This is a genomic window from Streptomyces sp. NPDC057280 (assembly GCF_042668605.1).
In the GTDB taxonomy this organism is placed as follows: Bacteria; Actinomycetota; Actinomycetes; order Streptomycetales; family Streptomycetaceae; genus Streptomyces.
In genome coordinates this window covers 256,881-353,983 of the sequence record NZ_JBHUYR010000008.1, presented here as the reverse complement: position 1 = coordinate 353,983, position 97,103 = coordinate 256,881, and the positions used below count along the sequence as shown (strand labels likewise).

Genomic DNA, 97,103 nt, shown 5'->3' with positions numbered 1-97,103 from the left:
GAGCGCGGGAAGAACTCGTACCAGGACCCGTACAGCGCCCGCTCCCGCTCCACCAGCAGCGGCAGCGGGTCGGAGGCGGTGACGAACTCCCGCAGCGGATGCGCGGCCAGCACCGCGTCCACCTCCGGCGTCAACGCCGCCCCCAACCGGGCCATGGCCGGGCGGGTCTCGTCCCGGAGGGCGGTCACGGCGGCCCGGAGGATCTTCCGCTGTCCCTTGGGGGCACCTTCGGCGGCCCGTTCGTGCAGGCGGGCGCCCTCCTCCAGGACCAGCTCGATGTCCATGCCCGCGGGGATCTTGATCTGGGCGTGGTGGCGCCAGGTGCTGATCGGGTCGCCCCAGGCCTCCACGTAGAAGGTCCAGTGGCCCTCGGTTCCGGGGGTGACGTCGGCGCCCCAGCGGTCAGTGCCGGGGGCGAGCTCGCGCATCGGCGTCCAGGGGCCCGGGCGGCCCTCGGGGTCTTTCAGTACGACGTTGGCGGCGACCGCGTCATGGCCCTCGCGGAACACCGTGGCGGTCACCTGGAAGGTCTCGCCGGTGACGGCCTTGGCCGGGCGGCGTCCGTGCTGGACGACCGGGCGGACGTCCAGCACCGGTATCCGTCCGATCGTGGGGGTCTCGTCCGTGGAGGGTGGCTCCGAGGTGGACGGTGGCCCGGTGACGGCGGGCCGGGTGCTCGGTGTCGGGGGTGCTGACGAGTGGTGCGTGGCGGGCATGACCGCTCCTGTCCGCGTCAACTGGGGGTGGGCGGATGGCTGTGGGGAGGTGGGTCCTGCGTGGTGTTCTCGTGTGTTCCCATGATGTGGCTGGGGGTGTACCGGTGGAGCCTTCCCACCCTATTCGGGTGGGCAATCCGGCACTTTGTTAACTACTCACGCGTATGTCTGCACACAAGACCGGCCCCGTCCGCATCGGACGGGACCGGTGTCCGCATACCGTGCCTAGGAGCCCGGCACCTGCAGGAGTTTGTCCGGCGAGCCCGGCCCGCGTGCGGAGATTTTGCCGGACGCCGCCAGCGTGACCAGCGCCTTCGCCACTTGTGCGGGCGTGGCCCCCGGATGGTCGGCGAGATAGAGCGCGGCCGTGCCCGCGGCGTGCGGGGACGCCATCGACGTACCCGAGTAGGTGGCCTTGGCGCTGTCGCCCTTGTTCGAGGTTGACGTGATCGAGACCCCCGGGGCGAACAGATCCAGGGCGGAGCCGTAGTTGGAGAAGCTCGCCCGGGTGTCGGTGGTGCCGGTCGCGCCGACCGTGATCGCCTGCTTCACGTCCGCGGGGGAGTAGAGGCCGGCGGGGAGCCCGTCGTTGCCTGCCGCGACGGTGTAGGTGACGCCGGACTTGATCGAGTTCTGGACGGCGGCGTCGAGTTGGGCGTTGTGGTAGCCGCCGAGGCTGAGATTGGCGACGGCGGGCTTCCTGGCGTGCCGGGTGACCCAGTCGATGCCCGCGATGACCTGGGCCGTCGTACCGGAGCCCGCATTGTCGAGAACCCGGACGGCGACGACCTCGGCCTGCTTGGCGACGCCGTACCTGGTGCCCGCGACGGTGCCGGCGACATGGGTGCCGTGGCCGTTGCCGTCACCGGCGTACCTGTCGTTTCCGACGAAGTCCCAGCCGTAGGAGGCCCGTCCGCCGAAGTCCTTGTGCGAGATGCGGATGCCGGTGTCGATGACGTACACCGTGACCCCGGCGCCCGCGGAATCCGGCCAGGTGTAGTTCTTGTCCAGCGGGAGACCCGGCTGGTCGACACGGTCGATGCCCCAGGACGGCGGATTGCGCTGGGTGCGGTCGAGCGTGACCCGGGTGTCCTGCACGACCGAGGCGACCCGGGAGTCCGCCGCGAGAAGCCTCGCCTGTCTCTCATCGGCCTTGATCGCATAGCCGTTGAGGACCGTGCCGTAGGTGTGGCTGATTTTCGCCCCGTATTTCTCGGCGAGGCTCTTACCCGCCGACGACGGGGCCGTCGTTCCCCCCTTGAGCGTCACCACGTAGCTTCCGCCGACGGAGCCGGGGGCTCCGGCGCCGAGTATCCGCCCCTCCGGTGCGGCGTGCGCGGGCAGGGTGCTGGCCGAAAGCGCGGCGGCACAGGTCACCGCGGCCAAGCACCCCGCCCGGCGCAGACGCCGGGTTCGCGTCCGTGCCATGGTGTGAGTTCCCCTCCTCGACTCGGCGTACGGCGGTCCTGACGCGCCCGGGAGTCGGCCGGAAGCGCTGCGGGCCGGCCGGTGTCGTCCGGGTCTGGCCCTGTGTGACCGATACGCCAGGTGCAGCCTCTCGTGGGGTGTGAAGTCACCACAAGGAGGCCTATGGGGGCGGAATCGGCCATACCGGCCATGAGGGGTGCGTGAAGGTTGCGGCGGTTTCCGGTCTGATTCCGATCCGTATGGCTTCCACGGCACCGTGGTTATGGCGGCCCCTCCACGGATACCGTCGTTGTCGACGACGGGACGCACAACGCGGTGCGTCCGCTTCCGCACGCCTGACGAGGTGGCAGTGCCCATGAAGGCTATCCGTCGCTTCACCGTCCGACCCGTACTCCCCGATCCCCTCCGCCCGTTGAGCGACCTGGCACGCAACCTGCGCTGGTCCTGGCATGCGGAGACCCGCGACCTCTTCCAGTCGGTGGACCCCGAGCGGTGGGCCGCCTCGGGCGGCGACCCCGTACGCCTCCTGGGCAGCGTGCCGCCCGGGCGTCTTTCGGAGCTCGCGGAGGACCGCCGCTTCCTGCGCCGATTGCAGTCGGTCGCCGACGATCTCCACGACTATGTCTCCGGCGAGCGCTGGTACCAGACCCAGCCCGGCGAACTCCCGTCCGCCGTCGCCTACTTCTCGCCCGAGTTCGGCATCACGGCCGCGCTTCCGCAGTACTCCGGCGGCCTCGGCATCCTGGCCGGCGACCATCTGAAGGCGGCCAGCGACCTGGGTGTGCCGCTGATCGGGGTCGGCCTGCTGTACCGCCACGGCTACTTCCGTCAGTCCTTGTCCAGGGACGGCTGGCAACAGGAGCACTACCCCGTCCTGGATCCCAACGAGCTGCCGGTGGCGCTGCTGAGGGAGGAGGACGGCACCCCGGCGCAGGTGTCGCTCGCCCTGCCCGGTGGCAAGCAGCTGCACGCCCGTATCTGGCTGGCGCAGGTCGGCCGCGTCCCGCTGCTGATGCTCGACTCGGACGTCGAGGAGAACGACCTCGGCGAACGGGGCGTGACGGACCGGCTCTACGGCGGCGGCAGTGAACACCGCCTGTTGCAGGAGATGTTGCTGGGCATCGGCGGGGTGCGGGCGGTACGCACGTACTGCCGGCTGACGGGACATGCCGCGCCCGAGGTCTTCCACACCAACGAGGGCCACGCTGGTTTCCTGGGCCTGGAACGGATCGCCGAACTGTGCGCCGGGGAAGGCCTGGACTTCGACGCGGCCCTCGAATCGGTGCGCGCCGGAACGGTGTTCACCACCCACACCCCGGTCCCCGCCGGCATCGACCGCTTCGACCGCGAACTGGTCGCCCACCACTTCGGCCCCGACGCCGAGTTGCCGGGCATCGACGTCGAGCACATCCTGCGCCTGGGCATGGAGACGTACCCGGGAGGCGAACCGAACCTCTTCAACATGGCGGTGATGGGCCTGCGGCTGGGCCAGCGGGCGAACGGCGTCTCGCTGCTGCACGGCCAGGTGAGCCGCGAGATGTTCTCGGGCCTCTGGCCCGGATTCGACCCGGAAGAGGTCCCGATCACCTCGGTCACCAACGGGGTGCACGCCCCGACCTGGGTCGCCCCCGAGGTCTTCCGCCTGGGCGCCCGGCAGATCGGCGCCCAGCGCACCGAGGACGCGCTGACGGTCGGCGGCTCCGACCGCTGGGACGCGGTGGGCGAGATCCCGGACCAGGACATCTGGGAGCTGCGGCGCAACCTGCGCGAGCAGCTGGTGGTGGAGGTACGGCAGCGGCTGCGCGCGTCCTGGCGGCAACGGGGCGCGGGCAGCGCCGAGTTGGGCTGGATCGACGGCGTGCTCGACCCCGACGTCCTGACGATCGGGTTCGCGCGCAGGGTCCCGTCGTACAAGCGCCTGACGCTGATGCTGCGTGACCGGGACCGGCTGATGGACCTGCTGCTGCACCCCGAGCGTCCGATCCAGATCGTGGTGGCGGGCAAGGCACACCCGGCGGACGACGGAGGAAAGCGCCTGGTCCAGGAGCTGGTGCGGTTCGCGGACGACCCGCGGGTGCGCCACCGGATCGTCTTCCTCCCGGACTACGGCATGGCCATGGCGCAGAAGCTCTACCCGGGCTGCGACATCTGGCTGAACAACCCCCTGAGGCCGTTGGAGGCCTGTGGCACCTCGGGCATGAAGGCGGCGCTGAACGGCTGTCTGAACCTCTCCGTCCTGGACGGCTGGTGGGACGAATGGTTCCAGCCGGACTTCGGCTGGGCGATCCCGACGGCGGACGGCACGGGCACGGACCCGGACCACCGGGACGACATAGAGGCGGCGGCGCTCTACGACCTCCTGGAACAGCGGGTGACCCCCCGCTTCTACGAACGCGGCCAGGGCGGCCTGCCCGACCGCTGGATCGAGATGGTCCGCCAGACGCTGACGCTGCTGGGCCCGAAGGTGCTGGCCGGCCGGATGGTCCGCGAGTACGTGGAGCGTCTCTACACCCCCGCCGCGCACGCGCACCGCGCGATGGAGCCGCAGGTGGCACGGGAGCTGGCGGGCTGGAAGGCGCGGGTGCGTTCCGCGTGGCCGAGCGTGACGGTCGACCATGTGGAGACGTCCGTGACGACCGCGACCGCGGAGCTCGGGACGACGCTGGGGCTGCGGGTCCGGGTCGGTCTCGGCGATCTGAGCCCCGAGGACGTCGACGTGCAGGCCCTGTCGGGCCGGGTCGACGAGGAGGACAGGATCACGGACGCGCTGACGCTCCCCTTGAAGCCGGTGGGCGGCCCGGACGCGGAGGGGCGGTGGGTCTACGAGGGCCCCCTGTCGCTCGACCGGACGGGTCCCTTCGGCTACACGGTCCGCATCCTCCCGGCGCACCGGCTCCTGGCCTCCGGGGCCGAGTTGGGGCTGGTGGCGGTGCCTTCGGAGGAGGCGGTGGAGGCCGCGGGGGTGCTGATGCGGTGACGGACGGAGGGCTGGGCCGGGCTCAGTCCTCCTCCCCGCCGGACAGCCGGCGCAGGACCACGCCGCAGCGGCGCGCGTAGGCGTGTTGCAGCCCGCGGGTCGCGGGGCCGCCTGCCCGGGCGTACCACTTCGCCGCCCGGCTGAACGCCGACACCGTCAGCCACACCGTGCCGTCGCCGGTGCGGTCGACCACGAAGGACTCCTCGCCGCACTCCGGGTGGCCGGAAAGGGTGCCGTACGCCCAGCCCGCGCGGCGGTGTTCCTCGACCGTCCACACCACCCGGCAGGGCGCCTTGATCATGCCGGCCAGGGTGACCGTGACATCGACCTCGGGGGCCGCCCGGTCGGCCGTCGCGTCGATGCCCACGCCCATCGCGCGGTGCATCTCCCAGGTCAGGACCGCTTCGGAGGCGCGGCGGAAGACCGGTTCGCCCTCGCCGATGCGGGTGCGCACATGCAGGGGGTGGAAGTCCGGTGGGCAGAAGCCCGGCTTGCGGGTCGCTCCCACGTCGGCGTAGGTGAAGGGGTTCGGGGGCTCTATCGGCGGCATGGGAAACAAGGGTAGGGCGGCACCCCGGAATGCCTTCGTCCCGGGTGCCGCCCGCCAAACCCCTTGGGGCTAGCTCACGTTCACGGCAGACCAGGCCGCCGCGACCGCCTTGTACTCCGTGCTGCTGGAGCCGTAGAGCGCGGACGCCGCGGAGAGCGTGCCCGTGCGCGCCGCCTTGTAGTTCGTCGTCGACGTGAAGTACGTCGTCAGCGCCTTGTACCAGATCTGCAGCGCCTTGTCCCGGCCGATGCCGGTGACCGTGGAGCCGTTGGACGTCGGGGAGTTGTACGACACCCCGTTGATCGTCTTCGCTCCGCTGCCCTCCGAGAGGAGGTAGAAGAAGTGGTTCGCGACACCGGACGAGTAGTGGACGTCCAGGTTGCCGACGGAGGAGGACCAGGAGTCCGCCGAGCCGCCGTCCTTGCTGGGCTTGTCCATGTAGCGCAGCGGGGTGCCGTCGCCGTTGATGTCGATCTTCTCGCCGATGAGGTAGTCGCCCTTGTCGGACGCGTTGTTGGCGAAGAACTCCACGCCGGTGCCGAAGATGTCCGAGGTGGCCTCGTTCAGGCCGCCGGACTCGCCCGAGTAGTTCAGGCCCGCGGTGTTGGCGGTGACGCCGTGGCTCATCTCGTGGCCGGCCACGTCCAGCGAGGTCAGCGGGCTGACGTTGCCCTCGCCGTCGCCGTACGTCATGCAGAAGCAGCTGTCGTCCCAGAACGCGTTGACGTACTGGTTGCCGTAGTGCACCCGGGAGTACGCCGCGACGCCGTTGTTCTTGATGCCGCTGCGGCCGAAGGTGGACTTGTAGAAGTCCCAGGTCTCCGCCGCGCCGTAGGCGGCGTCGACGGCCGCCGTCTGGTCGGTGGTGGAGCTGGAGGCCGTGCCGGTGCCCCAGGTGTTGTCGGCGTCCGTGAACAGCGTGCCCGCGGAGGAGCTGGTGCCGTGGGACTTGTTGTACGTCTTGTGGCCGCCGCGGGAGCCGTCGGTCAGCTGGTACGTCGAACCCGACAGGGTGGTGGTCAGGCTGACCGTGCCCGAGTACAGGCTCTTGCCGGTGCCGGTCGCGTTCTCGATGCCCTGGTACTCGAAGAGCTTCTTGCCGGTGGCGGCGTCGGTGATGACGTGCAGCTGGTTCGGGGTGCCGTCGTCCTGGAAGCCGCCGACGATCGTCTCGTAGGCGAGGACGGGGGTGCCCGAGCCGGCCCAGATGACCTTGCGCGCGCCGTCGGCGGCGGTCTTCTCCGAGCCCGCGGCCTTGGCGGCGGTCAGCGCCTGCTTCTCGGCCTTGGCGACGGTGAGCTTCGGGGTCAGGGAGGCGACCTTGATGGACTTGGTCGTGGCCTTGGTGACGCTCTTGGTCGCACCGGACTTCGACTCGTGGACGACCAGGTCGCCGCCGAGGACGGGCAGACCGGCGTAGGTGCGCTCGTAGCGGGTGTGCACCGTGCCGTCGGCGTCCTTGACGACGTCCTTGACGACCAGCTTCTCCTTGGCGCCGAGGCCTATCTCCTGGGCGGTGTCGGCGGCGCCGGCTTGCTGCTGCTTGATGAGCGTGGTGCGCGCCGCCGGGGTGAGCTGGAGGGGCGCGCCGGCGAGGCCGGCCTTGCCGCTGGTCTCCGCCGGGGTCTGGGCGGCGGCGGTGCCGGTGGTCAGACCGGTGGTGAGGAGAGCTCCGGCCGCGACGGCGGTGGCGATAGCCAGAGTGGTGCGCTTGTGACGCGCGTAGACGGGGGTCACACAAGCTCCTTCGTGGGGGAGCCCGGACTGACATCGGGGTCGTCGGCCCGGGGCGGTTGTGAGGTTGTGCGGCGGGTGTGAAGAAGCGTGGCATCAAGGCGCGTACATGTCAGGACCCTGAAGTGATGTTGGCCGAAAATCGACTATCTGGTGAATGTTGCCGCAATGTAAAGCGACTTGACCTCGGCAAAGGCCCAACAAGTCGCCGGTAAGCGGCTGGCAAAAAGAGGGCGCCGCCCCGGGGAGTCGAACCTCCGGGGCGGCGCCCTGTCGTTCAGCCGTGGAGCACGGCCGGCCTACGGGAAGGTGAGCTTCCAGCTGTTGATGTAGCCGGTGTCGATGGCCGCGTTGTCCTGGACCCTCAACTTCCACGTCCCGTTCGCGACTTCGGAGGAAGCGTTGACGGTGTACGTGGTGTTGATGTTGTCCGAGCTGCCACCGGTGCCGTACGCCTTCAGCGTGTACACGCTGCCGTCGGGGGCCACCAGGTCGACCTTGAGGTCACCGATGTAGGTGTGCACGATGTCGACCCCGACCTGAAGGTTGGAGGGCGCGTTGCCCGTCCGCCCGGAGACCGTGATCGACGACGTCACCGCGGCGCCGTTGTCCGGAATCGATACGTCGGTGGTGTTCTCGAAGGACGTACCGCCACCGCCGCCGCCGGAGCGCGAACCGACCGCGACGGCCGCCCACGCGTCCTGCACCGCCTTGTACTCGGCGCTCGTCGTGCCGTACAGCTCACCGGTCGCCGCGAGGGTGCCGGTGCGGGCCGCCGCGTAGTTGGTGGTGGAGGTGAACTTCGTGGTCAGCGCGCGGAACCAGATCTTCTCCGCCTTGTCGCGGCCGATGCCGGTGACCGGGAGGCCGTCCGAGGTGGGCGAGTTGTAGCTGACGCCGTTGATGACCTTGGCGCCGCTGCCCTCGGACAGCAGGTAGAAGAAGTGGTTGGCCGGGCCCGAGGAGTAGTGGACGTCGACCGAGCCGATACCGGAGTACCAGCTGTCCTTCGACGCCCCGTCCTTGCTCGGCTTGTCCATGTAACGCAGCGGCGTGCCATCGCCGTTGATGTTGATCTCCTCGCCGATGAGGTAGTCACCGACGTCGTTGGAGTTCGCCGCGTAGAACTCGACCGCCGTGCCGAAGATGTCGGAGGTGGCCTCGTTCAGACCGCCGGACTCCCCGCTGTAGTTGAGGCCCGCGGTGTTGGAGGTGACGCCGTGCGTCATCTCGTGACCGGCCACGTCGATCGACACGAGCGGGTTGGTGTTGCCCGAGCCGTCGCCGTAGGTCATGCAGAAGCAGCTGTCGTCCCAGAACGCGTTGACGTACGCGTTGCCGTAGTGGACGCGGGAGTAGGCCGCCACCCCGTCACCGCGGATGCCGCTGCGGCCGTGGATGTTCTTGTAGTAGTCCCACGTGAGCGCCGCACCGTAGTGCGCGTCCGCCGCCGCCGACTCCGCGTTCGACGCGCTGCCGTTGCCCCAGACGTCGTCGGAGCCGGAGAACAGCGTGCCGGTGCCGGAGGTGCCGCGGTTGAGGTTGTACGTCTTGTGGCCGCCGCGGGCGCCGTCGGTGAGGTTGTACGTCGAACCCGACTGCGTCGTCGTCAGGCTGACCGTGCCCGAGTACACCGTGTTGCCGGTGCCGGTCTCGATGGCCTCCCACTCGTACAGCTTCGCGCCGGTCGCCGCGTCGGTGATGACGTGCAGCTCCTGCGGGGTGCCGTCGTGCTGGAAGCCGCCCACCACCGTCTCGTAGGCGAGCGTCGGCCTGCCGTCGGCCGCCCAGATCACCTTGCGCGGGGCGTGGCTGACTGCGGGGCTCTTGGCCTTCTCCGCCTTCGCCGCGCTCAGCGCCTGCTTCTCGGCCTTGGCGGTCGACAGCTGCGGCTTCACCGAGGCGACCTTGATGGTGGCCCGGGTCGCCTTGGTGACCGCCGCGGTGGCGTCGGCCTTCGTGCTGGTGACGACCAGGTCGCCGCCGAGGACGGGCAGACCGTCGTAGGTCCGCTCGTAGCGCGTGTGGAGCGTGCCGTTGCCGTCCTTGACGACGTCACGGACGACCAGCTTCTCCTTGGCGCCCAGGCCGAGTTCCTTGGCGGTGTCTGCCTTGCCGGCATTCGCCGTGCGCAGCAGCTCGGCGCGCTGGGCGGGCGTCAGCTTGACCGACTCGGCGCCCGGTATGACCTTGCCCGCGGCCGACGGTGCCTTCTCCGGGGCTGCGGTGGCGGCGCCCGACTGGACGGCCGCGGCGATCAGGGCGGACACACCGACGAGTGCCACGGCTGCGGCACGGCGGTGCATCGTGTGGGAGGTGCGTCTGTGGGAGGAACTCTCTCTCAACACTGACTCCTGCGTCTGCGGGCCGCGGGTCGCGCGGCCATGGGGAGACCGGTCGGCTGGTGGGCCGGCCGGGCAGAACGGGCATTGCGCGTGCTGGAGTTCGATCACGGCACAGCCCTGTGCGGAAGCTGTGGGGTTGCTGTGTCGTGGCCGTGGGAAGAGTCGCAGCAGTTTGCGGTTTCTGTCAGGAGCGCGTCAGGAAGTTGGCTGGAAATCGTCCGTTGCCCGGATGGTCATGTTCGTTATACGGGCAATTTGTCTAAAAGTCAGGGGCGGCCGGTCCCCGTGCGAAGTCAGGGCGGGTGACCCCCGCGCGAAGTCAGGACGGGCGGTCCCCGTGCCACGAGTGCCACAGCGCCGCGTACGCCCCGCCCGCCGCCACCAGTTCCTCGTGCGCGCCGAGTTCGGTCAGCAGGCCGTCCTCCATCACCGCCACCCGGTCGGCGTCGTGCGCGGTGTGCAGCCGGTGCGCGATCGCGATGACGGTACGGCCCTCCAGCACGGCGGCCAGGGCGCGCTCGGTGTGCCGGGCGGTCGTCGGGTCCAGCAACGCCGTCGCCTCGTCCAGGATCAGCGTGTGCGGGTCCGCCAGCACCACCCGGGCCAGGGCGAGTTGCTGGGCCTGCGAGCCGTCGGTGCGGTGGCCGCCCTCCCCGAGCGCGGTGTCGAGACCGCCGGGCAGCTCGCGCACCCAGCCGTCCGCGCCGACGGCGGCCAGCGCCGACCACAACTCCTCGTCTCCGGCGCCGGGTTCGGCGATCCGCAGGTTGTCCCGGACCGTGCCCAGGAACACATGGTGCTCCTGGGTGACCAGGACGACCTGGCGGCGCAGCTGCTCGGGACCGAGCGCGCCGACCGGAACGCCGCCGACCGTCACCGTCCCCTCGGTGGGCGCGTCGACGCCCGCGAGCAGCCGGCTGAGCGTGGTCTTCCCGGCGCCGGACGGGCCGACGATCGCCAGCCGCTCCCCGGGCCGCACGGTGAGGTCCACCCCGTGCAGGACCTCACCGCCACGGCCGTAGGAGTACCGCACGCCGGTCACGTCGATACGGTCGCCGGCCGGGGTCGGCGACTCGCCGGAGGTGGCTCTCGGCGCCCGGGCGAGCCCTTCCACCCGTGCGAACGAGGCGCCGCTGCTCTGGAGTTGCTCCACCCGGACCAGGATCTGGTCGAGCGGGCCGGTGAGCTGCTGCAGATACAGGGCCGCCGCGACCACGGCCCCCAGGCTCATCGCCCCGTGGGTGTACAGCACACCGCCGACGATCAGCACACCGGCGATCGGAAGGACGTACGACACCTCGACGGCCGGGAAGAAGACGCTGCGCAGGTACAGGGTGTGGAAACGGGTGCGGCGCGCGGTCTCGATCGCGTCCCGGCTCGCCGCGATCCGCTCGCCCTCCAGCCGCAGCGCCTCCACCGTGCGCGCCCCCGACGCGGTCGCCGCGACGATCTCGGCCACGTCCGAGGTGGCCGCGCCCTCGGCCAGATAGCCGTCCCGGGCGCGGCGCAGATACCAGCGCAGGGCGAACCAGACGGGCAGCAGACCGCACACACCGACCACGCCGAGCAGCGGGGCCAGCACGAACACCGCGACGAGCGCGATCAGGAAACGGACCGCGTTGATGAGGAGGTCGGGGCCCGCGTCGCGGAGGGTGGTGCCGACGGTGGAGACGTCGGCGGTACCGCGGGCGGTGAGATCACCGGTGCCCGCCCTCTCGACCGTCGACGCGGGCAGGGCGAGGGTCCGGTCGACGAACTCCTCGCGGACCCTGGCGAGGGTGCGTTCGCCGAAGCGGTGGCCGACGAAGCGGGCCCAGCGGGCCAGCAGCAGCTCCGCTACGGCACAGAGGAGGAGGGCGAGGGCGAGGCGGTCGACCGTGCCGACGCCGGCCTTCGCCTTCACCTCGTTGATGATGCGGCCCAGCAGCCAGGGGCCGCCGAGGCCCGCGATCGCCGCGGCGGCGTTGAGGGCGAGGGTGGCGGCGAAGGCGCTTCGGTCCGCGCGGATCAGGCGTTGGGTCGCCCGGCGGACGTCGGCGGCGGTGGCGATGGGGAGGTGGCCGGAAGTCGTCACCGTACGGGCTCCTCCGCGTCGGTGTCCCTCGCCACGAGGGCCCGGTACGCCGGGTCGTGGTCGAGGAGGCCCTGATGGGTGCCGGTGGCTGCGACCTTGCCGTCCACCAGGTGGATGACGGTGTCCGCGTGCGCCAGGACGAGGGGGGAGGTGGTGGTGACGACGGTGGTGCGGCCTTGGCGGGCTTGTTTGAGGCGGGTGGCCACGCGGGCCTCCGTGTGGGCGTCGAGGGCTGACGTGGGCTCTATGGCCAGGAGGACCTCGGGGTCGGCTGCCAGGGCTCTTGCCAGGCGGATGCGCTGGCGTTGGCCGCCGGAGAGGTTGCGGGCGTTCGCGTCAATGGGGGAGTCGAGGCCGTCGGGGAGGGCTTGGACTATGTCCTCGGCTGCGGCTGTGTGGAGGGCGGAGGTGATGTGCGCGGGAAGGGGTGCCTCGGATTGTTGTGTGGCGGGTGCGGCGCCGTCGTGGCTGGTCGCGCAGTTCCCCGCGCCCCTTACCGGCGTCAGCACCTCTCGGAGTTTTCCAGCGAACACGTCCGCCTCATGGTCCGCCAGCAGGATGCGGGCCCTGATCTGGGGCAAGCGGATCTCGTCCAGCGGGAGCCCGCCCCAGGTCGCCGTCGACGGGGTGTACCGGGCCACCCGGTCCAGTACGGCCGCCGTATCCGCCGGACGCGCCCCCGCCAACGCCGTCAAGCGGCCCGGCAGGATTCGTACGCCCGATTCCGGGTCGTGCAGGACCGACGGCTCCGCGGGGGCGTCCCTCGTTCCCCTGTCCTCCATCGGCTCCAGGCTCAGGAACCGTACGACCCTCCGCGCCGCCACCACGCCCCGGCTCAGCATGTAGCCGCACTCCACCCAGAACGCCACCGGGCCGACCAGGACCGCGACATAGCCGTACACCGACACCAACTCGCCGATGCTGATGTCCCCTTGGGCGGCCAGTCGGGCCGCCAGCCAGGTGACCACCGCCAGGAACAGGGTCGGGAGGCCGACGCCGAGGGCCTGGACCCAGCTGGTCACCGCGCCCACCCGGTAGCCCTGTTCGCGCAGCCGTTGGGAGTCGCGCCGGAAGGCGTCGGCGAACAGGCCCTTGCCGCCGAGGCCGTTGAGGACGCGCAGGCCGCCGGCGAGGTCGGCGATGCGGGCGGTGAGGATGCCCTGGCGGTCCCGGTACTCGGTCTCGGCGCCCTGGAGGCGGGTGAGGAACGGGCCCACGAGGCCGACGATCACCGGCATGCCGAGCAGGACGACCGCGGCGATGACCGGGGAGACGGAGACCAGGAGGCCCGCGACCACGAGGTAGGCGATGATCGCGCCCACGCCCGGGCCGACCACCGTGAGGGCGGAGGCGATCGTCTGGACGTCGCCGACTCCGATGGTGACGACCTCGCCGGCCCCCGCCCGCCGCGGCAGCGCGGCCCCCAGCCGGACCGCGTGGCCGACGACGACCTTGACCGTGCGGAAGTTGGCGTCCATCCTGACCCGGGTCATCGTGCGGTGCCGCATGATGCTCAGCCACGCGTTGAAGGCGCCGACGAGGAAGAGCGCGGTCGCCCAGAGCGTGAGCGTCCCGAGGTCGCCCGGCTCCAGGCCCTCGTCGATCGCCTTGGACATCAGGTACGGCGTCGCCGCCAGCAGCACCATCCAGACGCTGGCGAACAGCGCGCCGAGGGCGCAGCGGCCGGGCTGGCGGCGGACCAGCCACCACAGGTAGTGCCAGCCGCCGCGGCTGTCGGGCGTGCCGGGGTCCTCGTACGCGTCGATCACTGGTAACCCCCTCGGAGACTCACGCCAGGCTGTCCCGCCACGCCCGGTGCAGGTCCGCGAACCTGCCCGTGCCCGCGATGAGTTCGGCCGGCGGGCCGTCCTCGACGATCCGGCCGTGCTCCATCACCAGCACCCGGTCGGCGATCTCGACCGTGGAGAGCCGGTGGGCGATCACGACGGCGGTACGGCCGTGCAGCACCGTCGACATCGCGCGCTGCACCGCCCGTTCGCCGGGGATGTCGAGCGAGCTGGTCGCCTCGTCGAGGATCAGCACGGCCGGGTCGGCGAGCAACGCCCTTGCGAACGCCACCAGTTGACGCTGGCCCGCGGAGATGCGGCCGCCGCGCTTGCGGACGTCGGTGTCGTAGCCGTCGGGCAGGGCGCTGATGAACTCGTGGGCGCCGATGGCCTTCGCGGCCCGCTCGATCTCCTCGCGGGTGGCGTCGGGGCGGCCGATGGCGATGTTGTCCGCGACCGTGCCGGAGAACAGGAACGCCTCCTGCGTCACCATCACGACCCCGCGCCGCAGTTCGGGCACGGACAGGTCGCGCAGATCGACGCCGTCGAGGAGGACCCGGCCCGCCGTCGGGTCGTAGAAACGGGCGAGGAGCTTGGCGAGGGTCGACTTGCCGGCGCCCGTGGAGCCGACGACCGCGACCGTCTGGCCCGCGGGGAGGGTGAGGTCGAAGCGGGGGAGGATCTCGCCGCCGGTGCGGTAGCCGAAGCGGACGCCGTCGAACACGACCTCGCGGCCGGGGTGCTCCGACTCCAGGGGCGGCAGTTCGCGGGGCTTGGCGGGCTCGGGGACCGACGGGGTCTGGGCCAGCAGGCCCGCGATCTTCTCCAGTGAGGCCGCCGCCGACTGGTAGGAGTTGAGGAACATGCCCAGGCGGTCGATCGGGTCGTAGAGGCGGCGCAGGTACAGCACGGCCGCCGCCAGCACGCCCAGCTCCAGTGAGCCGCCCGCCACCCGGTAGGCGCCCCACAGCACGATCAGTGCGACCGCCGTGTTGGCGACCAGCCGGGAGCCGACGACATAGCGGGCCATCTCCAGCAGCGCGTCGCCGTTGGTGCGCTCGTGGCGCTTGTTCAGTACGGCGAACTCGGCGTCGTTGGCGGCCTCCCGGCGGAACGCCCGCACCGGGCGGATGCCGTTCATCGTCTCGACGAACTTCACGATGACGGCGGCGATGGCCGTCGAGCGGAGCGTGTAGACGCGTCCCGCGCGGCGCCGGTAGTTCCGTACGAGGAGGTAGAGCGGCACGAACGACGCCACCGCGACCGCGCCGAGGCCGAGGTCCAGCCAGAGCAGCATCGCCGAGATGTAGACGAACGACAGGATGACCGTGATCAGCTCCTGGAGGCCCTCGTTGAGGAGCTCGCGCAGCGACTCGACGTCCGTCGTGGAGCGGGAGATCAGGCGACCGCTGGTGTAGCGCTCGTGGAAGTCGACGCTGAGCGCCTGGGCGTGCCGGAAGATGCGGCCGCGCAGATCGAGGAGCACGTCCTGGCTGACACGGGCCGAGGCGCGGATGAACGCGTACTGCAGGCCGCCGGAGGCCACCGAGCACAGCAGATAGGCCACCCCGACCGCCATCAGCGGCCCGTGCCGGTCCTCCCGGAACGCCGGCACGGCACTGTCGATCGCGTACGCCACCAGCAGCGGCCCCGCCTGCACCGCCGCCTGCTGGAGCAGCAGCAGGAAGCTGGTGAGGGCGACGCGGGCCTTCATCGGCGCGAGCAGGGAGCGCAGCAGGGCGGAGGTCGCGCGAGGCGGGGTGGGCAGGACGTCACGGTCGAAGGGGTCGCCCGCCTTCTCCCGGACCTGCGGTTCCCGTTCGTCGTCGTCGGCGGTGGCGGGCGCGGCCGTCGTCGGCGCGGTCATCGGGCGTCCTCCGTTTCCCCTGAGCCGGACATGAGATGGGCGTACTCGGCGTTCGTCCGCAGCAGTTCGTGGTGCGTGCCGACGGCGGTGATACGGCCGCCCGACAGCAGCGCCACCCGGTCGGCGAGCAGCACGGTCGACGGGCGGTGGGCGACGATCAGGGCGGTGGTGTCCGCGAGCACGTCCCGCAGGGCGGCCTCGACCGCGGCCTCCGTGTGCACGTCCAGCGCGGACAGCGGGTCGTCCAGGACGAGGAACCTGGGCCTGCCGACGACCGCGCGGGCCAGCGCGAGACGCTGGCGCTGGCCGCCGGAGAGGCTGAGGCCCTGCTCGCCGATCCTGGTGTCGGTGCCCTGGGGGAGGGCGTGCGCGAAGTCGGCCTGCGCGATGGACAGGGCGCGGTCGAGTTCGCGGTCGTCGGCGCCCATGAGGACGTTCTCGCCGACGCTCGCGGAGAAGAGCGTGGGTTCCTCGAAGGCCATCGCCACGAGGGAGCGCAGTTCTTCGCGGGACATGGCGGTGATGTCCTCGCCGTCGAGGGTGATGCGGCCGTCCGTGAGTTCGTGCAGGCGGGGGACCAGCGCGGTGAGGGTCGTCTTGCCGCTGCCCGTCGCGCCGACCAGCGCCATGGACTCGCCGGGGCGGATGTGGAGGTCGACGCGGTCGAGGACGGGGGGTGAGCCGGGGGCGGCGTCGGGGTAGCGGAAGCGGACGTCGTGGAACTGGAGGCCGGTGCCCTTGGCGCCGGTCGCGCTCACGACGGAGGTCTCTTCCGGTGCCTCGTCCATCACCTCGAAATACCGCTCCGTCGCACTCGCCGCGTCCTGGCTCATCGCCAGCAGGAAGCCGATCGAGTCGATGGGCCACCGCAGCGCCAGCGCCGTCGACAGGAACGCCACCAGCGTCCCGGCCGACAGCTCCCCGTCCGCCACCTGCACCGACCCCAGCACCAGCGCCGCCCCGATCGCCACCTCCGGCAGTGTCACGATGACGGTCAGGATCGTGGCCAGCAGCCGGGCCTTGCGCAGTTCCGTGCCGCGCAGCGTCCGGGACAGCTCCCAGAACGCCCGCGCCTGGCTGCGGTGCCGGCCGAAGCCCTTGATGATGCGGATGCCGAGGACGCTCTCCTCGACGACCGTCGTCAGGTCACCGACCTGGTCCTGTGCCTGCCGGGCCACCGAGGAGTAGCGCTGCTCGAAGAGCAGACAGGAGACGATCACCGGGACCGCGGGCGCCAGGATCACCAGCCCGAGGGTCCAGTCCTGGATCAGCATGATGATCACGCCGACGAGGATCGTCACGCTGTTGACCAGCAGGAACGTCAGCGGGAAGGCCAGGAACATGCGCAGCAGCATCAGGTCGGTGGTGCCCCGCGACAGCAACTGGCCGGACGCCCACCGGTCGTGGAAGGCCACCGGCAGCCGTTGCAGGTGGCCGTACAGGTCCGCGCGCATCTCCGCCTCGACGTGCGACAGCGGGCGGGCCACCAGCCACCGCCGCAGCCCGAACAGCAGCGCCTCACCGAACCCCAGCAACAGCAGGAAGAACGCCCCGAGCCACACCCCTGCCGGGTCCCGGTCGGCGACGGGGCCGTCCACCATCCACTTCAGGACGAGCGGGATCACCAGGCCCGTACAGGAGGCCAGGACCGCGACGAACGCGGCGGTGAACAGCCGCGCCCGCACCGGTCTGACGTACGGCCACAGGCGCAGCAGGGTTCTGACGGCGGAGCGTTTCCGGGTGGTTGCACGTGTCGTGGACATCAGCAGCGAGCCTACGGATCGGCACTGACAACGCCCACCGAGTTTTGGCCGGACCGGGGTCGGGCCTTGGTCCTACGACCTGCGCGTTCAAGGGGTCGTACGGGCGTATCAACCGATCGGTTGATGCGCCTTCGAGCGCGACGGCCGATGTGCGGACACCGCCCGTCCCGCGACGCTGATGCCATGTCCGTCATCGAAGTCAGCGAACTGCGCAAGTCCTACGGCGGCCGGCCCGTCGTCGACGGTGTCTCCTTCACCGTGCAGGAGGGCGAGATCTTCGGCGTCCTCGGCCCCAACGGAGCCGGCAAGACCACCACGGTCGAGTGCGTCGAGGGCCTGCGCGTCCCCGACGCCGGCCGTGTCCGGGTCACCGGCCTCGACCCGATCGCCGACCACGCGCACGTGGCCCGCGTCCTCGGCGCCCAGCTCCAGCAGAGCGAGCTCCAGGCCAAGCTCACCGTCCGCGAGGCGCTGGAGCTCTACGCCTCCTTCCACGCCCGCCCCGCCGACTGGCGGCCGCTCGCCGAACGCCTCGGTCTGGCCGGGAAGCTCACCACCCGGTTCGCGAGGTTGTCCGGCGGCCAGAAGCAGCGGCTGTTCATCGCGCTCGCGCTCATCGGCAACCCGAGGATCGTCGTCCTGGACGAACTCACCACCGGCCTGGACCCGCGGGCCCGCCGGGACACCTGGGAGCTGATCGAGGACATCCGCGCGGGCGGCGTCACCGTCCTGCTCGTCACGCACTTCATGGAGGAGGCCCAGCGGCTCTGCGACCGGATCGCCGTCATCGACAAGGGCCGGGTCGCCGCCCTCGACACCCCGGCCGGCCTCATCCGCCGCTCGGCGGGGGCGACAGTCATCAGCTTCACGCCCTCCGCCCCGCTGGACGACCGCGACCTCAACGCCCTGCCGGCGCTCGCCTCGATCGCGCACAAGGACGGCCGCGTCACGCTCGCCGGCACCGACGAGACGGTCAACGCCGTGATCACACTGCTCGCCCGCAGCCACGTCACCGCACACCAGCTCCGCGTCACCGAGGCCACCCTCGACGACGCGTTCCTCGACCTGACGAAGGAGACCGCGGCATGAGCACCGCCCTGGTGAACGACGCACGGCGGCAGGGCATGAACGCCGCCGTCCTGCGCACCGAGATCCGCCTCTTCCGCCGCGAACCCGGCGCCCTCTTCTGGATCCTGCTCTTCCCGACCCTGCTCCTGGTCATCCTCGGCTCGGTCCCGTCCTTCCGGCACGCCGAGGCCGACCTCGGCGGGCTGCGGACCATCGACGTGTACGTCCCCGTCGCCGTGCTGCTCGGCCTGATCGTCGGCGGCCTCCAGGCGATGCCGCAGACGCTGACCGGCTACCGCGAACGCGGCATCCTGCGCCGCATGGCCACCACTCCGGTACGGCCCTCGGCGCTGCTCGCCGCCCAGATGACGGTGTTCGGCGGCGCCGCCCTCGCCTCCGCGCTGCTCGCCCTCACCGTCGGGCGGCTCGCCTTCGACGTACGACTGCCGCAGCAGCCCGCGGGCTATCTCCTCGCCCTGGTGCTGGCCGTCCTCGTGTCCCTCGCGCTCGGTGCCGTCGTCTGCGCGCTGTCCCGGACGACGAAGATCGCCGGTGCCATCGGGTCGGCGGTGTTCTTCCCGGCGATGTTCTGCGCGGGCCTGTGGGCGCCGGTGCAGACCATGCCGGACGTCCTCGCCCGGATCGTCGGCTGCACGCCGTTCGGGGCGGCCGCCGAGGCGTTGAACCGGGCCGCCGCGGGTGACTGGATCGGCTGGACCCACCTGGGCGTCCTCGTCGCCTGGACGGTCCTGTTGACGGGCGCCGCCGCGCGCTGGTTCCGGTGGGAGTAGGCGGTCCGCCGTGCACACTGGGGACATGACCGCGGCCGACGCAGCGATCGAGCGGCGCTGGGACCAGTTCCACACCTGGGGCCCCTACGGACTGCTCGCGATGGGCACCCTCCTGTCCGCCGTCACCTCCGACGAGGTGATGGCGGGGCCGGGCGAGTGGTGGGTGGCCGGGCCCCTGGTGGTCGCCGCGCTCGTGCTCCAGCTGTGGCACGGGCCGCGCCGGGGCCGTCGTGTCCCGTCCCGGCGCGGGGTCGTCTACTACGTGCTGCGCTGGGTCATCTCCTTCGGACTGACCTGGCTCAACCCGTTCTTCGCGTTCTACGCGGTGGCCGGCTACTTCGACGCCGACGAGGTGATCCCCGGAGTGCGCCGGCAGCGGTTCGGGCTGTTCGCCACGTCGATCGTGGTGGCGGGCTCGCAGTCGGGCGGGCTGCCGTTCCGCAACTGGGGGCAGGTGGCGGTCTTCTGCGGGCTGCTGGTCGTCAACAACGCGCTGCTGATGGCCGTCGCCCACCTCACCTACCAGGAGGAGCAGCGGTCCCGTGAACGCGCCGCCACGATCGAGGCGTTGCAGCAGGCGCTCGACGAGAACGCCGCCCTTCACGCCCAACTCCTGCTCCAGGCACGGGAAGCGGGCGTGGCCGACGAACGCCGGAGGCTCGCGGCCGAGATCCACGACACCATCGCCCAGGGTCTGACCGGCATCATCGCCCAGCTCCAGGTCGTCGCGAACGCCCCCGACCTGGACGTGGCACGCACCCACCTGGAGCGGGCCTCGGACCTGGCCCGGCACAGTCTCGGCGAGGCCCGCCGCTCGGTGCACAACCTCGCCCCGGTGGCGCTGGAGAACGCGGGCCTCGCGGAGGCCCTGAAGAAGACGGTCGCCGACTGGGGCGAACGGACGGGTGTACGCGCCGAGTTCACCGTGACCGGTACCGCCGAGCAGCTCCACGACGAGGTCGCGGCGACCCTGCTGAGGATCGTCCAGGAGGCCCTGTCCAACGCGGCCCGGCACGCCCGGGCCGACCGCGTGGGCGTCACCCTCTCCTACCTCGGCGACGAGGTCATTCTCGACATCCGCGACGACGGCCGCGGGTTCGACCCCGCCGCCCTCCCCGAACGCACCCGGGCCGGCGGCTTCGGCCTCGACGGCATGCGGGCCCGCGCCGAACGCATCGCGGGCTCCCTCACGGTGGAGTCGGAACCGGGGCACGGCACCGCGCTGTCGGCTCGCGTACCGTTGGTCCGCCATGACTGACTCCGCCGGGAACGACCAGGTCTCTTTGCTGATCGTCGACGACCATCCCGTGGTACGGGACGGTCTGCGCGGCATGTTCGAGAACGCCCCCGGCTTCACCGTCCTCGGCGAGGCGTCGAACGGCGTGGAGGCGCTGGAACGCGCCGCCGTCCTCGACCCGGACGTGATCCTGATGGACCTGCGGATGCCGGGCGGCGGGGGAGTCGACGCCATCCGGGAACTGACCCGCCGAGGCGCCCGCGCGAAGGTGCTCGTCCTGACGACGTACGACACCGACTCCGACACCCTGCCCGCGATCGAGGCGGGCGCGACGGGCTATCTGCTCAAGGACGCCCCGCGCGACGAACTGTTCACCGCGGTCCGTGCGGCGGCGCAGGGCCGTACGGTGCTGTCGCCCGCCGTCGCCACCCGCCTGGTCTCGGCCGTCCGCGCCCCCGGCAACGAGCCGCTCTCCGCCCGCGAACGCGAAGTGCTGGCGCTCGTCGCCAAGGGCACGTCCAACCGCGAGATCGCCCGCGAACTCTTCATCAGCGAGGCGACCGTGAAGACCCATCTCACCCACCTGTACGCCAAGTTGGGCGTCAACGACCGCGCGGCGGCGGTCGCGACGGCGTACCAGCGGGGGATTCTCGGCTAGTTCGGGTACGGCAGGAGCGTGGCGGCCGTCTTCTCCCACGCCGCCTTCAGTTCGGCCAGCAACTCCGGCTCGTCCGGGGCGAGATCGGCCTGTTCGCGGGAGTCCGCGGCCAGGTTGTAGAGGTGGTCGGTCTTGTTCGCGTCCTGGTAGTACTTCCAGTCGCCGCGCCGGAGCGCCCGGTTGGCCCGCACCCGCCAGAACAGGTCGCGTTCCGGCGGCTTCTCGCCGCGCAGCAGATAGCCCGCGAGGCTCGTGCCGTCCAGGGGGTAGGCCGGGTCGGGGCGGGCGCCGCCGAACTCCAGCAGGGTCGCCGTCCAGTCGGGGGAGAAGTTGGGCTCGTGGCTGACCTGGTGGCCGTCGATGCGGGCGGGCCAGCGGACGATCGTCGGCACCCTGATGCCGCCCTCCAGGAGGACGAACTTCTCGCCGCTGAGCGGCCAGTTGTAGGAGTAGCGCTCGCCGCCGTTGTCGCTGGCGAACACCACGACGGTGTTCTCCTCCTGTCCGGAGCGGCGCAGCGCGGCGAGCACCTCGCCGACGGCCGCGTCCAGGGACTCCACCATCTCCGCGTACTTCTCGACCGAGCCGCCGTCGTAGTGGTTGAGCGCGGCGACGACCTCGGCCGGGGACTTCGCGGCGCGGATCTTCGCCTCGATCTCGGCGCCGGTCTCCTCGTCGCCCTCCGCGAGCCAGGGCCAGTGCGGGGTGGTGAAGTTGAGGTTCAGCAGCCAGGGCGAGCGGTGCTCCCGGCCCACGTACTCCACGGCCCGCTCGGTCAGGACGTCGGTGTAGTAGCGCAGGTCCTTGTAGGTGGCGTCGCCCTCGTAGAGGTCGTAGTCGCCGAGCTGGCCGAGCTTGGAGAAGTACTCCAGGACACCGCCGTGATTGCCGAAGAACTCGTCCCAGCCCGACTTGGTGGGGCTGTAGTCGGGCAGCCAGCCGCAGTGCCACTTGCCGATCAGGGCGGTGGCGTAACCCGCCTTCTTCAACAGCGAGGCGAGGGTGGGGTGGTGCGGGTCCAGCCCCTGCGTCCGGTTGCCGATCGGCTCGGCCAGCCCGCCCGGCGTACGGCCCGGATACCGCCCGGTGTACAGACTGAACCGCGTCGGCGAGCAGGTCGCCGAGCCCGAGTACGCGTCCGTGAACCGCACCCCCTGCCGCGCCAGCCGGTCCAGGTGCGGCGTCCTGATGTGCGGGGCGCCGTAGGAGGAGAGGTCGGCCCAGCCGAGGTCGTCGCCGAGGATGACGAGGATGTTGGGCCGCTTGCCGGAGGCGGCGGCGGGACGAGCGGTGAAGGGGCGTTCGGCCGCGGCGGCGGCCGTGGTCGTACCGGCGACGGCGGTCACGGCGCCGCCCCCGACGAGACCACCGAACGTGCGGCGGGAGATCTTCGGCATGCGGCCGAGTCTGATCGCCGGACAGGTGCCCTGGCCAGGAATCACAGGCGGAGTTCACGGGGCTGCAATGGCCCCGCAACGCGGACCTCAGCGGGGCGGTGGGAGGGCCGCCAGCCGGTCCAGCACCGGGTCGAGTTCGCGCCGGAGCAGTTTGCGCACCGAGAACACGCTCGGCACCCGCAGCGTCGACGGATCGAAGCGCACGAACCGCGGCTGCCAGTCGGGACCGAAGACGATCACGCCCTTCAACGCGAAGTCCCAGAGCAGCCGTTTGCGGCCACCGTTCATCAGCACCTCCCACCGGGGGCGCTCCGCACGGGCGGGCGGCGGATACGCGGGGAGGGCGCACCGCTCCGCCACCACCTCGCGGAACTCGTCGTAGGCCGTCCGGTCGCAGTAGATCAACAGCACCAGCCGCTCGGGCGGCAGCACACGCAGCGACTCCATGAACTCCCACACCGTGCCCCGCCCCGTGCCCACCGACAGGGTGACCACCCGGGCCCGTGCGATCAGCCCGCTCACCACCCGCTGCCACGCGTCGTCGGCCACGTACATGCGCTCGGCGCCGACCTGCGGCAACGGTTCCCCGGGGCGGCCGATCGCGACCACCCGGCCCAGCCGCCCGAAGCGCCGGACCAGGTCCTCCTCCTGGGTCCGTCCGGAGAGGAAGAAGAGGTTGGCCGCGCCCGCTCCACCGCCGGACAGTTCCAGGGGCATGGCGGACATGACCGGGTCCAGGTCGAAGGGGCGCAGATAGAGGACGTGCCCGGTCGAGTGGGTCGCGCGCAGCGGGTCGAGGATCGCGGCGGTGTGACGGCGGCCGGCCTGCGCCCAGACCCGGCCCAGGGCGAACGCGGACCAGCCGAGGAAGAAGACCACGACACACACCAGCATGATCAGCAGCCACCGGCCGCGGTGCGCGGCGTCGTCCAGGACGGTGCGCAGGCAGAACTGGAAGATCCAGATGCTCCCCAGCCCCAGCACGGCCCCACCCACCCTCAGCAGCCACCCGACGACGATCAGCCGCCGCCCCCTGGCCCGGTCCTGCCGCCCCCGGGGCGACCGGTCGTTGTCCCTCAGGAAGTACGTGTTCCCATTGGTCACCGCCGGTTCCTACCCCACCCGCAGCAGCAGCACCGCCCGCGCCGGCACCGTGATGGCCGCCCCCGCCCGGTGCACCACCCCCGGCGCCTCCGACTGCTCCTCCCGGGACGTGTCGACGACCACCTCGTACCGCTCCGCCCACGGCGGCCCCGGCAGCACGAAGCTCGTCGGGCGGTCGCCGGCGTGCAGGACGGCGAGGAAGCTGTCGTCGAGGACGGGGGCGCCGCGCTCGTCGCGCCCGGGGATGTCCCGGCCGGAGAGGTACATGCCGAGTGTGGCCGCCGGCGCGTACCAGTCCCGTTCCGTCATCTCCGTCCCGCGTGCCGTGAACCACGCCAGATCGCGCAGTCCGTCCGCGGAGTGCGCCCGCCCGGAGAAGAAGGCGCGGCGGCGCAGCACGGGGTGTCGGTGGCGCAGGTCGATCAGGCGGGAGGTGAGTTCGAACAGCGCCTTCCAGCCCGGCTGTTCCAGCAGCCCCCAGTCCAGCCAGCTGATCTCGTTGTCCTGGCAGTACGCGTTGTTGTTCCCGCGCTGTGTCCGGCCCAGTTCGTCACCCGCCACCAGCATCGGCACGCCCGTCGACAGCAGCAGCGTCGTCAGCAGGTTGCGCAACTGGCGGCGCCGCAGCGCCCGTACGCGCTCCTCGTCCGTCTCGCCCTCGGCCCCGCAGTTCCACGACCGGTTGTCGTCCGAACCGTCCCGGTTCCCCTCGCCGTTGGCCTCGTTGTGCTTGCGCTCGTACGACACCATGTCGCGCAGGGTGAAACCGTCGTGCGCGGTGATGAAGTTGACGGAGGCGTAGGGGCGGCGGCCGCCCCAGGCGTACAGGTCACTGGAGCCGGAGAGGCGGTACCCCAGGTCCCGTACGTCCGGCAGCGCGCCCCGCCAGAAGTCCCGTACGGCGTTGCGGTAGCGGTCGTTCCACTCCGTCCACAGGGGCGGGAAGGCGCCGACCTGATAGCCGCCCGAGCCGACGTCCCACGGCTCGGCGATCAGCTTCACCCGTCGCAGCACCGGGTCCTGCGCGATCACCGCGAGGAACGGCGACAGCATGTCGACGTCGTGCATCGAGCGCGCCAGCGCCGCCGCCAGGTCGAAGCGGAAGCCGTCGACGCCCATCTCGGTGACCCAGTAGCGCAGGGAGTCGGTGATGAGGCGCAGGACGTGCGGCTGCACGACGTGCAGGGTGTTGCCGCAGCCCGTGTAGTCGGCGTACCTGCGGGCGTCCGACTGGAGGCGGTAGTAGCGCCGGTTGTCGATGCCCTTCAGCGACAGCGTCGGGCCCAGCTCGCCCGCTTCGGCGGTGTGGTTGTAGACCACGTCGAGGATGACCTCGATGCCCGCCTCGTGCAGCGCGCGCACCATCCGCCGGAACTCGCCGACCTGCTGGCCGGTGGTGCCGGAGGCGGCGTACGCGGCGTGCGGGGCGAAGTAGCCGATCGAGTTGTAGCCCCAGTAGTTCTTCAGGCCGCGGCGCAGGAGATGGTCCTCATGGGCGAACTGGTGCACCGGGAGCAGCTCCACGGCCGTGACGCCCAGCTTGGTGAGGTGCTCGACGGCCGCCGGATGCGCCAGCCCGGCGTAGGTGCCGCGCAGTTCCTCGGGGATTCCCGGGTGCAGTTTCGTGAAGCCGCGCACGTGCAGCTCGTAGATGACCGAGTCCGCCCACGGTGTCTTCGGGCGGCGGTCGTCCGCCCACTCGTCGTCGGGGGCGTCGTCGTGGACGACCACGCCCTTCGGGACGTACGGCGCCGAGTCCCGCTCGTCGCGCACGGTGTCCGCGACCTGCTGCTGGGGCCAGTCACGGACGTGCCCGTACACCTCGGGCGGCAGGCTGAAGTCGCCGTCCACGGCGCGGGCGTACGGGTCGAGGAGCAGCTTCGCCGGGTTCCAGCGTCCGCCGGTCCACGGGTCCCAGCGCCCGTGCACCCGGTAGCCGTACCGCTGCCCGGGCATCACGCCCGGCACGAACCCGTGCCAGATCTCGTGCGTCAGCTCGGTCAGCCGCGCCCGGGTCTCCTTGCCCCGCTCGTCGAAGAGGCACAGTTCGACGCCCTCCGCGCCGCCCGCCCACAGGGCGAAGTTGGTCCCCGCGACCCCGTCCGGTCCCACCCGGAACCGGGCCCCCAACGGCACGGGCGTACCCGGCCACACGGGCACGGCCGGTGCCGACGGCGTGTGCCGCGCACCGTTCACGACAGCCGGACGTACGTCCTCGGCCACCGCCTCCTGCTCGGCTGCGCTGGACACCTCAGGGCCTCCCACGGCTCGCGGAACGACGTCAAAAAGGGCGCACAGCGTCCCGGCCGCGGCTCCCCGTCGCGTCGTCCTCCCCACTGTTCTGCCCAGCGCTTGGCTCGCACTCACGTTTCCCCTGGGCCGCCCCGATCGTTGGACCCCCTGTGAGGCATGCACACGGGCGCGCTCGGCGCGTGGCGACCGGTCTGGCCGCCGTACTGACATGGGCAGGACTGCTGGCCGGCTGCACTTCGGGGTCCGGCGGGCTCGACCTCGGCGGGTTCGGGAAACCGCCCGCACCCGAGGACGTCATCCGGGTCACCCCGGACGACGGCAGCAAGGGCGTGGGGCGGGACAGCCGGCTCAGGGTGCGGGTGCCCAGCGGCCGGCTGGAGTCGGTGAAGGTCGTCAAGTCCCAGGACGCGCAGGACACCCCGGTGCCCGGCCGCGTCTCCGAGGACGGCCTGCGCTGGGAGCCCGACGAGTCCGAGCTCGCCCTCGCCGCGAAGTACACCGTCGACGCCGTCGCCCTCGACGGCCACGGCCGCCGCTCCGCCCGGCACACCACCTTCACCACCTACGTCCCCGACGAACGCTTCATCGGGTACGTCGCCCCGGAGAACCGCTCCACGGTCGGCACCGGAATGATCGTCTCCCTGACCTTCAACCGCGACATCGACAACCGTGCCGCCGTCGAACGCGCCGTCCACGTCACCGCCAAGCCGCCCGTCGAGATCCGCCCCCACTGGTTCGACAAGGGCCGCCTCGACTTCCGTCCCGAGCACTACTGGAAGCCCGGCACCCAGGTGACCGTCGCGCTGCGCCTGCGGGACGTCGAGGGCGCCCCCGGTGTCTACGGCCTGCAGTACAAGACGTTCTCCTTCACCGTCGGCCGCAGTCAGGTCTCCCTCGTCGACGCCGCCAAGCACACCATGCAGGTGAGGAGGGACGGAGAGCTCCTCGCCACTGTGCCGATCACCGCCGGAGCACCCCGCACCACGACCTACAACGGCAAGATGGTCGTCACCGAGATGCTGGAAGTGACCCGCATGAACAGCCGCACGGTCGGCTTCGGTGGTGAGTACGACATCCCGGACGTCCCGCACGCCATGCGCCTGACCGACTCCGGCACCTTCCTGCACGGCAACTACTGGGCGCCGGACGCCCCCGGGAAGGTCAATGTCAGCCATGGCTGTGTCGGTCTGCGGGACGTGAAGGGGGGCAGCTCGGACACCCCCGCGGGCTGGTTCTTCGACCGCAGCCTCGTCGGGGACGTCGTCGAGGTCGTGCACAGCAATGACAAAAAGGTCGCTCCTGACAACGGGCTCGGAGGATGGAACATGGGATGGAAGGAGTGGAAGGCGGGCAGCGCGGTGAAGTAACCAGGTGGGGGGCCGGGTCGACGGGTGGTGCAGGGGGCGCGGTTGGGACCGAACGGTGACAATCGCACCCCGCCGACGGCCGGGATCTTGTGGTTAATATGCGCCGAGTGCGCGGGACGCGCAGGGGGTTGCGGGCCTGGACCGGGCCCGGCGAGGGGAGAAACACTTTGAACGTGCGACCGATACCGGGGGCGTCGGTTGACGCAGGCGGGCGGCGACGCAAGGGCTGGATGGCCGTGGTGTCCGGGGTGATGCTGGTCGCCGTCACGGCCTGCGGCGGAGGCGGCGGGGACTCGGACGGCAAGCCGGGCGCCGGCAAGGGCGAGGACGCGAGCGTCGCGGAGAGCAAGCAGTCGGTGGCGGTCGTCGCCATCGCGCCCAAGGACGGCGCCAAGGCCGTCGAGACCAGCGGTGCCCTGAAGGTGAGCGCCAGCAAGGGCAAGTTGACGGCCGTCGAGGTCAAGACGGCCAAGGGGGACAAGGTCGACGGCGAGATATCCGCCGACGGCGCCTCCTGGACGCCGTCCACCCACCTGGCCGGGTCCACCAAGTACACGGTGCACGCGGTCGCCAAGGACTCCGCGGGCCGTGAGGCCGCCGAGGACTCCAGCTTCACCACCCTGACGCCGAAGAACACCTTCATCGGCAACTTCACGCCGGAGGACGGCTCGAAGGTCGGCGTCGGGATGCCCTTCTCGATCCGCTTCACCCGGGGCATCACCAACCCCGAGGACGTCGAGAAGGCCATCAGCATCAAGACCGAGCCGGCCGTCGACGTCGAGGGCCACTGGTTCGGCAACGACCGCCTCGACTTCCGCCCCGAGAAGTACTGGGCCGAGGGCACCAAGGTCACCGTCGACCTCAACCTCGACGGCGTCGAGGGCCGGGACGGCGTCTACGGCAAGCAGGCCAAGACCGTCTCCTTCACCATCGGCCGCAACCAGGTCTCGATCGTGGACGCCAAGAAGCACACGATGAAGGTCATGCAGGACGGGAAGGTCGTCAAGACCCTCCCGGTCACCACCGGCAAGCCCGGTTACGACACCTGGAACGGCCAGATGGTCATCAGTGAGCGCCTCCGGGTGACCCGGATGAACGGCGAGACGGTCGGCTACGGCGGCGAGTACGACATCAAGGACGTCCCCGACGCCATGCGCCTGACCAACTCGGGCACCTTCATCCACGGCAACTACTGGGGCGGCGACGCCTTCGGCAACTACAACGCCAGCCATGGCTGCGTGGGCCTGCGCGACAACCGCGGCGGCGGCGACCGCTCCGCGCCGGCCGCGTGGTTCTTCGACCACTCGATCATCGGCGACGTGGTGGTCGTGAAGCACTCCAACGACGCCACGGTGGCCCCGGACAACGGCTACAACGGCTGGAACATGTCCTGGGCGGAGTGGAAGAAGTAGCACGTCCGTATCGGCTCTCGGCCCCGGTGTGAGGTACTCCACCGGGGCCGATGTCGTTAGTGGCCGTTAACCTGCCTCCATGACCGTAACTCTGGAAGTCGCCGAAGGCGTCGGCACCATCCTTCTCGACCGTCCGCCCATGAACGCGCTGGACGTCGCCACGCAGGACCGGCTCAAGGAGCTCGCCGAGGAGGCGACGCGTCGTGAGGACGTGCGGGCCGTGGTGATCTACGGCGGTGAGAAGGTGTTCGCGGCCGGCGCGGACATCAAGGAGATGCAGAACATGGACCACACCGCGATGGTCCTGCGCGCCCGCGCCCTCCAGGACTCGTTCACGGCCGTGGCCCGCATCCCCAAGCCGGTCGTCGCGGCCGTCACCGGCTATGCGCTGGGCGGCGGGTGCGAGCTGGCGCTGTGCGCGGACTTCCGGATCGCCGCCGACAACGCCAAGCTGGGCCAGCCCGAGATCCTGCTCGGCCTGATCCCGGGCGCGGGCGGCACCCAGCGCCTGGCCCGGCTCGTCGGCCCGTCCAAGGCGAAGGACCTCATCTTCACCGGCCGCATGGTCAAGGCCGACGAGGCGGAGAAGCTGGGCCTGGTGGACCGGGTCGTCCCCGCCGCCGACGTGTACACGGAGGCGCGGGCGTGGGCGGCGAAGCTCGCGCAGGGGCCGGCGATCGCGCTGCGCGCCGCGAAGGAGTCGATCGACACCGGTCTGGAGACCGACATCGACACCGGGCTCGCCGTCGAACGGAACTGGTTCGCGGGCCTGTTCGCCACCGCCGACCGTGAGATCGGCATGCGCAGCTTCGTCGAGGAGGGCCCGGGGAAGGCGAAGTTCCTCTGAGGACCGGAGTGACGAAGTCGATGGTGAAACTCCCCCGAACCACTTGCAATTGACGGACTGTCTGATCCGGGTCCCTCGATGGGGCGGTTTATGGGAGCCTTAAGGCAACCTTAAGTCTGCCTTGTCGAGGGGGACCGTCGATTGCCTCCAACCGAGCCTCCACCGCAGGTCAGACAGGCTGTCGATGACCCTGAACTGCCTCTGGCATATGCCGATCGGCCACTTCGGAATGGTGGATTCCGGGGGGCGTATTCAACAGGAACGGCCCCGGAGGACGGCCGGGGCGGCCATGATGGGGGCATGGCGGGGCTGGAGGGTATCGAACAGCCGCGGGGACACGGCCGTGCGACCGCGGCGCGCTGGTCGCCGACGGTCGAGGACGAACACGCGCAGAAGGCGCTGGAGTTGTTCGGAGACCCGACCGAGGCGGAGGTTCCGCTTCCGTCCCGCCCCGAGTCCGCGGCCGCCGCCCGTCGGCTGACCCAGGTGGTCGTCCTGCGCCAGTGGGGCCTCACCCCCAAGATGACCGAGGACGCCGTCCTGCTCGTCTCCGAACTCGTCGGCAACGCGGTACGGCACACGGGAGCGCGGGTCTTCGGACTCCGGATGCGCCGGCGGCGCGGCTGGATCCGCGTCGAGGTGCGCGACCCCTCGCGCGGGCTGCCGTGCCTGATGCCGGTGCAGGAGATGGACATCAGCGGGCGGGGGCTGTTCCTGGTGGACAAGCTGTCCGACCGCTGGGGCGTCGATCTGCTGCCGCGCGGGAAGACGACGTGGTTCGAGATGCGGGTCGCTGATCGGTAGCGGGGGCAAACCGCCCTTAAATGGGGCAAGTGACCACTACCGATCGTCGGACAGTGCTCCGCGCCACCGCCGGCCTCGCGTTCACCGCCGGGTGCGCCACCAGCGGTTCCGTCGCACATCCGGCGCCCGCCACCAGCAGTGCCGTCGCCCGTCCGGCCCCCTCGAAGTCCGCCGGCCCCTCGGCGAAACCCCCCGCCCCCGGCCCCCGCCGCTTCCCCGGCCGCCCCGCCCAGCTCGGCCACGGCCCCCGCACCCGCCCCCGCGTCGCCCTCACCTTCCACGGCAACGGCGACCCCGCCACCGCGACGGCGTTGCTGCGAGCGGCCGAGGAACGCGGCGCCCGGCTCACCGTCCTCGCCGTCGGCACCTGGCTCGACGCCCACCCCGAGCTCGCCCGCCGCATCCTCGACGGCGGCCATGACCTCGGCAACCACACCCTCCACCACCTCGGCGTCAATGACATGTCCGAAGCGGACGCGCTCGCCGAGATCGCCGGCTGCGCCGACCGGCTGCGCACGCTCACCGGCTCCATCGGCAGCTGGTTCCGCCCCTCGCGTGCCGCCCGGGCCTCCCCGCTCGTTGAACGGCTGGCCCGCCGCGTCGGCTACCCGCACGTCCTGTCGTACGACGTCGACTCCCTGGACTTCACCTCCCCCGGCGCCCCCGCGATCACCCGCAAGGTGCTCGCCGAGGTCCGGAACGGGTCCGTGGTGAGCCTGCACTTCGGGTACGCCGACACGGTCGCCGCCCTCCCCGCCGTACTGGAAGAACTCGACCGCCGCGGCCTGGCCGCGGTGACCACCACGGAGCTGTTCAGCTGATGCACCGCCTTGTGAAGCAGACCCTCGCCGCCGGAGTCGTCCTCGCCGCCCTCACCGCCTGCGGCACCGAGACCCGGGACCACGCCGCCCCCGAGCACACCGCCACCCGGGCGGCCGTCCCCGCGCCGCCGAAGAAGAAGCCCGTCCACGGGCTGCCCGGCATGCCGCCGGTCCTCGACCCGCAGGACGTGTACGCCGCCGACCGCCCCGACAAGCTCTCCCCGGTGGTCAAGGACTTCCCGTCCCGCGTGTACGTCCCCAACACCGAGTCCGACACGGTCTCCGTCATCGACCCGAAGACGTACCGGATCATCGAGACGATCCACGTCGGCCGCCAGCCCCAACACGTCGTCCCCTCCTGGGACATGAAGACGCTGTGGGTCAACAACAACCGCGGCCACACCCTCACACCCATCGACCCGAGAACCGGCAAGGCGGGCAAGCCGGTCGAGGTGCACGACCCGTACAACCTCTACTTCACACCCAACGGCAAGTACGCCGTCGTCATGGCCTCTCTCGACCGCGAACTCGTCTTCCGCGACCCGCACACCATGGAGCGCAAGAAGACCGTCCCGGTCACCTGCTACGGCGTCAACCACGCCGACTTCTCCCTCGACGGCCGGTACTTCATCGTCTCCTGCGAGTTCAGCGGCGAACTGCTCAAGGTCGACACCGAGAAGATGAAGGTCGTCGGCCAGCAGAAGCTGCCCTTCCGCGGGGCCATGCCGCAGGACGTGAAGATCTCGCCGGACGGCAAGCGGTTCTACGTCGCCGACATGATGGCCGACGGCATGTGGGTCCTCGACGGCGCCACGTTCGGCCGGCCGAAGCTCATCCCCACCGGCAAGGGCACCCACGGCCTCTACGTCAGCCGCGACTCGCGCGAGATGTACGTCTCCAACCGGGGTGAAGGGACCATCTCCGTCTGGGACTTCGCACAGGACAAGGTGACGAAGAAGTGGCGCCTGCCGGACGGCGGCAGCCCCGACATGGGCGGCGTCTCCGCGGACGGCAAGGTGCTGTGGCTGTCCGGGCGTTACAACGCCGAGGTGTACGCCGTCGACACCCGCACCGGCGAGCAGCTGGCCCGCATCAAGGTCGGCAGCGGACCCCACGGCCTCGCCGTCTACCCGCAGCCCGGCCGCTACTCACTGGGGCACACGGGCATCTTCCGCTGATCTCCGGTTGATCCTCGGTCAGTTGACACGCCGCCGCACGAGTGAAGATCCCCGGCCCGCCCGGGCCGGGCCGGGATGGTGCTTCCATGATCACCACTCGCCTGCGGCGGCGTGCCGCTGCCGCCGCCCTGTCCCTCGCCGCCGTCGTCGCCACCACGGCGGCCACCGCCCCCGCCAGGCCCGCCGCGCCTGCGAAGGCCCCTGCGACCCCGGACTGCAAGGTCCAGTTCGACGACCCCGTCAAGGCCGCCGCCGACCGCACCGTCGACGTCAGCCGCATCACCCCCGAGCCGGTCTGGCGCAAGAGCTGCGGCACCCTCTACCGCAGCGACGGCCGCGGCCCCGAGATCGTCTTCGCGGAGGGCTTCAAACCGAAGGACGTGGTGAACGGCCAGTACGACATCGAGAAGTACGTCCTGGTCAACCAGCCCTCCCCGTACGTCTCCACGACCTACGACCACGACCTGTACAAGACCTGGTGGAAGTCGGGCTACAACTACTACATCGACGCCCCCGGCGGCGTGGACGTGAACAAGACCATCGGCGACACCCACAAGTGGGCCGACCAGGTCGAGGTCGCCTTCCCCGGCGGCATCGCCCGCAAGTACATCATCGGCGTCTGCCCCGTGAACAAGACCACCAAGGTCGAGATCATGAGCGGCTGTCAGAGCAACCCGCACTACGAGGCCTGGCACTGAGAGGTCAGGGATCGGCCCTGAGGAGCAGGGCCTCCGCGCCCACCGGCCGGTAACCGGCCGCCTGGAACGCCCGCGTGCTGCGGGCGTTCCCCGGCGCGACCTGCGCCCACAGCGGCTCGTCGACGAGCTGCCGGGCGGCTCCCACGAGCAGCCGCCCCAGCCCCCGGTGCCGTACGGCGTCGTCGACCTCGACCGACACCTCCAGACGGCCACCGATCCCGCGCCCCATGACCAGCACCCCGCCGTCCGCCGTCCAGGCCCGCACGTCGTGACGGCGCCCGCGGGCGTACACGATCCGCGGATGACCGGCGTCCGCGATCTCCGTGAGCGTGACCGGCGGCCGGCCGGGCAGGGGCGAGCCGACCAGCATGACGTCGATGGTCTCGGCCCTGCGCCCCGTCCGTTCCAGGAAGGCCGCCAGGAACAGCGGATTCATGGTCGCGGCGAGCGGGTCGCAGTCGAGCCCGCGCAGGGTCGCGTACACCCACTCCGGATCCTCGTCGGTGAAGACGACGGAGTGCGCGGTGAAGGCGAGGACGCCCGCGTCCCGGGCCGAGTGCTGCGGGACGACCGTCGTGCGGCCGTCCGCCGGCGGGAAGACCCCGCGGGCCGCCGCGTCGAGAATGTCCCGGAGAGTCTCCACCGCACCCGCTCCTTGAGTCTCCACCCGCTGGAAGGCCCAGACTCACACACATGATCGACGACGGCACCGGACTTTTCACCATCGGCGAGCTGGCCCGGGCCACCGGACTGACCGTGCGCACCATCCGCTACTGGTCGGACGAGGGGGTCCTGGAGCCGGTGACCCGTTCGACCGGGGGCTACCGGCTCTACGACGCCTCGTGCACGGCCCGGCTCGAACTGATCCGCACCCTGCGCGAGCTGGGCCTCGGCCTGGACGACGTACGGAAGGTGCTGGACGGGGAGCGGACGGTCGCGGAGGTGGCGGCCGCGCATGTGACGGCGCTGGACGCGCAGATCCGGTCGCTGAAGGTGACCCGGGCGGTGCTGTCGACCGTGGCGCGACGCGGTTCGACCGCAGAGGAGATGACGCTCATGAACAAGCTGGCACGCCTGTCGGCGGCCGAACGGGCCCGGATCGTCGAGGACTTCACCACCGAGATCTTCGACGGGCTGGACACCGCCGACCCCGACATCCGGGAGCGGCTGCGGTACGCCCCGGCGGACCTGCCGGACGACCCGACGCCGGAGCAGGTCGACGCATGGGTCGAGATCGCGGAGATGATGCAGGACCCCGAGTTCAAGGCCCTGATGCGCAGGATGATCGAGTTCAACGCGGCGGACCGCGGGCCGGACGTGCCCGCGGGCACCTCGCTGTGGTTCATGAGCCGGCTGGTGCAGCTGGCGGGGGAGGCCCTGGAGCGGGGTGTCGCGCCGGAGGCACCGGAGGCCGCCGACCTGCTGCGCGGGCTGCTCGGGGACGCGGACCCGGCGGAGGTGCTGACCCGCCTCGAGGCGGGAACCAACGTCCGGCTGGCCCGGTACCGGCAGCTTTGGGCGACGGTGGCGGGGCTCGGACCGCAGGCGGCGCACGAGGAGGAGTTCGCGTGGGTGGTCGCCGCATTGCGCGCTCGGACCGCCGGTTAATCTGACCTCCGGCAACAAGCCGAGCAAGGTACGACGAAAAGGGGCGGATCGGTGGCGAACATCGACGAGGCACGCAAGGACTTCGAGCGGATCGACACGGACGGTGACGGCTTCATCACCGCCGCCGAGTTCAAGACCGCCCTCGCTCAGGGAGGCGACTGGAACGTGACCGAGTCCGTCGCCGAGGTGATCATCAAGACCCGTGACCTCAACGGCGACAAGGTGCTCTCCTTCGACGAGTTCTGGGCGTACCTGAGCAAGTGACGTGCGCGGAAGGGGGCGTCCGAGAAGCCGGGAGAGGCTTCAGGGGCGCCCCCTTCGTCATGTGGTGCGCGCCTAGGAGGCTTGTCTCCGGTACTGCCCCGGAGCCACCCCGTACTGCCGCTTGAACGCCTTGGCGAAGGCGAACTCCGAGGTGTAGCCGGTGCGTTCGGCGATGGTCCGCAGCGGTGTGTCGTCCGCGCGCAGCAGCCGGCCCGCCGTCGTCATGCGCCACCAGGTCAGATACGCCAGCGGCGGGCGCCCCACCAGCGTGGTGAACCGCCGGGCGAACGCCGCCCGGGACAGACCGCCGTGGGCGCCGAGTTCCTCCACCGTCCAGGGGTGGTCCGGCGCGGCGTGGATGGCCTGGAGGGCCGCCGTCACCGCGGGGTCGGCGAGCGCCGCCGCCCAGCCGGTGGGATGCCGGTCGGCGCGTGCCGCGTCCTGCCACCAGGCGCGCAGGATGTACAGCAGCAGGGTGTCCAGGAGCGAGGGCACGATGATGTCCGAGCCCGGCTGCGGCTCCTCCAGCTCCGCGCCCAGCAGCTCCACGGTCGCCCGCAGCGAGCGGTGGGCACCGACCCGGGAGGGCAGGTGCACGACCTCGGGCAGTTCGGTCAGCAGGGGGTGGGCCCGGCTGCGGTCCAGCCAGTAGGCGCCGCACAGCAGGACCGTGTCCGGGACGGCGTCCCGTACGGGAGGCGGGGGCGGGGGCGGTGGCGCGTCCGGCCGGAACCGTACGACCTCCGGTTCCACGTCCGGCCCGCTGGTCAGCGCGTACCCCCGCCCGTGGGCCAGGAACACCACGTCCCCCGCCGCGAGCGCCACCGGCTCGCCCGCCGAGGGCAGCAGCCAGGCCGACCCCCGCAGCACCACATGGAACCCGGCACCCTCCGAGTCCTCGATCCGCATCCCCCAGGGCGCGTACTTGTCCCGCCGGCCCGAGTGCGGCCGCCCGGTGCGCATCGCGGCGATCGCGTCGCTCAGTACGTCCATGCTCCCCACCGTAGCCGGGAGTCGGTCGCGGAAGACGTACGGACAGGAAAGGGAGACCGACGGACATGGATCGTCTCCGCCACGGCTCCTAGCGTGGACGCCATGCCAACTACCGCACGTACTGTGCTCTTTCATGACATGGGCGGACCCGAAGTGCTGTCCGTCGAGGACGTGCCGGTGTCCGCGCCCGGCCCCGGCCAAGTGGCCGTCCGGGTCGAGGCGTTGGGCCTCAACCGCGCCGAGGCCCTCGACCGCCTACGGCGCCCTCCTGGAGACGGCCGGACTCAGGCCCGGCGACCACGTCCTGATCACCGGGGCCTCCAGCGGGGTCGGCACGGCGGCGATCCAGGTGGCCCGCCGCATCGGCGCGATCCCGCTGGCCACGACGCGTACCGAGGCGAAGCGGCAGGGACTGCTGGAGGCGGGGGCGGCGGAGGTGATCGTCTCGGACGGGGACGCCGAGACGGTGGCCAAGGAGGCCGGGCGGCTCACCGGCGGGCGGGGCGTCGAGGTGATCTTCGACGCGATCGGTGGCCCCGGCTTCCGGCCGCTGGCCGGCGCGCTCGCCGAGGGCGGGGCGGTGGTGGCCTACGGCTGGCTGGACCGCCGTCCCGCCGAGATCCCCTGGAACTGGCCGTTCACGATCCACACGTACGCCAACATGATCCTCACCGGGACGCCGGGCGGGCGCCGGCGCTCCACCGCGTTCCTCAACGCGGGCCTGGCCGACGGCGGCTTCCGCCCGGTCATCGCCGAGGTCTTCGAGGGCCTGGACCGGATCCGGGACGCCCACCACCTGATGGAGTCGAACCGGCACACGGGGAAGATCGTCGTCAGGATCTGAGGCTCCCCGGAATACCTCCCCGCCGAGTCAGGTTGACACCAGCCAGACGCATGCACATGCATCGAATCTGGAAGGGTCTGTCATGAAGATCGGCATCATCGGCGCGGGAAACATCGGCGGCAACCTCACCCGGCGGCTCACCGCCCTCGGGCACGAGGTGGCGGTGGCGAACTCGCGCGGCCCGCACACCCTGACCGCGCTCGCGGAAGAGACGGGTGCGACGCCCGTCCCGGTCGAGGAGGCCGCGCGAGGCGCCGAAGTGGTCGTCGTGACGATCCCGCTCAAGGCGATCCCGGACCTGCCGAAGGGCGTGCTCGGCGGCGCCGCGGACGGCGTGGCGGTGATCGACACCGGCAACTACTACCCGAAGCAGCGGGACGGCCGGATCGCCGGGATCGAGGACGAGGGCCTGACGGAGAGCCGCTGGACGGAACGGCACCTCGGCCACCCCGTCATCAAGGCCTTCAACGGCACCTACGCCCAGGACATCCTCGACCGCCACCGCCCGGCCGGCGCCCCCGACCGCCAGGCCCTCCCGGTCGCCGGCGACGACGAGGCGGCCAAGGCGAAGGTCCGCGCCCTCATCGACGAACTCGGCTTCGACACGGTCGACGCGGGCGGCCTCGACGACTCCTGGCGCCAGCAGCCGGACACGCCGGTGTACGGACTGCGGGAGGGCGTCGACGGGGTGACGAAGGCACTGGCGGCGGCGAGCCCGGAACGCAAGCCGGAGTTCCGCGGCTGAGGCGGGTCCGGAACACAAGCCGGAGTTCCGCGGCTGAGGCGGGTCCGGAACACAAGCCGGAGTTCCGCGCGTGAGGCGGGTCGGGAACGCAAGTCCGAGTTCCGACCCTGAGGCGGGAGCGGGTTCGAGAGGCGCGCCCGAGTTCCGCGCGTGAGGCGAGCCCGGAACGCGAGCCCGAGTTCCGTGCGTGAGGCGGGTCCGGGACGCGGACCCGAATTCCGGGCCTGAGGCCGGTCGGCCCGGGATCAGACGATCTCCAGCGGCACGTGCGGCCCGTCCGGCAGCTCGACCTCGATCCCGTCGCCGGGCCGTACGACCCCGCCTTCCAGGACGACGCTCATGATCCCGCCCTTGAGCCGGAGCTTCCCGTCGGCGTCCCGGGTGACGACCTGCTTCAGCAGCCCCTGCCGGAAGTTGTCGATCTGAAGACAGGGGTTGCGCAGCCCGGTCACCTCGACGACCGCCCGCTCACCGAGGCGCAGCCGGGTGCCGACGGGCAGCGCGAGCAGATCGATGCCCCGCGTGGTGACGTTCTCGCCGAGCTCCCCGGCGCCGACCTCGATGCCGGCTTCCCGTACCTCGTCGAACAACTCCTGGTGCAGAAGGTGCACTTGGCGCAGATTCGGCTGCGAGGGGTCCCTCGCCACGCGGGACCGGTGCTTCACCGTCACCCCGGCGTGCACATCCCCCTCGACCCCGAGCCCGGCGAGCAGCGTGATGCTCTCCCGGTTCGGCTTGGTGAAGGAGTACGTCCCGTTGCTGCTGACCGCAGTGATCTGCCCACCCATGGGGCGGACTCTATCCCAGGCCTCTGATCAGGCGCCTTCGGCCCATTCGCGCAGTGCCGCCCGGCTCGCGAAATCCGCCACGTCCTTGTCCAGCGGATCGTCGGTGTACTGGTGGAAGCGCCACTTCGCCTTGATGCGGGGCTTGCCGGCCGTCACGTAGTCGGCGATCCACAGGCCGTCGCCGGCGTAGGACGTCGTGTCGATGTTGAGCCAGTAGTTCCGGTTCGTGTAGAGCACCACCCGGTTGTTCGGCCGCAGCTCCTTCACCTTCCGGATGAAGCGGTCCTTCTCCGCGTTGCTCGCGTGCGTGCCCTCGCCGGTGGTCTCCCAGTCCACGGCGAGGATGTCGCCCGCCCGTTCCGGGGCCTTGCTCACGAAGTACTCGGCCTGGGCGGTCAGATTGCCCGGCCAGAGGAAGTGGTAGAAGCCGACGACCAGCCCGGCGTCGCGGGCCCGCTTCGTCTGGGCCGCGAGCTTGGGGTTGGTGTACGTACGGCCCTCCGTCGCCTTGACGAAGACGAAGGAGAGGCCGTCGGTGTCGTAGGAGGAGGACTGGTAGGCGCTGACGTCTATGCCGCGGAGCATGGGGGGACTCCCTGAAGTGCCGTAGGGGGACAGGGGGTGGGTGAATCGCCAACCACCTTGGCACGTGGGCCCCTTGCCCGTTCAGCACTCGATGATGTTCACCGCGAGACCGCCCCGAGCCGTCTCCTTGTACTTCACGCTCATGTCGGCGCCGGTGTCCTTCATGGTCTTGATGACCTTGTCGAGGGACACCTTGTGGGAGCCGTCGCCGCGCATCGCCATGCGGGCGGCGGTGACCGCCTTCACCGCGGCCATGCCGTTGCGTTCGATGCACGGGATCTGGACCAGGCCGCCGACCGGGTCGCAGGTCAGGCCCAGGTTGTGCTCCATGCCGATCTCGGCTGCGTTCTCCACCTGCTCCGGGGAGCCGCCCAGCACCTCCGCCAGCGCCCCCGCCGCCATCGAGCAGGCCGAGCCGACCTCGCCCTGGCAGCCGACCTCGGCGCCGGAGATGGAGGCGTTCTCCTTGAAGAGCATGCCGATCGCGCCGGCGGCCAGCAGGAAGCGGACGACGCCGTCCTCGTCGGCGCCCGGCACGAAGTTGATGTAGTAGTGCAGGACCGCCGGGATGATGCCGGCCGCGCCGTTCGTCGGGGCGGTCACGACGCGTCCGCCGGCCGCGTTCTCCTCGTTGACCGCCATCGCGTAGAGGGTGATCCACTCCATCGCGTGGGCCAACGGATCGCCCTCCGCCCGCAGTTGACGCGCCGTCACGGCTGCCCGGCGCTTGACCCTGAGGCCGCCCGGCAGGATGCCCTCCCGCGACATGCCGCGCGAGACGCACGCCTGCATGACCCGCCAGATGTCGAGGAGCCCGGACCGGATCTCCTCCTCGGTGCGCCAGGCCCGCTCGTTCTCCAGCATCAGCGCGGAGATCGACAGGCCGGTCTCCTTCGTCAGACGCAGCAGCTCGTCGCCCGTGCGGAACGGGTACTTCAGCACCGTGTCGTCCAGCTTGATGCGGTCCGCGCCCACCGCGTCCTCGTCCACGACGAAACCGCCGCCGACCGAGTAGTACGTCTTCGACAGCAGCTCCGCCCCGGACGCGTCGTACGCCCACAGCGTCATGCCGTTCGCGTGGTACGGCAGCGCCTTGCGGCGGTGCAGGACCAGGTCGTCGTCGAAGGAGAACGCGATCTCGCGTTCGCCCAGCAGGTTCAGCGAACCGTTTCTCCTGATCGCCTCGATCCGCTCGTCGGCGGTCTCCACGTCGACGGTACGAGGGGACGCGCCCTCCAGACCGAGCAGCACCGCCTTGGGGGTGCCGTGGCCGTGGCCGGTCGCGCCCAGGGAGCCGTACAGCTCCGAGCGGACGGCCGCCACCGAGGACAGCACGCCCTCGTTGCGCAGACGGCGGGCGAACATGCGGGCCGCGCGCATCGGGCCGACCGTGTGGGAGCTCGACGGGCCGATGCCGATCGAGAACAGGTCGAAGACCGAGATGGCCACGGGAACTCCTTCAAAAAGGGTGGGGGCACACATCGTCGGGTGCCCCCACCGGGGAACTACTACTTGCTCAGGCCGGGGTACAGCGGGTGCTTGTCGGCCAGGGTCTTGACCCGGGTCTTCAGTGCCTCGGCGTCGTAGGACGGCTTCAGAGCCGCCGCGATGACGTCCGCGACCTCGGCGAAGTCCTCGGCCGTGAAGCCGCGGGTGGCCAGCGCCGGGGTGCCGATGCGCAGGCCCGACGTCACCATGGGCGGGCGCGGGTCGTTGGGGACGGCGTTGCGGTTGACCGTGATGCCGACCTCGTGGAGACGGTCCTCGGCCTGCTGCCCGTCCAGCTCGGACTCGCGCAGGTCCACCAGGATCAGGTGCACGTCCGTGCCACCGGAGAGCACGTTGACCCCGGCCTCGCGGGCGTCCGCAGCGGTCAGACGCTCGGCGAGGATGCGCGCACCCTCCACCGTACGCCGCTGGCGCTCCTTGAACTCCTCGCTCGCGGCGACCTTGAAGGACACCGCCTTCGCCGCGATCACGTGCTCCAGGGGGCCGCCCTGGAAGCCCGGGAAGACGGACGAGTTCAGCTTCTTCGCGAAGTCCTTCTTCGCCAGGATGATGCCGCCGCGCGGGCCGCCCAGGGTCTTGTGGGTGGTGGAGGTGACCACGTCCGCATGCTCGACCGGGTTGGGGTGCAGCCCGGCCGCGACCAGACCGGCGAAGTGCGCCATGTCGACCCACAGGTAGGCCTCGACCTCGTCGGCGATCCGGCGGAACTCGGCGAAGTCCAGCTGCCGCGGGTACGCCGACCACCCGGCGATGATCACCTTCGGGCGGTGCTCCTTGGCCAGGCGCTCCACCTCGGCCATGTCGACCAGACCGGCGTCGTCGACGTGGTAGGCGACCACGTTGAACTGCTTGCCGGAGAAGTTCAGGCGCATGCCGTGGGTGAGGTGGCCGCCGTGCGCCAGGTCCAGGCCCAGGATCGTGTCGCCGGGGGAGGCCAGCGCGAACAGGGCGGCCTGGTTGGCGGAGGCGCCGGAGTGGGGCTGGACGTTGGCGTACTCGGCGCCGAACAGCTCCTTGATCCGGTCGATGGCGATCTGCTCGGCCACGTCGACGTGCTCGCAGCCGCCGTAGTAGCGCCGGCCCGGGTAGCCCTCGGCGTACTTGTTGGTCAGGACCGAGCCCTGCGCCTCCATGACCGCGAGCGGAGCGAAGTTCTCCGACGCGATCATCTCGAGGGTGGACTGCTGCCGGTGCAGCTCTGCGTCGACCGCGGCCGTGATCTCCGGGTCGAGCTCATGCAGGGGCGTGTTCAGTGCGGACATACGTCTACGACTCCTCAGCCGGCGGAAAAGGCGGTGTACTCGTCGGCGGAGAGCAGGTCGGCCGGCTCCTCCGCGACGCGTACCTTGAACAGCCAGCCGCCCTCGAAGGGGGCTGAGTTCACCAGCGACGGGTCGTTGACGACGTCCTCGTTGACCTCGGTGACCTCACCGGAGACAGGGGAGTACAGGTCGGAGACCGACTTGGTCGACTCCAGCTCGCCACAGGTCTCGCCCGCGGTCACCGTGTCACCGACCTCCGGGAGCTGGACGAAGACGACATCGCCGAGCGCGTTGGCCGCGTGCTCCGTGATGCCGACCGTCGAGACGCCGTCCTCGGCGCCCGACAGCCACTCGTGCTCCTTGCTGTAGCGCAGCTGCTGGGGGTTGCTCATGGCCTGAATTCTCCTGTACGCGGGGGACTGCTGATGAATGGGGGACTGCGGAAGGCGTGCGTGAGCAGCGTCCGTGTGCTCAGCATCACCTACGGCGGCTACTTCTGGCGCTTGTAGAAGGGCAGCGCCACGACCTCGTACGGCTCGTGGCTGCCCCGGATGTCCACCCCGACACCGGAGGTGCCCGGCGCGGCGTGCGCGGCGTCGACGTACGCCATCGCGATCGGCTTGCCCAGCGTGGGCGAGGGGGCGCCGGAGGTGACCTCGCCGATCACCCGGCCGTCGGCGACGACGGCGTACCCGGCGCGCGGGACGCGGCGGCCCTCGGCGACCAGGCCGACGAGGACGCGCGGCGGCGCGGTCTCGGCGCGGGCGGCCGCCTCGGTCAGCGCTTCGCGGCCCACGAAGTCGCCCTCCTTCTCGAACTTCACCACCCGGCCGAGCCCGGCGTCGAAGGGGGTGAGGGAGGTGTTCAGCTCGTGCCCGTACAGCGGCATGCCCGCCTCCAGGCGGAGCGTGTCCCGGCAGGACAGCCCGCAGGGGACCAGACCGGCGCCCTCGCCCGCCTTGGTCAGGGCCTGCCACAGCTCGACGGCGTGCTCGGGCTTCACGAACAGCTCGAAGCCGTCCTCGCCGGTGTAACCGGTGCGGGCGATCAGCGCCGGGACGCCCGCGACCGTGCCGGGCAGCCCGGCGTAGTACTTCAGGCCGTCGAGGTCGGCGTCGGTGAGGGACTTCAGGATGCCCGGGGACTCGGGGCCCTGGACGGCGATCAGCGCGTAGGCGTCCCGGTCGTCGCGGACCTCGGCGTCGAAGCCGGCCGAGCGCTCGACGAGGGCGTCCAGCACCACCTGGGCGTTGGAGGCGTTGGCGACGACCATGTATTCGGTCTCCGCGAGCCGGTAGACGATCAGGTCGTCCAGGATGCCGCCGTCCTCGCGGCAGATCATGGTGTAGCGGGCACGGCCGACGCCGACGGAGGCGATGTTGCCGACGAGGGCGAAGTTCAGCAGGGCGGCGGCCTGCGGCCCGGTCACCGTGATCTCGCCCATGTGGGAGAGGTCGAAGAGCCCGGCCTTCGTGCGCACGGCGTTGTGCTCGTCGCGCTCGGAGCCGTAGCGCAGGGGCATGTCCCAGCCGGCGAAGTCGGTCATCGTCGCGCCGAGCGCGCGATGCAGGGCGTCGAGCGCGGTCAGGCGGGGGTGAGTGCTGCTCATCGGACGGTCTACTCCCAAGGCATGACGGGCGAGGTCGTTCCTCCCCATCTGTCATCGGAACCTGAGAGGTTCGCCATGACCGCAGGGGACATGACTTGCACCTTGGGTGGAGCCACCTGAGGGCGGCTCGCTTTTCAGATGTGCCTCGCCCGCGCGGTAACGGGGCCTGAGAGATTCAAGGGAGGGACTTGCTCCTTCGGCGCCCCAGCGACCAGACATGCTGCTGGGGACTCTCCCGCGCGGATTCAAACGGCCGGTATGCAGTTGGCGCGGACATCATTGCACGCATCGGGCATCGGCGGCAGGGCCGCATCGGTGCGGCCCTTTGTGACTGGCTTGTGGCAGGACGAGCACGAAAACAAGAGAGACACCTCATTACCTTCTCTTTACGCTCGGTGGGGAGGGGAACCCCTCGACCCAGGAGGAGGACGATCACGGTGAACAGGCCCACTGCGTACGCCACCACCTCGGCCGTCGCGCTGCCCGCGCAGCCGGCAGCTCCGGCCCAGGAGACCTGCGCGCCGCAGCCGGTCGTCCGCGACCTGCGCGACCGTGCCGGCCACAGCCCGCGCGCCCTGCTCTTCGCCCCCGACGACCTGGTCGTGATCACCGGCCTGCCCGGCAGCGGCAAGTCCACCCTGATGCGACGCGCCGTCAAGGGCATCCGGATCGACTCCCAGGACACCCGCGACCGCTGGGACGCCCGCGCGCCCCGCTTCCTGCCGTACGCGGTCTACCGCCCCCTCGTCCGCGCCGCCCACTACCTCGGCCTGTACCGCGCCCTGCGCTCCGGCCGGGGGGTCGTCGTGCACGACTGCGGCACCCAGTCGTGGGTGCGCGGCTGGCTGGCCCGCGCGGCCCACCGCCGCGGCGGCACCCTGCACCTGCTGCTGCTCGACGTCACCGCGGACACCGCGCTGCAGGGCCAGCGCGAGCGCGGCCGGGGCGTCTCGCGCTACGCCTTCCTCCGCCACCGCAGCGCGGCCGCCCGCCTGATCCGTTCCGTGGAGAAGGGCGACCTGCCGCAGGGCGTGGGCTCGGCGCTGCTCCTGGACCGGGCGGCGGCGGACGCCCTGCGCCGGATCGGGTTCACGGGCTGACGACCAGGGCGCCCAGGGGCCAGCACCCGTTAGCCTTTCAGCCACATCGGCGGTACTCGGCAGGCGGACGGACAGATGGACTTCCCGGCACAGGACTTCCCGGCACAGGCGCACCCTCATCCGCACGGCGGCGGATGGCCCGGCAACGAGCTGGAGGAGGTGCTCTCGGCCTCCCTCGGCGTGCCCGGGGCCGGCGGCCGGATCATCGAGGTCCTCGGCCGCAGCTTCGTCTGGGTTCCGCTGCCGAACGGCGGCGGCGCCCACACCGGCCCGCTCGACCTGCCCACCTTCCAGATCGAGGGCCAGGCCTACGTCCCGGTCTTCAGCTCCGAGGAACAGTTCCGCCAGGTCGCGGGCGCGCACATGGCGTACACGATCGCCCCGGCGGTGGAGTTCGCGCGCGGCCTCCCGCCGCAGGTCGGCATCGCCGTGAACCCGGACGGCGTGGTCGGCGTCCCGCTCCCGCCGGCCGCCGTGGCGGACCTGTGCCGGGTCGGCCGGACCCCGTTGGACGGCCCCAACAGCGGCGGCCGGGTCAAGCTCTACGAGCCCGACTGGCAGGACGACCCGGTCGACTTCCTCGCCACCGCCTCCGCCGAGTTCGCCGCGACGGGAGTCGTCCGCACGGCCCGCCGCTGCCTGGCCGCGATCGAGACGGCCGACCCCGTGCTGTTCGTGGGCGTCGAACTCTCCCAGTGGGAGGGCGACTTGCGTACCCTCCCGATGGACGCCCTGGGCAGGGCCCTGGGGCGGACGCCGGTGCAGTGGCCGGTGAACCTGGTCCTGCTGGACGTGGCGGACGACCCGGTGGGGCACTGGATGCGGGAACAGGTGAGGCCCTTCTACCAGGGCGCTTTGTAACGCCTTCAGGGCAGCAGACCTGGGGGCGCGGGGAACCGCGCGATCAACCACGACGCACCCGCACTCGCGAACCACAGCAAGCCCCGAGCCCTTGGGCGCTTAAGCTGTTTCCGACCACGAAACTTTCCCGAAGGGGCGGTAGAAGGTGAGTGCCAGCGGCACAGCGACCGGCACGGTCGAGCACATGCTGCGCCAGGTGACGCCGGGGCGCTACGACGCCTACGAGGCACTCCTCCGCGCTCTCGCCACCCCCTCCTCCGGCCAGGTCTGGATGCTCCTCTGGCACGGCCAGGCGGGCTCCCCGGACGCCCAGTACGGGAACATGGAGGTCGACGGCTACGGCTACGCGCCCTGCGTCACCTCCGCCCAGGAACTCTCGGCGAGCGGCTGGAACCGCTCGTACGAGGTCGTCGACGGTGTCGACGTCGCGCGCACCCTCTACCCCGACCACTACGGTCTCTGGCTGAACCCGCACGCCCCCGGCGGCGGTGTCGGCATCCCCTGGCTCGACCTGCGCCGTATCGCCACCGGTCTGGAGCGCCAGCCCGCCGGCCCCCTGCGGCTGTCGGAACCCGGTATCGAGATCCCCCAGTTCTACGCCCTGATCGCGCAGAACGCCCACCGCACCCCGGCGGTCCGCTCGCTGCGCCGCGCCTGGGTGCAGCCCGCGCTCGGGGCGCCGTACCTCGCCATCGGTCTCGACGTCTACGACACCAGCCCGCCCGCCGTGGACTCGGTGCGCGCGATGATGCAGCAGTCCATCGGCGCGGTCCCGGACGGGCTGCCGGTGTCGACGGTCGCCATGTCCGACGAGTACGACCCGGTCGCGATGTGGATGCGGGCCGGCGCCCGCCCCTTCTACGACCGAGAGGCGCACGCGGCCCCGGCGCAGGCTCCCGCGGCCGGGTACGGCTACCCTCCGGCGCCCGGCGGCTACTGAGGAGTACCGGGCACGGACTCCGGTGTTACGGGCGTGTGTCTGCGCGCGTAGATGAGGGTGGAAGGCCCCGCAAGGTCCAGATTGCCCCAACTGGCGTGCGTCCGGCGGCTGTTACCCGCTGTCCGGATAACGGAACCCTGCAGCCCGCATCACGTTTATGCATCCTTTCCTCGTCAAGTCTGGCAACAGATCGCCAAAGCGTTGAAGACTCCCGCACCAGGGGTGGGTTCGCCCCTGTGTACGACGGACTGATCACGCCGCTACAGCGGCAAGTGCGGGCCGGCTACCGCCGGTTGAGAGGGGTCCCTGCCAGATGACGGCACCATTGCACGAGCCGACCGCGGAAGCGGCCCCGAGCGCGGCCGAAGAAGCGGCGGTCAACGCCGGCGCCAAGGCCGTACAGGGACGTTCCCTGGGCCGGATCGCCTGGGAGCGTTTGAAGCGGGACAAACTCGCCCTCGCGGGCGGCATCGTCGTCCTCTTCCTCATCGCGGTCGCCCTGCTCGCGCCCGTGATCACCAGCCTGTACGGGCAGGACCCGAACGCGTACAACGACAAGGACCTGATCGACCCGCTGTTCGGCACCCCCAAGGGGTCCTTCGGCGGCATCAGCGGCGACCACTGGCTGGGCGTCGAGCCGGTCAACGGCCGCGACATCTTCGCGCGCATCGTCTACGGCGCCAGGATCTCGCTGCTCGTCGGCTTCCTGTCCGCGATCGTGGCCGTGATCATCGGCACCGTCCTGGGTGTCCTCGCCGGCTTCTTCGGCGGCTGGGTCGACTCGGCCATCAGCCGGGTCATGGACGGTCTGCTGGCCTTCCCGCAGCTGCTGTTCATCATCGCGCTGGTCTCCGTCATGCCGAACAACATGCTGGGACTCTCCGGTACGGGCGTGCGCCTGTTCGTGATGATCCTCGTCATCGGCTTCTTCGGCTGGCCCTACATCGGGCGCGTGGTGCGCGGCCAGACGCTCTCGCTGCGCGAGCGCGAATACGTCGAGGCGGCCCGCTCCCTCGGCGCCGGGCGGCTCTACATCCTGTTCAAGGAGCTGCTGCCCAACCTGGTCGCGCCGATCATCGTCTACACGACGATGATGATCCCGACCAACATCCTCACCGAGGCGGCGCTCAGCTTCCTGGGCGTGGGCGTCAAGCCCCCCACGGCCTCCTGGGGGCAGATGCTCTCGAACGCGATCGACTACTACAAGTCGGACCCCACCTACATGGTGGTCCCGGGTGTGGCGATCTTCATCACCGTTCTTGCCTTCAACCTCTTCGGCGACGGCGTGCGGGACGCGCTGGACCCGAAGGGCTCCCGCTGAACTGCCGTACCTAAAGCGTCCCGTGGCACCGACACGGGGTCTCTCATCAAATCCGGAGGATCCGAGATCGTGACTACCCAACGCACCTCAGGGCGGCGGAAGCAGGCATTTGCCGCTGCCGCCGCGGTCGCCGCGCTGCTGACCACGGCGGCGTGCGGCGGCGGCAACGACGACGGCGGTGACAAGGGCTCGGCGACCGGCGCGGCCGGCTTCAACGCCGCGAACAACAAGGTCGCCCAGGCATCGCTCGCCAAGAAGGGCGGCGAGCTGAAGTTCGCCGGTGCCCAGGACGCCGACTCGTGGGACACCACGCGTGGCTACTACGGCTTCATGTGGAACTTCGCGCGCTACTACAGCCGCCAGCTCGTGACGGGTGCCGCGGCGCCCGGCGAGAAGGGCACCGAGCTCACCCCGGACCTCGCCACCGGTCTCGCCAAGGTCACCGACGACGGCAAGACCTACACGTACACCCTGCGTGACGGCATCACGTGGGAGGACGGCAAGCCGATCACGTCCAAGGACGTCAAGTACGGCATCGAGCGCGTCTGGGCGCAGGACGTGCTGTCCGGCGGCCCCGTCTACCTGAAGGACGTCCTCGACCCCAAGGGCGAGTACAAGGGCCCGTACAAGGACTCCTCCGCCGACAAGCTCGGTCTGAAGGCGATCGACACTCCGGACGACAAGACCATCGTCTTCCACCTGCCGGAGCCCAACGCCGACTTCGAGGAGATCCTCGCCCTGGTCTCGGCCTCCCCGGTCCGCCAGGACAAGGACACCAAGTCCAAGTACGGCCTGAAGCCGTTCTCCTCCGGCCCGTACAAGTTCCAGTCGTACAGCCCGGGCAAGGACCTGGTCCTGGTCCGCAACGACAAGTGGAGCCAGGCCTCGGACCCGATCCGCAAGGCCTACCCGGACAAGATCTCGGTCAAGTTCTTCTCGAACGCCAACGACCTGGACGCCCGTCTGCTCGCCGGTGACTACGACCTGGACATCAACCAGACCGGTCTGTCCCCGCAGGGCCGCACCACCGCCCTCCAGGAGCACAAGGCCAACCTGGACAACCCGGTCTCCGGCTACATCCGCTACGCGACCTTCCCGCAGAGCGTGAAGCCGTTCGACAACGAGCACTGCCGCAAGGCCGTGATCTACGGCGCCGACCACGTCTCGCTGCAGACCGCGCGCGGTGGCCCGGTCGCCGGTGGTGACATCGGCACCAACATGCTCCCGCCGACCGTCCCCGGTTCCGAGGGCCAGTCGTACGACCCGTACGAGCTGAACGGCGCGAACAAGAACGGCAACGTCGCCAAGGCCAAGGAAGAGCTGAAGGCCTGCGGCAAGCCGAACGGCTTCAAGACCACCATCGCGGTCCGTAACAACAAGCCGGTCGAGGTCGCGACCGCCGAGTCCCTCCAGGCCTCCCTGAAGAAGATCGGCATCGACGTCAACATCGACCAGTACGACGGTTCGCAGACGTCCGGCATCATCGGCAGCCCCTCGAACGTGAAGAAGAAGGGCTACGGCATCATCATCATGGGCTGGGGCGCCGACTTCCCGTCGGTCCAGGGCTTCGGTCTGCCGCTGTGGGACGGCAAGTACATCCTCGAGAGCGGCAACAACAACTTCGCCCTGATCAACGACAAGAAGATCAACGGCCTGTTCGACACGTACGTGAAGACGCAGGACGACGCGGGCAAGCTGGCGATCGCGAAGGACATCAACCACGCGGTCATGGAGGGCGGCTACTACCTGCCCTTCGTCTTCGAGAAGTTCGTCAACTGGCGCGGTGACCGCCTCGCGAACGTCTACACGTCGGACAACTACAGCGGCATGTACGACTTCGTGAACCTCGGCCTGAAGTCCGCGAAGTAAACCCGGCACACCCGCCGAACGGCACGAAAGGCAGGTGAAGGCCGGCGACGCGGGAGCGCGGGCCACCGGACGACCTCCGGTGGCCCGCGGCCCGCGGCGGGCCGAGAGCTGTGCTCGCTTACCTCATCAGGCGGCTGTTCGCCGCCGCAGTGATGCTCGTGGTCATCATCATGGTGGTCTTCGGCATCTTCTTCCTCGTCCCCAAGTGGGCGGGCGTCGACGTCGCCTTGAGCTTCGTGGGCAAGCAGGCCGACCCCGCCGCCGTCGAGGGCGTGCGGCAGAAGCTCGGACTGAGCGACCCGATCTACGCTCAGGTCTGGGAGTTCTTCAAGGGGCTCTTCGCCGGCCGCACCTACGTGGGCGGTGGCGACTCCGTGCACTGTGCCGCGCCGTGCTTCGGGTACTCCTTCCGCACCGAGCAGGCCATCTGGCCGGTGATCACGGACCGCTTCCCGGTGACCCTGGGTCTCGCGCTCGGTGCCGCCGTGCTGTGGCTGCTGTTCGGTGTCGCCGCCGGTGTGCTCTCCGCGCTCAAGCGGGGCAGCCTGTGGGACCGCGGTGCGATGGTCGTCGCCCTCGCGGGTGTCTCCCTCCCGATCTACTTCACCGGTCTGCTGAGCCTCGCGATCTTCTCGTACAGTCTCGGCTGGGTCGAGGGCGAGTACGTGCCCCTCGACGAGAGCTTCACCGGCTGGTTCGGCGGCATGATCCTCCCCTGGATCACCCTCGCCTTCCTCTACGCGGCGATGTACGCCCGGATCACCCGGGCGACGATGATGGAGATCCTCGGCGAGGACTACATCCGCACCGCCCGCGCGAAGGGTCTCAAGGAGCGCGTCGTCATCGGCAAGCACGCCATGCGCTCCACGATGACCCCCATCCTGACCATGCTCGGCATGGACCTCGGCGCCCTCATCGGCGGCGCGATCCTGACCGAGACCACGTTCAGCCTGCCGGGCCTCGGCCAGGCGGTGCTCAACGGCATCAAGACCCAGGACCTGCCCATCATTCTGGGCGTCACCCTGATCACTTCTCTCGCGGTGCTGATCGCCAACCTCGTGGTGGACATCCTCTACGCCGTGATCGACCCCCGAGTGAGGCTCGCATGACCGAACTCAGCAAGAGCGGAGCGGCCGTGGGCGAGCCCACCCCCGCCTCGCTCGCGCCGACCTCCTTCCTGGAAGTGCGCGACCTGAAGGTGCACTTCCCGACCGACGACGGTCTGGTCAAGTCCGTCGACGGGCTCTCCTTCAAGCTGGAGAAGGGCAAGACCCTCGGCATCGTCGGCGAGTCCGGCTCCGGCAAGTCGGTGACCTCGCTCGGCATCATGGGCCTGCACACCGCCGGCCAGTACGGCAAGCGCAAGGCGCAGATCTCCGGCGAGATCTGGCTGGACGGCACCGAGCTGCTCACCGCCGACCCGGACCACGTGCGCAAGCTGCGCGGCCGTGAGATGGCGATGATCTTCCAGGACCCGCTGTCCGCGCTGCACCCGTACTACACGATCGGCCAGCAGATCGTGGAGGCGTACCGCATCCACCACAACGTGGACAAGAAGACCGCGAAGAAGCGCGCGGTCGAGATGCTCGACCGGGTCGGCATCCCGCAGCCGGACAAGCGGGTGGACAACTACCCGCACGAGTTCTCCGGCGGTATGCGCCAGCGCGCGATGATCGCGATGTCGCTGGTCAACAACCCCGAACTGCTCATCGCGGACGAGCCGACGACCGCCCTGGACGTGACCGTCCAGGCGCAGATCCTCGACCTGATCCGGGATCTGCAGAAGGAGTTCGGCTCCGCGGTCATCATCATCACCCACGACCTGGGCGTCGTCGCCGAGCTCGCCGACGACATCCTGGTGATGTACGGCGGCCGCTGCGTCGAGCGCGGTCCGGCGGAGAAGGTGTTCTACGAGCCCCGCCACCCCTACACCTGGGGTCTGCTCGGCTCGATGCCCCGCCTCGACCGTGACCAGCAGGAGCGGCTGATCCCGGTGAAGGGCTCCCCGCCCTCGCTGATCAACATCCCGTCCGGCTGTGCCTTCAACCCGCGCTGCCCGTACGCGGACATCCCGAAGGACAACGTCACCCGCACGGTCCGCCCGGAGCTCGCCGAGGTCGGCAGCCAGCACTGGGCCGCCTGCCACATGACGCAGGAGCAGCGGGAGCGGATCTGGACCGAAGAGATTGCGCCGAAGCTGTGAGCGAGGACAAAGTGAGCATCCCTGCGCAGAGCGACGGCACCCTGGTCACCAAGGCCGACGCCGCCCCCGGCGAGACCCTGCTGAAGGTGACCGGGCTGCAGAAGCACTTCCCGATCAAGAAGGGCCTGCTCCAGCGGCAGGTCGGCGCGGTCCGCGCGGTCGACGGCATCGACTTCGAGGTCAAGGCCGGCGAAACCCTCGGTGTCGTGGGCGAGTCCGGCTGCGGCAAGTCGACCATGGGCCGGCTGATCACCCGGCTGCTCGAACCGACGGCCGGCAAGGTCGAGTTCGAGGGCCAGGACATCACGCACCTCGGCGTGAGCGGCATGCGCCCGCTCCGCCGCGACGTGCAGATGATCTTCCAGGACCCGTACTCGTCGCTGAACCCGCGCCACACCATCGGCACGATCATCGGCGCCCCATTCCGGCTCCAGGGCGTCACGCCCGAGGGCGGGATCAAGGCGGAGGTCCAGCGGCTGCTGTCGGTCGTGGGCCTCAACCCCGAGCACTACAACCGCTATCCGCACGAGTTCTCCGGCGGTCAGCGCCAGCGCATCGGCATCGCCCGCGCGCTCGCCCTGAACCCGAAGCTGGTCGTGGCCGACGAGCCGGTCTCCGCGCTCGACGTGTCGATCCAGGCCCAGGTCGTGAACCTCCTGGACGACCTCCAGCAGGAACTCGGCCTGACGTACGTGATCATCGCGCACGACCTCTCGGTCGTCCGGCACGTCTCGGACCGGATCGCGGTGATGTACCTCGGCAAGATCGTCGAGCTGGCGGACCGCGAGTCGCTGTACAAGGCGCCGATGCACCCGTACACCAAGGCCCTCATGTCGGCGGTGCCGATCCCGGACCCGAAGCGCAAGAACGCCAAGTCCGAGCGCATCCTGCTCAAGGGTGACGTGCCCTCGCCGATCTCCCCGCCCAGCGGCTGCCGCTTCCACACCCGGTGCTGGAAGGCGACGGAGATCTGCAAGACGACCGAGCCGAAGCTCACCGAGCTGAAGCCGGGTCAGCAGGTCGCCTGCCACCACCCGGAGAACTTCGAGGACCAGGCACCGCAGGACACGGTCCTGCTGACGGTCGCGAAGGAAGCGGCGGAGCTGGTGGCGGACGAGGTCCTGGCGGAGAGCGCTGAGACGTCGGCGGCTGTGGCGGCAGAGGTCGGTGCTTCTGAAGCGAGCGACGAGTCGACGGACCCAGGGGCGCGGGGAACTGCGCGACCAGCCCCCACGGACCCGCAGACAACCGACGAGCCTGCCGAACCGGAGGCCGACGGTCAGGAGTCAACTGACAAGTAACGCATGACGAGTTGGCAAAGTCATGCACATGCCCGACCGGGAGGGTCCACAGTCGTCCGTGTCCGACTTATCGGCACACGCTCGAAAGGGACGACACATGAGACTCTCCCGTTCGGCACGCTTAGGAGCCGTCGCTACCGCGGCGGCTTCTTTCATGGTCATCGCAGCCTCCTCCGCGCCAACCCCCGGAGGGGCCGGCCTGGGCGACCCCTACTTCCCGCTCCTCGGCAACGGCGGCTTCGACGCCCGCCACTACGCCCTCGACGTGGCGTACAACCCGGACACCGACCGCCTCGACGGCCGCACCACCCTCACCGCCCGCGCCACCCAGAACCTCTCCGCCTTCGACCTCGACCTCCAGCAGTTGGAGGTCACCAGAGTCGAGGTGAACGGCCGACGCGCCCGGTTCACCCGCGACGGCGACGAGATCGTGATCACCCCGCGCGACGCACTCCGCAAGGGCAAGGACTTCACCGTCGCCGTCACCTACGGCGGCGTCCCCGAACCCCTCGGCGGCCCGATCGTGTTCGGCTCGAACTACGGCTGGATGAAGACGACAGACGGCGTCTTCGTCGCCTGCGAACCCAACGCCGCCTCCACCTGGTTCCCGTCCAGCGACCACCCCGACGACAAGGCCACCTACGACATCCGCATCAAGGCGCCCAAGGGCCTGACCGGCGTCTCCAACGGCCGGCTCGTCTCGACGTACGACAAGGGCGACTCGACGTACACCCACTGGCGCGAGACCAAGCCGATGGCGACCTATCTCGCGACCGCGACGATCGGGAAATTCGACGTCAGGACCGGCACCACCCCCGGCGGCACCCCGATCTACGTCGCGATCGACCCCGTCCTCGCGAACAGCAACAACGTCGACGTGTACGCCGTCACGGCCGCCGCCACCGACTACTGGTCCGAGGTCTTCGGGCCGTACCCCTTCGAGGAGACCGGCGCGATCGTCGACGACATGCCCGAGGCGGGGTTCTCGCTGGAGGTGCAGACGAAACCGGTCTACTCGGCCGTGCGCAGCGAGACGACGATCGTGCACGAGCTGGCCCACCAGTGGTTCGGCGACTCGGTGTCCGTGGAGCGCTGGAAGGACATCTGGCTCAACGAGGGCTTCGCCACCTACGCCCAGTGGCTGTGGGCCGAGCACCAGGGCACCCGCAGCGCCCACGACTCGTTCCTGGCCGGGTACAACGCCCGCCCGGCCGACGCCCCGTTCTGGCAGATCACCGTCGGCGACCCGCAGCGCGACACCATGTTCGCCTCCGCGGTCTACCAGCGCGGCGCGATGACCCTCCAGGTGCTGCGCGAACGCATCGGCGACGCGGCCTTCTTCAAGCTGCTGCCGGCCTGGACGAAGATCCACCGCTACGGCAACGCGAACACGGCCGACTTCGTCCGGCTGGCGGAGAAGATCTCCGGACAGCAGCTGGACGACCTGTTCCAGACCTGGCTGTTCACCACAGGAAAACCGGCTCTTCCGACCCCGTAACCCTTGCATTGCAAGGTTCACCCCCGCGCATAGGTAAGAATGTGGGGTGCTTGAGCCACTGTTTGCCCCCTCCGTCCAGCACACGCTCGACCTGATCGGCATCTTCGTCTTCGCCATCTCCGGCGCGCTGCTGGCCGTGCGCAAGAACTTCGACGTCTTCGGCATCGCCGTCCTCGCCGAGGTCACCGCGCTGGGCGGAGGGCTGTTCCGGGACCTGATCATCGGCGCGGTACCCCCGGCCGCCTTCACCGACCTGGGGTACTTCGTCACCCCGCTGCTCGCCGCGCTGCTGATCGTCTTCCTGCACCCGCAGGTGGAGCGCATCCAGCTCGGCGTGAACGTCTTCGACGCGGCGGGCCTCGGCCTGTTCTGCGTGACGGGGACGACGAAAGCGTACGACTACGGTCTCGGCCTCACCCAGTCCGCCACCCTCGGCCTCGCCACCGCGGTCGGCGGGGGTGTGCTGCGTGACGTGCTCGCCAACGAGGTGCCGTCGCTGCTGCGCTGGGACCGCGACCTGTACGCGGTCCCAGCGATCGTCGGCGCCACGATGGTGGTGCTCTGCATCCGCTACGACACCCTGACGCCGTTCACCAGCTCCCTCGCCGCGATCACGGCCTTCGTGCTGCGGCTGCTGGCGATGCGCTACCACTGGCGAGCTCCGCGGGCCTGGAACCGCCGGTCGACCGTGCGCGAGGAGTAGGGCCGCCCGCCCGGCCGTGCAGCAGCCCCATCTGCTGCGTCAGCCAGTGGAAGGCCGGGATCACCTGGGGCCGCCACAGCGCCATGTTGTGGCCGCCCGCGCTCTTGGGGATGAAGACGACGTGCACGGTCGTCGGGGCCTTCGCGATCTGTTCGAGGCCGGTGGCCGCCTCGTAGCCGTCGCCCGGCTGGCCGGACTGGTAGAGCGCGATCGCGGGCGGGGTGCGGGCGTCGCGCAGCAGGACGTAGGGGTTGTTGGCGCGGCGCAGGGCCGGGGTCTCGGCGGCCAGCGAAGTGGGTTCGCCGATCGGGTCGTTGTAGCCGGACATGCTGATCGCGGCCCGGTAGCGGTCGGGGTGGGCGACGGCGAGCTTGGTCGCGCAGTGGCCGCCCGCGGAGTACCCGGCGGCGGCCCAGCCCGTGGGGCCCGGCTGGGCGCGGAAGTTGTCCGTGACCATCTTCGGCACGTCGATGCTGAGCCAGCTGTCGGCGTTCACCGTGCCCGTGATGTTGGCGCACCCGGTGTCGACCCCGGCCAGCAGGTTCATCCTCGGGGCGACCAGGATGAACGGCGCGACCTTGCCGTCCCGCATCAGCGGCTGGAGCTGGCTCACCGCGTGCAGCGACCCGAACCAGGCCTTCGCCGAGCCCGGGTAGCCCGACAGCAGCTCCACCACGGGGAACCTGTGGTGCCGGTAGGCGGCCTGGTGGTACTGCGGCGGCAGCCAGACGTAGACCTCGGCGTTCACGCCCGACACCCGGCCCTTGAGCTGGGTGACGCGGACGCCGCCCATGCCGGGCCCGACGGCGGGGGAGAAGCGCTGGCGGACCTTGGGCAACCGTTTCAGCGCGATGCCGCCGGTGCCGTCCGCCCCGAGGTTCGCGGCCTGCTCGACGTGGTTGCCGGTGCCGAGGAGGTCGGCCCAGTTGTCGTACAGGTTGTTCTCGTTGTTGACCAGCACGAAGACGAGTGCGACGGCCGTGCCCTGGGCGAACAGCACCATCAGCAGCCGGCCCAGGGCCCGCAGCGGTTTCGGTCCGCGCAGCCGCGACCACAGCGCCAGCGGCAGCAGGACGGCGACGACGGACAGCACGATCAGCGTGTAAAGGAACGTGGTCCCGGTGAGGCTCATGTCCCTACAGAGGGCGAGGCCGGGCCCGGGGTTTACGGACGAGTACGGACACTTACCGAGAAATTGCCCGGGTCTCACCTGGATGGCTCCCTGGCGGGCGCCGAGCAAAGCTACCGCTTAGTAGTTAGCTGTTGTACCGTTCACCCATGCCAGAAGCAGCCTCCGTCACGCGCGCCACGATCGGCGACAGCGAGTTCGACCGGGACACCGCGGTCACCCGCCGGGAACCCGGGGTCTACGACATCGACCTCTCCGCCGGCTGGACGATCATCAACGCCGTCAACGGCGGCTATCTGCTGGCCGTCCTCGGCCGCGCCCTCGCGGACGCCCTGCCGCACGCCGACCCGTTCACCATCTCCGCGCACTACCTCACCGCGTCCCAGCCGGGCCCCGCGGTGATCCGCACGGACGTGGTGCGCACCGGCCGCACCCTCTCCACCGGTCAGGCCTCGCTCTTCCAGTACGACGAACAGGGCGCCGAGGTCGAGCGCATCCGCGTCCTCGCCTCCTACGGCGACCTCGACTCCCTCCCCGACGACGTCCGTACGTCGGCGCGGCCGCCCGCGTTCCCGCCCATGGACCAGTGCTTCGGCCCCGAGGACGGTCCGGCCCCCGTCGACGGCAGCTCGGCCATCACCGACCGGCTGATGCTCAAGCTGGACCCCTCGACCCTGGGCTGGGCGCTCGGCGCCCCGTCCGGCAAGGGTGAGATGCGCTCCTGGTTCGGCCTCGCCGACGGCCGCGACGCCGACCCCCTCTCCCTGCTGCTCGCGGTGGACGCGCTGCCGCCGACCGCCTTCGAGATCGGCCTCAAGGGCTGGGTCCCCACGGTCGAGCTGACGGTTCACGTCCGCTGCCGCCCGACCCCCGGCCCCCTCCGCGTCTCGATCACCACCCGCAACCTCGCCGGCGGCTTCCTGGAGGAGGACGCCGAGGTCTGGGACAGCGCGGACCGCCTGGTGGCCCAGTCCCGCCAGCTCGCGCGGGTCAGGCTGGGCTGAGGAACCGGGGGAGGCGGACGCCTCCGCCGGCCTGAGCGACGGGGGGCGGAGACGGCGGCATCCCGGTGCCGTGAAGGCCGACCGTCTCCTCTCCGTCCTGTTGCTCCTCCAGATCCGCGGGCGGATCCCCGCGCCCGAGCTCGCCGAGCGGCTGGAAGTGTCCGTCCGGACCGTCTACCGGGACATCGAGGCCCTGTCCGCCTCCGGTGTCCCGGTCTACGCCGAGCGCGGCCGGCACGGCGGCATCGAACTCCTCGCGGGCTTCCGCACGGACGCCACCGGACTGACCGCCGACGAGTCCCGCGCCCTGTTCATCCTGGCCGCGCAGGGCGCGCACGCCGCCCTCGGCCTCGACACCGCGCCCGGTTCCGCTGCGCTAGGTGATGGCGGCGCTCCCGACCCGACCCCGCACCGCCCCGCTGGCGACGTCACCTCGCGGCGCATCTGGAGGTCGCCGTGCGGCGGCGGCCGGGTGTCGAACTCGCCGACGTCCGGGAGCAGTTGCGCCGCCAGGTCGAGGAACGCCCCGGCGGCATCGACGTCGTCGTCCGGGTCCGCCGCGACCGACTCGACCTGTTCCTGCGGACGATGACCGGCTGGCTGACCGAACTGCCCGACGACGGCGGCACAGGGGTGTGGGTGACCGCCCGGCTGTCGTACGGCGTGCTGGGCGAGGCCCGTCAACTCCTGGCGTTCTCCGACCGCGTGGAGGTCCTCTCGTCGCCCGAGGTGCGCGCGGAGCCGGCCCGGGGGGCCGCTTCTGTCACGGACCTGTACCAGCGAGCAGGCGGGGAGCCGACGGAGAACCCCAGGTCAGAGGGGCGGCTTGAGGACCGCTTTGCCTGACGCACAGGCCGGGGACAGCGCGGGCCCAAGGAAGCCCTAAGGCGCGTTGATTGAGTGCCCGCTTCCAGACTCCCCTCATCGTTCTTGGAGTTGTTTCTCATGAAGCGCGTGCGTCTCGTCCCCGCGGTGGCCCTGCTGGCGCTCTCACCGCTCGCCCTGGTGGCCTGTGGCTCGGGGGACTCGTCCTCCTCCTCGAACAGCGGCAACTCCGGGCAGCAGGCCTGTCAGGCCCCGTCCGGCGCGCCCAGCGGGAACCCCTCGGGCAGGCCCAGCGGCGCACCCTCGGGCGCTCCCACGGCGGGCGGCACCGCCCAGCCGTCCGGCGCGCCCTCGGGCATGCCGAGCGGCGGGCCGGGCGGCGGCCAGGGTGGTCCCGGCGGCGGTCAGGGCGGCGGGTGCGGCGGCCCGGGCGGTGGTGGCGGGATGCCCAGCGGGGCGCCGAGCGGGGCGCCGAGCGGGCAGGCGACCTCGTCGGCGACGAAGAACTGACCGCGGGGGTCGTACGGCGGGGGCCTCAGTCCAGCCAGTGATGACGGCCGATGCTGATCAGCCGCATCTGGCGGGTCGCCACCTGGATCACCCGGTCCCGCTCCTCGGAGCTGGCCTCCTGGGCCTCCAGGAACAGGGAGGCGGTGATCAGCATCTGGTCGACGTACAGATTGGCGAGCATGAGGAGGTCGTCCTCGCTCCAGCCGGCCGACTCGGGGTCCTTGGCCAGCTCGTCCTTCACCTCCTGGCCGAACCGGGCCAGTTGCTCCCGGATGGCCTCCCGGACCGGCTGGACCCCGCCATGTCGTTCCCGGGCGATAAACCTGATGTGTGCGGGGTACGCGTCCACATGACGGGCGATCAGCTCGACGGCGCGCACCACGCGCTGCTCGCTGTCGTCCGCCGTGGACACCGTCGTCCGGATCATGGGGTGCAGGCTGCCCAGCGTGTCCTCGACCAGTGCCACGCCGAGATCCGCGGTGGAGCGGAAGTGCCGGTAGAAGGCGGTCGGGGCGACGCCGACCGCGCGCGTGACCTCGCGCAGGCCCAGGCTGCTCAGGCTCTGCTCCTCCAGCAGTCCCAACGCCGCGTCCAGGAGCGCCTGTCGGGTCTTCTGCTTCTGGGCCTGCCGGATACCGAGGGTGTGACTCATGCCATGCAGTAAACAACTGTTCTCTGGAATTGAGAAGTCGTCGCACGCGCTAGACTCTGTAGTCAGTGAACAAGTGTTACTACAACTGTTCACCGAAACGTAACGAGAGACGCCCACGAGGGGTGTTTCGGAGGGGGTTGCATCCCATGCTGTTCCTCGTCGCCGCACTTCTGCTCTTCGGCGCCGTCCTGGGCACCGTCGCCCACGCGCCGTTCGCCTTCACCGCCGTCGCCGCGGCCGTCATCGCCGCCTGGCTGGGCATCTTCGCGCTCCGCGAGCGCCACGCCCGCCGCAACTCGTCCGCTCACTGAGCCCGCCCCACCCGACTGATCCTGGGGGATTGATCACCATGCAGCTCACCGCACCGGCCAACAGCACCAGCACCAGCAGCGGCCGCCGCACCGGGACCCGCGACGCCGACGGCATGGCCGTGGCGTCCTTCATCCTCGGCCTCCTGGGCCTGCTCGTCCTGAACGTCTTCCTCGGCCCGGTCGCCATCGCCCTGGCCGCCGTCGCCCTGTGGCGCGGCACCGCCCGCCGCGGCCGTGCCTTCCTGGGCATGGGCCTGGGCGTCGCGGACCTCCTGGTCCTGGTGACGGTCATGCAGATGGACAGCACGGTGTCCTGGAGCTTCTGAGGCCCCCGGCGCCGGGGAGCCTTGCCATGAGGCTTCCGCACGCGGCCCCGTAGAATCAACGCACCATGGCTTACCTCGACCACGCCGCGACCACCCCGATGCTTCCCGAGGCAGTCGAGGCGCTCGCCGCCCAGCTGGCCGTCACCGGCAACGCCTCCGCCCTCCACGCGGCCGGCCGCCGCGCGAGGCGCACCGTCGAGGAGTCCCGCGAGGCGCTCGCCGAATCCCTCGGCGCCCGCCCCAGCGAGGTCGTCTTCACCTCCGGCGGCACCGAGGCCGACAACCTCGCCGTGAAGGGCCTGTACTGGTCCCGCCGCGACGCCGACCCGGCCCGCACCCGGGTGCTCGCCAGCCCCGTGGAGCACCACGCCGTCCTGGACGCCGTCCACTGGCTCGGCGAACACGAGGGCGCCACCGTCGAGTACCTCCCCGTCGACAGGTACGGCCGCGTCCACCCCGACGCCCTGCGCGAGGCCATCGCCCGCGACCCCGACGACGTGGCCCTCGCCACCGTCATGTGGGCCAACAACGAGATCGGCACCATCCTGCCGGTCCGCGAACTGGCGGACGTCTGCGCCGAGTTCGACGTCCCGCTGCACGCGGACGCGGTCCAGGCCTACGGCCAGATCCCCGTCGACTTCGCCGCCTCCGGGCTCGCCGCCATGACCGTCTCCGGCCACAAGGTCGGCGGACCTTACGGCATCGGCGCCCTGCTGCTGGGCCGCGAGTACACCCCCGTCCCCGTCCTGCACGGCGGCGGCCAGGAGCGCCATGTCCGCTCCGGCACGCTCGACGTCCCCGCCATCGCCTCCTTCGCCGTCGCCGGCCGGCTCGCCGCCGAGCAGCGTGAATGGTTCGCCCGCGAGATCGGCGCCCTGCGCGACGCCCTCGTCGAAGCGGTGCGTACGGCGGTGCCGGACGCGATCCTCGGCGGCGACCCGGTGGACCGGCTCCCGGCCAACGCCCACTTCACGTTCCCCGGCTGCGAGGGCGACTCGCTCCTGCTGCTCCTCGACGCCCAGGGCATCGAGTGCTCCACCGGCTCCGCCTGCACCGCCGGCGTCGCCCAGCCCAGCCATGTCCTCCTCGCCACCGGCACCGACCCGGACCTGGCCCGCGGCACCCTCCGCTTCTCCTTCGGCCACACCTCCACGGAGGCGGACGTGGAGGCGGTGGCCAAGGCGATCGGGCCGGCCGTGGAACGGGCGCGGGCGGCGGGGCTGACGTAACGGCTCCGAGGCTCAGGCGACGGCCGTACGCGCCCTCCGCACCAGCTTCATGTACCGCTCCCAGTCCCAGTGTTCGCCCGGGTCGGTGTGGTCCGTCCCCGGCACCTCCACATGGCCGATGATGTGCTCGCGGTCGACGGGTATGTCGTAGCGCGCGCAGATCCTCGCCGTCAGCCGGGCCGAGGACGCGTACATCGCGGTGGTGAAGTCCTCGGGCCGGTCCACGAAGCCCTCGTGCTCGATGCCGACGCTGCGTTCGTTGTAGTCGCGGTTGCCCGCGTGGTACGCCACGTCCAGCTCGCGGATCATCTGCGTGACGCGGCCGTCCCGGCCGACTATGTAGTGCGCCGCCGCCTGGTGTCCGGGGTCTCGGAAGGCCTTCACCGCGCTGGCGAGGCTGCCCTGGGTGACATGGATGATCACCATGTCTATGCCGTAGTCGTCGGGACGGTCCGCGCGCCGCCAGTTCGCCTCCGACGCCGCCACCCACCGCGCGCCCGCGTAGTCGACCTCGCCCTCCTTGCGCGGCTTCTCCACCCCGGGCGTACGCCACCACAGGCGCGCCAGCTCGTCCCGGGCCAGCACGCCCGTGCCGATGGCGGCCGCCGCGCCGCCGATCATCAGGGCGCGTCGCCCGAGGCGCCGATCGCCGTCCCTGGATGCCTCTGTCGCCCCCATGTGATCGTGAACGGATACGCGTGGGCTCCGGTTCCCGCGCCCCCGTACCCTGGAGGGGTTATGACTCACTCCACGCAGCGCCCCCTCCGCGTCCTCGCCGCCATGTCCGGCGGCGTGGACTCCGCCGTCGCCGCCGCCCGCGCCGCGGAAGCCGGCCATGACGTGACCGGTGTCCACCTCGCCCTCTCGGCGAACCCGCAATCGTTCCGCACGGGCGCGCGTGGCTGTTGCACCATCGAGGACTCCCGCGACGCCCGCCGCGCCGCCGACGTCATCGGCATCCCGTTCTACGTCTGGGACCTCGCCGACCGCTTCCGCGAGGACGTCGTCGAGGACTTCGTCGCCGAGTACGAGGCCGGACGCACCCCGAACCCGTGCCTGCGCTGCAACGAGAAGATCAAGTTCGCCGCGCTCCTCGACAAGGCGCTCGCGCTGGGCTTCGACGCGGTCTGCACCGGCCACTACGCCCAGGTGATCGTCCGCGAGGACGGCACCCGCGAGCTGCACCGCGCCTCCGACATGGCCAAGGACCAGTCGTACGTCCTCGGCGTCCTCGACGAGAAGCAGCTCGCCCACGCCCTCTTCCCGCTGGGTGACACGGTCACGACGAAGGACGAGATCCGCGCGGAGGCAGAGCGCAGGGGCCTGGCGGTGGCGAAGAAGCCCGACTCGCACGACATCTGCTTCATCGCCGACGGAGACACCCAGGGCTTCCTCGCGAACCGCCTCGGCAAGGCCGAGGGCGACATCGTCGACGAGTCCGGCGCCAAGATCGGCAGCCACGAGGGCGCGTACGGCTTCACCATCGGCCAGCGCAAGGGCCTGCGGATCGGTACCCCGGCGGCCGACGGCAAGCCGCGCTACGTCCTGGACATCTCCCCGGTGAACAACACGGTGACGGTCGGCCCCGCCGCCTCCCTCGACGTCAGCGCCCTGACGGCCATCAAGCCGCGCTGGTGCGGCACGGCCCCCGAGGGCCCCGGCACCTACACCGCCCAGCTCCGCGCCCACGGCGGCGAGACCGAGGTGAGCGCGGAACTGGTCGACGGCGAGCTGCGGGTGTCGTTCACCGAGCCGGTCCGGGGCGTCGCACCCGGCCAGGCGATCGTGCTCTACGACGGCACGCGCGTGGTCGGCTCGGCGACGATCGCGACGACCACGCGCGCGACGGCGACCGCTCCGGCGTGAAGCGCCCGGCGCCCCTCCGGCGGGAAATGCCCGGCCGTCGCTACGGCCTGAAGTGCCCGGCCCTCGCTACGGCGTGAAGTGCCCGGGCCGTCGCTACGGCGTGAAGTACTCGGCGAGCACCGGGGCCAGGGCGTTCGGATCCACCATGTGGGTTTGACCCTCCAGGCTCCGGTACGACCCCTGTGGCACCGCATCCGCCACCGCGCGCGCGGCCTCCCGCAGCCAGTCGGGGCTCGCCCCGCCCGCGACGGCCAGCACGGGGACGGAGACCGAGGCCAGCCGCTCCCGGGGCAGCAGACCGCCGCCCATGACCGCGTCGTCGTACGCGAGGCTCGGGGCGACCGCCTCCATGCCGGCCCACATGGGCGACTGCCGGGCGCCCCGGATCATCTCGGGCGCCATGCCGGTCAGCGTGAGGAACAGCTCCACCGCGTCCCCGCGTCGGCCCTCCGCGAGCGCCGCCGTCAGGTTCTCGGTGTACGCGGCGCGCTCCTTCGCCCCTTGCTCGGAGAAGTCGGCGAAGGGCACCTCGTACACGGCGGCCCTGCGGACCGGCAGCCCGCTCGCCACCGCCTCCAGGACCAGTGCCCCGCCCGACGAGATGCCGTACAGGCACGCCTCGCCGCCCGCCGCGTCGATGAGCGCGGCGAGATCCTCGACCTCGCGCTCCACCGCGTACGGGGCCGTGTCGCCGCTCGCGCCGCGGCCCCGCCTGTCGTACCCGATGACCGTGAACCGGTCGGCGAGGAGCGCGCCCAGCGGCGCCACGGTGCCGCCCGTCGACATCGCGCCGCTCACCAGGATCACGGCCGGGCCCTGACCGGAGATCTCGTAGGCGATCGGGGTGCCGTCGCGGGAAAGAGTTTTCTTGTCCATGCCTGTGGAGACTTCCACGGGGCACGGAATTAATCGGCGACGCGCGGGACTAATCGGTGATTTCCACCTCGTAGAAGCACAGGTGGTCCTTGATCTGGGCGACGTCCGGCTTGGGGTCGGGATAGGACCACACCAGGTCCGCCGCGTCGGGCAGCGACCAGTAGGACGCCGTGCCCTTGAAGGGGCAGTAGGTGTGGGTGTCGGAGGGGGTCAGGAGGTCGAGGCGGACGTCCTCCGGCGGCAGGTAGTACCGCACCGGAGAGCCCGTCTCCTTCAGGATCAGCGGCCGTTCGCTCTCCGCCAGTACCTGGTCGCCGTGCACCACGCGCACGTGCCGGTCGCCTTGCTCGATGGTGATCGTGTGTCCTGAGGCCATGGGAGGAGAAGCGCTCGCGGGGCCCCGGTTCTTCCCGCGTACGGTGGCCCCATGCGTATTTGTGTCTTCCTCTCCGCCGCCGACCTCGACGAGCGTTACACGCGCCCCGCGCGCGAGTTCGCGAAACTGCTGGGCAAGGGCGGGCACACGCTCGTGTGGGGCGGCTCGGACGTCGGCCTGATGAAGGTCGTCGCCGACGGCGTGCAGGAGGCGGGCGGCAAACTCGTCGGGGTGTCGGTGGAGTTCCTCGCCGCCAAGGTCCGCCCGGGCGTCGACGAGATGGTCGTCGCCAAGGACCTCGCCGAGCGCAAGCGGCTGCTCCTGGAGAAGGCCGACGCGGTCGTCGTCATGGTGGGCGGCACCGGCACGCTCGACGAGGCCACCGAGATCCTGGAACTGAAGAAGCACGGCCACACCGACATGCCGGTGGTCCTGCTCAACACCGCGGGCTTCTACGACGGGTTGAAGGAACAGTTCCGGCGCATGGAGGACGAGGGCTTCCTGCCCGTCCCCCTCACCGACCTGGTGTTCTTCGCGGAGGAGCCGGTGGGGGCGCTGGCGTACCTGGAGGAGAGCCGAGGCGTCGCCTAGTGCGACGATGACGACCATGGCTACTCATGTGATCACCGGTGCGGGCTCCGGCATCGGCGCGGCCGTCGCCCGCCGCCTCCACGCGCGCGGGGACGACCTCGTCCTGCACGCGCGCGACGCGGGCCGCGCGAAGGAACTGGCGGCGGAGTTCCCCGGCGCGCAGACGCTCGTCGGCGACCTCGCCGACCCCGACAAGCTGAGCTGGGCCTTCTCCCACCAGAGCCTCCCGGACCGGGTCGACTCCCTGCTGCACATCGCCGGCGTCGTCGACCTCGGCCCGGTCGGCGACCTCACCCCGAAGTCCTGGCGCCACCAGCTGAACGTCAACCTGATCTCCCCGGCCGAGCTGACCCGCCACTTCCTGCCCCAACTCCGCGCCGCCCGCGGCCACGTGGTGTTCGTGAACTCCGGCGCGGGCCTCAACGCGCACGCCGACTGGTCCGCGTACGCCGCCTCCAAGCACGGCCTCAAGGCCCTCGCCGACTCCCTGCGCCACGAGGAGCACGGCAACGGCGTCCGGGTCACCTCGGTGTACCCCGGCCGCACCGCGAGCCCGATGCAGGCCAAGGTCCACCAGCAGGAGGGCAAGGAGTACGACGCCTCGAAGTGGATCGACGCCGAGTCCGTGGCGACGACCATCCTGATGGCGCTCGACCTGCCACGGGACGCGGAGGTCAACGACCTGACGGTGCGGCCGGGACGCTGACGGAGCGGTCGGCCGGGTTGCATACGCTGTCCAGGTGAGTGCCAACAGCCAGTTCACCTTCGCCGCCGCCACCGGCGTCGGCTCCCTGCCCGGCGGGGACGCCCGGGAAGCCGCTAAGACGGCGACGGGCTCCTTCGAGGACTTCCCGTTCCTGCCCGAGCTCCCCGCCCGCGGACCCGGCGCCGACATGATCGGCCGGACCGCGGGGATGCTCGTCGAGCTGTACGCGCGCGTGGAGCCCAGCGGCTGGCGGCTCGGGGACCGGCCGGGCCGGGACACCAAACGGGCCCGGTCCTGGCTCGGCGAGGACCTCGACGCGCTGGAGGAGTTCACCCAGGGGTACGAGGGACAGCTGAAGGTGCAGGCGGTCGGCCCCTGGACGCTGGCCGCCGCCCTGGAGCTGCGCAACGGCGAGTCCGCCCTCTCCGACGCCGGCGCCTGCCGTGACCTCGCCGGCTCCCTCGCGGAGGGGCTGCGGCAGCATCTCGCCGAGGTGCGGCGCCGTGTCCCCGGCGCCCAGCCGGTCCTCCAGCTCGACGAGCCCTCCCTCGTCGCCGTCCTCCGCGGACAGGTCAGGACGGCCAGCGGCTACCGCACCCACCGCGCCGTCGACCGGCAGATCGTCGAGTCCGCGCTCCGCGACGTCGTCGGGGTTCACGCCGACGGCCCCGTCGTGGTCCACTCGTGCGCACCGGACGTCCCGTTCGCCCTGCTGCGTCGGGCGGGCGCGGCGGCGGTCTCCTTCGACTTCTCGCTCCTCACCGAGCGTGACGACGACGCGATCGGTGAGGCGGTGGAAGCGGGTACCCGGCTCTTCGCCGGTGTCGTGCCCGGCACGGACGCGGCATTGTCAGACCCTGCCGGTAGCGTCATGGGTGTCAGGACGCTGTGGCGCAGGCTGGGGCTGCATCCGGGGCTTCTCGCGGAGGCCGTGACGGTCACTCCGGCGTGCGGCCTCGCGGGGGCCTCCCCGGACTACGCGCGCAGGGCTCTCGCCCACTGCGTCCAGGCGGCGAGATCTCTCGCGGACAACCCAGAGTAACGGGAGGACAACACGGTGGCCGGCGACAAGCAAGCGGAGACGACGGTGCCCGCGGAGGCACGGGAGAAGCACGCGCAGCTCGCTGAGCAGATCACGGAGCATCGCACCCGGTACTACACGCAGGACGCCCCGGTCATCAGCGACGCGGAGTTCGACGAGCTCCTGCGTTCTCTGGAGGCGATGGAGGACGAGTACCCGGAGCTGCGCACGCCGGATTCACCGACGCAGACGGTCGCGGTGGAGTTCGAGACGGACCTCGCGAAGGTCGAGCACCGCGAGCGCATGCTCTCGCTCGACAACGTCTTCGACGACGCCGGACTCGCCGCCTGGGTCGAGCGAGTGGCGAACGACGTGGGCACATCCGCTTACCACCTGCTGTGCGAGCTCAAGGTCGACGGTCTCGCGGTGAACCTGACCTACGAGAACGGACGGCTCACCCGTGCGGCCACCCGAGGCACGGGGCGGGTCGGCGAGGACATCACGCCCAATGTCATGACGATCGGGGAGATCCCGCATCGGCTCAAGGGCGACAAGGTCCCACGGCTCGTGGAGATCCGCGGCGAGGTGTACTTCCCGATGGAGGCCTTCGAGGACCTGAACGCCCGCCGTGTGGCAGCGGGGGAGAAGCCCTACGCCAACCCTCGCAACTCCGCCTCCGGTTCACTGCGTCAGAAGGACGCCCGCGTCACGGCGACCCTGCCCCTGCACATGGTCGTCCACGGCATCGGCGCGTTGGAGGGGTTCGAGGGCCTGACCCGCCTCTCCGAGGCCTACGACCTGCTCAAGACGTGGGGCCTGCCCACGTCCACGCACAACAAGGTGGTCGACGGCCTCGACGGAGTACGGGAGTTCATCGCGTACTACGGGGAGAACCGCCATTCCGTGGCGCACGAGATCGACGGCGTGGTCGTCAAGCTCGACGAGATCCCCCTCCAGGGCCGCCTCGGCTCCACCTCCCGCGCCCCGCGCTGGGCGATTGCATACAAGTACGCGCCGGAAGAGGTGAACACCAAGCTCGTCAACATCCGCGTCGGCGTGGGCCGTACGGGCCGGGTCACGCCCTACGCCCAGGTCGAGCCGGTGACCGTCGCGGGCTCCGAGGTCGAGTTCGCCACGCTGCACAACCAGGACGTCGTCAAGGCCAAGGGCGTTCTCATCGGCGACACCGTGGTGCTGCGCAAGGCCGGTGACGTGATCCCGGAGATTCTCGGGCCCGTGGTCGACCTGCGGGACGGCAGTGAGCGGGAGTTCGTGATGCCCAGCGAGTGCCCCGAGTGCGGGACGCCGCTGCGGCCCATGAAGGAGGGCGACGTCGACCTGCGCTGCCCCAACGGCCAGAGCTGCCCGGCCCAGTTGCGCGAGCGCCTGTTCTACCTCGCGGGCCGCAAGGCGCTGGACATCGAGCACTTCGGTTATGTCGCGGCCGCGGCCCTCACCAAACCGCTGGAGCCCGCCGAGCCGCCGCTGAAAGACGAGGGCGACCTGTTCGACCTCACCATCGAGCAGTTGCTGCCCATCAAGGCGTACGTCCTCGACCAGGACAGCGGGCTGCCCAAGCGGGACCCGGAGACCGGCGAGGAGAAGACCGCCCTGATCTTCGCCAACAAGGAGGGCGGCGCCCGCAAGAACGCGCTCGCCATGCTGGAGAACATCGAGGCGGCCAAGCAGCGCCCGCTGGCCCGTGTCCTGACCGGTCTGTCGATCCGGCATGTCGGGCCGGTCGCGGCGGAGGCGCTCGCCCGCGAGTTCCGCTCGATCGAGCGCATCGAGCAGGCCACGGAGGAGGAGCTGGCGAACACCGACGGGGTCGGCGCCATCATCGCCAAGTCCCTCAAGGAGTGGTTCGCCGAGGACTGGCACCAGGAGATCCTCCGCAAGTGGCGGGCCGCCGGAGTCCGCATGGAGGAGGAGAACACCGGCGAGGACGAAGGCCCCCGCCCCCTCGAAGGCCTCACCGTCGTCGTCACCGGCACCCTGGAGCACTTCACCCGCGACGGCGCCAAGGACGCCCTTCAGTCGCGTGGAGCGAAAGTGACCGGTTCTGTTTCGAAGAAGACGTCTTTCGTGGTTGTGGGTGACAATCCTGGTTCGAAGTACGACAAGGCGATGCAGCTCAAGGTGCCCGTTCTGAACGAGGACGGCTTCAACGTCCTGCTGGAACAGGGTCCGGAAGCGGCCGCCGAAGTCGCACTTCCCATCGAGGAGTAGGGCGGAGCGGCGGTTGAAGGCCACCCGATCGGCGCATACCAGATGCATACGGGTGGCCGGGGCGCATTCGGGCAACCGTCGACGACCGCTGCCCGTGGAAGCCTTCTGCGGCCTACTGTTGAGATGTGCGCCTGCCGTGCCCAGCTGCGGTTGGGGCAACCCCGTGCTCCTCAGGAGGACGGGAAAGGGTTTTCCAACGCGGCGCCGTAGAGGGTTTGTCGGGCAACGGGCCGCGTGGCGTGGGCACCGCCGGCTGTGAGAGGGACGGGAATGGAACCGACCGAGAGCGCCGCCCCGTACTCGCGGCTGCGCCGGCTGGCCGGCGCATGGCGGGGGAGCCGCCGGGCGCCGGGCACCGCGGAGCGTCCGCGGGACGAGGCGCGGGTCACCGGCCCCGCCGTGCCGACCGGACCGTACACCGCCGTGGACGACCGCACCGCCGTACCGCTCACCACCGACCACACCTCCGGGCTGCCCGGGGCCGAGCACGAGCGGCATCTGTCCTGGCCCGCGCTGCCCGCGGCGGTCGTCGCGGCGGCCGGGTTCGTGCTGGGGGCGGGCTTCTACCGGGCGTTCACCGGAAGCCACGCCCTCTTCCCGTCCGGCACCGTCGGCTGGGCCCTCGCCGTGCTCACCGGCGTCATCGTCGGTCACCTCGTCGCGCTCGGCCGCGCCCGCTGGTGGGGCGGCACCGGCTCCGGCGCCGCCCTCACCCTCGCCGTCCTGATGCTGTACGGCTGGGTGCCGGCCGGCATGGTCAGCCTCACCGTCGTCGTCCTGGTCGGCATAGCCAGGCGCCACCGCTGGCGGCAGGGCGTCCTGCACGGCGCGGTGGACATCCTCGGCATCGCCGGCGGCGCGCTGATCCTGGCCGCCTTCGGCCGCGTACCCAGCGTCGAGGCCCCCTGGAACCCCGAGACCTGGACCCTCTACACGGTCCCCGAGATCGTCCTCGTCGCGGCCGCCTATCTCGCGGTCACCCGCATCCTGCTGTGGTACCTGCACGCTCCCCGCACCGGCGGACTGCCCACGGTCGCCCGCACCGCCCTGGTCAGACAGGGCCTGGTCGCGGTCGCGCTGCTCGGCATCGCCCCGCTGGTCTGTGTCGTCGCCGCGGCCAAGCCGTTGCTGCTGCCGCTCTTCGCCATCCCGCTGATAGCCCTCGACTCCACTCTGTGGATGGCCCGGGCCCGGGCGGAGGAGCAGCTGCGCGACCCGCTGACCGGGCTGCCCAACCGCCAGTGGCTCCTCGAACGCATCTGGACCGCCCTGGACGACGCCGAACGCATCGGCGCCCGCTCGGCCCTGATGCTCATCGACCTCGACCGCTTCCGGTCGGTCAACGACACGCTCGGCCATCTCGCCGGTGACCGCCTGCTCCTGCAGATAGCCGACCGGCTCCAGCAGGCCCTGCCGCGCGGGGCGGAGGCCGCGCGGCTCGGCGGCGACGAGTTCGCCGTGTTACTGCCGGTCGCCGACTCCACGACGTCCGCGACCCGCGTCGCCCGCAGCCTCGTCTCGGCCCTCAGCTCCCCGCTCGACCTCGACGGGCTCACCCTCGTCCTGGAGGCCAGCGCCGGAGTCGCCGTCTTCCCCGACCACGCCCTCGACGCCGAGGGGCTGCTGCGCCGGGCGGACGTGGCGATGTACCAGGCGAAGCGGGACCGGACCGGCGTCGAGGTTTACGAGTCCAAACGGGACTCGAACACCCCGGACCGGCTCGGCCTGCTGGGCGACCTGCGCCGCGCCCTCGACGCGCACGAGGTCGAGCTGCACTACCAGCCCAAGGTCCGCTTCGACGGACAGGTGGCGGGCCTGGAGGCCCTGGTCCGCTGGGTGCACCCGGAGCGCGGGAAGGTGCCGCCGGACGAGTTCATCGCCATCGCCGAGTCCTCCGGCCTGATGCCCCACCTCACCGAGTACGTCCTCGACACCGCGCTGGCCCAGGTCGCCGCATGGCGGGCCCAGGGGCTGTACGTCCCGGTCGCGGTGAACGTCTCCCCGCGTGACGTCCACACCCCCGGCTTCGCGGGCTCCGTCGCCGCCCGCCTCGCCCGGCACGGCGTCCCGGCGGGCTCCCTCCAGCTGGAGATAACGGAACACGTGCTGCTGGAGGACCCGCAGCGCGCCGCCGACACCCTCGCCGGGCTGACCGGCCACGGCGTGAAGATGTCCCTCGACGACTTCGGCACCGGTTACTCGTCCCTGGTGCACCTGCGGAGCCTTCCCGTCAGCGAACTGAAGATCGACCGCTCGTTCGTGGCCCGCCTCGCCGTCGACGCCGAGGACGCCGAGATCGTCCGCTGCACGCTCGACCTCGCCCATTCCCTCGGCCTGCTGGTCGTCGCCGAGGGCGTCGAGGACGACGAGACCTGGGAGCGCCTGCGCGACCTGGGCTGTGACGCCGTACAGGGCTGGCTGGTCGCGGCGGCGATGCCGGCCGAGGAGACGACGGCCTGGCTGCGGGCGCGCGGATCGCGCGGCTGGCAGCGGCCGCGGGCGGCCCTGCCGGCCGCCGCGGCCGACGAGTAGGAACCGCCGGAATCAGCCCCCGGGGACCCGGCGTTGAAATGATCAACACCAGTCATCAGGGGGAATGAAGATGTCGCTGTTCGTACCGAAGTTCGACGACTCCGTGGTGGTCCGTGACGCCGAGGCCGAGACCCTCGGCGGAGATCCCGTCGCCGTGAAGCTGCTCGCCGACAGCAGCGCGTCCGGCGGCGCGCTGTCCACCGTGCGCGTCACCCTCGGCCAGGGCGCCGACGGCGCCAAGCCGCATCTGCACCGCAACTCCGCCGAGATGTTCTTCCTCCTCGACGGCGAGGCCCAGCTCCTGTCCGGCGACGACATCGTCACCGCCGAGCGCGGCGACCTCGTCATCGTCCCGCCCGGCAGGGCGCACGCCTTCGCCGCCGCCCCCGGCTCCACCGCCGACCTGCTGATCGTCATCACCCCGGGCGTGGAGCGCTTCGAGTACTTCCGTCATCTGCAGCGCATCCGCCTCGGCGAGGTCGGTCCGGAGAGCATCCTGGAGGTGCAGGAGCTCTACGACAACCACTTCCTGCGGAGCGAGGCGTGGGAGGCCCGCCCGGCCCCTGGGGAAACCGCGTAACCGTCACCGCCCCCGGCCCCATAGGATTGGCCCCAAACCACACACACTCACCCCAGAGGATCGCTGCATGCCTGGCATCACGCGCGAGGAGGTCGCCCACCTCGCCCGGCTGGCGCGTCTGGAGCTGAAGCCCGAAGAGCTCGAGCACTTCGCGGGACAGCTGGACGACATCATCGGCGCGGTCGCACGCGTCAGTGAGGTCGCCGACCAAGACGTACCGCCGACCTCGCACCCGCTCCCGCTGACGAACGTCATGCGGGCGGACGAGGTCCGTCCGTCGCTCACCCCCGAGCAGGCGCTCTCCGGCGCCCCGGCCCAGGAGCAGCAGCGTTTCAAGGTGCCGCAGATCCTGGGGGAGGACTAAGAAGTCATGACGGACAACAACGTCAACATCATCAAGCTCACCGCCGCCGAGACCGCCGCGAAGATCGCCTCCGGCGAGCTCACGGCCGTCCAGGTCACCGAAGCCCACCTCGCCCGGATCGAGGCCGTCGACGAGAAGGTGCACGCCTTCCTGCACGTCGACCGCGAGGGCGCGCTGGCGCAGGCGCGTGCCGTCGACGAGAAGCGCGAGCGGGGCGAGAAGCTCGGGCCGCTCGCCGGTGTGCCCCTCGCGCTGAAGGACATCTTCACCACCGAGGGCATCCCGACGACCGTCGGCTCGAAGATCCTCGAGGGCTGGATCCCGCCGTACGACGCCACCCTCACCAAGCGTCTGAAGGCCGCCGACGTCGTCATCCTCGGCAAGACCAACATGGACGAGTTCGCCATGGGGTCCTCGACGGAGAACAGCGCGTACGGGCCGACCGGCAACCCGTGGGACCTCACCCGCATCCCCGGCGGCTCCGGCGGCGGTTCCTCCGCCGCGCTCGCCGCGCACATGGCGCCCCTCGCCATCGGCACCGACACCGGCGGTTCCATCCGCCAGCCGGCCGCCGTCACCGGCACGGTCGGCGTCAAGCCGACGTACGGAGCGGTCTCCCGCTACGGCATGGTGGCCTTCTCCAGCTCCCTGGACCAGGGCGGGCCGTGCGCCCGTACGGTCCTGGACGCGGCCCTCCTGCACGAGGTCATCGCCGGGCACGACCCGCTCGACTCCACGTCCATCGACGCCCCGGTCCCGCCGGTCGTCGAGGCCGCCCGCAACGGCAGCGTCCAGGGCATGCGCGTCGGTGTCGTCAAGCAGTTCCGCGGCGAGGGCTACCAGGCCGGTGTCATCCAGCGCTTCGACGAGTCCGTCGCGCTCCTCAAGGAGCTGGGCGCCGAGATCGTCGAGCTGGACTGCCCGTCCTTCGACCTCGCCCTGTCGGCGTACTACCTCATCGCCCCGTCCGAGTGTTCGAGCAACCTCGCCCGCTTCGACGGCCTGCGCTACGGCCTGCGGACCGGCGACGACGGCACCCACTCGGCCGAGGAGGTCACCTCCCTCACCCGTGAGGCGGGCTTCGGCCCCGAGGTGAAGCGCCGCATCATGCTCGGCACGTACGCGCTGAGCAGCGGCTACTACGACGCCTACTACGGCAGCGCCCAGAAGGTCCGCACGCTCATCACGCGCGACTTCGAGAAGGCCTTCGAGCAGGTCGACGTCATCGTCTCGCCGACGACGCCCACCACCGCCTTCCCGATCGGCGAGCGTGCCGACGACCCGATGGCGATGTACCTGGCCGACCTGTGCACCATCCCGACGAACCTCGCGGGCAACGCGGCGATGTCGCTGCCGTGCGGTCTGGCGCCCGAGGACAACCTCCCGGTGGGCCTCCAGATCATCGCCCCGGCGCTGAAGGACGACCGTCTTTACAAGGTCGGCGCCGCCGTCGAGGCCGCCTTCGTGGAAAAGTGGGGGCACCCGCTTCTCGAGGAGGCACCGTCGCTGTGAGCAAGCTGACCAAGGCCAAGGACTTCAAGAAGTCCAAGTCCGGTACGTACCTGTCGATGGCCACCACCGCGTTCGGCGCGTTGGGTGTCGCCAAGCAGATCAAGAAGGCCCGCACCGAGCAGGACACGCTCCGGCTGATCGACGCCACCGTCTCCGCGGTCGCGATCGTCACCGGCCTCGCCATCCTGTACCGCGAGCTGAAGCGGCTGGGCGACGACGACGTCCTGCTGGGCTGAGAGGGAAGTTTCACCGTGACCACCACGACCGACCTGGTGTCGTACGAGGACGCGCTGGCGTCGTACGACCCCGTCATGGGCCTTGAGGTCCATGTCGAACTCGGCACCAAGACCAAGATGTTCTGCGGCTGTTCGACCGAACTCGGTCAGGACGCCAACACGCAGACCTGCCCCACCTGCCTCGGCCTGCCCGGCGCGCTCCCGGTCGTCAACGCGACCGGCGTCGAGTCGGCGATCAAGATCGGTCTCGCGCTGAACTGCGAGATCGCCGAGTGGTGCCGCTTCGCCCGGAAGAACTACTTCTATCCGGACATGCCGAAGAACTTCCAGACCTCCCAGTACGACGAGCCGATCGCCTTCAACGGCTACCTCGACGTGCAGCTGGAGGACGGCGAGACCTTCCGCGTGGAGATCGAGCGCGCCCACATGGAGGAGGACACCGGCAAGTCGACGCACGTCGGCGGCGCGACGGGCCGTATCCACGGCGCGTCCCACTCCCTGCTGGACTACAACCGCGCCGGCATCCCGCTCATCGAGATCGTCACCAAGCCGATCGAGGGCGCAGGCTCGCGCGCTCCCGAGGTCGCCAAGGCGTACGTCCGTGAGCTGCGCGAGGTCATCCGGGCGCTCGGCGTCTCCGAGGCCCGCATGGAGATGGGCCAGATGCGCTGCGACGTGAACCTGTCGCTGCGCCCGCACGGCACCGAGAAGTTCGGCACCCGTTCGGAGACCAAGAACGTCAACTCGCTGCGTTCCGTGGAGCGTGCGGCCCGGTTCGAGATCCAGCGGCACGCGGCCGTTCTCTCGTCCGGCGGCACGATCATCCAGGAGACCCGGCACTTCCACGAGGACACGGGGTCCACGACCTCGGGCCGCGTGAAGGAAGAGGCCGAGGACTACCGGTACTTCCCGGAGCCGGACCTCGTCCCGGTCGCCCCCTCCCGTGAGTGGGTCGAGGAGATCCGCGCCGGTCTGCCCGAGCTGCCGCTGGCCCGCCGCAACCGGCTGCTCGCCGAGTGGGGCATCTCCGCCACCGACATGCAGGCGATCCTCAACGCCGGCGCGCTGGACCCGATCGTCGCCACGATCGACGCCGGTGCCGACGCGGCCTCCGCCCGTAAGTGGTGGATGGGCGAACTGGCGCGCAGCGCCAACGAGTCGGGCACGTCGCTGGACGAGCTGGCCATCACGCCGGTGCAGGTCGCCCGCGTCTCCGAGCTGGTCTCGAAGGGCGACCTGAACGACAAGCTGGCCCGTCAGGTCATCGAGGGCGTCCTCGCGGGCGAGGGCACCCCGGACGAGGTCGTCGAGAAGCGCGGTCTGAAGGTCGTCTCCGACGAGGGTGCCCTCGGCACCGCCGTTGACGATGCCATCGCCGGCAACCCGGGCATCGCCGACAAGATCCGCTCCGGCAAGGTCGCCGCGGCCGGCGCCCTGGTCGGCGCGGTCATGAAGGCGACCCGCGGCCAGGCCGACGCGGCCCGCGTCAAGGAGCTGATCCTGGAGAAGCTGGGCGTCAGCGAGGGCTGACCTTCGTACGACGCACAAGGCCCCGGAAGCGCTGCCTCCGGGGCCTTCTGCTTGCTGCTCACGGCGTCCCGCGTACTGCTACTTACGGCGCCCCACGAGTCGTACGAACCCGAACGTCCGGCCCGCGTCGGCGCGCACCATGTCGCGCACCCAGCGGGCCATCGTGCGGTGGAACTCCTGGGGGCTCTCCTCGGCGACCACGTCGACCCACAGCAGCCAGTCCTGCCAGCCGTCGTCCAGCCAGTCGGCCGTCTCGACCTCGACGGCTCCGCTGCGGGTCCAGTGGCGGCGCCACCAGTCGGCGGTGTGGAAGCACCAGAAGTCCGGCTCCCACCACTGCGCGAGGTGCTCCGGCGGCTCCGCGCCGTCGATCTCCTCGCGCAGTGCCGGTACGACGATCCCGATCCGCCCGCCCGGCTTCAACAGCCGGGTCAGGGTGGGCAGATACAGGTCGTTCGTGCCGAAGTACTGGTACGCGTCGATGCTCACGATCGCGTCGAAGCTGCCCTCGGCGAACGGCAGGGCGTGCGCCTCGGTGTGCACGGGCAGCACCCGGTCGGCGAAACCGGCCTCGGCGATGCGTGCCGCGTTCTCGTCCGGCTTGACCCACAGGTCGGCCGCGGTGACCTGGGCGTGGTACTCCCTGGCCAGGAACACCGACGTCATCGCCCGGCCGCAGCCGAGGTCGAGGACGCGGGCGCAGGGGCGCAGGGTGTCCAGGCCGAGCGCGGGCGCGAGCCACTCCAGCAGCCACAGCGCGTTCGGGCCCATCTGGTTCTCGATGACCCAGCGGACGTCGTAGCCGTTGCTGCGCGGGTAGCGCGGGTGGGTCAGCAGCCGTGCGAGGTCCTCATCCGAGGGCCTCGTCGTCGGGGTGATGTCTGGCATCGGTGAACGGGCTCCTTGAGTCCAAAAATGCGGAAAGGGGTACGTCGGAGCTCGGTCGGACGCTCAAACAATGCACCTGCTTCGGCCAGGGGCGGACAGCCCGGGGATTCTCAGCCGGACACGCTACGCTCGCCCGCCATGAACGCGCACCCGGATTCCGACTCCGACATACAGGAGGAGTACGACGACCAGATCCTTGACGCCCGGCGGGCCCGCTGGACGGCGTCCGGGAGCGGGGCGCTGCTGGCCCTCGCGGGCCTCGCGGCGTCGGCCCTGCGGCTGACCGGGGCCGCGCCCGCGCTGGTGCCGGCCGCCTACGCGTTCGGTGCCGTCGTGTGCGCGCTCGCGGCGGTCCTGGGCTCCCGGGGGCGCACCCGGCGGGCGCTGTGGCTGCTGGTCGCCGGCGTGATGGTGATGGCGTGGGGCGACCAGTTCGACTGAGGGTGACAGAGCGGTCGTTACTGTCCTGTGATCTGCCTCCCACTCCTGTGAATAAACCCACGAATGGCATAAACGATCATTTCTGCCTGCAAGAGTGGTCCTTGCATTGCTCATGCGTTCTTTGCGGGCTGTTCACCATCTGAACGACTGTTCCCGGTCAAAGATCCACAATTCACCCCTGGGAGCAGCAACGTGGCAGCCCTCGCGCGCTGGTGTGTCCGACGCCGTCTCGTCGTCGTCCTCCTGTGGCTCCTCGCCCTCGGCGGGGTCAGTACGGCCGCCGCGCTCACCGGTTCCGCGTACTCGAACGACTACGAGGTCCCGGGCACCGAGTCGGGCCGCGCCACCCAGCTGCTCCAGGAGGGGTTCCCGCGGCTCGGCGGGGACAGCGACACCGTCGTCTGGCACACCACGTCCGGCACCGGCGGCGTGCGGGCCGCCGCCGTCGAGCAGACCATGACCCAGACCCTCGACAAGATCGCCGACCTGCCCGGGGTGGCGTCCGTCGTCGGCCCGTACGACACCCAGGGCAGCGCGCAGATCAGCTCCGACGGCCGTACGGCGTACGCCACCGTCACCTTCGGGGAGCGGACCGAGAACCTCGACAAGGCCCAGGTCGAGGCCGTCGTGAAGACGGCCGAGGGGGCCGGGTCCGACGCGCTTCAGGTGGAGCTGGGCGGCAGCGCCATCGCGCTCACCGAGTCCTCGGGCGGGCATGTCGCCGAGATCGTCGGCGTGGTCGTCGCCGCGCTCGTGCTGTTCCTGGCGTTCGGCTCGCTCGCCGCCTCGCTGCTGCCCATCGCGACCGCCCTGGTCAGCGTCGGCACCGCCTACGCCGGGATCGTGCTGCTCGGGCACGCCATGACCGTCGCCGACTTCGCGCCCATGCTCGGCATGCTGATCGGGCTCGGCGTCGGCATCGACTACGCCCTGTTCATCGTCACCCGGCACCGGCGCGGTCTGAAACGCGGGCTGGACGTCACCGAGTCCATCCAGAACGCCGTCGCCACCACCGGACGGGCCGTCGTCTTCGCGGGTGCCACCGTTTGCATCGCCCTGCTCGGGATGCTGATCCTCCGGCTGAGCTTCCTCAACGGCGTCGCGATCGCCGCCTCGCTGACCGTGGTCCTGACCGTCGCCGCCTCCGTCACCCTGCTGCCCGCCCTGCTGTCCCTCATCGGCATGCGCGCGCTGAGCCGGCGCGAACGGCGGCACCTGACCGAGCACGGCCCCCAGCCCGAGCTGCCCACCGGGCTCGCCGCCCGCTGGTCGGCGTTCGTCGAACGGCACCCCAAGCTGCTCGGCGCGATCGCCCTCGTGGTCATCACCGTCCTGGCCCTGCCCACCCTGGGACTCCGGCTCGGCACCTCCGACCAGGGCAACAACCCCGCCTCGTCGACCACACGGCAGGCCTACGACCTCCTCGCCGACAGCTTCGGCCCCGGCGTCAACGGCCCGCTGACCCTGGTCACCCACGTCGACGGCGCCGAGGACAAGCTGCTCCTCGACAACCTCGACGCCACCATCCGCACCACCGAGGGCGTCGCCTCCGTGACCCCGGTCACCTACAACGCGGGCGGCGACACCGGATACTTCACGATCGTCCCGACCTCGGCTCCGCAGTCCCAGCAGACCAGCGACCTCGTGGACCGGCTGCGCACCGAGGTGCTGCCCCGCGCCGAGACCGGCACGTCGCTCGACATCCAGGTCGGCGGGGTGACGGCGTCGTACGACGACTTCGCCGATGTCATCGTCGGCAAGCTGCCGCTGTTCGTCGGGGTCGTCATCGGGCTCGGTTGTCTGCTGCTCCTGCTCGCCTTCCGGTCCGTCGGGATTCCGCTCAAGGCCGCCGCGATGAACGTCGCCGCCGTGGCCGCCGCGTTCGGTGTGGTCGTCGCGATCTTCCAGTGGGGCTGGGGGAGCGAGTTCCTCGGCCTGGGCCGGGCCGGCCCGATCGAACCCTTCCTCCCCGTGATCATGGTGTCCGTGCTGTTCGGGCTCTCCATGGACTACCAGGTGTTCCTGGTCAGCCGGATGTACGAGGAGTGGCTGGAGACCGGTGACAACCGGCGGGCCGTCCGGGTCGGGCTCGCCGAGACCAGCCGGGTGATCAACTCCGCCGCGGTCATCATGATCTCGGTCTTCCTCGCCTTCGTCCTCAGCGGCGACCGGGTCATCGCCATGTTCGGCATCGCGCTGGCCGCCGCGGTCGCCCTGGACGCCTTCGTCCTGCGTACCCTCCTCGTCCCCGCCCTGATGCATCTGCTCGGCGGCGCCAACTGGTGGCTGCCGCGCTGGCTGGACCGCAGGATGCCCCGCATCAGCATCGAACCGCCCGAGTGCCGCGCCGCGCATGAAAGGGTGGACGCCGTTGTGGGGGACATCGAGAAGGAGCGGGACGAGGATGTACGCGATATCGCTGGGTGACGGGGCGGAACTGCGGCCGCTGGAGCCCTGGCACGCGGAGGAGTTCCTGGCGAACCTGGAGCGCGGCCGGGAGTTCATCGGGCAGTTCATCGCCTTCGGCTCCCAGGCCGTCGACGTCGACTCCGCGCGGGCGACCCTCCAGCGCTACGCGCAGATGCGCGCCGACGACACCGGCGGCTACCACGGCATCTGGCTGGACGGAAAGCTCGTCGGCGGCGTCCTCACGCTCAACTTCGACGCCGCTCAGGGCAACGCCGAGGTCGGCTGCTGGCTGGAGCCCGCCGCCACCGGGCGCGGGCTGATCACCCGGGCGATGCGGCTGCTCATCGACCACGTGATCGAGGAACGCGGCATCCACCGCGTCGAATGGGTCGCCGCCGCCGGCAACACCGCCAGCCTGAACGTGGCCCGGCGGCTGGGGCTGACCCGGGACGGGGTGCGGCGCGAGAGCCACCTCCACCACGGTGTGCGGCACGATCTGGAGGTCTGGTCGGTCCTTGCGCCCGAGTGGCGCGAGGCACGCGCGCGTGCCGCTCACAACGATCATTAAGAAACCTCTCAGACTGCGTCCGTACGGTGCGAGGCATGGGAACCAAGACTGTTGACGAGACCGGGGTCGAGACCGGCCCCGAGGCGAAGACCGACGACGAGAAGGTGGACGTCAGCAAGGCCGACGAGACGACCGGGAGCGAGACCGAGGCCGGTGCCGAGGCCGCGACCGACGCCACCGACGACGTCGACGGGCCCGAGGGTCTCGCCGACACCGAGCCGGAGGGCCCGACCGGCGTCGGCCAGGGTGCCGCCGCCGTAGTCTCGGCCGCCCTCGGACTCGTCTCGCTCACCGGCGGCTGGATCGCCACCATCGCCTCCGCCCGCGAGACCCTCGTCGGCCAGCTGGAGACCTCGTCCACCGCGAGCGTCGCCAAGCAGGTCAAGGAGGTCTACGGCGACGCCTGGCACGCCACCGCGCTGTGGGGCGGCCTGTTCGCGCTGGCCGCGCTGCTCCTCGGTGTCCTCGTGCTGGCCCGGCCCGCCTTCGGAGTGCCCGGCAAGCCGCAGGCCGCCTGGATCAAGTCCGTCTCCTGGGCGGGCGTCGCGCTCGGCGTCATCGGCCTGCTCCTGGCCGTCCTCAAGTACACCGACATCCTGCTCGGACTGCCGTCCACGAGCTGAGTCGTCGCAGGTCCCGAGGGGTCTTAGAACTGCCGTAAGCACCTTAGGCAGTCTCTGAGGCCCCTCACGCACGTCTAAGGTCCCGGCGGCCGCCGAAGATGCGGAACTCTCCCGATGTGGCGCACCCGCCTTGGAGACGAAGGTAGAGGCATCGCAGAAAGCGAAGCACGAAACCGAATCTCACAAGGGACACACCATGTACGAGTACGAGCTCTCCCAGCTCCGTTCCGACGACCTGATCCGCCAGGCCCAGCACGACCGTCTCGTCCGCGAGGCCGTCCAGGGCCGTCGCGCCGCCCGCCGCGAGGCAGCCGGCCGCGAGGCCGAGAGCGAGGTGCATACCGGCCGCTCGCGTCGGCACCGGTTCCTGCGCACCGCATGAGCGCCGGGGGGAGGGAGGACGGCCGGACGCCGACAGCACAGGCGGCCGTCCTCCCCGCAACCGTCGCACCACCCACCACCGACGCCGTCCCGTATGCCGGGGCGGCGTCGGAGGGCGTTAACGCCCTCGCGGGGGACATCAAGATCGCGCCCTCGGTGAAAACCGGTGCCGCGCTGTCGGACCCGCGTGCGATGCTCGGGCCCGTGGAGACCAGGTCCGTCAGTCCCGTGTTCGTCGGCCGCGCAGACGAGCTCGACACCCTCAACGACGCGCTCGCCCGCGCCGCCGCCGGAGAGCCCCAGGCACTGCTGATCGGCGGTGAGGCCGGAGTCGGCAAGACGCGCCTCGTCGAGGAGTTCGCCACCACCGCCTGCGGCCGGGGCGCGGTCGTCGCGCTCGGCGGCTGCGTCGAGATCGGCGCCGACGGACTGCCCTTCGCCCCCTTCTCCACCGCCCTGCGCGCCCTGCGCCGCGCACTGCCCGACGAACTCGCCGCCGCGGCGGCCGGCCAGGAGGAGGAACTGGCCCGGCTCCTGCCCGAACTGGGCGAGGCCCCCGCCGGACGCCATGACGAGCAGAGCATGGCCCGCCTCTTCGAACTCACCGCCCGCCTCCTGGAACGCGTCGCCGCCGACCGCACGGTCGTCGTCGCACTGGAGGACCTCCACTGGGCCGACGCCTCCACCCGGCACCTCCTCGCCTATCTGTTCCGCACCCTGCGCACCGGCCGCCTCGTCGTCGTCGCCACCTACCGCGCCGACGACATCCACCGCCGCCACCCGCTGCGCCCCCTGCTCGCCGAACTCGACCGGCTCCGCACCGTCCGCCGCCTCGAACTCGGCCGCTTCAACCGCACCGAGGTCGGCCGCCAGATCGCCGGCATCCTCGCCGCCGAACCCGACCCGGCCCAGGTCGACGAGATCTTCGAACGCTCCGACGGCAACGCCTTCTTCGTCGAGGAACTCGCCGTCGCCTCCCACGAGGGCTGCTGCACCGGCCTCACCGACTCCCTGCGCGACCTGCTCCTCGTACGGGTCGAAGGGCTCCCCGAGAGCGCCCAGCGGGTCGCCCGGATCGTCGCCGAAGGCGGCTCCACCGTCGAGTACCGGCTGATCGCCGCCGTCGCCCGGCTCGCCGAGGACGACCTCATCGAGGCCCTGCGCGCCGCCGTCAACGCCAGCATCCTCAGCGCCGCCCCGGACGGCGACGGCTACCGCTTCCGGCACTCCCTGGTCCGCGAGGCCGTCAGCGACGACCTGCTGCCCGGCGAGCGCTCCCGCCTCAACCGTCGCTACGCCGAGGCCCTGGAGGCCGACCCGACCCTCGTCGCGCCCGACGCCCGGGTCATGCGCCTCGCCAGCTACTGGTACCACGCCCATGACGCCGCCAAGGCCCTGCCCGCCGTCCTGGACGCCTCCGTCATCGCCCGCCGCCGGCATGCCTTCTCCGAACAACTCCGGCTCCTGGAACGCGCGATGGAGCTGTGGGACACCGCCCCCGAGGACGTCCGGGCCGCCCTGCGCCCCGTCGACTACACCGAGGCCTTCCCTCCCTGCGGCTGCGACCCCGCCACCACCCCGCTGCGCTATCTCGACCTGATGGCCGAGGCCGCCGTCGCCGGCCGGCTCGCCGGGGAGCGGGAACGCGCCCTGAAGATCACCAAACGAGCCCTGCATCTGCTGGAGGAGGAGGGCGACCCGGTGCGCGCCGCCTGGTTCTGGGTGATGCGCTCCCGGCTGGTGCAGGCGCTCGCGCGCGGCAACGGCTGGCAGGAGCTGGCCACCGCCCAGGAGCTGGTCCGCGGCCTGCCGCCGTCGGAAGTGCACGCCGACGTCCTCGCCCAGGTCGCCAACTGGTCCATGGTCCACGTCCCCGGCCCCGAGGCCTTCTCGGCCGCCGAACGGGCCGTGGAGTACGCGCGCATGGTCGGCGCCCGCGAGATCGAGATGAGCGCCCGGCTCACCCTCGGCAGCCTCATCGTCCACTCCGGCGACCTCGAAGCAGGCCTCAAGGAGATGTACGAGGTCCGGCGCCGGACCACCGAGAACGGCATGACCGCCATCGCCGCCCGCGTCTACGTCAACCTGCCCGACGCCCTGGAAGCCGTCGGCCGCTCCGCCGAAGCCGTGCCCATCCTGGAGGAAGGCGTCGCCCACACCCGGAAGTTCGGCCTCCTCGACAGCGAGGCCTGGGTCTGGGGCAACCTCGCCGAGTCCCTCTTCAGCCTCGGCCGCTGGGACGAGGCCGCCACGGCCGCCGGCAAGTCGGAACGCGTCGGCCAGAGCGCGATACCCCGCGGCTTCCACGCCACCCTGCGCGCCGAACTCGCCCTCGCCCGCGGCGACCTGGCCGAGTGCGCCGACCAACTCGCCGCGGCCCGGAGCCACTTCGGCACCCACGACCGGGCACCCCAGCACGAACTCCCCCTCGCCCGCATCGCCATCGGCGTCACCGCGGCGGAAGGCCGCCTGCTGGACGCCCGGACCACCCTGCGCCGCGCCCTGGACGAGGGCTTCCCGCCGGACACCCAGCGCTACGCCTGGCCGCTGCTCCTGACCGCCGCCGTCGCGGAGGCCGACGCGCTCGGTCTGCCCGCCACCGAGACCGGCCGCGCCGAGGTCCTCCAGGACATCCGCAAGGCCGCCAAGACCCTGGCCACCAATGTGCCCGTCTGGCATGCCTACGAGCACTGGGTCCGCGCCGAACTCCGGCGCGCCGAGGGCCACAGCGACCCCGACGACTGGGCCGCGGTCACCGCCGCCTTCGAAAACCTGGACCGCCCCTACGACCTCGCCCGCGTCCGCCACCGCCTCGCCGAGTCCCTTCTCTCCGTCGGTGGTGAGGACGAGCGCGACCGCGCCACGGAACTCCTCCGCCTCGCCCACGCCGTCGCCGAGCACCTCGGCGCTCGCCCCCTGGCCGACGCCGTGGCCCGGCTCGCCCAGCGCGCCCGCCTGGGCCTGTCCCACGCCCCGAAGCAGGCCCCGGTCCCCGCCGACCAGGCCGAGGCCCTCGGCCTCACCGGCCGGGAACGCGACGTCCTGCGCCTGGTCTCCGCCGGCCGCACCAACCGGCAGATAGCCGAGGAACTCTTCATCTCCCCGAAGACGGCCAGCGTCCATGTGTCGAACATCCTGGCCAAGCTCGGTGTCTCCGGGCGCGGGGAGGCGGCCGCGGTGGCCCATCGGCTGGGGCTGTTTCCCGCCGAGCGGCTCTCGAGTCGGACGGCGGGGTGACGTTTACGCTGTAAGTGACGCCGGCCTAGGGAGGTCCCGTGTTCAACCCCTTCGAGGAGCTGTTCCAACCCGGTCGAAAGCACACCCGGGACGAACAGAACCGACTGGAACTGACCCGGGTCGATGTCGGCGACGGAGACCCGGGACACGGACCGATAGACCTCTCGTCCGGGAAGGTCCTCATACGCCGAACGGAGGCGGAGGGGGAGACCGAGGCGTCGGAGGAGGCACCGGAGGGCGACTGAGGACGCCGGCCGGCTCAGGCCACCGGCAGCTTGGGACTCGGCTCACCGGCAGTTCGGGACTCAGCTCACCGGCAGTTCGGAACTCGGCTCACCGGCAGTTCCGGACTCGGCTCACCGGCAGCTTCTGGCTCAGCTCACCTGTAGTTCCAGGATCCGGTCGTCCCCCTTCTTCGGGTCGCCCCGGCCGTCCGTGTTGCTGGTGACGAGCCACAGCTTGTCGCCGCCCGCCGACACCACCGTGCGCAGCCGGCCGTACTCGCCCTTCAGGAAGGACTGCGGGTCGGCGGAGGCCTCCGTGCCCTTCAACGGGATGCGCCACAGGCGCTGGCCCTTGAGGCCGGCCATCCATATCGAGCCCTCTGCGTAGGCGATGCCGCTGGGGGAGGCGTCGTCCGTGGCCCACTGGGCTATGGGGTTGTGGAAGCCTGAGTTGTCCGACTTGCCCTCGGCCTCGGGCCAGCCGTAGTTGTCGCCGGGCTTGATCGCGTTCAGTTCGTCCCATGTGTCCTGGCCGAACTCCGAGGCGAAGAGCCGCTGTTCGGTGTCCCAGGCGAGGCCCTGCACATTGCGGTGGCCGTACGAGTACACCGGGGAGTCGGGGAACGGGTTGCCCGGAGCGGGCTCGCCCTCCGGGGTGAGGCGCAGGATCTTGCCGCCGAGGGACTTCTTGTCCTGGGACAGACCGGTGTTGCCGCTCTCGCCGGTGCCCGCGTAGAGCATCTTGTCGGGGCCGAAGGCGATCCGGCCGCCGTTGTGGATGAAGCCCTTCGGGATGCCCTTGAACACCGTGTCCGGTGCGCCGAGCTGCTCGCCGGACGGCTTCTCCTCCTCGTACAGCATGCGGACGATGCGGTTGTCGGAGGCCGAGGTGAAGTACGCGTACACCATGTGGTCCGAGGCGTAGTCGGGGGAGAGGGCCAGGCCCAGGAGACCGCCCTCGCCCGCCGGGGACACCCCGGGGACCTCGCCGAGCTCCGTCTTCTTCCCGGTCTCGGCGTCGACCCGGGTGATGGTCCCCTTGTCCCGGGAGGAGACCAGGAGGTCGCCGTCGGGCAGCGGGGCCAGGCCCCAGGGGGTGTCCAGGCCGGTGGTGACGGTGCGCAGCACCTTCACCGAGCCCTTCGCGGGCGGTGTCTCCTCGGCGGCCTGTCGGCCGGGGGAGGAGGACGCGGACGCCGACGCCGCACCACCAGGCGTCCTACCGTCGCCAGCGGGGCCTTCGCCGCCGTCGTCCGAGGAGCAGCCGGCCGTCAGCAGGAGTGTGGTCGCGGCCAACACGGCCGTCACAACTCGACGTTGCACGATCTGGTCCCTTCGACGCGGCGGGTTCTCCTTTTCATACACCGCTCGCGCCTCACGGGTTCCCGATCTCCACGACCCGATGCACGAAGCCCGTCCACAACCCCAGAACCCCGGCCCGGTGCCCCTTGCGCCGGGCCGGGGGTCTCAGTTCGGAGCGGTCGCCTCCGGGGCGGGGATCTCAACCCTGCGCCCCTTAGCCTCACGCCGGGGATCTGAGCCTCGGCCCGCTCATCCCTGTGCCGGGGGTCTGAGCCTCGGTTCCCTCTTCCGTGGGCCGGGGGCTCAGTCGAGGGCCCCTCCGCCTCGCCCCGGGGATCTCTGATCGGCCCCCTCACCCCCGCGCCATGCGTCCCACCCCCGAGCCCCGCGCCTACGCGGGGAAATCTCAGCCCCGAGCCCGCCGCCTCCGTGCCCCGGATCTCAGCCCGCGTCCCCCGTCCGCCCGTGCCCCGGATCTCAGTCCGCGTCCCCCGTCCGCCCGTGCCCCGGATCTCAGTCCGCGTCCCCCGTCCGCCCATGCCCCGCATCTCAGTCCCACGACCCCTGCGCCCCCGGCAGCCCCCTCAGTTCCGTCAGGTCCTGGTCGGACAGGCGTAGGTCCGCCGCCGCGGCGTTCTCCTGTGCCCATCGCTGCTGTTTCGTGCCCGGGATCGGGATCACGTGGGGGCCCTGGGCCAGGGCCCATGCCAGGGCCACCTGGGCCGGCGTGACGTGCTCGCCGTGGCGGGTCGCCGTGCGGCGCAGGCCCGCGATGATCGGCTGGTTGGCGGCCATCATCTCGGCGGTGAAGCGGGGGTGCCGGGCGCGCAGGTCGTCCGGCTCGAAGCCCTCACCAGGCGTCAGCGTGCCGGTCAGGAAGCCGTTGCCGAGCGGCATCGCCGCCAGGAAGCCGATGCCCCGGGCCGCGCACCACGGCAGCAGGGACTCCAGCGCCTCCGGCGACCATACCGACAGCTCCGCCTCCACCGCGCTCACCGGGAAGACCTGCTGCACCCGCTGGAGCTGCCTGATCGTCGCGTCGTGGAGGCCGGCCCCGGAGCGGCGGCCGCCGCGTGCGCCCATCGCGCAGAAGCCCAGCGCCCGCACCTTCCCGGCCCGCACCAGCTCCGCCATCGCACCCCAGGTCTCCTCGACCGGGACCTCGGGGTCCGCGCGATGCAGTTGGTACAGGTCGATGACGTCGGTCTGGAGGCGGCGCAGCGAGGCGTCGCACGCCCGTTTCACGTACCCGGGGCGGCCGTTGGCCACGATGTGCTGCTCGCCCACCAGCAGGCCGACCTTGGTCGACACGAACGCGTCCGCGCGCCGCTCCTTCAACACCCGCCCCACCAGCAGCTCATTGGTGAACGGGCCGTACATGTCGGCCGTGTCCAGGAGCGTCATGCCCGCGTCGAGCGCTGTGTGCACGGCCCGCAGGGACTCCTCGCCCCGCTGCCGTGACCCGCTGTACGCCCAGCTCATCGGCATACAGCCGAGTCCGACGGCCCCCACCGCGAGTGCCCCCGCGCCGATCGTCCTGCGCTCCACCTGGTCGTGACCCTCCTCTTCCGGCACCCCACAACCTAACCTCTGCGTCCTCACGTACCTGACATAGCCTCGTGACCATGAGCGCTGACGTGTGGCTTCCCATCCCGCCCGAGGAGATCGCAGGGCTTCCCGAGGGCCCCGACTACCTGTTCTGGGACGGGGGTGAGGCGGGGGAGCAGGATTTCCCGGGGGACCCGGCCGACTGCGTCGTCTACGTCGTGCCGTACATGAAGCGGCAGGACGTCAAGGTCCGCCCGCTGAAGGAGATGCGGAACCTCCAGCTCGTCCAGACGCTCACCGCAGGCGTCGACGACGTCATGGCACAGCTGTCCGACCTCGCCCCCGGCGTACGGCTGTGCAACGCGCGCGGGGTGCACGAGGCCAGCACCGCCGAGCTCGCCCTCACCCTCACCCTCGCCTCCCTGCGCGGCATCCCCGGCTTCGTACGGGCCCAGCAACAGGAGCACTGGCAGGGCGACTTCCATCCCGCGCTCGCCGACAAGAACGTGCTCATCGTCGGGTACGGCTCCATCGGCGCCGCGATCGAGGACCGGCTCGTGCCGTTCGAGGTCGCGCGGGTGGCGCGCGTCGCGCGCTCCGCGCGCACCACGGAGCGCGGACCGGTGCACCCGCTCACCGACCTGCCCGCCCTGCTGCCGGAGGCGGACGTCGTCATCCTCTCCACACCGCTGAACGACTCCACCCGCGGCCTGGTGAACGCCGGGTTCCTGGCCCGGATGAAGGACGGGGCGCTCCTCGTGAACGTCGCGCGCGGAGGCGTCGTCGACACCGAGGCGCTCCTCGCCGAGCTGGAGACGGGTCGCATCACCGCCGCCCTGGACGTGGTCGACCCCGAGCCCCTGCCCAAGGGACACCCGCTCTGGCAGGCGCCCGGCGTGCTCATCAGCCCGCACGTCGGCGGTCCCTCGTCCGCCTTTCTGCCGCGCGCAAAACGGTTGCTGGTGGATCAGTTGGGGCGTTTCGTGAACCAGGAGCCCCTGCGCAACGTGATCCTTACGACGGGTCCCACAACGGCCTGAGCGCTCCGGGCAACAAGCGCGTAATCCGCTTCCGGTACCCTCCGCAACCTTCCGGACGCAGACCGTGCTCACAACGTCGCTGGTCGTCACGGAGCGTAGAGGAACTATGTCCCTGAGTGACGAGACTGGTGTATCGTCCCGACAGGGGCTGCGCCGCGCACCGTTCGGCGCCGGGGATGGACATTTCAGACTGTGAGGGGGGCGACGGGCGATGCACGGCCTATGGACGAACGATCCGACGCGGCGGAGCAGCCGGCGGCGACCCTGGCACACGGCCGCGCGCAGACGCGGTCACCACGGCAGCCACAACTGCCGGCACAGCCATCACCACCGCAGGCACAGCAGCCGCAAGAGGCATGCGCACCCAGCGACCCGGGAACCACGGGACCCCGGGGCACAGCGGACCTGGAGGGTCCGGTGAGCTCGCCGCCGCCCCCCACGACCACCCTCAACGGAGCGCTGCGGGACCGGCCTTCGCCAGGGGTGCTGCTGTCCCGCCCGCCGTCCGCCGGCGGTGGGGCGAGCCTGGTCCACCAACTCGTCCTGGCCCTGGTCTGCGCGGGATACGCCGTCGGTTCCGCGATCGGCTGGGGTTCGGACGAACTCGCCCTGATCATGGGCGACTTCGGGCTGAGCGCCGCGGCGGGCATGGCCGCCGTGTCCTGTTTCCTCTACGCCCGTCGACGCCGCATCCGCTTTCGACCGGCCTGGCTGCTGTTCGCGCTCTCCTCGGCCATGGCCTCCCTCGGCAACCTCGTCTGGGGGTGGTACGAGGTCGTCCTGGAGCGGCCCGTGCCGAGCCCGAGCTATGCCGACGGCTTCTTCCTGTGCTTCGCGCCGCCCGCCATCGTGGGCCTGCTGGTCCTCGCCAAACGGCCGGTGACGAAGGCCGGTTGGGTCTGTCTCGCGCTCGACGCGTGGCTGATCGGCGGCTCGCTGCTCACGCTGTCGTGGAGCCTCGCGCTCGCCCAGGCGGCGAAGTCCGAGGGGCCGAGCGTCGCGCACACCGCGCTCTCGCTGGCGTACCCGCTGCTCGACATCGCCCTGGTCAGCATGGTGCTCGCGCTGCACTTCCGGCGCTCGGCGATGAACCGCTCCGCGGTCAACACCGCGATCGGCGCGCTCGCCCTGACCGTCATGTGCGACGCCCTGTTCACCTCACCGCTGCTGCACAACGACTACCGCTCGGGCCAGCTGCTGGACGCGGGCTGGTTCGCCGGCTCGCTGCTCCTCGCCTACGCCCCCTGGGCCACGCCCCGGCACGGGCACGTGGACGACGAGCCGCACACGCGCGTGGTCCACGAACACCTGCCGAGGCGGCGTGGCGCCATCCACCACCACCCGCCCGCACCGGCACCGGGAGGTGATCACAGCCGGTACCCGGCCGCCCGGCCCATCGCCGGCTCCCTGGCCGCCCTCACGCCCTACCTCGCCGCCGCCGTCTGCACCCTGGGCATCCTCTACAACGTGCTCAACGGCCGCAGCGTCGACCGCGTCGTCCTGCTCACCTGCGGTACCGTCGTCCTCGCCCTCGTGGTGCGCCAGGGCATCATGCTGCTCGACAACATCACCCTCACCCAGGAACTGGCCCAGAAGGAGAGCCACTTCCGCTCCCTGGTGCAGGGCTCCAGCGACGTCATCATGATCGCCGCGCCCAACGGCATCCTCCGGTACGTCTCCCCGGCCGCGGCCGGGGTCTACGGACGCCCCGCCGAGGAACTGGTGGGGACGGAACTGGCCAATCTCATCCACCCGGAGGACCTGGGCTGCGTGGTGCACGAGGTGCGCCGGTTCCTCGCCGCCAGCCCGCTGGAGGAGCCCACCACCCGCATCGAGTGCCGCTTCAAGTCGGGCGACGGAGGCTGGCTCAACGTCGAGTCCACCGTCAACCGCCACCACGGCGGCCTCATCTTCAACAGCCGGGACGTGACCGAAAGAGTGCGCCTCCAGGCGCAGCTCCAGCACAACGCCGAGCACGACCCGCTGACCGACCTGCCCAACCGCGCCCTGTTCACCAAGCGCGTCCAGCAGGCGCTCTCCGGCCGGCGCTCCTCCGACCGGGGCACCGCCGTCCTCTTCATCGACCTCGACGGCTTCAAGGCCGTCAACGACACGATCGGGCACCAGGCCGGGGACGAACTGCTCGTCCAGGCCGCCCGCAGACTCCAGGACGCGGTCCGGTACGGCGACACCGCCTCCCGGCTGGGCGGCGACGAGTTCGCGGCCCTGATCGTCGGCGACGGCACCCGTGACCGGTCCGCCAGGGAACGCCACATCCTGGAGCTCGCCGACCGCCTCAGGATCACGCTCTCCCAGCCCTACCTCATCGACGGCAACGATGTCCGGGTCGCCGCCTCCATCGGTGTCGCCTTCTCCGAGCCGGGCCTGGGCGCGGGCGAGATCCTGCGCAACGCGGACCTCGCGATGTACCGCGCCAAGTCGGCCGGAAAGGGCCGCGTCGAGCTGTACGCGCCCCAGATGCAGCAGGACGTCGTACGCAAGGCGGAACTGGCCACCCGGCTGCGGGCCGCGCTGCACGACGGCGAGTTCGCGCTGCTGCACCAGCCGGTGGTGTGTCTGGAGGACGGCCGGATCACCTCGGTCGCCGCGCACGCGCGCTGGCGTTCCTCGCAGGGCGTCCTGTTCACGCCCGCCGAGTTCCTGAGGGTGGCCGAGGACAGCGACAAGACCGCCGAGCTGGGCCGCTGGATGCTCGAGGAGGCCGTGGCCCAGGCCGCCGAGCGGACCGGGACCGGGGTGTCCGTGCCGGTGACGGTCCGGATGAGCGCCCGCCGGCTCCTGGACCGCTCGCTGCCGCCCGGCTCGATCGAGGCGCTGCTGACCCGGCACGGCCTGCCGTCCGGATCGCTGATGATCGAGCTGTCCGAGACCGACCCCCGGGTCTCCCTGGAGGAGCTGGAGCGCCGGCTGGCGGCGCTGCGCAGGCTCGGTGTCCGGATCGCGCTCGACGGGTTCGGCAGCGGCTACGCGGCCATCACGGCCCTGCGCAGACTCCCCGTGGACGTGCTCAAGCTCGACCGCAGCCTGGTCGACGGGGTCGTGGAGTCCGCGCGGCTGCACAAGATCACCAGCGGGCTGCTCAGGATCGCCGGTGACCTGGGACTGCAGTCCGTGGCCGACGGGGTGGACCTGCCGGAGCAGGTCGTGGCCCTGCGGGCGATGGGCTGCACCCACGGCCAGGGGATGGCGTTCTCCGGCCCGCTGGACGAGTACCGGCTGCGGCGGGCGCTCACTTCCGGCCACTTTCCGGTGCCGCACGGACCGGCGGAGCCGGCGTTCGCGGGCGGCGGCGCGGGGGTGTACACAAGTGGGGTCACCAGTGGTGTGACGGCCGTCCTCGGGGGCGGTACCGCTGTCCTCGGAGGCGGAAGTGCCCTTCGCTCACATAATGAGACTCCCGTCCCACCCACTTGACACGTGGTGTGCGCCGGGGGGAGGGTCAGTGCCATGCGCACCCGAATTCTCGTACTTGGAAAGCGCGTCGGCTGAAGCTGAGCCCTCGACCGCTCAGCGACCACTCCCGGCGCGCTCCCCTCGCTTGCCTTACGGCACGAGGGGTTTTTTGTTGCACAGACACCGAGCGTAGAGCCGCTCAAACCGTACGAACCTCGCAAAAACCCTCAGCATCGAGAAGAGACTGACGATGACCGAGCAGGCCACCGGGGCCCACCATCCGCAGCCGCGGCCCCGATCCGGAGGACAGCAGTCCGCACCCGAGCACGTCACGGGTGCGAAGTCCCTCATCCGCTCTCTCGAGGAGGTCGGCGCCGAGACGGTATTCGGTATCCCCGGCGGTGCGATCCTTCCGGCGTACGACCCGCTGATGGACTCCACCCGCGTGCGGCACGTCCTGGTCCGCCACGAGCAGGGCGCCGGCCACGCGGCCACGGGTTACGCGCAGGCCACCGGCAAGGTCGGCGTCTGCATGGCGACCTCGGGCCCGGGTGCGACCAACCTGGTCACCCCGATCGCGGACGCCCACATGGACTCGGTGCCGCTCGTGGCGATCACCGGGCAGGTGGCCTCCAAGTCGATCGGCACGGACGCCTTCCAGGAGGCGGACATCGTCGGCATCACGATGCCGATCACCAAGCACAACTTCCTGGTCACCAAGGCCGAGGACATCCCGCGGACCATCGCGCAGGCGTTCCACATCGCCTCCACCGGCCGTCCGGGCCCGGTCCTGGTCGACATCGCCAAGGACGCCCTCCAGGCGCAGACCACGTTCTCCTGGCCGCCGGTCATGGACCTCCCGGGCTACCGCCCGGTGACCAAGCCGCACGCCAAGCAGATCCGGGAGGCCGCCAAGCTCATCACGGCCGCCAAGCGGCCCGTCCTCTACGTCGGTGGCGGTGTCATCAAGGCACAGGCCACCGCCGAGCTCAAGGTTCTCGCCGAGCTCACCGGAGCGCCCGTCACCACCACCCTGATGGCGCTCGGCGCATTCCCCGACAGCCACCCGCTGCACGTGGGAATGCCGGGCATGCACGGTGCGGTCACCGCCGTCACCGCGCTGCAGAAGGCCGACCTGATCGTCGCCCTCGGAGCCCGCTTCGACGACCGCGTCACCGGCAAGCTGGACAGCTTCGCCCCGTACGCCAAGATCGTCCACGCCGACATCGACCCCGCGGAGATCGGCAAGAACCGCGCCGCGGACGTGCCGATCGTCGGTGACGCCCGCGAGGTCATCGCCGACCTCGTCCAGGCGGTCCAGAAGGAGCACAGCGAGGGCCACCAGGGCGACTACAGCGCCTGGTGGAAGGACCTCAACCGCTGGCGCGAGACCTACCCGCTGGGCTACGAGCACCCCGAGAACGGGCAGCTGTCGCCGCAGCAGGTCATCGAGCGCATCGGCCGGCTCGCCCCGGAGGGCACGATCTTCGCGGCGGGCGTCGGCCAGCACCAGATGTGGGCCGCGCACTACATCCAGTACGAGAAGCCCGCGACCTGGCTGAACTCCGGCGGCGCCGGAACCATGGGCTACGCGGTCCCGGCCGCGATGGGCGCCAAGGCCGGCGCCCCGGACCGGACGGTCTGGGCGATCGACGGCGACGGCTGCTTCCAGATGACCAACCAGGAACTCACCACCTGCGCCCTGAACAACATCCCGATCAAGGTCGCCGTCATCAACAACGGCGCCCTCGGGATGGTCCGCCAGTGGCAGACCCTCTTCTACAACCAGCGGTACTCCAACACCGTGCTCCACAGCGGCCCCGAGGACGTCAACCCGGACGCCCGCGGCACCCGCGTCCCCGACTTCGTGAAGCTGTCGGAGGCCATGGGCTGCTACGCGATCCGCTGCGAGGACCCGGCCGACCTCGACAAGGTCATCGAAGAGGCCAACTCCATCAACGACCGCCCGGTCGTCATCGACTTCATCGTCCACGAGGACGCCATGGTGTGGCCGATGGTCGCCGCCGGCACCTCCAACGACGAGATCATGGCCGCCCGGGACGTCCGCCCCGACTTCGGCGACAGCGAAGACGACTGAGCGAGAGAGACGTAAAAGATCATGTCCAAGCACACGCTCTCCGTCCTGGTGGAGAACAAGCCCGGCATCCTGGCCCGCATCGCGGCCCTGTTCTCCCGCCGCGGCTTCAACATCGACTCCCTCGCCGTCGGGGTCACCGAGCACGCCGACATCTCCCGCATCACCATCGTGGTGAGCGTCGAGGCGTTGCCGCTGGAGCAGGTCACCAAGCAGCTCAACAAGCTCGTCGAGGTCCTCAAGATCGTCGAGCTGGAGCCGTCGAGCGCCGTTCAGCGTGAACTCGTTCTGGTGAAGGTGCGCGCCGACAACGAGACGCGTTCGCAGATCGTCGAGATCGTCCAGCTGTTCCGCGCCAAGACCGTCGACGTCTCCCCGGAGGCCGTCACCATCGAGGCCACCGGCTCCAGCGACAAGCTGGAGGCCATGCTCAAGATGCTGGAGCCCTTCGGCATCAAGGAGCTCGTCCAGTCCGGCACCATCGCGATCGGCCGCGGCGCGCGCTCGATCACCGACCGGTCGCTGCGCGCGCTCGACCGATCCGCCTGACGCTGTGTGCGGGCGGCCGCGACTGTCGGCCGCCCGTATAGCGAGACCCCGAGACTTCACTTCATCCCGCCGTCATACGGTGGGACGCAACACCAGCACTCAAGGAGAGAACCCAAAGTGGCCGAGCTGTTCTACGACGCCGACGCCGACCTGTCCATCATCCAGGGCCGCAAGGTCGCGGTCATCGGTTACGGCAGCCAGGGCCACGCCCACGCGCTGTCGCTCCGTGACTCGGGCGTCGACGTCCGTGTCGGTCTGCACGAGGGCTCCAAGTCCAAGGCCAAGGCCGAGGAGCAGGGCCTGCGCGTGGTGACCCCGTCGGAGGCCGCCGCCGAGGCCGACGTCATCATGATCCTGGTCCCGGACCCGATCCAGGCCCAGGTCTACGAGGAGTCCATCGCCCCGAACCTGAAGGACGGCGACGCGCTGTTCTTCGGCCACGGCCTGAACATCCGCTTCGACTTCATCAAGCCCCCGGCGGGCGTCGACGTGTGCATGGTCGCCCCCAAGGGCCCGGGTCACCTCGTGCGCCGTCAGTACGAGGAGGGTCGCGGCGTTCCCTGCATCGTGGCCGTCGAGCAGGACGCCACCGGCAACGGCTTCGCGCTGGCGCTGTCGTACGCCAAGGGCATCGGTGGCACCCGCGCGGGCGTCATCAAGACGACCTTCACCGAGGAGACCGAGACCGACCTGTTCGGTGAGCAGGCCGTTCTCTGCGGTGGTACCGCCGCCCTGGTGAAGGCCGGCTTCGAGACCCTCGTCGAGGCGGGCTACCAGCCGGAGATCGCCTACTTCGAGTGCCTGCACGAGCTGAAGCTGATCGTCGACCTCATGTACGAGGGTGGCCTGGAGAAGATGCGCTGGTCCGTCTCCGAGACCGCCGAGTGGGGCGACTACGTCACCGGCCCGCGGATCATCACCGACGCCACCAAGGCCGAGATGAAGAAGGTCCTCGCCGAGATCCAGGACGGCACCTTCGCGCGTGAGTGGATGGCCGAGTACCACGGCGGTCTGAAGAAGTACAACGAGTACAAGACCGCGGACTCCGAGCACCTCCTGGAGACCACCGGCAAGCAGCTGCGCAAGCTGATGAGCTGGGTGGACGAGGAGGCGTAAGTCCTCGACCGACGGGGCCGGAGCGGCATGCTCCGGCCCCGTTGTCCAACCTGTCCGACCACGGACGGGTGATCCTTCCGCAGCGGCGTAAAAGCCCATCGCCCACGCCACTACACTGCTGCACACATACGCGTCAGGCCCACAGCGTCGTGCGTCTTCCACGCGGCTCAAGCGACCCTTTGGGTCGCGACATCCCTCCACCGCCTGCGGCCGTCGGGACGGCCGTCCGCATGCAATGGACTTGTGAGGACTCACGTGAGCTCGAAACCTGTCGTACTCATCGCTGAAGAGCTGTCGCCCGCGACCGTCGACGCGCTTGGCCCCGACTTCGAGATCCGGCAGTGCAACGGCGCGGACCGCGCCGAGCTGCTGCCCGCCATCGCCGACGTCGACGCGATCCTGATCCGCTCCGCCACCAAGGTGGACGCCGAGGCGATCGCCGCCGCCAACAAGCTGAAGGTCGTCGCGCGAGCCGGCGTCGGCCTGGACAACGTGGACGTCTCCGCCGCCACCAAGGCCGGCGTGATGGTCGTCAACGCCCCGACCTCCAACATCGTGACCGCCGCCGAGCTGGCCTGCGGTCTGCTGCTCGCCACGGCCCGCCACATCCCGCAGGCCAACACCGCCCTGAAGAACGGCGAGTGGAAGCGCAGCAAGTACACGGGCGTCGAGCTCGCCGAGAAGACCCTCGGTGTCGTGGGTCTGGGCCGCATCGGTGCGCTCGTCGCCCAGCGCATGTCCGCCTTCGGCATGAAGGTCGTCGCCTACGACCCCTACGTGCAGCCCGCGCGCGCCGCGCAGATGGGCGTCAAGGTGCTGTCGCTGGACGAGCTGCTCGAGGTCTCCGACTTCATCACCGTCCACCTCCCCAAGACCCCCGAGACCCTCGGTCTCATCGGCGACGAGGCCCTGCACAAGGTCAAGCCGAGCGTCCGGATCGTCAACGCCGCGCGTGGTGGCATCGTCGACGAGGCCGCGCTGTTCTCCGCCCTCAAGGAAGGCCGCGTCGCCGGCGCCGGTCTCGACGTGTACGCGAAGGAGCCCTGCACGGACTCCCCGCTCTTCGAGCTCGACCAGGTCGTCTGCACCCCGCACCTCGGTGCCTCCACCGACGAGGCCCAGGAGAAGGCCGGCATCGCCGTCGCCCGCTCCGTCCGTCTCGCCCTCGCCGGTGAGCTCGTGCCGGACGCGGTCAACGTCCAGGGCGGCGTCATCGCCGAGGACGTCAAGCCGGGCCTCCCGCTCGCCGAGCGTCTGGGCCGGATCTTCACCGCCCTCGCCGGCGAGGTGGCCGTACGGCTGGACGTCGAGGTGTACGGCGAGATCACCCAGCACGACGTGAAGGTGCTGGAGCTCTCCGCCCTCAAGGGTGTCTTCGAGGACGTCGTCGACGAGACGGTCTCCTATGTCAACGCCCCGCTGTTCGCCCAGGAGCGCGGCGTCGAGGTGCGGCTGACGACCAGCTCCGAGTCGTCCGACCACCGCAACGTGGTGACCGTGCGCGGCACGCTCGGCAGCGGCGAGGAGGTGTCGGTCTCCGGCACGCTGGCCGGTCCGAAGCACCTGCAGAAGATCGTCGCGGTCGGTGACTACGACGTGGACCTCGCCCTCGCCGACCACATGGTCGTGCTCCGGTACGAGGACCGTCCGGGTGTCGTCGGCACCGTGGGCCGGATCTTCGGCGAGGCGGGTATCAACATCGCCGGCATGCAGGTCGCCCGCTCGGCGGCCGGCGGCGAGGCGCTGGCCGTCCTGACGGTCGACGACACGGTGCCGGCGGGCGTTCTCACCGAGGTGGCCGAGGAGATCGGCGCCACGTCCGCGCGCGCGGTGAACCTCGTCTGACGTACAAAGCACAAGGCGGGGCGCGCTGAGGACCGGTCCTCAGCGCGCCCCGCCTTTTCGTTTGGTGCTCCCGCACACCTAATCCGCCCAGCCGGCGCCCGCGGCCGCCGGCGCCCCCCCCCCCGCCGGCACCGCGCCC

The 97,103-nt window shown here is 70.8% G+C and carries 82 protein-coding genes, 2 pseudogenes and 1 riboswitch; of the genes and pseudogenes, 56 read left to right on the top strand and 28 right to left on the bottom strand.

Annotation, left to right across the window (positions count from 1 at the left end; translation table 11 throughout):
* On the bottom strand, positions 1 to 716 hold a 716-nt coding region (locus ACFUO4_RS36215), incomplete at its 3' end, for a maltotransferase domain-containing protein (RefSeq protein ID WP_383492879.1).
* A 225-nt stretch (positions 717 to 941) separates the two neighbouring features.
* Positions 942 to 2,144 (bottom strand): S8 family peptidase, encoded by a 1,203-nt coding sequence (locus ACFUO4_RS36210; RefSeq protein ID WP_383492876.1) that lies wholly within the window; start codon positions 2,142 to 2,144, stop codon positions 942 to 944.
* Between the two features lie 355 nt (positions 2,145 to 2,499).
* Here ACFUO4_RS36210 and ACFUO4_RS36205 point away from each other — a divergent pair, with 355 nt between their 5' ends.
* Positions 2,500 to 5,121 (top strand): glycosyltransferase family 1 protein, encoded by a 2,622-nt coding sequence (locus ACFUO4_RS36205; RefSeq protein ID WP_383492873.1) that lies wholly within the window; start codon positions 2,500 to 2,502, stop codon positions 5,119 to 5,121.
* 22 nt (positions 5,122 to 5,143) lie between these two features.
* Here the strand turns inward: ACFUO4_RS36205 and ACFUO4_RS36200 are convergent, their stop codons facing one another.
* The 7 genes from ACFUO4_RS36200 to ACFUO4_RS36170 form a co-directional block, all read right to left on the bottom strand.
* A complete protein-coding gene (locus tag ACFUO4_RS36200) occupies positions 5,144 to 5,671 on the bottom strand; it encodes a DUF1990 domain-containing protein (RefSeq protein WP_383492870.1) in 528 nt (175 codons plus the stop codon).
* Positions 5,672 to 5,740: 69 nt separating this feature from the next.
* Positions 5,741 to 7,408, bottom strand: coding sequence for a M4 family metallopeptidase (locus ACFUO4_RS36195; RefSeq protein ID WP_383492867.1), 1,668 nt, complete (start codon positions 7,406 to 7,408; stop codon positions 5,741 to 5,743).
* A gap of 296 nt (positions 7,409 to 7,704) precedes the next feature.
* Positions 7,705 to 9,750, bottom strand: a complete 2,046-nt coding sequence (locus ACFUO4_RS36190; protein ID WP_383492864.1) for a M4 family metallopeptidase — start codon at positions 9,748 to 9,750, stop codon at positions 7,705 to 7,707.
* 319 nt (positions 9,751 to 10,069) lie between these two features.
* Complete coding sequence (locus ACFUO4_RS36185) at positions 10,070 to 11,824, bottom strand: ABC transporter ATP-binding protein (RefSeq protein WP_383492861.1); 1,755 nt, start codon at positions 11,822 to 11,824, stop codon at positions 10,070 to 10,072.
* Entirely contained in the window at positions 11,821 to 13,593 is a 1,773-nt protein-coding gene (locus ACFUO4_RS36180; RefSeq protein WP_383492859.1) for an ABC transporter ATP-binding protein, read from the bottom strand. Before ACFUO4_RS36180 ends, ACFUO4_RS36185 begins: the two co-directional genes overlap by 4 nt.
* 19 nt (positions 13,594 to 13,612) lie before the next feature.
* A complete protein-coding gene (locus ACFUO4_RS36175) occupies positions 13,613 to 15,478 on the bottom strand; it encodes an ABC transporter ATP-binding protein (protein WP_079306044.1) in 1,866 nt (621 codons plus the stop codon).
* Entirely contained in the window at positions 15,475 to 17,241 is a 1,767-nt protein-coding gene (locus ACFUO4_RS36170) for an ABC transporter ATP-binding protein (RefSeq protein WP_383492854.1), read from the bottom strand. The genes ACFUO4_RS36175 and ACFUO4_RS36170 overlap by 4 nt, the downstream gene beginning before the upstream one ends.
* A gap of 183 nt (positions 17,242 to 17,424) precedes the next feature.
* Between ACFUO4_RS36170 and ACFUO4_RS36165 the strand changes: the two genes are divergently transcribed.
* The 4 genes from ACFUO4_RS36165 to ACFUO4_RS36150 are packed head-to-tail and all read left to right on the top strand — an operon-like array spanning position 17,425 to position 20,995.
* Positions 17,425 to 18,330 (top strand): ATP-binding cassette domain-containing protein, encoded by a 906-nt coding sequence (locus ACFUO4_RS36165; protein ID WP_383492851.1) that lies wholly within the window; start codon positions 17,425 to 17,427, stop codon positions 18,328 to 18,330.
* 35 nt (positions 18,331 to 18,365) lie between these two features.
* Positions 18,366 to 19,100, top strand: a complete 735-nt coding sequence (locus ACFUO4_RS36160; protein WP_383492907.1) for an ABC transporter permease — start codon at positions 18,366 to 18,368, stop codon at positions 19,098 to 19,100.
* Between the two features lie 25 nt (positions 19,101 to 19,125).
* The gene (locus ACFUO4_RS36155) at positions 19,126 to 20,358 is read left to right on the top strand and encodes a sensor histidine kinase (protein WP_383492848.1); all 1,233 of its coding nucleotides are present in this window, start codon (positions 19,126 to 19,128) and stop codon (positions 20,356 to 20,358) included.
* Complete coding sequence (locus tag ACFUO4_RS36150; protein ID WP_079306051.1) at positions 20,351 to 20,995, top strand: response regulator transcription factor; 645 nt, start codon at positions 20,351 to 20,353, stop codon at positions 20,993 to 20,995. The genes ACFUO4_RS36155 and ACFUO4_RS36150 overlap by 8 nt, the downstream gene beginning before the upstream one ends.
* Here the strand turns inward: ACFUO4_RS36150 and ACFUO4_RS36145 are convergent.
* The 3 genes from ACFUO4_RS36145 to glgX all read right to left on the bottom strand — a co-directional run bounded on the left by ACFUO4_RS36145 (position 20,992) and on the right by glgX (position 25,746).
* The gene (locus ACFUO4_RS36145; protein ID WP_128111960.1) at positions 20,992 to 22,392 is read right to left on the bottom strand and encodes a sulfatase-like hydrolase/transferase; all 1,401 of its coding nucleotides are present in this window, start codon (positions 22,390 to 22,392) and stop codon (positions 20,992 to 20,994) included. The two genes, ACFUO4_RS36150 and ACFUO4_RS36145, sit on opposite strands and share 4 nt — an antisense overlap.
* Positions 22,393 to 22,479: 87 nt before the next feature.
* Positions 22,480 to 23,496 (bottom strand): hypothetical protein, encoded by a 1,017-nt coding sequence (locus ACFUO4_RS36140; RefSeq protein ID WP_383492843.1) that lies wholly within the window; start codon positions 23,494 to 23,496, stop codon positions 22,480 to 22,482.
* Between the two features lie 9 nt (positions 23,497 to 23,505).
* Positions 23,506 to 25,746, bottom strand: coding sequence for a glycogen debranching protein GlgX (gene glgX, locus ACFUO4_RS36135; protein ID WP_383492841.1), 2,241 nt, complete (start codon positions 25,744 to 25,746; stop codon positions 23,506 to 23,508).
* Between the two features lie 152 nt (positions 25,747 to 25,898).
* Between glgX and ACFUO4_RS36130 the strand changes: the two genes are divergently transcribed.
* The 7 genes from ACFUO4_RS36130 (at position 25,899) to ACFUO4_RS36100 (ending at position 32,876) form a co-directional block, all read left to right on the top strand.
* Positions 25,899 to 27,116 carry an Ig-like domain-containing protein gene (locus ACFUO4_RS36130; protein ID WP_383492838.1) on the top strand — a complete coding sequence of 406 codons (1,218 nt, stop codon included), beginning with the start codon at positions 25,899 to 25,901 and terminating at the stop codon, positions 27,114 to 27,116.
* Positions 27,117 to 27,283: 167 nt separating this feature from the next.
* Positions 27,284 to 28,528: an Ig-like domain-containing protein gene (locus ACFUO4_RS36125; protein WP_383492835.1), complete on the top strand. Its 1,245-nt coding sequence runs from the start codon at positions 27,284 to 27,286 to the stop codon at positions 28,526 to 28,528.
* Between the two features lie 79 nt (positions 28,529 to 28,607).
* Positions 28,608 to 29,375 carry an enoyl-CoA hydratase/isomerase family protein gene (locus tag ACFUO4_RS36120; protein WP_079306063.1) on the top strand — a complete coding sequence of 256 codons (768 nt, stop codon included), beginning with the start codon at positions 28,608 to 28,610 and terminating at the stop codon, positions 29,373 to 29,375.
* Positions 29,376 to 29,675: 300 nt separating this feature from the next.
* Positions 29,676 to 30,179 (top strand): ATP-binding protein, encoded by a 504-nt coding sequence (locus ACFUO4_RS36115; RefSeq protein ID WP_079306065.1) that lies wholly within the window; start codon positions 29,676 to 29,678, stop codon positions 30,177 to 30,179.
* 20 nt (positions 30,180 to 30,199) lie between these two features.
* Complete coding sequence (locus tag ACFUO4_RS36110; protein WP_383492830.1) at positions 30,200 to 31,000, top strand: polysaccharide deacetylase family protein; 801 nt, start codon at positions 30,200 to 30,202, stop codon at positions 30,998 to 31,000.
* Complete coding sequence (locus ACFUO4_RS36105; RefSeq protein ID WP_383492827.1) at positions 31,000 to 32,178, top strand: hypothetical protein; 1,179 nt, start codon at positions 31,000 to 31,002, stop codon at positions 32,176 to 32,178. Before ACFUO4_RS36110 ends, ACFUO4_RS36105 begins: the two co-directional genes overlap by 1 nt.
* Positions 32,179 to 32,264: 86 nt before the next feature.
* Complete coding sequence (locus ACFUO4_RS36100; protein ID WP_383492824.1) at positions 32,265 to 32,876, top strand: ADP-ribosyltransferase; 612 nt, start codon at positions 32,265 to 32,267, stop codon at positions 32,874 to 32,876.
* A 4-nt stretch (positions 32,877 to 32,880) separates the two neighbouring features.
* Here the strand turns inward: ACFUO4_RS36100 and ACFUO4_RS36095 are convergent, their stop codons facing one another.
* A complete protein-coding gene (locus ACFUO4_RS36095; protein WP_079306069.1) occupies positions 32,881 to 33,519 on the bottom strand; it encodes a GNAT family N-acetyltransferase in 639 nt (212 codons plus the stop codon).
* Positions 33,520 to 33,569: 50 nt separating this feature from the next.
* Between ACFUO4_RS36095 and ACFUO4_RS36090 the strand changes: the two genes are divergently transcribed.
* Positions 33,570 to 34,484 (top strand): MerR family transcriptional regulator, encoded by a 915-nt coding sequence (locus tag ACFUO4_RS36090; RefSeq protein WP_383492820.1) that lies wholly within the window; start codon positions 33,570 to 33,572, stop codon positions 34,482 to 34,484.
* A gap of 51 nt (positions 34,485 to 34,535) precedes the next feature.
* Positions 34,536 to 34,748, top strand: a complete 213-nt coding sequence (locus ACFUO4_RS36085) for an EF-hand domain-containing protein (RefSeq protein ID WP_059198161.1) — start codon at positions 34,536 to 34,538, stop codon at positions 34,746 to 34,748.
* 72 nt (positions 34,749 to 34,820) lie between these two features.
* On the opposite strand, the gene ACFUO4_RS36080 is transcribed toward ACFUO4_RS36085, so the two are convergent.
* On the bottom strand, positions 34,821 to 35,741 hold the full coding sequence (locus tag ACFUO4_RS36080) for an AraC family transcriptional regulator (RefSeq protein WP_383492817.1): 921 nt from the start codon (positions 35,739 to 35,741) through the stop codon (positions 34,821 to 34,823).
* Positions 35,742 to 35,874: 133 nt separating this feature from the next.
* Between ACFUO4_RS36080 and ACFUO4_RS36075 the strand changes: the two genes are divergently transcribed.
* A complete protein-coding gene (locus ACFUO4_RS36075) occupies positions 35,875 to 36,585 on the top strand; it encodes a zinc-binding dehydrogenase (RefSeq protein WP_383492814.1) in 711 nt (236 codons plus the stop codon).
* A gap of 64 nt (positions 36,586 to 36,649) precedes the next feature.
* Positions 36,650 to 37,330: pseudogene (locus ACFUO4_RS36070) on the top strand (NADPH-dependent F420 reductase); the annotation flags it as partial.
* A 245-nt stretch (positions 37,331 to 37,575) separates the two neighbouring features.
* Here the strand turns inward: ACFUO4_RS36070 and ACFUO4_RS36065 are convergent.
* The 6 genes from ACFUO4_RS36065 to gcvT form a co-directional block, all read right to left on the bottom strand.
* Positions 37,576 to 38,118 carry an MOSC domain-containing protein gene (locus tag ACFUO4_RS36065; protein WP_079306075.1) on the bottom strand — a complete coding sequence of 181 codons (543 nt, stop codon included), beginning with the start codon at positions 38,116 to 38,118 and terminating at the stop codon, positions 37,576 to 37,578.
* Between the two features lie 27 nt (positions 38,119 to 38,145).
* Positions 38,146 to 38,703: a glycoside hydrolase family 25 protein gene (locus ACFUO4_RS36060; protein WP_079306077.1), complete on the bottom strand. Its 558-nt coding sequence runs from the start codon at positions 38,701 to 38,703 to the stop codon at positions 38,146 to 38,148.
* An 81-nt stretch (positions 38,704 to 38,784) separates the two neighbouring features.
* Complete coding sequence (locus ACFUO4_RS36055; RefSeq protein ID WP_079306079.1) at positions 38,785 to 40,152, bottom strand: L-serine ammonia-lyase; 1,368 nt, start codon at positions 40,150 to 40,152, stop codon at positions 38,785 to 38,787.
* 59 nt (positions 40,153 to 40,211) lie between these two features.
* Complete coding sequence (glyA, locus tag ACFUO4_RS36050) at positions 40,212 to 41,474, bottom strand: serine hydroxymethyltransferase (protein ID WP_383492809.1); 1,263 nt, start codon at positions 41,472 to 41,474, stop codon at positions 40,212 to 40,214.
* 14 nt (positions 41,475 to 41,488) lie between these two features.
* Positions 41,489 to 41,866, bottom strand: a complete 378-nt coding sequence (gene gcvH / locus ACFUO4_RS36045; RefSeq protein WP_062026852.1) for a glycine cleavage system protein GcvH — start codon at positions 41,864 to 41,866, stop codon at positions 41,489 to 41,491.
* A gap of 98 nt (positions 41,867 to 41,964) precedes the next feature.
* The gene (gcvT, locus tag ACFUO4_RS36040) at positions 41,965 to 43,083 is read right to left on the bottom strand and encodes a glycine cleavage system aminomethyltransferase GcvT (protein WP_383492806.1); all 1,119 of its coding nucleotides are present in this window, start codon (positions 43,081 to 43,083) and stop codon (positions 41,965 to 41,967) included.
* Between the two features lie 144 nt (positions 43,084 to 43,227).
* Positions 43,228 to 43,331, bottom strand: a riboswitch (glycine riboswitch).
* A gap of 189 nt (positions 43,332 to 43,520) precedes the next feature.
* Here gcvT and ACFUO4_RS36035 point away from each other — a divergent pair.
* From ACFUO4_RS36035 to ACFUO4_RS35990, 10 genes are all read left to right on the top strand, one after another.
* A complete protein-coding gene (locus tag ACFUO4_RS36035) occupies positions 43,521 to 44,183 on the top strand; it encodes an AAA family ATPase (protein ID WP_383492803.1) in 663 nt (220 codons plus the stop codon).
* A gap of 75 nt (positions 44,184 to 44,258) precedes the next feature.
* Complete coding sequence (locus ACFUO4_RS36030) at positions 44,259 to 45,044, top strand: enhanced serine sensitivity protein SseB (RefSeq protein ID WP_079306085.1); 786 nt, start codon at positions 44,259 to 44,261, stop codon at positions 45,042 to 45,044.
* Between the two features lie 145 nt (positions 45,045 to 45,189).
* A complete protein-coding gene (locus ACFUO4_RS36025) occupies positions 45,190 to 45,984 on the top strand; it encodes an enhanced serine sensitivity protein SseB C-terminal domain-containing protein (protein WP_079306087.1) in 795 nt (264 codons plus the stop codon).
* Between the two features lie 313 nt (positions 45,985 to 46,297).
* Positions 46,298 to 47,305 carry an ABC transporter permease gene (locus ACFUO4_RS36020; protein ID WP_256781753.1) on the top strand — a complete coding sequence of 336 codons (1,008 nt, stop codon included), beginning with the start codon at positions 46,298 to 46,300 and terminating at the stop codon, positions 47,303 to 47,305.
* 69 nt (positions 47,306 to 47,374) lie between these two features.
* Complete coding sequence (locus tag ACFUO4_RS36015) at positions 47,375 to 49,174, top strand: ABC transporter substrate-binding protein (RefSeq protein WP_079306089.1); 1,800 nt, start codon at positions 47,375 to 47,377, stop codon at positions 49,172 to 49,174.
* Positions 49,175 to 49,284: 110 nt separating this feature from the next.
* Complete coding sequence (locus ACFUO4_RS36010) at positions 49,285 to 50,283, top strand: ABC transporter permease (RefSeq protein WP_079306091.1); 999 nt, start codon at positions 49,285 to 49,287, stop codon at positions 50,281 to 50,283.
* Positions 50,280 to 51,377 (top strand): ABC transporter ATP-binding protein, encoded by a 1,098-nt coding sequence (locus ACFUO4_RS36005; RefSeq protein WP_383492797.1) that lies wholly within the window; start codon positions 50,280 to 50,282, stop codon positions 51,375 to 51,377. The genes ACFUO4_RS36010 and ACFUO4_RS36005 overlap by 4 nt, the downstream gene beginning before the upstream one ends.
* Positions 51,378 to 51,388: 11 nt before the next feature.
* Complete coding sequence (locus tag ACFUO4_RS36000; protein ID WP_383492794.1) at positions 51,389 to 52,678, top strand: ABC transporter ATP-binding protein; 1,290 nt, start codon at positions 51,389 to 51,391, stop codon at positions 52,676 to 52,678.
* A 97-nt stretch (positions 52,679 to 52,775) separates the two neighbouring features.
* Positions 52,776 to 54,176, top strand: coding sequence for a M1 family metallopeptidase (locus ACFUO4_RS35995; RefSeq protein ID WP_383492791.1), 1,401 nt, complete (start codon positions 52,776 to 52,778; stop codon positions 54,174 to 54,176).
* Positions 54,177 to 54,222: 46 nt separating this feature from the next.
* The gene (locus ACFUO4_RS35990; protein WP_079306097.1) at positions 54,223 to 54,879 is read left to right on the top strand and encodes a trimeric intracellular cation channel family protein; all 657 of its coding nucleotides are present in this window, start codon (positions 54,223 to 54,225) and stop codon (positions 54,877 to 54,879) included.
* Here ACFUO4_RS35990 and ACFUO4_RS35985 read toward each other — a convergent pair.
* Positions 54,788 to 56,011, bottom strand: coding sequence for an alpha/beta hydrolase (locus tag ACFUO4_RS35985; RefSeq protein ID WP_383492788.1), 1,224 nt, complete (start codon positions 56,009 to 56,011; stop codon positions 54,788 to 54,790). The two genes, ACFUO4_RS35990 and ACFUO4_RS35985, sit on opposite strands and share 92 nt — an antisense overlap.
* Positions 56,012 to 56,157: 146 nt before the next feature.
* On the opposite strand from ACFUO4_RS35985, the gene ACFUO4_RS35980 reads away from it, so the two are divergent.
* The 3 genes and pseudogenes from ACFUO4_RS35980 to ACFUO4_RS35970 all read left to right on the top strand — a co-directional run bounded on the left by ACFUO4_RS35980 (position 56,158) and on the right by ACFUO4_RS35970 (position 58,347).
* Positions 56,158 to 57,012 (top strand): thioesterase family protein, encoded by an 855-nt coding sequence (locus ACFUO4_RS35980; protein ID WP_383492785.1) that lies wholly within the window; start codon positions 56,158 to 56,160, stop codon positions 57,010 to 57,012.
* Positions 57,013 to 57,082: 70 nt separating this feature from the next.
* Positions 57,083 to 57,858: pseudogene (locus ACFUO4_RS35975) on the top strand (helix-turn-helix transcriptional regulator).
* Positions 57,859 to 57,957: 99 nt separating this feature from the next.
* Positions 57,958 to 58,347 carry a hypothetical protein gene (locus ACFUO4_RS35970; RefSeq protein WP_383492782.1) on the top strand — a complete coding sequence of 130 codons (390 nt, stop codon included), beginning with the start codon at positions 57,958 to 57,960 and terminating at the stop codon, positions 58,345 to 58,347.
* Between the two features lie 25 nt (positions 58,348 to 58,372).
* Here ACFUO4_RS35970 and ACFUO4_RS35965 read toward each other — a convergent pair whose 3' ends face one another.
* A complete protein-coding gene (locus ACFUO4_RS35965; protein WP_383492779.1) occupies positions 58,373 to 58,999 on the bottom strand; it encodes a TetR family transcriptional regulator in 627 nt (208 codons plus the stop codon).
* Between the two features lie 146 nt (positions 59,000 to 59,145).
* Between ACFUO4_RS35965 and ACFUO4_RS35960 the strand changes: the two genes are divergently transcribed.
* From ACFUO4_RS35960 to ACFUO4_RS35950, 3 genes are all read left to right on the top strand, one after another.
* Positions 59,146 to 59,310, top strand: a complete 165-nt coding sequence (locus ACFUO4_RS35960; RefSeq protein WP_097269263.1) for a hypothetical protein — start codon at positions 59,146 to 59,148, stop codon at positions 59,308 to 59,310.
* A gap of 38 nt (positions 59,311 to 59,348) precedes the next feature.
* Positions 59,349 to 59,636: a DUF4190 domain-containing protein gene (locus ACFUO4_RS35955; RefSeq protein WP_079310775.1), complete on the top strand. Its 288-nt coding sequence runs from the start codon at positions 59,349 to 59,351 to the stop codon at positions 59,634 to 59,636.
* A gap of 65 nt (positions 59,637 to 59,701) precedes the next feature.
* Positions 59,702 to 60,865 (top strand): cysteine desulfurase family protein, encoded by a 1,164-nt coding sequence (locus ACFUO4_RS35950; protein WP_383492774.1) that lies wholly within the window; start codon positions 59,702 to 59,704, stop codon positions 60,863 to 60,865.
* A gap of 12 nt (positions 60,866 to 60,877) precedes the next feature.
* Here ACFUO4_RS35950 and ACFUO4_RS35945 read toward each other — a convergent pair whose 3' ends face one another.
* The gene (locus ACFUO4_RS35945) at positions 60,878 to 61,543 is read right to left on the bottom strand and encodes an N-acetylmuramoyl-L-alanine amidase (RefSeq protein ID WP_079310771.1); all 666 of its coding nucleotides are present in this window, start codon (positions 61,541 to 61,543) and stop codon (positions 60,878 to 60,880) included.
* 60 nt (positions 61,544 to 61,603) lie between these two features.
* On the opposite strand from ACFUO4_RS35945, the gene mnmA reads away from it, so the two are divergent.
* Positions 61,604 to 62,731 carry a tRNA 2-thiouridine(34) synthase MnmA gene (mnmA, locus tag ACFUO4_RS35940; protein ID WP_079310770.1) on the top strand — a complete coding sequence of 376 codons (1,128 nt, stop codon included), beginning with the start codon at positions 61,604 to 61,606 and terminating at the stop codon, positions 62,729 to 62,731.
* Positions 62,732 to 62,824: 93 nt separating this feature from the next.
* Here the strand turns inward: mnmA and ACFUO4_RS35935 are convergent, their stop codons facing one another.
* Together ACFUO4_RS35935 and ACFUO4_RS35930 are read right to left on the bottom strand one after the other, a co-directional pair.
* On the bottom strand, positions 62,825 to 63,607 hold the full coding sequence (locus ACFUO4_RS35935; RefSeq protein WP_383492769.1) for an alpha/beta fold hydrolase: 783 nt from the start codon (positions 63,605 to 63,607) through the stop codon (positions 62,825 to 62,827).
* 49 nt (positions 63,608 to 63,656) lie between these two features.
* Positions 63,657 to 63,983: a DUF427 domain-containing protein gene (locus ACFUO4_RS35930; RefSeq protein WP_059198137.1), complete on the bottom strand. Its 327-nt coding sequence runs from the start codon at positions 63,981 to 63,983 to the stop codon at positions 63,657 to 63,659.
* 51 nt (positions 63,984 to 64,034) lie between these two features.
* Between ACFUO4_RS35930 and ACFUO4_RS35925 the strand changes: the two genes are divergently transcribed.
* The 10 genes from ACFUO4_RS35925 to gatB all read left to right on the top strand — a co-directional run bounded on the left by ACFUO4_RS35925 (position 64,035) and on the right by gatB (position 75,284).
* Positions 64,035 to 64,574, top strand: a complete 540-nt coding sequence (locus ACFUO4_RS35925) for a TIGR00730 family Rossman fold protein (protein WP_079310769.1) — start codon at positions 64,035 to 64,037, stop codon at positions 64,572 to 64,574.
* 7 nt (positions 64,575 to 64,581) lie between these two features.
* On the top strand, positions 64,582 to 65,280 hold the full coding sequence (locus ACFUO4_RS35920; RefSeq protein WP_079310768.1) for an SDR family oxidoreductase: 699 nt from the start codon (positions 64,582 to 64,584) through the stop codon (positions 65,278 to 65,280).
* 34 nt (positions 65,281 to 65,314) lie between these two features.
* Entirely contained in the window at positions 65,315 to 66,322 is a 1,008-nt protein-coding gene (locus ACFUO4_RS35915) for a methionine synthase (protein WP_383492764.1), read from the top strand.
* Between the two features lie 15 nt (positions 66,323 to 66,337).
* A complete protein-coding gene (gene ligA, locus ACFUO4_RS35910) occupies positions 66,338 to 68,530 on the top strand; it encodes an NAD-dependent DNA ligase LigA (RefSeq protein WP_383492761.1) in 2,193 nt (730 codons plus the stop codon).
* Positions 68,531 to 68,800: 270 nt separating this feature from the next.
* A complete protein-coding gene (locus ACFUO4_RS35905) occupies positions 68,801 to 71,062 on the top strand; it encodes a putative bifunctional diguanylate cyclase/phosphodiesterase (RefSeq protein ID WP_383492758.1) in 2,262 nt (753 codons plus the stop codon).
* A gap of 70 nt (positions 71,063 to 71,132) precedes the next feature.
* On the top strand, positions 71,133 to 71,642 hold the full coding sequence (locus ACFUO4_RS35900; protein ID WP_383492755.1) for a cupin domain-containing protein: 510 nt from the start codon (positions 71,133 to 71,135) through the stop codon (positions 71,640 to 71,642).
* A gap of 67 nt (positions 71,643 to 71,709) precedes the next feature.
* Positions 71,710 to 72,006, top strand: a complete 297-nt coding sequence (gatC, locus tag ACFUO4_RS35895) for an Asp-tRNA(Asn)/Glu-tRNA(Gln) amidotransferase subunit GatC (RefSeq protein WP_007384860.1) — start codon at positions 71,710 to 71,712, stop codon at positions 72,004 to 72,006.
* A 6-nt stretch (positions 72,007 to 72,012) separates the two neighbouring features.
* Complete coding sequence (gene gatA, locus ACFUO4_RS35890; RefSeq protein WP_079310764.1) at positions 72,013 to 73,518, top strand: Asp-tRNA(Asn)/Glu-tRNA(Gln) amidotransferase subunit GatA; 1,506 nt, start codon at positions 72,013 to 72,015, stop codon at positions 73,516 to 73,518.
* Positions 73,515 to 73,754 carry a hypothetical protein gene (locus tag ACFUO4_RS35885; protein ID WP_059198130.1) on the top strand — a complete coding sequence of 80 codons (240 nt, stop codon included), beginning with the start codon at positions 73,515 to 73,517 and terminating at the stop codon, positions 73,752 to 73,754. Before gatA ends, ACFUO4_RS35885 begins: the two co-directional genes overlap by 4 nt.
* 15 nt (positions 73,755 to 73,769) lie before the next feature.
* The gene (gene gatB / locus ACFUO4_RS35880) at positions 73,770 to 75,284 is read left to right on the top strand and encodes an Asp-tRNA(Asn)/Glu-tRNA(Gln) amidotransferase subunit GatB (protein WP_383492751.1); all 1,515 of its coding nucleotides are present in this window, start codon (positions 73,770 to 73,772) and stop codon (positions 75,282 to 75,284) included.
* Between the two features lie 78 nt (positions 75,285 to 75,362).
* Here the strand turns inward: gatB and ACFUO4_RS35875 are convergent, their stop codons facing one another.
* On the bottom strand, positions 75,363 to 76,172 hold the full coding sequence (locus ACFUO4_RS35875; RefSeq protein WP_383492748.1) for an SAM-dependent methyltransferase: 810 nt from the start codon (positions 76,170 to 76,172) through the stop codon (positions 75,363 to 75,365).
* 138 nt (positions 76,173 to 76,310) lie between these two features.
* On the opposite strand from ACFUO4_RS35875, the gene ACFUO4_RS35870 reads away from it, so the two are divergent.
* The 7 genes from ACFUO4_RS35870 (at position 76,311) to ACFUO4_RS35840 (ending at position 84,076) form a co-directional block, all read left to right on the top strand.
* Positions 76,311 to 76,613: a hypothetical protein gene (locus tag ACFUO4_RS35870; protein WP_079310761.1), complete on the top strand. Its 303-nt coding sequence runs from the start codon at positions 76,311 to 76,313 to the stop codon at positions 76,611 to 76,613.
* 192 nt (positions 76,614 to 76,805) lie between these two features.
* A complete protein-coding gene (locus ACFUO4_RS35865; RefSeq protein WP_383492745.1) occupies positions 76,806 to 79,040 on the top strand; it encodes an MMPL family transporter in 2,235 nt (744 codons plus the stop codon).
* Positions 79,018 to 79,590, top strand: coding sequence for a GNAT family N-acetyltransferase (locus ACFUO4_RS35860; RefSeq protein WP_079310760.1), 573 nt, complete (start codon positions 79,018 to 79,020; stop codon positions 79,588 to 79,590). Before ACFUO4_RS35865 ends, ACFUO4_RS35860 begins: the two co-directional genes overlap by 23 nt.
* 35 nt (positions 79,591 to 79,625) lie before the next feature.
* Positions 79,626 to 80,213 carry a hypothetical protein gene (locus tag ACFUO4_RS35855; RefSeq protein WP_383492742.1) on the top strand — a complete coding sequence of 196 codons (588 nt, stop codon included), beginning with the start codon at positions 79,626 to 79,628 and terminating at the stop codon, positions 80,211 to 80,213.
* Between the two features lie 196 nt (positions 80,214 to 80,409).
* Positions 80,410 to 80,595, top strand: coding sequence for a hypothetical protein (locus ACFUO4_RS35850; protein WP_079310759.1), 186 nt, complete (start codon positions 80,410 to 80,412; stop codon positions 80,593 to 80,595).
* A gap of 191 nt (positions 80,596 to 80,786) precedes the next feature.
* Positions 80,787 to 83,831, top strand: coding sequence for an AAA family ATPase (locus tag ACFUO4_RS35845; protein WP_383492904.1), 3,045 nt, complete (start codon positions 80,787 to 80,789; stop codon positions 83,829 to 83,831).
* A 38-nt stretch (positions 83,832 to 83,869) separates the two neighbouring features.
* Positions 83,870 to 84,076, top strand: a complete 207-nt coding sequence (locus ACFUO4_RS35840) for a DUF6191 domain-containing protein (RefSeq protein ID WP_383492739.1) — start codon at positions 83,870 to 83,872, stop codon at positions 84,074 to 84,076.
* A 129-nt stretch (positions 84,077 to 84,205) separates the two neighbouring features.
* On the opposite strand, the gene ACFUO4_RS35835 is transcribed toward ACFUO4_RS35840, so the two are convergent.
* Complete coding sequence (locus ACFUO4_RS35835; RefSeq protein ID WP_383492901.1) at positions 84,206 to 85,363, bottom strand: PQQ-dependent sugar dehydrogenase; 1,158 nt, start codon at positions 85,361 to 85,363, stop codon at positions 84,206 to 84,208.
* A 543-nt stretch (positions 85,364 to 85,906) separates the two neighbouring features.
* Positions 85,907 to 86,905, bottom strand: coding sequence for an aldo/keto reductase (locus ACFUO4_RS35830; protein WP_383492897.1), 999 nt, complete (start codon positions 86,903 to 86,905; stop codon positions 85,907 to 85,909).
* Between the two features lie 77 nt (positions 86,906 to 86,982).
* Here ACFUO4_RS35830 and ACFUO4_RS35825 point away from each other — a divergent pair, with 77 nt between their 5' ends.
* The 6 genes from ACFUO4_RS35825 (at position 86,983) to serA (ending at position 96,964) form a co-directional block, all read left to right on the top strand.
* A complete protein-coding gene (locus ACFUO4_RS35825; protein ID WP_383492736.1) occupies positions 86,983 to 87,945 on the top strand; it encodes a 2-hydroxyacid dehydrogenase in 963 nt (320 codons plus the stop codon).
* 417 nt (positions 87,946 to 88,362) lie between these two features.
* On the top strand, positions 88,363 to 91,380 hold the full coding sequence (locus ACFUO4_RS35820) for a putative bifunctional diguanylate cyclase/phosphodiesterase (RefSeq protein ID WP_383492733.1): 3,018 nt from the start codon (positions 88,363 to 88,365) through the stop codon (positions 91,378 to 91,380).
* 229 nt (positions 91,381 to 91,609) lie between these two features.
* A complete protein-coding gene (locus ACFUO4_RS35815) occupies positions 91,610 to 93,457 on the top strand; it encodes an acetolactate synthase large subunit (RefSeq protein WP_383492731.1) in 1,848 nt (615 codons plus the stop codon).
* 21 nt (positions 93,458 to 93,478) lie between these two features.
* The gene (gene ilvN, locus ACFUO4_RS35810) at positions 93,479 to 94,003 is read left to right on the top strand and encodes an acetolactate synthase small subunit (RefSeq protein ID WP_059198117.1); all 525 of its coding nucleotides are present in this window, start codon (positions 93,479 to 93,481) and stop codon (positions 94,001 to 94,003) included.
* Positions 94,004 to 94,120: 117 nt separating this feature from the next.
* On the top strand, positions 94,121 to 95,119 hold the full coding sequence (gene ilvC, locus ACFUO4_RS35805; protein ID WP_079310755.1) for a ketol-acid reductoisomerase: 999 nt from the start codon (positions 94,121 to 94,123) through the stop codon (positions 95,117 to 95,119).
* A gap of 255 nt (positions 95,120 to 95,374) precedes the next feature.
* A complete protein-coding gene (serA, locus tag ACFUO4_RS35800) occupies positions 95,375 to 96,964 on the top strand; it encodes a phosphoglycerate dehydrogenase (RefSeq protein WP_079310754.1) in 1,590 nt (529 codons plus the stop codon).
* Positions 96,965 to 97,103 lie beyond the last annotated feature (139 nt).

Excerpts from the sequence above, each read along its gene's own strand:
- ACFUO4_RS36210 (WP_383492876.1), bottom strand. The coding sequence starts at position 2,144 with ATGGCACGGACGCGAACCCGGCGTCTGCGCCGGGCGGGGTGCTTGGCC.
- ACFUO4_RS36205 (WP_383492873.1), top strand. The coding sequence starts at position 2,500 with ATGAAGGCTATCCGTCGCTTCACCGTCCGACCCGTACTCCCCGATCCC.
- ACFUO4_RS36200 (WP_383492870.1), bottom strand. The coding sequence starts at position 5,671 with ATGCCGCCGATAGAGCCCCCGAACCCCTTCACCTACGCCGACGTGGGA.
- ACFUO4_RS36175 (WP_079306044.1), bottom strand. The coding sequence starts at position 15,478 with ATGACCGCGCCGACGACGGCCGCGCCCGCCACCGCCGACGACGACGAA.
- ACFUO4_RS36170 (WP_383492854.1), bottom strand. The coding sequence starts at position 17,241 with ATGTCCACGACACGTGCAACCACCCGGAAACGCTCCGCCGTCAGAACC.
- ACFUO4_RS36165 (WP_383492851.1), top strand. The coding sequence starts at position 17,425 with ATGTCCGTCATCGAAGTCAGCGAACTGCGCAAGTCCTACGGCGGCCGG.
- ACFUO4_RS36160 (WP_383492907.1), top strand. The coding sequence starts at position 18,366 with ATGAACGCCGCCGTCCTGCGCACCGAGATCCGCCTCTTCCGCCGCGAA.
- ACFUO4_RS36155 (WP_383492848.1), top strand. The coding sequence starts at position 19,126 with ATGACCGCGGCCGACGCAGCGATCGAGCGGCGCTGGGACCAGTTCCAC.
- ACFUO4_RS36150 (WP_079306051.1), top strand. The coding sequence starts at position 20,351 with ATGACTGACTCCGCCGGGAACGACCAGGTCTCTTTGCTGATCGTCGAC.
- ACFUO4_RS36145 (WP_128111960.1), bottom strand. The coding sequence starts at position 22,392 with ATGCCGAAGATCTCCCGCCGCACGTTCGGTGGTCTCGTCGGGGGCGGC.
- ACFUO4_RS36120 (WP_079306063.1), top strand. The coding sequence starts at position 28,608 with ATGACCGTAACTCTGGAAGTCGCCGAAGGCGTCGGCACCATCCTTCTC.
- ACFUO4_RS36115 (WP_079306065.1), top strand. The coding sequence starts at position 29,676 with ATGGCGGGGCTGGAGGGTATCGAACAGCCGCGGGGACACGGCCGTGCG.
- ACFUO4_RS36110 (WP_383492830.1), top strand. The coding sequence starts at position 30,200 with ATGGGGCAAGTGACCACTACCGATCGTCGGACAGTGCTCCGCGCCACC.
- ACFUO4_RS36105 (WP_383492827.1), top strand. The coding sequence starts at position 31,000 with ATGCACCGCCTTGTGAAGCAGACCCTCGCCGCCGGAGTCGTCCTCGCC.
- ACFUO4_RS36100 (WP_383492824.1), top strand. The coding sequence starts at position 32,265 with ATGATCACCACTCGCCTGCGGCGGCGTGCCGCTGCCGCCGCCCTGTCC.
- ACFUO4_RS36090 (WP_383492820.1), top strand. The coding sequence starts at position 33,570 with ATGATCGACGACGGCACCGGACTTTTCACCATCGGCGAGCTGGCCCGG.
- ACFUO4_RS36080 (WP_383492817.1), bottom strand. The coding sequence starts at position 35,741 with ATGGACGTACTGAGCGACGCGATCGCCGCGATGCGCACCGGGCGGCCG.
- ACFUO4_RS36075 (WP_383492814.1), top strand. The coding sequence starts at position 35,875 with ATGACATGGGCGGACCCGAAGTGCTGTCCGTCGAGGACGTGCCGGTGT.
- ACFUO4_RS36065 (WP_079306075.1), bottom strand. The coding sequence starts at position 38,118 with ATGGGTGGGCAGATCACTGCGGTCAGCAGCAACGGGACGTACTCCTTC.
- ACFUO4_RS36060 (WP_079306077.1), bottom strand. The coding sequence starts at position 38,703 with ATGCTCCGCGGCATAGACGTCAGCGCCTACCAGTCCTCCTCCTACGAC.
- glyA (WP_383492809.1), bottom strand. The coding sequence starts at position 41,474 with ATGTCCGCACTGAACACGCCCCTGCATGAGCTCGACCCGGAGATCACG.
- gcvH (WP_062026852.1), bottom strand. The coding sequence starts at position 41,866 with ATGAGCAACCCCCAGCAGCTGCGCTACAGCAAGGAGCACGAGTGGCTG.
- gcvT (WP_383492806.1), bottom strand. The coding sequence starts at position 43,083 with ATGAGCAGCACTCACCCCCGCCTGACCGCGCTCGACGCCCTGCATCGC.
- ACFUO4_RS36030 (WP_079306085.1), top strand. The coding sequence starts at position 44,259 with ATGGACTTCCCGGCACAGGACTTCCCGGCACAGGCGCACCCTCATCCG.
- ACFUO4_RS36020 (WP_256781753.1), top strand. The coding sequence starts at position 46,298 with ATGACGGCACCATTGCACGAGCCGACCGCGGAAGCGGCCCCGAGCGCG.
- ACFUO4_RS36005 (WP_383492797.1), top strand. The coding sequence starts at position 50,280 with ATGACCGAACTCAGCAAGAGCGGAGCGGCCGTGGGCGAGCCCACCCCC.
- ACFUO4_RS35995 (WP_383492791.1), top strand. The coding sequence starts at position 52,776 with ATGAGACTCTCCCGTTCGGCACGCTTAGGAGCCGTCGCTACCGCGGCG.
- ACFUO4_RS35985 (WP_383492788.1), bottom strand. The coding sequence starts at position 56,011 with ATGAGCCTCACCGGGACCACGTTCCTTTACACGCTGATCGTGCTGTCC.
- ACFUO4_RS35980 (WP_383492785.1), top strand. The coding sequence starts at position 56,158 with ATGCCAGAAGCAGCCTCCGTCACGCGCGCCACGATCGGCGACAGCGAG.
- ACFUO4_RS35970 (WP_383492782.1), top strand. The coding sequence starts at position 57,958 with ATGAAGCGCGTGCGTCTCGTCCCCGCGGTGGCCCTGCTGGCGCTCTCA.
- ACFUO4_RS35965 (WP_383492779.1), bottom strand. The coding sequence starts at position 58,999 with ATGAGTCACACCCTCGGTATCCGGCAGGCCCAGAAGCAGAAGACCCGA.
- ACFUO4_RS35960 (WP_097269263.1), top strand. The coding sequence starts at position 59,146 with ATGCTGTTCCTCGTCGCCGCACTTCTGCTCTTCGGCGCCGTCCTGGGC.
- ACFUO4_RS35955 (WP_079310775.1), top strand. The coding sequence starts at position 59,349 with ATGCAGCTCACCGCACCGGCCAACAGCACCAGCACCAGCAGCGGCCGC.
- ACFUO4_RS35950 (WP_383492774.1), top strand. The coding sequence starts at position 59,702 with ATGGCTTACCTCGACCACGCCGCGACCACCCCGATGCTTCCCGAGGCA.
- ACFUO4_RS35945 (WP_079310771.1), bottom strand. The coding sequence starts at position 61,543 with ATGGGGGCGACAGAGGCATCCAGGGACGGCGATCGGCGCCTCGGGCGA.
- mnmA (WP_079310770.1), top strand. The coding sequence starts at position 61,604 with ATGACTCACTCCACGCAGCGCCCCCTCCGCGTCCTCGCCGCCATGTCC.
- ACFUO4_RS35935 (WP_383492769.1), bottom strand. The coding sequence starts at position 63,607 with ATGGACAAGAAAACTCTTTCCCGCGACGGCACCCCGATCGCCTACGAG.
- ACFUO4_RS35930 (WP_059198137.1), bottom strand. The coding sequence starts at position 63,983 with ATGGCCTCAGGACACACGATCACCATCGAGCAAGGCGACCGGCACGTG.
- ACFUO4_RS35925 (WP_079310769.1), top strand. The coding sequence starts at position 64,035 with ATGCGTATTTGTGTCTTCCTCTCCGCCGCCGACCTCGACGAGCGTTAC.
- ACFUO4_RS35920 (WP_079310768.1), top strand. The coding sequence starts at position 64,582 with ATGACGACCATGGCTACTCATGTGATCACCGGTGCGGGCTCCGGCATC.
- ACFUO4_RS35905 (WP_383492758.1), top strand. The coding sequence starts at position 68,801 with ATGGAACCGACCGAGAGCGCCGCCCCGTACTCGCGGCTGCGCCGGCTG.
- ACFUO4_RS35900 (WP_383492755.1), top strand. The coding sequence starts at position 71,133 with ATGTCGCTGTTCGTACCGAAGTTCGACGACTCCGTGGTGGTCCGTGAC.
- gatC (WP_007384860.1), top strand. The coding sequence starts at position 71,710 with ATGCCTGGCATCACGCGCGAGGAGGTCGCCCACCTCGCCCGGCTGGCG.
- gatA (WP_079310764.1), top strand. The coding sequence starts at position 72,013 with ATGACGGACAACAACGTCAACATCATCAAGCTCACCGCCGCCGAGACC.
- ACFUO4_RS35875 (WP_383492748.1), bottom strand. The coding sequence starts at position 76,172 with ATGCCAGACATCACCCCGACGACGAGGCCCTCGGATGAGGACCTCGCA.
- ACFUO4_RS35870 (WP_079310761.1), top strand. The coding sequence starts at position 76,311 with ATGAACGCGCACCCGGATTCCGACTCCGACATACAGGAGGAGTACGAC.
- ACFUO4_RS35860 (WP_079310760.1), top strand. The coding sequence starts at position 79,018 with ATGTACGCGATATCGCTGGGTGACGGGGCGGAACTGCGGCCGCTGGAG.
- ACFUO4_RS35855 (WP_383492742.1), top strand. The coding sequence starts at position 79,626 with ATGGGAACCAAGACTGTTGACGAGACCGGGGTCGAGACCGGCCCCGAG.
- ACFUO4_RS35850 (WP_079310759.1), top strand. The coding sequence starts at position 80,410 with ATGTACGAGTACGAGCTCTCCCAGCTCCGTTCCGACGACCTGATCCGC.
- ACFUO4_RS35845 (WP_383492904.1), top strand. The coding sequence starts at position 80,787 with ATGCTCGGGCCCGTGGAGACCAGGTCCGTCAGTCCCGTGTTCGTCGGC.
- ACFUO4_RS35825 (WP_383492736.1), top strand. The coding sequence starts at position 86,983 with ATGAGCGCTGACGTGTGGCTTCCCATCCCGCCCGAGGAGATCGCAGGG.
- ACFUO4_RS35815 (WP_383492731.1), top strand. The coding sequence starts at position 91,610 with ATGACCGAGCAGGCCACCGGGGCCCACCATCCGCAGCCGCGGCCCCGA.
- ilvN (WP_059198117.1), top strand. The coding sequence starts at position 93,479 with ATGTCCAAGCACACGCTCTCCGTCCTGGTGGAGAACAAGCCCGGCATC.